Source organism: Nostoc sp. (genome assembly GCF_036919895.1).
GTDB lineage: Bacteria > Cyanobacteriota > Cyanobacteriia > Cyanobacteriales > Nostocaceae > Nostoc.
Window position 1 is genome coordinate 1 of record NZ_JBALBW010000111.1, and the last position, 108286, is coordinate 108286.

A 108286-nucleotide genomic window follows, 5' to 3' on the forward strand; every position below is an offset into this window, starting at 1 on the left:
CAGCAATTTGAAGACCGCTCAAATGAAGGGTAAACGGGGACTGGGGACTGGGGACTGGGGACTGGGTAAGAATTCTCAATCCCCAATCCCTAATTCCCAATCCCTAATCCCCAGTACCTAGTACCCAGTAGCCAATCATGTTAAGCCCTAGAAGAACTAAATTCCGCAAACAACAGCGCGGACGGATGGAGGGACTAGCCACCCGTGGTAGCACCCTCAACTTCGGTGATTTTGCACTCCAAGCACAAGAACCTGCTTGGATTACCTCCCGGCAAATCGAGGCTTCTCGTCGGGCAATGACTCGTTATATTCGTCGGGGTGGACAAATCTGGATTCGGATTTTCCCTGATAAACCAGTAACCATGCGTCCTGCTGAAACCCGGATGGGTTCCGGTAAAGGTAATCCAGAGTTTTGGGTAGCGGTAGTCAAGCCAGGACGGATTTTGTTTGAAATCGGCGGAGTGACTGAAGAAATCGCCCGGGAAGCTATGCGTTTAGCTTCATTTAAACTGCCTATAAAAACCAAGTTTATTATGCGCCCTAAACCACAGGAGCAGGAGTAGCTTATGCCTCTTCCCAAGATTTCAGAAGCTAGAGAATTAAGTGACGAAAAGCTCTCTGATGAAATTATCGCGATCAAAAGACAACTGTTTCAGTTGCGCTTGCAAAAAGCGACAAGACAATTAGAAAAGCCCCACCAGTTCAGACAGGCTCGACATCGCCTAGCCCAATTGCTGACATTAGAAACAGAACGCAAACGGGCAGCAAGTCAATCGGCTAAAGAAGAAAAGTAGGAGATTATGGCAGTTAAAGAACGAGTTGGCTTGGTAGTGAGCGATAAAATGCAAAAAACTGTGGTAGTTGCCATAGAAAACCGCGCTCCTCACCCCAAGTACGGCAAGATTGTGGTTAACACCCAACGATATAAAGTTCACGACGAAGAAAATAAGTGTAAAGTAGGCGATCGCGTTCGCATTCAGGAAACTAGACCCCTGAGCAAAACCAAGCGCTGGAAAATCACAGAAGTTCTGAACGTCAAGCCCGCTTAAACCTCATCGTTGTTATAAATTAACAACACCACAAGGGAGAATAATTGTGATTCAACCCCAGACTTACCTGAATGTTGCTGATAATAGCGGCGCTCGTAAACTAATGTGCATCCGCATCTTAGGTGGAGGCAACCGCCGTTATGGTTTTATCGGTGATAAAATTATCGCCGTTGTCAAAGATGCTACACCCAACATGGCTGTTAAAAAGTCTGATGTTGTGGAAGCAGTAATTGTCCGCACTCGTAAAGCTGTCTCTCGTGACAGTGGCATGAGTATTCGCTTTGATGATAATGCTGCTGTAATTATCAACAAAGACGGTAATCCTAGAGGCACACGGGTTTTTGGCCCAGTTGCTCGGGAACTGCGCGATAAAAACTTTACCAAAATTGTTTCTCTGGCTCCGGAGGTGCTTTAATGGCAACCAAACAAGGTACGCCCAAAGTATTCCACAAAATGCACGTCAAAACTGGCGACACAGTACAAGTGATTGCTGGCAAAGACAAAGGAAAAATTGGTGAAATTGTCCAGGCACTTCCCCAACTGAGTAAAGTCATCGTCAAAGGTGTCAACATTAAAACCAAGCACGTCAAACCCCAGCAAGAAGGGGAATCAGGGCGAATTATCACCCAAGAATTCCCAATTCATAGCTCCAACGTGATGCTTTATTCAACTAAGCAAAACGTTGCCAGTCGTGTTTGTTATACCTTTACTTCAGAAGGGAAAAAAGTCAGAAAACTTAAAAAAACTGGCGAAATTCTGGATAAATAGTTAGCAGTTAGGAATTAAGAGTTAGGAATTAAATTTAACTCATAACTCACAACTCATAACTCATAACTCATAACTTTGTTCCCTGACCAAGCCCAGGGATATCAGGACAAAAAACTATGCCGGCAACAAGACTCAAAAGCTTATATCAAGAGACAATCGTCCCAAAACTGATTAATCAGTTTCAATATACCAACGTTCATCAAGTACCGAAGTTGGTAAAGGTTACTATTAACCGAGGTTTGGGTGAAGCTGCTCAAAACGCAAAGTCGCTGGAAGCATCCATCAACGAAATTGCGCTTGTCACCGGTCAAAAACCAGTGGTAACGCGGGCTAAAAAGGCGATCGCTGGCTTTAAGATTCGTCAAGGGATGCCCGTTGGGATCATGGTTACTCTAAGAGCTGAACGGATGTATGCCTTTTTCGATCGCCTGGTTAGCCTATCACTGCCCAGAATTCGAGATTTTCGCGGCGTTAGCCCTAAAAGCTTTGACGGACGGGGTAACTATACTCTGGGTGTAAGAGAACAGCTAATTTTTCCAGAAGTCGAATACGACAGCGTTGATCAAGTGCGTGGGATGGATATTTCCATCATCACCACAGCAAAAAACGACGAAGAGGGTCGCGCCTTACTTAAAGAATTAGGAATGCCCTTTCGCGATCAGTAAGTTCATCTATAGAGGGAACGATGGCGGCTAACGACACAATTGCAGATATGCTGACGCGCATCCGCAATGCCAACCTGGCGCGGCATCAAACTACACAAGTGCCAGCTACAAAAATGACCCGCAGCATTGCCAAAGTGCTACGGGAGGAAGGCTTTATTGCTGAAATCGAAGAAGCAGAAGAAGGGGTAAAACACAACCTAGTGATTTCCCTGAAATATAAAGGTAAAAATCGTCAGCCTCTAATCACCGCCTTAAAGCGAGTGAGTAAGCCAGGCTTGCGTGTTTACTCCAATAGAAAAGAATTACCAAGAGTACTAGGCGGTATTGGCATTGCCATTATTTCTACATCCAGTGGGATTATGACTGACCGCGAAGCGCGTCGTCAAAACTTGGGTGGCGAAGTGCTTTGTTACGTTTGGTAGTCATTGGTCATTAGTCGTTTGTCATTAGTCATTAGTGAAAGACAAAGGACAAAAGGCAAAGGACAAATAACAAAGGACAAAAAGTAATGTCTCGTATTGGTAAACGTCCAATTACTATTCCCGCCAAAGTTCAAGTGGCGATCGATGGTACGAATATTGTAGTGAAAGGGCCGAAAGGAGAACTTTCTCGCACTCTCAGAGATAATATCTCACTCCTTCAAGAGGGAGAAATATTACACGTAAATCGTCGGGATGAAACTCGGACATCGAAGCAACTGCACGGCTTGAGCCGCACTTTAGTTGCCAACATGGTCGAGGGAGTTTCCCAAGGTTTTCAGCGCCGTTTGGAAATCCAAGGTGTTGGTTACAGGGCACAACTTCAAGGACGTAACCTAGTTTTAAACATGGGTTATAGCCATCAGGTGCAAATTGAACCACCCGAAGGAATTCAGTTTGCTGTAGAAGGTACCACTAACGTAATTGTTAGCGGTTACGACAAAGAAATCGTAGGCAACACAGCCGCAAAAATTCGCGCTGTACGTCCACCAGAACCTTACAAAGGTAAAGGTATTCGCTATGCCGGTGAAGTGGTAAGACGGAAGGCTGGTAAGACTGGTAAGGGTGGTAAGAAGTAGAATGAAACTTACTCGTAGAGAATCAAAAAACCGTCGTCATCGCCGGGTTCGTGGTAAAGTTGTTGGCTCCCCAGAACGTCCGCGTTTAGCGGTATTCCGTTCTAATGAGCATATTTATGCCCAGGTAATTGATGACAGTCAGCATCAAACCATAGTGGCAGCATCGACTTTAGAACCAGATTTGAAATCTAGTTTAGCGTCAGGTGCAAACCGCGACGCATCGGTGCAAGTTGGTAAGTTGATCGCAGTGCGATCGCTAGAAAAAGGCATCACCAAAGTAGTCTTCGATCGCGGTGGTAACTTATATCATGGTCGTGTCAAAGCCCTAGCTGATGCAGCCCGCGAAGCTGGTTTAGATTTCTAAAGTCATTGGTCATTAGTCATTAGTTATTGGACAAATGACAAAGGACAAATGACAAATGACAGACAACTGACGTTCACCAGAGCATAAATTATGGCAACAGAGCGTAAAAGTAGAACAAAGCGTGCCAAAAAAGAAGAAACCACTTGGCAAGAGCGGGTTATCCAAATCCGACGCGTAAGTAAAGTGGTCAAAGGTGGTAAAAAACTCAGCTTCCGAGCGATCGTTGTCGTTGGTAACGAACGCGGTCAAGTTGGAGTTGGAGTAGGCAAAGCTTCAGATGTAATAGGTGCCGTCAAAAAAGGCGTAGCCGATGGCAAAAAACACCTCATTGATGTCCCAATCACCAAATCCAACTCCATCCCCCATCCCATTGATGGTGTCGGTGGCGGTGCAAAAGTGATTATGCGTCCAGCCTCACCTGGTACTGGGGTAATTGCGGGTGGTGCTGTGCGAACTGTGTTGGAATTGGCAGGAGTTCGTAACGTCTTAGCCAAGCAACTTGGTTCCAACAATCCGCTCAATAATGCTAGAGCAGCAGTCAATGCTTTATCTACATTGCGGACTCTTTCTGAAGTCGCCGAAGATCGCGGTATTCCTATTCAAAATCTCTACATCTAATTTAGTCATCAGTCATTGGTCATTAGTGAATAACAAATGACAAATGACAAAGGACAAATGAGAAACGACAAATGACAACTTGGTAACTTATGAGACTCCATGATGTTAAGCCGCAAAAAGGCTCGAAGAAACGCAAAAAGCGTGTAGCCAGAGGTATTTCTGCCGGTCAAGGCGCTAGTGCTGGTCTAGGTATGCGGGGTCAAAAATCTCGTTCTGGTAGCGGTACTCGACCCGGTTTTGAAGGTGGTCAACAGCCATTGTACCGCCGCTTACCGAAGCTGAAGGGCTTTCCGATTGTTAATCAGAAGATTTACACTACGATTAATGTAGAGAAGCTCGCCTCCCTTCCCGCTAATACGGAAGTCACTTTGGCCTCATTGAGAGCAGCAGGTATCCTAACTGCCGTGAAGGGGCCATTGAAAGTTTTAGGTAACGGGGAATTGAGTACTCCACTCAAGGTACAAGCGGCAGCTTTCACAGGTACAGCTCGTAGCAAAATTGAGGCAGCTGGTGGTAGTTGTGAAGTCTTATGAGTGAGCCGGAACAGCGCACTTAAATGGAAGCCAACTCGCTGTCAGCGCCTGGTTCACTATAAAGGTAGCACTCTATGATCAGTCGAGACAAAGCCCCAACGGCTCAAGAAACTTTTATGCAGATGGCACAAGCAGCCGGGCTTAGAGGTAGGCTGCTTGTAACTGTCGGTGTTTTGATTTTGGTTCGCCTGGGCATCTACTTACCAGTACCAGGGATTGATAGACCCAGATTTACCGAAGCCATATCAGGCAATAATTCCATATTCGGTTTATTGGATATATTTTCCGGGCGAGGACTTTCAACTTTAGGCGTTTTTGCTTTAGGGATTTTACCCTTTATTAATGCGTCTATTATCATCCAATTGCTCACTGCAGCGATTCCATCTTTAGAAAATTTACAGAAAAATGAAGGCGAAGCCGGCCGGCGGAAAATATCGCAAATTACCCGCTATGTAACTGTGTGTTGGGCAATTCTCCAAAGTACAGCTTTTTCGGCATTATTCCTCCAGCAATTTGCCTTAAATCCAGGGCCAATCTTTGTAGCTGAAACTGCGATCGCTCTGACGGCTGGTTCTATGTTTGTAATGTGGGCATCAGAACTCATTACAGAGCGTGGTATTGGCAATGGCGCATCATTGTTGATTTTTGTCAACATTGTTGCTTCATTACCAAAAGCTTTAGGCGATACTATCGATTTGGTACAAGTCGGCGGTCGGGAAACAGTCGGTCGTGTCATAGTCCTAATTTTAGTTTTCCTGGCAACCATTGTTGGTATTGTGATTGTCCAAGAAGGAATGCGCCGCATCCCGATTATTTCGGCTCGTCGCCAAGTAGGTCGTCGAGTTTTGGCAGAGCAACGGAGCTTTTTACCCTTGCGGTTAAATCAAGGCGGGGTAATGCCAATTATCTTTGCCGCAGCCATCCTCAGTTTGCCACTACTAATTGCTAATTTCGCCAAGAATGCAGAGTTGGCAAATATAATTAACACTTATTTGAGTCCAAGCGGTTCTGGCTCTTGGGTCTATGCCTTGGTTTACATGATTTCGATAATTTTCTTCAGCTACTTCTATTCTTCTTTGATTCTCAACCCGGTAGATGTAGCGCAGAATTTGAAGAAAATGGGTTCTAGTATTCCTGGCATTCGTCCCGGCAAAGCGACTAGCGAGTATATCGAGCGAGTTTCAAACCGACTCACCTTTTTGGGTGCGATCTTTTTAGGCTTGGTTGCGATTATTCCAACCGGCGTAGAAAGTGCGTTAGGAGTACCCACATTTAAGGGACTAGGTGCTACCTCTCTGTTAATTTTAGTGGGTGTGGCAATTGATACGGCAAGACAAATCCAAACTTACGTGATCTCTCAGCGTTATGAAGGAATGGTGAAACAATAGTGACGCGACTAATCTTCTTGGGGCCACCTGGGGCTGGTAAAGGAACACAAGCTCAAGCATTGGCGGAACACTTGAATATTCCCCATATTTCTACTGGGGAAATCTTAAGACAAGCCATGAAAGAGCAAACTCCTTTGGGAATCAAGGCTCAAAACTATGTAAATAGCGGCGAGTTAGTCCCCGACCAGCTAGTACAGGACTTGGTACAGGAGCGCCTCAACCAACCAGATGCAGAAAATGGTTGGATTCTTGATGGTTTTCCCCGCAAAGTGACGCAAGTGGCTTTTCTAGAAGAATTGCTGGAAAAAATACATCAGAGTGGTGAAAGGGTAGTCAATCTAGATGCACCAGATGATGTTGTGGTAGCACGTTTGCTAACTAGAGGACGAAAAGATGATAACGAAGAAGTGATTCGTCGGCGGTTAGAAGTTTACCGCGATGAAACGGCACCTTTAATTGATTATTATCGCGATCGCCAAAAACTTTTAACAGTCAATGGCAATCAGTCCCAAGAAGAAGTCACTAGTGAACTGCGAAAGATAATCGCTTGAGATGAGGGAGTAGGGGAGGAGCTACAGTAATTCTTTCCCTAATTCCCAATGTTCCATACCCCTCCCAAGAAACAGATCAATTGTAGCTAAGATATATTAATAAACTGTTGATATATTTCTTAAAATGTGTTCTCTTGCAGATGAAGTGCTGCAACTGAACACGAAATTGTTGAGTTGAGGAAAAAACAAATTGTCTAAGCAAGATTTGATTGAAATGGAAGGCACGGTTACAGAGTCCTTGCCCAATGCGATGTTTCGCGTTGACTTGGATAATGGGTTTAACGTGCTAGCTCACATTTCAGGCAAGATTCGCCGAAATTATATCAAGATTTTGCCCGGCGATCGCGTCAAGGTAGAGTTAACTCCTTACGACTTGAGCAAAGGTCGAATCACCTATCGACTACGAAAGAAGTAACTATTATGTAGAGAGTTTTACCATAAAACCATCTTTTTGACTGTTTGCTAGTCAAATTAGTGGATTGTTTTTCCTAAAAATGCTATAATTTAATATTTGGAGTCAAAAAATAAAAGGCATGAAAGTTAGAGCCTCAGTCAAGAAAATTTGTGAAAAGTGTAGCGTAATAAAACGTCGTGGTCGCGTCATGGTGATTTGCGTGAACCCCAAGCACAAGCAACGTCAAGGATAACACTCTTACTAACAGAGTTAGTTGTAGCACGCATATCATCATTAAAACGAAAAGACGCGATTAATCACGTTTTTCCAACCAACAGTAATTGCGAAAACAATAGGGAGAGTTCATTGTGGCACGTATTGCCGGAGTAGACCTTCCACGCGATAAGCGCGTTGAAATCGGTCTGACTTATATCTATGGAATTGGTTTATCACGCGCTCAAGAAATTATAGCGGCTACTGGTGTGAACCCAGACACCCGCGTTAAAGACTTAAGTGATGCCGATGTGATAGCCCTGCGAGGCGAAATAGAAAGCAACTATCAAGTTGAAGGAGACTTGCGGCGCTTGGAGTCTTTGAACATCAAGCGCTTGGTTGACATTGGGACTTACAGAGGTCGCCGTCATCGTATGGGCTTACCAGTCAGAGGCCAAAGAACTCGCACCAATGCTAGAACCCGTCGAGGTAGAAGGCAGACAGTGGCTGGTAAGAAGAAGGCTCCAGGGAAATAAATTTGCAACACTTGCTAATCAGAGCAAGTTTTACCTTAAATCAACTAAACAAGTATGGCGAGACAACCAACTAAAAAATCCGGGAGCAAGAAGCAGAAACGGAATGTGCCCAGTGGGATGGCCTACATCCAATCTACTTTCAACAATAGCATTGTCACCATTACCGATCAAAATGGAGATGTCATCTCCTGGGCCAGTGCTGGTTCTAGCGGTTTTAAGGGAGCAAAAAAGGGAACTCCCTTTGCAGCGCAAACTGCTGCTGAAAGTGCAGCCCGTAGAGCTATAGATCAAGGAATGCGCCAAATTGAGGTAATGGTAAGTGGGCCAGGAGCAGGTAGAGAAACCGCTATCCGGGCGCTTCAAGGAGCAGGACTGGAAATTACACTGATTCGGGATATTACCCCGATTCCTCACAATGGTTGTCGTCCACCCAAGCGCCGTCGAGTTTAAATACTAAAAATCGGGCATTGAGGACAATAAGCTACAACCAAAGAAAGTAAATTTACTTGCAATGACCAATTGGGCGGATAACGTGCAAACTGTCATTGGGTGAAAACTTGGGCGACCAAAAGCGAGTCAGATTTTTCCGTAAGGAAAGCTGTTAAACTTCGGGAACCCAAAATATTATTAGCGCCTGAAAGCTCAATAGGAGCGTCAAACTATATCGTAATCTCATACTAATAGTTTGATAGACCTATAATCTACAGGACATAAATTCAATTCTGGAGGCAATTGATTTGTCTGCTAGCAGCACCTTAGAAAAAGGGAGGCTCATCCGTGGCGCAGTTTCAAATTGAATGTGTAGAGTCGAATACCGAAGAAAGTCGGAACCATTACAGTAAATTTGTTTTGGAACCTCTAGAACGCGGTCAAGGAACAACTGTTGGCAACGCACTGCGGCGGGTTTTACTATCTAATTTAGAAGGTACAGCAGTTACAGCAGTGCGGATTGCGGGCGTTTCACACGAGTTTGCTACAGTTCCGGGCGTGCGGGAAGATGTGCTGGAAATCCTCATGAAAATGAAGGAAGTTATCCTCAAAAACTATTCTTCGCAGCCTCAGATTGGGAGATTACTCGTTACCGGCCCAACAACAATCACTGCGGCGCATTTTGATTTGCCCAGTGAAGTAGAAGTCATCGATCCAACTCAGTATGTAGCTACCATCGCTGAAGGTGGAAAGCTAGAAATGGAATTTCGGATCGAGAAAGGTAAAGGCTATCGCACCGTAGAGCGAGGACGTGAGGAAGCGACATCGTTGGATTTTCTCCAAATCGACTCAATATTTATGCCAGTGCGAAAAGTCAACTACAGTGTTGAAGAATCTCGTGGGGAAGACTTGATTCCAAAAGACCGACTCCTGTTGGAAGTTTGGACGAATGGCAGTATTTCCCCCCAAGAAGCACTATCTTCTGCTGCTGCGATCTTGGTAGATTTATTCAACCCGTTGAAAGATATCTCCCTAGAACCAACAGACACAGGTTCGGATATTCCAGACGATCCAACTGCCCAGATACCCATCGAAGAGTTGCAACTTTCTGTGCGCGCATATAACTGTCTCAAACGGGCACAAGTTAATTCTGTGGCAGATTTGTTGGATTATACCCAAGAAGACCTCTTAGAAATTAAGAACTTTGGGCAGAAGTCGGCAGAAGAAGTCGTGGAAGCTTTGCAGCGACGCTTGGGCATCACCCTGCCAATGGAAAGAGGCTCTAAACACCCTTAAGAAAAACCTTCATAATTCATAGTGCATAATTATGCGTCACCGTTGTCGCGTCAAAAAACTCAGTAAACCAGCCGATCAACGCCGTGCTTTACTACGATCGCTCACCACCGAGCTGATCCGTCATGGTAAGATTACCACCACTTTAATTAGAGCGAAAGTTCTCCGAAGTGAAGTGGAAAAAATGATCACTCTAGCTAAAAATGGCTCCCTGGCAGCACGCCGCGAAGCCCTTGGCTATATCTTCGACAAACCATTGGTTCACGCTCTATTTGAGCAAGTTCCGACTCGATATGGCGATCGCCAGGGCGGTTATACCCGCATCATGCGTACCGTACCGCGTCGGGGTGATAATGCAAAAATGGCCATAATTGAATTGGTTTAAGTCATTAGTCATTGGTCATTAGTCATTGGTTATTTACAAATGACAAAAGACAAATGACAAAGGACAAAATCTGTATGTTAGAAAGCCACCAGCCTACACAAACTCATCGAGTAGCCTTGGTAATCCAATACCTGGGCACTCATTTTCATGGCTGGCAACGGCAAAAACAACACCGGACAGTCCAAGAAGAGATCGAAATTGCGATCGCTACTATTCTTGGGCATCATGTAACACTACATGGTGCTGGACGAACCGATTCTGGAGTTCATGCTGCTGCTCAAGTAGCCCATTTTGAAGCTACAGGTTTAATTCCGCCTCACAAGTGGGCAACAATCCTCAACAGCTATCTGCCGCCAGATATATTAATCAGGGCTTCAGCTAGTGTAGATAACCGTTGGCACGCTCGCTTTAGTGCAGCCTATCGACGGTATCGCTACACAATATATACTGAAGATCGGCTTAACTTGTTTGTAAGACCCTTCAGTTGGCATTATTATTATGCACCCCTGGATGAATCTTTAATTCAAGCTGCCTTGAAACCTCTCTTAGGAAAGCATCACTTAGCTGCTTTTCACCGTGCAGGATCAAAGCGATCGCATTCCTGGGTAGAGGTGCAAGCAGCAGAGTGTCGTCGCAGTGGGCCATTTATCCATATTGAAATACAGGCAGATGGCTTTTTGTATGGCATGGTACGGCTGTTGGTAGGGATGCTGGTAGAAGTAGGTTCTGGACAACGAACACTTTCTAGTTTCACCGAAATTTGGAAAGAACAACGTCGGGAAGAAGTGAAATATGCCGCACCGCCTCAAGGCTTGTGCTTGTTGCGAGTTGGCTATCCCGATTTTCCCTTTCCAAAAGAAATTTGGTACGACACCTTGCCAAAGTTCGTCACTAGTCAAGAGTCATTAGTCATTGGTTCTTAGTCATTGGTCATTAGTGAATAACAAAGGACAACTGACAAAGGACAAAAGACAAATGACTAATGACAAATTAAAAATGACAAAGGACAAATGACAAATGACAACAGTTAAAACATACCTCCCTTCTCAAGCGTCCATTGAGCGTGAGTGGTACATAGTAGATGCCACCGATAAACGCCTCGGTCGCCTCGCCAGCGAAGTCGCCCAGGTATTGAGAGGCAAAAACAAACCCGAATATACACCCCACCTAGATACAGGTGACTTCGTAATCATCATCAATGCCGAGAAAGTAGCAGTCACAGGCAAAAAGCGCACTCAAAAGCTTTACCGCCGCCATTCTGGTCGTCCCGGCGGGATGAAAACCGAAACTTTCGCTAAACTGCAAGACCGCATACCAGAGCGAATTTTAGAACAAGCTGTTAAAGGTATGCTACCTAAAAATAGCTTGGGTAAGCAGTTGTTCACCAAGCTGAAAGTTTACGCTGGGCCTACGCATCCCCATGATGCTCAAAAACCCAAAGAACTAAAAGTTAGTACAATTCCTGGAGAAGAAAATTAATGGTAGTAGCAGATGCTAATAGCGGTCGCGCCGTATACTGGGGTACTGGCCGTCGCAAGAACGCAGTAGCAAGAGTACGCTTGGTTCCAGGCACCGGTCAACTGACTGTGAACGGTAAAGATGGAAACTTGTATTTCCAATTTAACCCCAACTACCTGGGAGTGATCAAAGCACCCCTGGAAACTCTGGGACTAGAAAACGAATATGACATTTTGGTAAAAGCAGAAGGTGGCGGCTTGACCGGACAGGCTGATTCTGTTCGCTTAGGAGTTGCTCGTGCTTTGTGCCAACTCGATCCAGATAACCGCCCACCTTTGAAAACCGAAGGTTATTTGACTCGCGATCCGAGAGCAAAAGAGCGGAAGAAATATGGTTTACATAAAGCCCGGAAAGCGCCTCAGTACTCTAAGCGTTAAGCGATTGGGTACTGGGTACTGGGTACTGGGTACTGGGTATTGGAGATTAAGTATTGAGAATTTGAGTATTGGGAAAAGTCCGTTGTTTATTTACATCTTTCCCAGTCCCCAATCCCTAGTCCCCAGTCCCTAATCCCTAGCTGCAATTGAAACCTGAAAGTTATAATTGATATAGATTCATCACAAAAAACAATGGCTAAAGCTGATATTCACCCCAAGTGGTATCCAGATGCTAAAGTTTACTGCAACGGTCAAGTTGTTATGACCATTGGCTCTACTAAGCCAGAATTGCACGTAGATGTTTGGTCTGGAAATCACCCCTTTTACACCGGCACTCAGAAGATTATTGACACTGAGGGTAGAGTAGAGCGCTTCCTCCGCAAGTACGGCATGAGCAGCACTCAAACATCTGGCGACGAACAAGACAAAAAGTAGCGAGTTGGCTCCGCTGTTAACGACGGCCCTGCATCAGCTGGGTCGATTTTCATTTATATGCTCGAGCCAATTTGTTATTTTTTTAAGGAGCGAATGCGCTCCGCACACACTTCGTGAACGCACTTGTCATGGCTGAATCATACTTACTGGACAAACTAAAATCCGTTGAACAAACCTTTAATGAATTAACACGTCGTCTTGGCGACCCCGATACCGCTAGCAATCCTGATGAGTATCAAGAAATTGCTAAGTCTCGTTCTTCTTTGGAAGAGGTGGTTAATACTTATGAGATTTGGAAAATAGCCCAAGAAGACTTAATCGGAGCGCGTCAGGTTTACAAAGAATCTGCAAGTGACCCAGAGTTGCAAGAAATGGCATCACTGGAAGTAAAGGAACTTGAAGAAAAAATAGAAAATTTAGAGTCTCGCTTGAAAGTCTTACTGCTACCACGCGACCCCAATGATGAAAAGAATATCATGTTGGAAATTCGCGCTGGTACTGGTGGCGATGAAGCAAGTATTTGGGCTGGCGATTTGATGCAGATGTACACCCGCTATGCCCAGACTCAAGGTTGGAAAGTTTCTCTAGTGAGCGAATCTCGTGGAGAAATGGGTGGCTGGAAAGAGGTCATTCTTGAAATTAAAGGTAATGACGTTTACAGCCAGTTAAAGTTTGAAGCTGGAGTGCATCGTGTGCAGCGCGTGCCGGCAACTGAATCTGGGGGACGGGTTCATACTTCTACAGCTACGGTGGCAATTATGCCAGAGGTGGATGATGTGGAAATTCACATTGACCCGAAAGATATTGAAATGACTACAGCCCGTTCTGGTGGTGCTGGTGGGCAAAACGTCAACAAGGTGGAAACAGCCGCCGATTTGATGCACAAACCGACAGGGATTCGGATTTTCTGTACAGAAGAACGCAGCCAGTTGCAAAATAAAGAACGGGCGATGCAAATTCTGCGGGCGAAGTTGTATGAGATCAAGTTACGCGAACAACAAGAAGTTGTAACTTCCATGCGGCGATCGCAGGTTGGTACTGGATCGCGATCGGAAAAAATTCGCACCTATAATTATAAAGATAACCGGGCTACCGATCATCGGTTAGGTCAGAATTATTCCCTTAACCCTGTTTTGGATGGTGATTTAGAGACGCTGATCCAATCTTGTATATCTCTAGACCAGCAAGAACGTCTCGCGGAGTTAGCGACTGCTGCCGCTAACTAATTTTTGCGGTTAAATATTCTGTAAAACCACTTGTTGCACTGTTGCTTTTAACAGATACAGGTGGTTTTCTAATATTGCGTGGAGTGTATTTTCTATTTCACTGGGATAATGGTAATAGGCAAATTCGTACTTTATAACGTAATTTAACTTTGCCCATTCCTTCAGTGTTTCACAGGTATAAATTAGCTTTTCCACTTCTTCTTGCCAACGTGCAAAAATCCGGTAGCTAAAAAAGCTGCTGCATATATTGCCTTTTGCATCCCAGTAGGAAATACACACTTGATGTTTCAGAAGGTGGATTTTTTTGATTTGCTTAACATCGTAGCCTTTAACTTTTAAAGCTTCTTTGGTTTCTGAAGCAGAAATGTTCCACTTTTCTGGTTTAATTTTATTAGTGGCTATAAGGTTTTTACCTTTGCGGCGATATTGATTAATTTTACGTGGCTTGCGAAACATGATGCACCTTCGATATTATTTCTTCGCAGCAAAGTCTAGCTACTAGCACAAGCGCCGTAGCAAACTGAGTTTTTTGGGTTGATTAAAGATTGATGGGTTAGTCTACTAGCTTGATGCCTATAGTTGCCGATTTACAACCAGAGATATATTTTAGTACTAAAACAGAAGGCTGTCAATATAAAAGTAAACTTGTAATATTGAAAGTAAACTTGTAAATAAAGTTGGCTAGCTATATAAGCAGTGAAGATCGAAAGCAAACAAAAACTGATTGAAATCATTAAACTAGCTCGCGGTTCAATGAGTCAGCGAGCCTTTGGTAAGCTTTTGGGAGTATCTGCTACTGCTGTTCAGATGTGGGAAAAAGGTGTGAAGGTTCCAGATACAGAAAATTTGGCTCAAATCGCATCGAAAGCAGGCTACACAATGGAAGAGTTAATCAGCTGCATTGATGGTAAGGCAATTCCAGAAACTTCAGATTTGAGTCTGATTCTGAGACAAATCCAGCACATGCCTTTGGCGCAAGTGGCTCAGATTGTCCAAGCTGCGGCAGATAGATTGGCGGCTGTGGCTGAAGCTTCTGGGGATGAGGCAAAAGCAAGTTAAATAATTCGTAATTCGTAATTCGTAGTGACGCTTGCTGTCAAAATTCAATATGGACAAACCTTTTTTGTATGAACAAGACTTCTATGGCTGGACACAGCAGCAGGCTAAAGCGTTAGAGCAGAGGCTAGTTATGGAACTAGACTGGCAAAACCTGCAAGAGGAAATTCAAGCTTTGGGGAGACAGGAGTATCGGGAACTCGTGAGTCGTCTGAGTGTATTACTCGGTCATCTATTGAAATGGGAGTATCAACCCGAACAACGCTGTCGCAGTTGGTTTTTAACAATTCGAGAACAGCGTCGCGCCATCAACAGACATTTGCGACAGAACCCTAGCTTAAAATCTCGAATAGAAGAAGCTTTGTTAGATGGCTTTGAAGCGGGAGTGGATTTGGCGCTACGAGAAACTAACTTACCATTACGAACTTTTCCAGAGCATTGCCCATATTTATTTGATGCTGCGATCGCAGACAATTTTCTGTGCGATACTCGTCAAGACTGGGAAGGATAATTCCTACCATTTTTCTTGATTAATTCATAACATGGGAATTGTTAAAAGTACTTATGGCAATTCTCAATCGAAAATGGTATCAGCGACACCTGAAAGTCTAGATAAGTTTGTTAGTTTTTGTCAGCAGCACATCAAGGGACAGGAAAAAAAGGAAGCGCAAACCTTTTTAGATCGATTCTTCCGGGCTTTTGGGCATGAGGGAGCGCTAGAAGCGGGAGCCAGTTACGAAGAGGCAATTAAAAAAGGTAGCAAAAAGGGTAAAACTGGTTTTGCTGATTTGGTGTGGAAACCCCGTGTATTGATTGAGATGAAAAAGCGCGGGGAAAACTTGAGTAAGCATTATTCCCAAGCATTTGATTATTGGACGCGGTTAGTACCAGATCGTCCCCGTTATGTGTTGTTGTGCAATTTTGACGAGTTTTGGATCTTTGACTTTGATATCCAATTAGATACACCAGTAGATGTAATATCCTTGGAGCAACTGCCAGAAAGGGCAGGAGCCTTTGCATTTATGGAGTTTGGAGACAAAACTCCTGTTTTTCGCAACAACCAGCTAGAAGTAACTGAACGTGCAGCGCGTCGCATGGGAGAGTTGTTGCTAGAACTGGAAAAACGCGGGATTGAAAAGTTGACCGCGCAGCGTTTCATCCTGCAATGTGTGCTGGCAATGTTTGCAGAGGATAGGCAACTTTTACCACGTGATATGTTTGTTTCCTGTGTTCAGGATTGCATGAGTGGGGCGAGTTCCTATGATATTTTGGGTGGTTTATTTCGGGAGATGAATTTGCCGGGAATTACGCCAGCCGGACGTTATAAAGACGTGGATTATTTCAACGGCGGGTTATTTTCGCAGATTCATGCGATTGAGTTGACAAGGGAAGAATTGAATTTTTTAGATGTATCGGCGAAAGAAAATTGGAGTAAGGTACGTCCAGCAATTTTTGGGAATTTGTTTGAAGGTACGGTGGATAAAAAAGAGCGTCATACACGGGGAATTCATTTTACCTCAGAAGCAGACATTATGAAAATTGTCCGTCCAACCATTAGCCGCTATTGGGAAGAAAGAATTGAAGCAGCAAGCACAATTGCTGAACTTTCTACATTGCAATTGGAACTCCAAAGCTATCGTGTACTTGATCCCGCTTGTGGTTCGGGTAATTTTCTGTATATGGCTTATCAGGAACTTAAGCGAATTGAAATGTTGCTATTAGAAGCAATTGCACAGCGTCGTAAATCTGAAGATAAGCAAATTCAAATGGGTTTTGTCACGCCACAGCAATTTTATGGCATGGATACAAATCCTTTTGCTGTGGAATTGGCACGAGTGACGTTGATGATTGCGCGAAAGATTGCGATTGATAATTTAAAGTTGACTGAACCCGCTTTACCTTTGGATAGTTTAGATAATAATATTGTTTGTCAGGATGCACTGTTTAGTGAATGGCAGAAAGCTGATGCAATTATTGGTAATCCACCGTTTTTAGGTGGACATAGAATAAGAAAAGAATTAGGTGATAATTACACTGAAAAAGTTTTTAATAAATTCACAGATGTTAAAAATCAGCAAATAGATATTGCTTGCTATTGGTTTAGATTAGCTCACTCACAACTTGGCGATAAAGGCAGAGCCGGATTAGTTGCTACTAATTCAATTTGTCAAGGTAAAAATAGAGAAGCTTCTGTAGACTATGTTGTTAAAAATAATGGATATATTTATGATGCTATCTCTAGTCAACCTTGGTCGGGTGAAGCAAGTGTTCATGTTAGTATTATTAACTGGAGTAAAGAGAAGTCTTATAAATTATATTTAGATAATTATTTAATTAAAGCTATAAATTCCTCACTTAAATCAACTGTTGATCTGACGATAGCAAATCGAATAAAAGTAAACACTGGGTGCTGTATTCGTGGAGTAGAACCCAATGGTAATGGATTTATAGTTACAGAGGAACAGGTAAAAGCTTGGGTTGCATCTGATGCAAAAAATAAAGAAGTTCTCAAGCTGTTTTCAATGGGTGCTAATCTGGCGAAAAATCCTCATGGTATTCCAAAACGTTGGATTATCGATTTTATGGATATGTCTATTGAAGAAGCCAGTAATTACATATTACCTTTTAGACATATTGAAACTTTTGTCAAGCCAGAGCGTTTAAATAACCGTGAACTAATCCTACAACAAAAATGGTGGAGATTTAAGCGTACTAATAAAGCAATGAGAACAGCAATTACTGCTTTAAATTGCTATTTTACAGTACCCAGAGTATCAAAATGGGCTATTTTTATTCCTGCACCTATTAATTGGTTAGCAGGTGATAAGTCAGTTGTTCTGACTAACGACAATTTTTATGTTTTTGGTATTGTCTTATCGATAGCGCATCGTACTTGGATGAATGCTCAAAAATCAACTTTAGGTGAAACTACAGCCTATACGCCCACAACCTGCTTTGAAACCTTCCCCTTTCCTCAAAAATCTGATCCTAAATTAGCTAATCAAATTCGCTCAAAAGCTGAAGAGCTCCATCAATATCGCACACAACAAATGGAGTCTAAACAGTGGGGAATCACCACGCTGTACAATAAATTTTTTGATGAGCCAACCAGCCAGCTTTATAAACTGCATGAACAGTTAGATAAATTAGTGATGCAAGCCTATGGCTTTAGTCCTAATGACGACATTTTAGAGAAACTTTTAGAATTGAATTTAGAGTTAGCTGAGAAAGAAAAACAGGGAGAATCTGTTATTGGGCCTTGGACACCAGTCTGAAATATAGCATTCCTAAATCATTAGTAAAAAGTTAGATCCCCGACTTCTCAAAGAAGTCGGGGATCTGGACACCGCGAAATAGCCAGAAAATATAACCACTGGCGGGTAATGAGTAAGTGGTTTTAAAATGGTGAAATCTGATAAATATTGAAGGGTGCAGCTATGTCTCTACGCAACGAACCGTTAGATTGGCATTTTGAATCAGATGAACATTATATACCGATTTATCATAAAGGTGATTTGGTAGGTTTTTTTAAACCAGAATATGCCAGTGAAGTTATTAAATTTTTAAACGAAGAAGAAGTTTTAAAGAAAGCATTAAAAATGGCTTGTACTGATTTAATTAAAAAAGTGGGTGGCGATACCAGAAAAGTATATTATTTAATGGAAAAATATGTAAAAAATAGCGAACGTCCGAAGCATGGAACTAGAGCGATCGCAGTTTTACTTCAAGATAGGCAAAAAGAGCTTGACTTGAGTAATCAGGAGTTTGCAAAATTCTGCGACACCTTTAAATTATCTCCTACCGAACTGAATAATATTTATGCTGGAGAAGCATTTGATGATAGTTTATTAGCGCCCCTTTCACGTATATTAGGGATGGCAAAAGAGCAATTGCTGAAAGTGCGAGATGGTTCTGAAGAACAAAGCAACACATGAACAGCAAATCAAAATCTTCAATTGATATAAAGTTGTGAAAACAGACATCATCTTTTATCGCCTGTTTCAAGAATTCCCTGATATCTTCTTTGAGCTTATTGGTAATTCTCCAGAAGAAGCTAGCCTTTATCAATTTTCATCAGTTGAAATCAAACAAACAGCCTTCAGAATCGATGGTGTATTTCTGCCTACAGAAGGAAGTGAGAATCAGATTTATTTTGTTGAAGTGCAATTTCAGGCTGATGGAGAAATTTATTCACGGCTAATTGCAGAAATATGTTTATACCTCCGTCAGAATCAACCGTTAAATGACTGGAGTGCTGTGGTTTTATACCCAAATAGAAATGTAGATACAGGCGATATCAAACATTACCGTGAGTTTTTCACAAGTGGGCGCGTGAGGCGCATTTATTTGGATGAATTAGGTGAAGGTGCATCGCTTCCAATTGGTATTGCAACTGCTAAATTAGTAATTGCAACTGATGATATAGCGATCGCACAAGCAAGGGAGTTGATAGACAGAACCAAGTCTGAGATAAATTCACCATCAAAACAGCAACAATTATTACAATTTATAGAGACTATTTTGGCTTACAAGTTTCCCACAATGACTAGGGAGGAGATGGAGCAAATGTTTGGCTTAAGCGAGTTAAAGCAAACCAGATTTTATCAGGAAGCCTTTCAGGAAGGCATTGAACAAGGTAAGGTTGAAGGCATTGAACAAGGTAAGGTTCAAGGCATTGAACAAGGTAAACTCAGAGCAGTACCAGCAATGTTGGCAGCCGGGTTGACTGTAGAACAAGTAGCACAGGCGCTAGATTTGAGTGTCGAACAAGTCAGACAAGCCGCACAGTAGGATTCTTCTGATCAAGGAGTAGAGGAATTGGTGGACTACAACATAGGAACTATGAGTTTCAAAGATACAAAAGTTTATCAAGAAGCATTTGAAGAAGGGCGTTTAGAAGGTTTACGGCAATCAGTACCTCGTCTATTAGATTTAGCGTTAACTATTGAGCAAGTTGCGGAGGGATTAGGTTTAACTATAAACCAAGTTCAAAACGCGAAACTCTATCATGATGGCATCCAAATAGGGGAGCGTATAGCCAAATTAAAATTAATACCCACCTTGTTGAAATTTGGGGTGACAGTGGAACAAGTGGCAGAGGCATTTGATTTCAGTGTCGAAGAAGTCAGACAAGTAGCACAAAGTCAACCTTAAGATAGATGTGGTAAATTTTATCCGTGGCTCAAGCCAAATTTGGTTTGCGGCTTCCAAACTTGATCACGACGAATTTATAGTTAATTTTTGTTAATATTAGAGGCGGTGTTAGTACTTCGTCCTCAACCACCCACTCCCTACCTGAGAGAAACTTAATGCTGCGACTAGAACATATAAGTAAAATTTATCCCACAGGCGAAGTTCTCAAAGATATCAACTGGGAAGTTAAACCAGGCGATCGCATTGGCTTAGTCGGTGTCAACGGTGCTGGAAAATCCACCCAACTCAAAATCATCTCCGGGGAAATGGAACCCACCGCCGGCGAAATCATTCGCCCTAATAGCTTACATATAGCCTATCTTAACCAAGAGTTTGAAGTAGACCCCACTCGCACCGTTAGAGAAGAATTTTGGACTGTCTTCAAAGAAGCCAACGAAGTACAGTTGTCTCTGGCGCACATTCCGCAAGAGATGGAAACGGCTAACCCAGATGAACTAGATCGACTAATCGATAAGTTGGATCGCTTTCAGCGCAAATTTGAAGCCTTGGATGGCTACAACTTAGACGCACGCATCGGTAAAATTTTACCAGAGATGGGGTTTGGGCTAGAAGATGGCGATCGCCTTGTCAGTGCCTTCAGTGGTGGTTGGCAGATGCGGATGAGTTTAGGTAAAATTCTGTTGCAAAAACCCGACTTATTGCTGCTGGATGAACCGACTAACCACCTAGATTTAGAAACCATTGAGTGGTTGGAAAATTACCTTAGAGGGCTGGTTACGCCTATGGTAATAGTCTCCCATGACCGTGAGTTCCTTGACCGCCTCTGCACCCAAATTGTGGAAACTGAACGTGGCGTTTCCAGTACTTACCTTGGTAACTACACGGCATATTTGGAACAAAAAGCCGAAAGTCAATCAGCACAACTGAGTGCTTACGAACGTCAACAGAAAGAATTAGAGAAACAGCAAACCTTTGTTGATAGATTTCGCGCCAGTGCTACCCGCAGTACCCAGGCAAAAAGCCGGGAAAAGCAACTCGACAAAATCGAGCGCATTGAAGCACCCGTTGGTGGTATGAGAACTCTACACTTCCGTTTTCCCCCCGCACCCCGCAGTGGACGCGAAGTAGTGGACATTAAAGATTTAACTCATCTTTATGGTGATAAAATCTTGTTTTTGGCAGCAAATCTGCTAATTGAAAGAGGCGATCGCATTGCTTTTCTTGGCCCTAATGGTGCTGGAAAATCTACCCTTCTGCGCGTAATTATGGGGATGGAACCACCCACAGAAGGTAGCGTTCAATTAGGGGATCACAACGTTATTCCCGGTTACTTTGAGCAAAATCAAGCTGAAGCTTTGGACTTGAAGAAAACTGTCATGGAAACTATTCATGATGAAGTTCCAGACTGGGATAATCAAGAAGTCCGCACGCTTTTGGGACGCTTCTTATTCACTGGTGATACTGTATTTAAGGCAGTTGGGGCATTAAGTGGAGGAGAAAAAGCTCGTTTGGCATTGGCAAAAATGCTCTTACGTCCCGCGAACTTACTAATTTTAGATGAGCCGACAAACCATCTAGATATTCCAGCTAAAGAAATGCTGGAAGAAGCGCTCAAAAACTATGACGGTACGGCAATTGTAGTTTCCCACGATCGCTACTTTATTTCTCAAGTAGCAAATAAAATCGTTGAAATTCGAGACGGTGAATTCCGCGTTTACTTAGGAGATTATCATTACTATCTCCAGAAAATTGCCGAGGAAAAAGAACAGGCAAAGCTAGCTGCGATCGCTGCCGAAAAAGCTACTAAAAAAGCTGCAAAAGCTTCTACCAAAAAGAAATAAGAGATTGAATACGGACTTAGTAGTAGTGCTAAAATGCTACTACTAAGTAATCACTTATTATTAGCGCTCAACAAAATTACAGAAAAATCGCTAAAGTTTAAAAAATATTTAAAAAAACTGTAAGTCTTTCATAAAAGAAATTAATAAGCAAAAATTCACTTGCGGCGTGGATTAGCAATGGTATCATTCGGGTATTACAAAAAGTAAAGGGCAATTTTACTATGACCAAAGCACCTGTTGCTCCTGTGGTGCTAGTCATTTTAGACGGATGGGGCTACTGCGAGGAAAAGCGAGGAAACGCTATTGTTGCTTCTAAAACTCCCATTATGGACAGTTTATGGGCAGCTTACCCGCATACCCTCATCCGCACATCAGGAAAAGCCGTAGGGTTGCCAGAGGGTCAAATGGGCAACTCGGAAGTTGGTCATTTGAACATTGGTGCTGGGCGAGTGGTACCGCAAGAACTTGTACGCATCTCCGATGCGGTTGAAGACGGTTCTATTGCCTTAAACCCAGCACTTGTCAAAATTTGCCAGGAAGTTCGTTCTCGGAATAGCAAGCTGCATTTAGTCGGGCTTTGTTCTGAGGGAGGGGTACATTCGCATATCACCCATCTATTTGGACTACTTGACTTAGCCAAAAACCAGCAAATTCCAGAAGTTTGTATCCACGCCATTACCGATGGCCGTGACACCGCCCCAAGTGACGGTGTAAGAGCGATCGCACTGCTGCAAGATTATATAGACCGCGCCGGAATTGGACGCATAGTCACCCTTAGCGGTCGCTACTACGCGATGGATCGCGATCATCGGTGGGATCGAGTCAAACGCGCCTACGACGTGATGACCCAAGATGGTACAGGTGATAATCGCACGGCTGTAGAAATCTTGCAAGCCTCTTATGCCGAAGGGGTAAAAGATGAATTTGTCAACCCAATCCGAATTGCACCAGGCGCAATAGAACCAGGGGATGGGGTGATATTTTTCAACTTCCGCCCCGATCGCTCCAGACAACTGACTCAAGCTTTGGTCAGTCCCACATTTAACGGTTTTGAAAGACAGCAAATCACACCACTGTCTTTTGTCACGTTTACGCAGTATGATTCAGACTTACCAGTGGCTGTAGCCTTTGAACCTCAGAATCTCAGTAACATTCTGGGAGAAGTCATAGCCAATCACAGTCTGAATCAGTTCCGCACCGCCGAAACAGAAAAATATGCCCATGTCACCTATTTCTTTAATGGTGGTCTGGAGGAACCTTTTGCCGGAGAAGATCGGGAACTGGTAAGCAGCCCGATGGTAGCGACTTACGATCATGCCCCAGCGATGTCAGCAGCAGCAGTTACAGATGTAGCGATCGCTGCGATTCAAAAGGGTACGTATTCTCTAGTTGTGATTAACTATGCTAACCCAGATATGGTAGGGCATACTGGTCAAATCGACGCTACCATTACAGCAATTGAAACAGTCGATCGCTGTTTGGGACGCTTATTAGGGAGCGTTATCAAAGCCGGTGGTACAACAATAATTACTGCCGATCACGGCAACGCTGAGTATATGCTAGATGATGGGGGTAATCCCTGGACAGCCCACACCACTAACCCAGTCCCCTTTATATTGGTAGAAGGCGAGAAAGTCAAAATCCCTGGATATGGTACAAATGTCGAACTGCGAACCGATGGCAAGCTATCCGACATCGCCCCCACAATTCTAGAGATTTTACAGCTGCCTCAGCCACCAGAAATGACCGGGCGATCGCTGCTGAAAACAGCAGATTATGAACTGCAACGCACTCGCACCCCTGTGCAAGTAGGGCTGTAAAAGACTTCTGAATCCTGAGTTAGGAGTTTTAGTAAACTCCTAACTTCTGAATTCTGAATCGTGTTTTTTGAAAAATTTTTATAAATGAGATTCCTACCATGACAGCTACTAATATCGTGCAAGGCATTTGGGCGTTTTCCGCCACTGGTTTGATTATCTTAGTTTTACTACATAGCCCCAAAGGTGATGGTATTGGAGCCATTGGTGGACAAGCCCAGCTATTTAGCAGTACCAAAAGTGCAGAAAACACCTTAAACCGAATTACTTGGGCATTGACAGTAATTTTTCTCGGTCTAACAGTAGTTTTAAGTGCTGGTTGGCTACCTAAATAAGGATAGGTCAATGGGGAAAAAAACCCAACACCAAATAGTTAACACCCTAATAAATTTAATTTCACGGCGGTTAATTACAGCCCTTGCCTTTTTTCTTAGCACAGGGCTGTTAATCATTTTTGCTAATCTCCAATCGAGTGGCGGATTGACAAAAACACCAACATCTGTATATTCAGACTTAATAATTTCTCTCCCCTCATCTCCACCAAAACCCCATCCCTTACCGCCCACACTTGCACAGTGGCAAGATAGTACTAACAGTGGTGACTACTTTTCCCAAGTCACAACAACCCAAGTTGGTTATTTAGTCTGGTCACAATTTCCTATTCGAGTTTATGTAGAACTACCAAAAGCCATCAGCGAAAAACAAGCTCAAGTATGGGTTAAAAGTGTCTTGCAAGGTGTAGAGGAGTGGAGTACTTATTTACCTTTAACAATAGTCGAACAGCCAGAAATTGCTGATATTACGATCGCACGAAAAGCGCCACCCCTACAAATTTCGTCTGGTAGCAATATACCTCGTGCGCGATCGGCACAAACGACTTACGAGTTATACACCAGCAACAAAATTTTATCCCATCGCTTCACAATTTTGTTAAGTCCCAGTCAAACAGGTGAGTATCTCATTGCAGCCACCCGTCACGAATTTGGTCATGCACTGGGAATTTGGGGTCATAGTCCGCTACAAACTGATGCTTTATACTTTTCCCAAGTTCGTAACCCGTCGCCTATTTCTGCCAGAGATGTAAATACTTTAAAGCGGGTTTATGAACAGCCAACCAGTTTAGGATGGTCTTTAGTAGAAAATTCAAAGATTAATTGACTGATAGATAATACCCTACTGTCTGTCAGTAATCCAAGTCTCTCGCTGTTCCCCCTGAATCGACTGTACAGTTCCAAAACTTTCCTCAATTTTGCGTGGCAGAGTGGATGTCCCAAAGATGTAAACGCAAACTTCTTCTGGTTGATTTGTCAAAACACGAACTCTGGCTTCGTTATCTTGTAAACGCTCTATGAAAATAGATGCACAAATTTCAACATCTTCAGGAATCTCATATACTTCCTTTGAAAAGGTGAATCTCTTCTCCAAACTATTTGCAATTTTGTCAATAACGTTTTGTTTGGGCAACGGATTTGTGAAGCAATAGACGTATGTTCGGCAGCACTTTCCATGTTCTAGCTGCTCTAAGTCAGGGATATTTCTCACCTTTATCTGACTTGCGTGATACTTCATTTTGTTAACTTTAGATAGTCTGGTAAAACTGGTAAGATAATTCTTAGTTAGGTATCTGTATTTTGCCCGATCGCACTCATTGTCATCTGATAATTTACAGTGCCGCACTTCTTCTCTTTCCCTAAGCTCTCCGACTTAGTGGTAGAGGTCGCTGTGCTAACACTTCTTTATAAAGTTCTTCCAACAGAGTAATATTTTTACTGAGGGTATAGCGGTCTAATACACGCTGTCTGGCTTTTTGCCCCAGTAAAGTTGTTAACTCTGGATGATCTTGCAACACAGGCAAAAGGGTTTTTAACTGCGATCGCGCTGTTTTAGTACTAATAACTACACCTGCGCCCTTTTCCAATACTTCTCCATCTGCACCCACATCTGTTGCTAAACAAGCCAACCCACACGACATTCCTTCTAACAAAGATAGGGACAAACCCTCTACCAGTGAAGGCAAAACAAATACATCTGCACCGCGCAAAATCTCAATGCGGCGATCTTCATCAGCAACAAATCCCAACCAGATAATGCCGTATTCTGAACCATAGAACGGTTCTAAAGAAGACTTTAAAGGGCCGTCGCCAACAATTAGCAACTTAGTACCCGGCCCCATTGCAGACTGCTTCCAAGCCCGGAGAAGGGCTTCAACATTTTTCTCTGGCGCTATGCGACCTTGGTAGACAAACAAGCGTTCGGCTTTAAATTCCGCTTTGATTTGAGAAAATCCTGGAGAATACTTAACAGTATCAACACCGTTAGGAATTACGGCAATATTTTCTTCCCTTACGCCCATGCCTGCCAATAATTCTCGCTGAATTTGGGAAAATACAATCACGCGATCGTAGTTAACTAAAAAAGGTGCGTAAAGCTGATAAGCCAAAAGTTGTGTGCCCGATATCAGCTTTGCCCCCTTGCCAGCAAAGGGTGTGTGAAAAGTGGCAACTAGAGGCAATCTCAGTTCCTCACAGATTTCCGGTAGAAAAAAGTCTAGAGGAGATAACGTCAAGGAAGCGTGTACTACATCTGGCTTAATTTCCCGGAGCGAATCGGTTAAAAGTTTGGTCGCTTTAAAAGTGGGAATTGTATAAACCTGGGACTTGTAAATGAAAGGTAAGGAAACCTCTCGAAGATTTGGCCAATTGTCAGGTTCAGACTCTTCCTGGGCGAAGTGAAGAAAGCTAACTTGATGTCCCCTATCTAGCAAAGCATTTGTAATTTCTCGACTGTAGGTTACATTGCCGCAAAAGGGTGATTTTTTTCCAATCCAGGCTATACGCATTCTTTATTTAGCTGTAAGAAAAGCGGGTTTAATCTATTACTTGTGTGTCCTTTGTGATTTTTCTTTTATCTAGCTATACTTGCTGGTTTTTTATTTATTAAAAATTTCCACCATATTTTAGTTTAAAAAGCCTTATTAAGCTTATTAAACCAGAAGATTGATGGCTTTATTTATTTTACTTATAAGTTGTTAATTTATTATACTTAAACAACTTATTCTGACTAATGTCAGATTCATATCCCACAAGTATATGATAAATTTTCACTGACCACAGTTTACCATGAATAGAAAAGCTTTAAGGAAATTAGTAATTACTTCAAGGTAATGAATAATAACTCCTCTTAGCTGATAACTATTTCTGTGAGTTATACCAGGTTAAGATACCTCCTGAAAAGACGATCGCAGCTAACCCCAAAAAAACTACCTGTAATCCTACAAAGGTTTCTGCTACCCCTGCTAATGCCAAAGGTAAGGAGAGGGCAATATTAATTACATTGTTTTGTAAACCAAAGACTTTACCACGCATTTCTGGAGGTGTTTCTGTTTGAATTGCAGTTTGCATGGGAATTCCCACTAGTGCCCCAAAGATACCTAATAGTGCTATCAGTAAAAGGACTAACCACAGTTGAGTTGTAAATATTGATAGACCAATCAAGGATGCTGTCATACCCATACAACCGCACAGACTTAGTTGGGTATAAGAAAAACGTTGACCAAATTGACCGAGAATTGTTGCCCCAGCAGCAATGCCAACACCACCGGCTGCTAGTAAAAAGCCGAACTGAGAGGCTTTCATGTTGGGAATTATTTCTGCCATCCGAACAGCTAGAACAGTTAATGCTGCAAAGACAGAAAACAAGATAATTAGCTGAAGCAAAGCATTACGGACGCGATGATTTGCTTTGAGGTAGGCAAAACCATCTCGCAAATCAGATAATACGTGAGGAAATTCTGTATCGGGGTGGTGGTGTTTTTCCTTAGTTGCCAGGAGGAATAAAATTAGTCCAGCGATCGCATAACTACCACCTACTAAAAGTTCTTTGCCCAAACTACCGCTACCACCAATTTGCGACCAAAGTCGATCTGCGATCGCTAACAACGGTTCCCCAACAGCAAACCCAACAATCACCGATGCCATCATCGTTGTCGTATAAAGCGAATTTGCCGAGAGTAAATCCTGTTCTTCTACAATTAAGGGGATTGCTGCTTGTTCTGCTGGTGCAAAAAACTGCGTCAGTGTCGAAACCAAAAAAGTCACGCCCAGGATGATCAAAAAACCCACTGGCAACATTCCTATGGGTTTCCAGTCATGAGTCAACCACAACAGAAAGGGAATTGACAAAACCAGGATACCGCGCCAAATATTCGTTGCTACTAGCACAGCCTTTTTTGACCAGCGATCGACAAACACGCCAGCAACGGAACCAAATAGTACGGCTGGAATCGTAAAAGCCATCATCAAGACTGACACCCAACCACTAATACTCTGATTGCTAGCGTGAAACTGAGTATTAATCAAAGCAATCATCAGCACCAAATAGACTTTATCTGCTAGTTGCGAGAAAACTTGACCGCCCCAAAGAGCCAGAAAATTGGGGTTTTTTAATACAGGCAAAAACCCTTGCTGTTTTACATTCCCTGCAATAGCTTCTCCACCTGAACCTGAACTATCTAAGTTTGATGGTTCTTTTTCTGAGGTAGTGGCTACTGGCAAACTTTGTCCATTTCCATTTGCTTGGGCAGAGGTTAACTTGTCCTCAGATTGTATTTCTGATTCATTTGAAACATCAGTTTTTGGGATCTGGGCTGTCCCATTGCGATCGTTTTTAGAAACGTCTTTTGGGGATATTTCTTGGCTATTGATTTGACTAGGTGTACACTTTAAAACGGCACTCAAGTGATTCCTGACTGTAGGATCTGATCCCCTATTCTGTTTTTTGGCGAGGCTTGGTGACAAAGGCAGGATTTTTTTATCCAAATCAGATGGTTGCATCATGGTTGGCAGCAAAATAAGAGTCGATCAAGGTAGCAGAGCGAATAGGGCGACCTAATTGATATTGAGTATACTGGCGCAAAATCTGCTCAACAGATAACCAGTTATGGTCTCTAGCACCATCAATTTGTATTATCTCTGGTTGTGACAGATGTTGAAGCAAAGCCAGTTCCATAGAACCCAGACGGCAAGAAATCACAGGCATTTCTTGCCGATGTACAACAACTGTTTGGGCATGGGGCATGGGGAACTCAGTACCCCCTCTACCTCTCTCTCCCTCTTTTCGTAAACGTTCCCTAGTTTCTAAGCAAATCGTTCCTCCCGCAGGTATGCTAAATCCTACCTGCCAATTGGGGTCTGCAAAATCTGGCTTGAGGGAGCGTCCAGATAAGCAGCATACTTGCACTTGCGGCGTTACTCCTGCTAAGGCTAAAAGGTGAAACACCCCATGAGCCAGATGAGCTAAAACACCAGATGCATTTGCACTAGACAAGGCTTCTAAGCGATGGAGATGTTCATTGAACAACTCATAAAGTTCTTCTTGGGGTTGTTCGCTCAAAGCTTGAGAGAGGACTATTTCTGCTAAATATTGGCTAGCAGCCAATTTTCCCAAATCTTTAGCTAAACCAGGATAAGTTTTTAACGTCTGTGCTTGAGTAATTTTATCAAGCGATCGCCCTTTCGCGATCAATAGTTCATTCACAACAAACATACCACTCCTGCCGCCCAAGCTGGAGTTGTGTTTACGTGCCCCTGGAGCTACTGCTCGAATCAGACCGAATTCTGGTGTCAAAATCGTCACTATCTTATCTGATTCTCCCAGCACCTGAGTTTTAAGATTAATTCCGGTTGCTTTGTAGGTTCTACTCATTAGTTATTAGTCATTAGTCATTGGTCATTGGTCATTAGGTTTTGGACTTTGGACAAATGACATAAAGTACCGACAGCGTGGGAGGAGAAACAAATGACTATTCACCTTTTCCCAGATTATCGCGCTGGCGGATCAAATCAATACCGCGAGATGTGCCTAATCTAGTAGCACCCGCTACGATTAAGTCTAGAGCTTGATCGATCGTGCGGATACCACCCGCAGCTTTAATTCCCACCCTTTCTTTTGCCAATTCCTGCAAAAATCGCACATCTGCCACTGTTGCACCACCATTCCAACCTGTACTAGTTTTTAAGAAAGCTGCCCCCGCCTCCATAGCTATTTCAGCAGCTATTTTTTTCTCTGCATCTGTCAACAGGTTGGTTTCCAAAATTACCTTGACAGTTTGCCCAGTCTCTTCGCAAATTTCAGCAATCTCTCGGTGGACTTCTTCAGTTTTACCAGCTTTCAACCAGCCCAAATTCATTACCACATCCAACTCCGTAGCCCCACTATCCGCTGCTTCTTGAGCCTCATACAGTTTCACTGCTGAAGTCGTCGCACCAGAAGGAAAGCCAATTACCGTACACACTTTCGGGTTTTTACCATGAAGGAGTTCGACTGCTTGCTTGACATAAGCGGGGTATAAGCAAACCGCCGCAAAATTGAATCTGTATGCTTCTTCACACCACTGCTCAACCTGCTCTGGAGTAGCTGTTGGCGTTAACAGGGAGTGATCGATAAATGGCGCAATATCAATATCTGGATAGTCTGCTGCCATCGTGTCTTCTGCCAGTGATTGATTATTAAACTTTATAAAAAATTAAAACATTTCTTATATATAATATTAAACCATATTTATTACGAGTTTATTCTGAAAATAAAGTGCTAACTTATTTTAGATATCGGCTTTGTAGATGTTGCGGAATTAGTATAAGTGTTTAAGTTAACATTAGGCATAGTAAGGTTAGAAATATTAACAGCATTTTTTACACCAGTTCCTAAGAAGTCAATAATAGTTTTAGCTAGCGCTTTTGATGCCAAATATGGTACGCCATTACCAATAGTCTTAAACATATTCGTGAGCGACATATTCTCTGGAAGTACAAAACTTTCAGGCAAAGATTGGATAGCTAAAGCTTCCGCTACAGAAATCCGCCGGATTTTATAGGGATGCAAATGTACTTCATTATTTCCATAGCAAGCTGTTGGAGAGTAACGCCATCGGTGAAGTCGCTTAAAAGACTTTTTAGAATCATCTCCTTCATTAATAGCAGCAAATCTTGTTATGCCTGCCCTTGGTTGAAAACAGTTTTTAGCATTGGGATGCTTCAGCACATTATTTTTTCTAAACCAGTATTCAACTGTTAATTCTTGAGGGATGCCATCAGGACAAGACATTATGGAATTTTCTTGGAATGGTTCGGACTTACGCCAAGGATAAGCAAAAACCTTTGCTTGAGGATATAAAATATGATTTTTCCAAGGAAAAGCTTCTTCAGGTAGAAACTTTTCACTACCAAGTTTTATTCCTATATCCTTAATAAAACTATTGCGAAAACCAATGAGAATAATTCTTTCTCTATCCTGGGGTACACCATACTCGATAGCATTGATTAAGCGTTCTGTTAATATATAGCCAGCTTCGAGTAATTCTTGCTTGAGCGACTCAAAAAATAAACGGTGTTTTGTCGTTCTCCACAACCCCTTAACGTTCTCAAATAAAAAGAAATCTGGAAGATTGCGACAAATTAATTCAACATAAGAAGCGGAAAGCTTGCCATTATCTCCTAAACGTCCTCTATTTTTGCCGCCAATCGAAAAATCAGGACAGGGAGGCCCGCCAATGAAACCCACAATATTATTAGATTTACGGCAGTCTTGTACTAACTCGCGGAGGTGTTGTGTTTGTAAACCTTCAAGAAATTGGGTTATATCTCCTGCTTCTCCGTGATGATACCCGTATTCTGGCAACGGCAGATTCTCAATCTGCCGTGAATAACGGTATGCTGCCATGAATGGTGAAAAAATTTCATTGACATAAACAACATTAAAACCGCTAGTTTCGAAACCTAAATCTAGGAATCCTGAACCAGCAAAAAAGGAAAAAATACAAGGGTGATCGCTCATTCAATAACTAATATTATGAAACAGTCTTAATTAATATCGGAAAATTTAGGGTTTTTACTTACGTACCAATCAAAAAAGAACAATTTTAAGACTGCTTAAATAGTCAAAAAAGTTCACACTTTCTCTAAGTACCTAATGTGAAAGTTTACTCAATCTTTAAGGAAAATCCCTGACAGATACAAAGTCTGAAGTCACAATTAAATATAGGAGTTTCTAAGCTCTAAAACAATGTTGAAGATAAATATTTGTCATTCAACAAAAACCGGGGTACTTCAGACTAACTTTTATGCGGATTTTAATTTACTCCTATAACTACTATCCAGAGCCAATTGGTATTGCCCCACTGATGACTGAACTAGCAGAGGGACTAGTGAAGCGTGGGCATGAAGTACGCGTAGTCACCGCTATGCCGAACTATCCTGAACGTCAAATTTACCAAGAATATCGGGGCAAGTGGTATGTCAACGAATATAAAAATGGCGTTCAAATTCAACGCAGTTATGTTTGGATTCGTCCCCAACCCAACCTATTAGATCGGGTGTTACTAGACGCTAGTTTTGTTGTTACTAGTTTTCTACCAGCCCTCTTAGGTTGGCATCCAGATGTGATTCTCTCAACATCGCCATCTTTGCCAAGCTGTGTACCAGTTGCTCTTTTAGGATGGTTACGTGCTTGTCCTGTGATCTTAAATCTACAAGATATATTACCAGAAGCAGCCATTCATGTCGGTCTACTGAAAAATAAATTGCTTATAAAGTTATTTACAGTGTTGGAAAAATTTGCTTACCACACTGCTAGTAAAATTAGTGTCATCGCCGATGGGTTTGTGGAGAATTTGCGATCTAAAGGCGTAGAAGCTAACAAAATTGTGCAAATTCCCAACTGGGTTGATGTAAATTTTATCCGCCCTTTGCCTAAAGAAAATAACCCTTTCCGCGAAGCACATAATCTAAATGGCAAATTTGTAGTTCTTTATTCTGGTAACATTGCCCTAACCCAAGGCTTAGAAAGCGTTATCAAAGCTGCTTCTGTGTTACGCCATATCCCAGATATTGTTTTTGTCATCGTTGGAGAGGCAAAAGGTTTACAGCGATTGCAACAAGAATGTCTAGACTGCGGCGCAGATAATGTTTTGTTACTACCATTTCAACCCCGCAAATCTTTGCCAGAAATGTTGGCAGCTGCTGATGTTGGCTTGGTAGTGCAGAAGAAAAATGTTGTATCTTTCAATATGCCGTCAAAAATTCAAGTACTACTTGCTAGTGGAGCGGCATTAGTTGCTTCTGTACCTGATAATGGTACAGCAGCAAGAGCAATCAAGCAAAGTGGCGGCGGAGCGATCGTTCCTCCAGAAGATCCCCAAGCTTTAGCAATGGCAATTTTAGATTTGTACCAAAACCCCGAAAAAGTCAAAACTCTGGGTTATAAAAGTCGCCAATATGCCGTTGAAAACTATGCCTTTGAGCAAGCTTTAAATCAGTATGAGTCGTTGTTTTACTCATTGAGAGCAGAGCATGGAGCAATTCAGTCTACAAGAGTTACAGTATCTAGAGCAGAAAGCCCATGAGGGTGCATCGACTCCGAAAGTCACAATTATACCCTCACTCTCTAGCAGTAGATTTTGAGGGTGGTTAACTTAAATAGACTAATACGCTTGGGTTAAGGAAATGCATCTGTTGAAGCAGAGGGAAAGAAAAAAGGCTTAACCCAAAGATATTGAGCAATAGACAAGCTAGTACAATACGGCGGAAATAAACAGACAATTCCAACTCAACGAAACGCTTACGCTGTATTGATTTTAAATTTTGTTAGCCAGTCATCAAGCGTCATTTTTAATTTTGAATTCCGCCTTGCGGTACTAGTTTTTAGGTGCGTTTTGAACCCAAAATTCCACAGCTTCACTTCATTCAATCTGTGAGAACACCAGTTTTTTAACTAGGCAACACGAATTAGTTGGTATCCAGTGGTACTAATAAATCATTTATACCAGTGATACTTTTGGTCGACCAGGCATAAATCTGCTGTGTTGTATTGTAGTTTTTAGTGGATAGCAATTATTAAACTAGTCCCCATAAACACCTGTTTTTTTGTTAGTATTCAAAAAAACCTATTGGCACATTTGTCAGATCAATTGTTTGTGATTTGTAAACAATTGTTTCAAAAGGAAAAAAGCACCTGAGGTTTAATGACTGATTATTTCCAAGGAAATTTCCAATTACAATCTGTCCCACTGACGAAGAGTGTGGTAAAGAGCCACGCCCATACCGAAGAGGAGAGCGGAAAACTAGCTGCAACGATCGCAGAAGCTGCATCAGACCGCAAGGCGGGTGAGATTTTATTGCTCAAAGTAGCAGAGGTATCTTACTTAGCCGATTACTTTGTGATGATGACTGGCTATTCTAAAGTACAAGTAAGAGCGATCGCTCAAGCAATTGAAGGAAAAGTCGAAACTGAGTTGCAACGTCGTCCCATAAGGACAGAAGGAAAAGTCGAAGGTAGTTGGGTATTACAAGACTACGGTGATGTGATCGTTCACATCATGATGCCCAAAGAACGGGAGTTTTATAATTTAGAAGCGTTCTGGATTCATGCAGAACGTATTTCCCTTCCAGAATCTGATGAGGGTGAAGGTAAGCCAACATGATTAGGTCTTCGGTTTCAAATTGCCCAGTTCCCATAGACCAACAACCGCTCAATGAGTACGAAGAGTTAAAAACTTCCTGGCTATTTCGTGATAGTACTTTAGATTTGCGCGATTATATCACGAAAATAGCTTGGATTTGGGGTTTATCTTGGCTAATCGCAGCACCTGTGGCCGCAGCAAGTTTTCCTCCCCACAAGTATATTGCACATTTTATCCTTTGTGGTGCGGCCGCCGCCAGTGTCGGGGTGGTACTGGCACTAGTAAGATTGTACTTAGGATGGTTCTACGTGTGCGATCGCCTTTCTAGTCCTACAGTATTTTATGAAGAGTCCGGCTGGTACGACGGCCAAACTTGGACGAAACCACAGGAAATCCTTAACCGCGATCGCTTAATTGTTGCATACGAAATCAAACCCATTCTGCGGCGGTTACAATTTACCTTCGCTAGCTTGGCGGGAATGTACGTTACTGGTACGATAGTTTGGCATTTGTTTTAAAGAGTCATTAATCATTGGTCATTAGTCATTAGCTAAGGACTAATGATTAATGGCCAATGGCTAATTAATTAAAAAAGGTAATAAATATAAACCCATGACAATGGGAAAACGAACTCAAGCCACAGCACTGGAAGTCCGGTTACTGCGGGAAGGTATTATTGAATCCAGGCATATAGTCCAAGCCGTTGTATGCGACGATCGGGGACGCGTTCTAACCGTTGCCGGAAATTCTGAAACTGCTGCATTTATCCGTTCAGCCCTCAAACCATTTCAGGCCCTTGCAGTCACCACCACAGGTACACTGGAACGCTATGACCTTAGCGATCGCGACTTAGCAATTATCACAAGTTCCCATAAAGGAAGCATAGATCAAGTCCGACAGGTATTTAACATCCTGTGGCGGGCCGATCTTGACCCCACCATCCTCCAGTGTCCAACTCCTGAAGGTAAACACAGTCCTCTGGAATACAATTGCTCTGGAAAACATGCGGGAATGTTAGCTGTTTGTCAGCAACGCCGTTGGCCCTTAAATAACTACTTGGATCGCAAGCACCCAATACAGCAATTGATTTTAGGCAAAGTAGCAGAATTGCTGCGAATGCCGGCCGCAGAATTTATCAACGCTCATGATGACTGTGGCGCACCCACTTATGTGATGCAACTCGGTCACATGGCATCTTTATATGCCCTGCTAGCCTCTAGTACTAATCTGGATATGGAGCGCATCGTCCGCGCTATGACTCATCACCCCGCAATGGTAGCAGGAGATGGAGAATTTGATACGGAACTGATGCGCTTAACCCCAGGGGAACTAGTCAGTAAAGGTGGTGCTGAAGGAGTTCAGTGCATTGGTAGACTCGGTGAAGGCTTGGGATTAGCAATCAAAGTCATGGATGGGGCAAAACGGGCAAAACATGCTGTTGCTATTCACTTACTCAAGCAAATGGGTTGGATTAGTCCTAGCGCCGCCGAAAGCCTCTCAGAAAAGTTTGCCACCTTGGGAAAATACACGCGTTTAGAAGTAATTGGAGAATTATCGTTTTTGTAGTTGCCAAACTCTTGACTATAGGTTATTATAAATAAGTCGAGAGCAACGCGGGATAGAGCAGCCTGGTAGCTCGTCGGGCTCATAACCCGAAGGTCAGTGGTTCAAATCCACTTCCCGCCACCAAATGAATGATAAAACAAAAACCCTACAATCAGTCAAGATTGAAGGGTTTTTGTTTTATTTTGATCTATTCTGGAAGAAATAGCCATCTAAAGGGCGCGGAGAATCATGGTTGTGAAGTTGCAGCGACCAATTTTAGTGGGAGGATTGGGACTGTCCCTTTCTCTGTGGATGTTGGACAGTTGGCACGATTCCATAGTGCAGGTGGGTGAGTTTGGTTTGTTGAGTGCCTTAGCTGTAGGCGGTGGTTTGTGGTTATTCCAGCAAAATCGCCCGAAAGACAGTTTAGAGCAGCTAAATAGTATGCTTGTAGATCGGGCGACTGTGGAAAGTGCGATCGCTAAAACTGAAACTGTAATTAACCAACTGGCACAAGAAGCAGAAAACCATCCAGCATTAGAGACACTGCGAGAACAAGTTGCCCAATTGTTCTTTGAATTAGATAGACAAAAAATTAAAGTGGCTGTGACTGGCGGGAAATCCGTAGGTAAAAGCACCTTAATTGAAGTGTTAAAGCAAAATCTAGAGACACAAAACTGGGTGTCTTTAGAAGAGACAGCACCTTTGTTTAGAGAAACTGGGGGCAATTCAGATGCAGCTGTTTTAGCAGAAGTTGCAAAATCAGATTTTGTCCTGTTCCTGACAAACGGTGATTTGACAGACTCAGAATTTCAAGCCTTACAGCAGCTAAAAGCAGCAAATCAGCCGACAATCTTGGTTTTCAACAAACAAGATCAGTATTTAGCCGATGAAAGCGCCAGCATCTTGCTGTCATTGAAACAGCGAATGCAGGGAAATGTGGTTGCAACAGCCGCCTCTCCCATTGCTATTAAAGTCCGAAAGCATGAAGCTGATGGTACTGTGCAAGAGTGGATGGAACAACCAGCAGCAGATATCCAGCAGTTGACGCAGCAGTTGGGTGAAGTTTTGGCACAGCAGGGACAACGGCTAGTTTGGGTAACTACCATGAGGAAAGCCGGATTGTTGAAAGCTGAGGCGAAAAACTGGCTGAATGGAACTAGACGCGATCGCGCTACCCCAATTATTGAACAATATCAATGGATAGCTGCGGCGGCTGCCTTTGCTAACCCAGTTCCAGCCCTTGATATTCTGGCGACTGCGGCAATTAATGCTCAAATGGTAATGGATTTGGGTAATATCTATCAGCAGAAATTTTCCTTGGAACAGGCGCAAACTGTAGCTGGAACAATAGGAAGTTTGATGCTGAAACTGGGTTTAGTTGAGCTTTCTACAAAGGCAATTAGTACTGTTCTTAAAAGTAATGCCATTACCTTTGTTGCTGGTGGCGTAGTACAGGGAGTAAGTGCAGCTTATCTGACTAGAGTCGCAGGGTTAAGTCTAATTGAATATTTCCAACAGCAGGAAGTAGCAATAGATTCTGGGACTGGTTTAAATTTGGAGAACTTGCGGCAAACTTTGCAAAAAGTGTTTCAGCAAAATCAGCAGATTGGTTTTTTGCAGGGGTTTGTTAAGCAAAGCATGAAGCGTTTATTGCCAGAAGTGCAGCAGGTTGAAGTCGTTGGTCTTGAGAAGGTAGTGGGATAATTTCACTTACTTGTGCTGTAAAAACCTAAAATTTACCCAAGCCCATTATGGGCTTGGGTGTATTTAAGAAATATTGCGAGAGTTGGGTAATTACCAAAAAATTGTGAATAAGGGTAGTTAGCTAAACAGCGCCACTGTTTCTATTAAATAGAATAGCTATAGTTTTGAAAATTAGCTTTAAATCATACACCAAACTCCAATTTTTTTGATACTGCAAATCTAGGCGAATTACATCTTCAAAACTGCGGACTGTAGACCTTCCATTGACTTGCCATTCGCCAGTCATACCGGGTTTTACGTCTAAACGTTGCCACTCCGGTACTTCATAACGTTCTACTTCATCGGGTGTAGGTGGTCGAGTACCAACTAAACTCATTTCTCCTTTAAGGACGTTCCAAAATTGCGGTAATTCATCAAAACTAGTTCGCCGTAAAAAGCGCCCTACCCTAGTAACTCTAGGATCGTTCTCATTCTTGAAAAATGCACCTTGCACTTGGTTTTTAACTTGAGATTTCTTCGCTTCTGCATCCACACACATAGAGCGGAATTTCCAAATCTGAAACTGCTTTCCCATCCAACCACAACGGGTTTGACTGAAGAAAATGGGGCCGGGATCGTTAATTTGAATAGCGATCGCAATCGGAATAAACAAAACTCCTGTAATTAATAAACCAATCACTGATCCCACAATGTCTAAGAACCGTTTCATCCAAGATGCCACAGAAGGGTGAGTAGTGGGTAACTGCTCTACTTTGCGGGAAGTTGTCTTGCGATTATCAACTAAATCTTCCGGCTCTATTAGCAACCCATCGTCAACCGATTCTAAGGGAAAAACCTGATCCAATCCCGTGAGTTTTAAGACTCCCATTACTTGAGGTGTTACATTCCGCAGTGTTAATGTAACACCTTGAGTTTGGGCGTATTTAAAATTACTCACCAATGCACCTAAACCACTACTATCCATAAAAGTAGTTTGGTGAAAGTCAATGATGATTTGTTTAGGATGTGAATTGGGCCCAATTAAGCTATGGCAGGTTTGCTTAAAGCCTAAAGCCTCCAGCACGCTCAACCGCGCCGGCACCTGCATTATAGCCGTGTCGTTTAGGGAATTAACTGGAAAATCGACCTCTGTCGGTTGGCTAGTCATGAAGCTCTGCACTTTCGTTGCCATGTATAATGTAATCTGCCAAACATTATTTTGTCCTCCAAAATTACCTAACCTAATATTGGAATCAGTATTAATAAGGACTAATTTTTATTTACCGGGGCTGAGATTGGAGATCGCTAGCGACGATTCACAATAGAACAAGAAGCCAAAAAACATCCTTGCTGTTGTGCCGACGCAGCGCGATCGCGTTGCTCTCATCAAATGATTACTAAAACTACGGTTACACCTACCGCACGCCTAGTTGAGGTCTTTTCTGCCATTCAAGGGGAAGGACTGAATGTAGGGACGCGTCAGATATTTATTCGTTTTGCCTTGTGTGATTTGCGCTGTCACTTTTGTGATAGTGCTCAAACTTGGAATGCACCTGCTACTTGTCGGATAGAGCGATCGCCTGGATTGCGCGACTTTGAAATCCACTCTAACCCTGTCTCTTTACCCATATTAATCGAATGGGTAAAACAGCAAAATCTACCTTCTCTACACGATAGCATTAGCTTAACTGGAGGCGAACCACTTCTTCATGCCTCATTTTTAACGCAGTTTCTACCCCAAGTGCGAGATATAACTGGTCTGCCCATATACTTAGAAACTGGCGGACATCGCCCAGAACAATTAGCGATGATTCTTCCCTATTTAGACTCTGTGGGTATGGATTTCAAATTGCCCAGTGTTAGCGGCGAAAGCCATTGGCAAGAACATAGTAAATCTCTCCAGTTATGTTATGACTCATATTTAAATGTTTTTGTCAAGATAATTGTGTCTCAAAACACAGATCCAGCCGAGTTAGAACGTTCAGCTTCCTTGGTGGCAGAGGTTAGTCCAGATATCTCAGTATTTTTACAACCTGTTACGCCTTTAGCAGTATCTGAACAATTTTCCTCAATACCGATGCTTGCACCTACGGCCGATCAAGTTTTGACCTGGCAAGCTTTGATGAAGGGGTTTATCAAGCATGTGCGTGTGATCCCTCAGACGCATAAGATGCTTAACCAACTGTAAAAGCTTCTGTAAAATTTGAGTTTGATAAAGATGTAGTCAAGAAAAAAGTAAGATTCGATGAATATAGTCATTGCTGCCGCGAATCAGCAAAGCAACAGCCGCCTCAGCAGGCATTTCCAGTCAAAGGCAGAGTTTGAAGTTTAGATTTCACAGCAAACTCCAAACTCCTAATGACAAATGATAAATGACTAACTAATTACAACCCGCCTTCATCTGGAGTTTTGGATTTAGCTTTTGCTTTATTAGCACTGCGCTTGAGGGCAGACAGCCTTGCTTCGTATTTCGAGCGTTGGCGCTTACTAGGAGTATTGTCAATCAGGGTTTTCAAGGCGCTACCGAGACTCTTGTAGGCATTGGGGAGGCTATAACCGAAACGAGTTGCCAAAGCGATCGCTTTCTCATCAGCATTGAGCAATTCTCTTAGTTGCTTTTCCCCGCTATTCTTTTGGTACAATCGCCACCCTGACACGCCACATAGCGACAAAGCTAACACCAGCAGCAATCCATCTTGTACCCACAATTCGCCGACAGCACCACCTAAACCGATGGCTAGTGCTGCCATTTCCCAACCATCTTTAGGAATTGTGTCATTTTGAACGCGAGCAACTTCATGCCAGAACAGCAGATTACGCTGATCCATTGCGAGGGCATCCCATTTCACCAGGTCAATTTGAATTTCTACCTGGTCTTTACCAATTTCTTCGCAGCGAACCAGGGGTGGATTGACCTCAGTTGTGCCTTCAACCGTGACCCAGCTCTGTAATTCTGGCGGTAATAAGCCTTTCAACCGCCGTAGTTCACTCATTTCCGCTTTGGCAGAGGAGGTTGCATAGGATGTCATAATATCCAGCCCCAGAAAATTTCAGTATATAGTGAGGGTATCACTTTGGAGTATAGCGATTTAAGTGATGATCCGTCTCACTCGCTGGGAAAACTTCCTCGTTTTTTCCGCGCCTCCATTGCCTTTTCTAGCAAATCTAGTAATCCTGGCGCTTCTTCCTGAATACTGAGTAACAGTCTTTCCCCAAGTTCTATATTCCCCGGATCTAGACCTGTTGCCATCACTTCTTTGAGGCGAGGTATCGCTATGCCATCCACAATCTGAATTAATCCACTCAGACAACGGTAAAATTGCTTTTCTGTGAGAATCGAGTCTTCTAGTGGAAACTCAATAATCGCACGAATTTCACCATCAGATGGGTCATACTCCCATTGCAACATTTTGGTTTCCCAGGAAATGGCAAGCATCGTCTGTAGGATAACTCCCTTGTGAGGATGATCTTGAATTCCTGCCAGAACTTGAGGGGCAAATACCCGAAAAAATTTTCCCTCTTCATCTAACTGGACAACTATTAGGAAATCTTCTAGGTTATCAGCCTCCACACCTGTTATAATCCGGTCTTCTTCATCATCAAAACGGTAGTCCCAACCAAGGTTATCTAAATAGTTGGCAATCTGTTTGAGGTTAGCTCCCATAAAAGCCTCATAAGGAACGGTGGAGCAGCTGTTACCAGACCTAGTTTAACCTGCCAGGGGAGTTGTTTAGGTTGGTGTAGATACTTCTGATTACATAGAAGTATGCAATTAGGGAGTTGGGAATTAAAGATAGGAAAAAAAGATGATCGTTCGGCGCTGTGAATGATATTTTCTGAAGGACTTTTGCTCATTCTTAAAGAAGCACACTTCAAATTTTTGTTTCGCTAGGTTGTAAATGTATTCTTGAAATAGAAATTCTCAAATCAAGCACCGCCATAAATTGGAATTAAACCTGTGCCTGCTAAAGATGCTTTTCATGCAGTTGTCAAAACAGCACTTGAGAAAGAAGGGTGGTTAATTACTCACAATCCTTATGCTCTCCAGGCGGGAACCCTTGAGCTATATGTTGATTTAGGAGCAGAAAAAGTTATTGCAGCCGAAAAACAAGGACAAAAAATAGCTGTTGAAATTAAAAGTTTTCTAAGTCCGTCAAAAATAACAGAATTTTACGCTGCATTAGGACAATTTATCATTTACCGAATTGCTTTACAAAAACAAGAAGCTAATCGCACTTTATATTTAGCAGTTCCTAGTACTGTCTACAATGAGTTTTTTATACTTCCATTTATCCAATCTGTAATTCAAAGTAATCAACTCTGTTTACTAATTTATAATATTGAACAGGAGGCGATAGACCAATGGCAAAGCTAGATAAATATCGACTATATATTAAGAATTTACTTCAACAACACGCTAGTACTGTTTGGGATAATCGCATTCAGGCACAGACGATTTTTGATACAGAACACGATCGTTATCAATTAGTTTATGTAGGTTGGCGCGATCAAGACCGCATATATGGGCCTGTTCTCCATCTAGATATTATTGATGATAAAATCTGGATTCAGCAAGATGGGACAGAGGTAGGGATTGCTAATGAATTGGTTGAATTAGGTGTACCAAAAGAAGATATTGTTTTAGGTTTTCAGTTACCATCTGTGCGTAAATATACAGATTTTGCTGTTAGTTAGCTGGATTTATTAGAAATTGCGATCGCTAATCTAAATTTAGATAAATTAGGTTTCCTTTTTGTACATTATCCAAAGCTTTAAGTAGATGCTTTTTGTTAGCTTCTGATTTTAGAAGATAGGTAGTTTCATCTTCTTCAGTTGGTGGTTCAATTAGCACAATAACTTCTACAACAGTTCCTTCTGGTAATTCAGTTGTAGACAGTTCAATTTTGCCATCTTTTCCGACAATAGCCTTTTGCTTAATTCCACTAAGCATAATTTTTGTTTACTCGCATATTTACCAGCATATTTTAACTGTATCTGACTGAGATGAGATTTTAGCGATCGCTCTCTCATCTGCAATTTCCTAATTGAGAGCGGGTTTCAAGCTTAGTTCAACGCTTGTATGTGCGATCATTCTGCATCTTCTGGTTAAAAATTGCGACACCGAACAGCCCGTCGTAGACATCGCTATTACACAAACTACAACTCAATTTGGGAATACTGACTAAAGCACAGGTATTTGCTGTGCAGAATGAATCGAAGCGACTGGCTACCAGACATCACGCTGCTGAAATTTTAGCAACTAGGAGAAAATTATGAGTTTACCCGTTACAGTAACCTTTATGCTTACTGATTGGATTGCCAAAGGATTGGCAGATGGAAGTTTTGAAAGGGTAGGGGGTGTTATCAGAGATGTAGGGACAAAACAAGTCGTTACTTGGTTACGAGAGCAGGGAGCAAATAATTCTACTGAAAAACAGTTGGAGGAGCTTGGGCGAAGTATGCAAGCAACTCAAAGGATTTTGCAGGTAACTAATGCAGTCAGTATACTTAACCTTGGTGTCTCAGTTATAGGCTTTGCTGTAATAGCACAACGGCTTAAGGAATTAGAAAAACGCTTACAAGAAGCGCAAAAACTGTTAAATAACGTTAATCGTAAAATCGATCTTAGTTTTTATGCTAATTTTCGTGCTGCAATAGAATTAGCAACTAATGCTTTTACAATGACCAAAATTGAAAATTGTAGAAGCAGCGCACTACAAGCTATTAACCGCTTTTTAGAAGCAGAGCATATTTATACTGAATACACAGATATCGAAATTGAGCAAAAAAGCCAAATTGCTGATGAATATCTGCTGACTTTATCTTTAGCCTATCTAGCTGAAGCTCGTTGTTATTTAGAATTAGAAGAACACGATACAGCACTTCGTCGCTTTCAGGAAGGTTCGAGAGTTATCCATTCTCGTATCCAAAAATATGTTGAGCTTCTACTAACTTCTAACCCAGCAGCATACTTGCATCCTCAGTTCAAAGGTCAGATTGATTTGCGTAGACTAACCCGCATTTACCAATGGCTCGATCCAAATTTGGATGAAAATGCAGTCTTCGATATGCAACGTAAGAAATTGTTCAAGTTAGCGCAAGATCCTAATAAGTGGGTAGAATCAATACCAGCAGCAATTTGGGATTCCGAGATAGATTGGGTAGGAAAAGCAATTTGGGATGATCCTAAGCCTCAGATTTACGCACGTCTTCCTAAAACTTTGGAAGTAGTGGAATCAATGATTGAAACCAATCGCCGCTTTGAATCTTACCAAACAGAAGTACAAGCAATATCCCAATTAGGAATCAGCTTTCATGACTGGCTTAAATTAACTCCGTCTACAGAAATTAAACCAGACGGCGCAGAATTAATGTATATTATTCCATCCAAACCTTTAGATTTACAATCTTCCATCTGAATTAAGTTCTCTTTATTGGCGGTTTGTTAAAAAGTGCGTAGGCGTAGCCCGTCGTAGACATCCCTATTAGACAGAATAGAACTCAAATTGGGAATACTAAATAAAGCGGGGATATTTGTTGCCTAGATGTAAAGTTGCTTATCACCAAATATCCTGCGACTGAAGTTTTATTAACTAGGAGAAAATTATGAGTTTACCACTTCAAATTACCTTTGCACTTGCACCACATATTGCTAAAGGTTTAGCGAAGGGAATATATGTACTATGTGGCAGTGTAATCCGAGATACTGCAACAAATAATGTCCTTGGATTTTTAAGAGGAACAACCTCAACCCCTGCGAGTTCGCCTCATAACGTTCTAAACCTGATTATTTCTGGTGCAAATTTGCTAACTTCAGGAGCAAATATAGCTGTGTCAGCGAAGGGATTTAGGAATGTTAACCAGCGATTAGATAAGGGATTTGGTGATGTTAACCAACAACTAGATAATATTGAAAATCAAATCCAAGCAATTGGAAAACCTATGCAAATCAGTTCACAACTTTTGCAGATAACCACTGCTGCTAGTGTACTTAATCTTGGGGTATCTGTGATGGGTTTTGCTGTTATATCACAGCGTCTCAATGAGATAGAAAACCAATTAAAACTAGCAGCAGAATTGTTAAATAAAATTAATCACAAAATTGACCTCAGTTTCTATGCTAACTTCCATGCTGGAATAGAATTAGCAATTAATGCCTTTACAATGACTAGAATTGATAACCGGAGAAGCAGTGCCTTACAAGCCATCAGTCGCTTCTTAGAGGCAGAACATATTTACAAAGATTACACAATTAATGAACTTTCCCAAAAAAGCCCAATTATTGACAAATATATACTTACATTATCTCTAGCCTATATTGCAGAAGCACGTTGCCATTTAGAACTAGAAGAACATGAAACGGCACTTCGTCGTTTTCAAGAAGGGGCAAAATTTATCAGGTTGCTGCTTAATAAATATATTGAACTTATGCTTACTTCTAATCCAGCAGCATACTTACATCCTCAGTTTAAAGACCAGATTAATTTGCATAAACTAACCCAAATTTACCAATGGATTGACCCGAATTTTGATGAAAATAGAGTTTTTGAGATGCAACGAGAGAATATGTTTAAACTGTCTCAAAGTCATGATGAATGGCTGTCTTCTCTTCCATCGGCAATTGTAGATCGTAGTGAAATTGAATGGAGCATATTTGGACGAAATCCTACTCCATTCACAGGAAGATTTGAAAAAGAAGCTTACAAACGTCTTCCCCAAGTATTTGAAGTAATGCAATCTATGATTGAAACCAATCGCCGCTTTGAATCATACCAAACAGAAGTGCAAGCAATATCTCAATTAGGAATCAGCTTTCATGACTGGCTAAAATTAACTCCATCTACAGAAGTTAAACCAGACGGCGCAGAATTAATGTACATCATTCCATCCAAACCTTTAGAGTTACAGCCTTCCATCTGAACTAATTACAGGATTAAAGATGAATTAATCAAGGTCAAGAAACTCTCTGGGAGTAATAATCTGGTTTTGATATTCGGCTAGGGTCTTGAGTGATAAAAGGTCTTGATCTCCTGTGATTAAAAATTCTGCATTGGCATCTTTAGCAAGTTATAAAAATTTGTTGTCATCTGGATCTCTACAGGTGTTTATTTGAGATTTTATTTCTATAAATTGACTGTACTTTTTAACTATGTCCAAAAAAATTTGTCGGTCTTCATCTGAGATATATTTATCGAACTTACGTTTGTAAATTCGTGTGTTTAATTCTTGATAAGTTTTATCGCTTTGAGCAATTTTGAATTCTTTATAGACTTTATCTAGGGCTTTACGGGCTGTTCCATTAGGACTTAGAGCAGCACTAAGTAAAACATTTGTGTCAATGACAATTAGTTTATGATTCATCGGCGAGCAATTCTTCTAGAGTTTCTTCGGTTAATCCTTTGGCTTGAGCATTTCTGCCGATTCTGTCAAAAACACTAAGTAAATCTTCATCTTTATTATTTGAAGAGGTTTTCTTTATTTCTTGAATAAGTTGTTCTTGTTCTTGTGCAGGAAGTTGTAGGACAAGATTAAGAATTTGCTCGAAGGTTAGGGGGAGTTGATAGGTTTTTTGAGTCATGGTGAGTTCTGGAGTTAGGGAATAGAAACTTGTTAGCTTTTTTAATCAGGTTTGAACCAGTTTTCTACTTTTAAATCACGATTCCTCTATACCTTGGCGAATTGCATTATCCATATCCTCAAGGATTTTAGGTTTTCCTTGATATTTTAAAAAACCTGCTACATCATCTAATTTAGTTTATGGAAAAAGCTTCTTACGCTTTAAAAGAATTCCATCACCCATATCAATAATAATAACTTCTCGCTCGTTTTGTAGTGATGATTGCATTTTAAATTACTTTAATTCATAGATTCAAAGTCAACAAAAAGCCGATTTATTCCATCCATTATTATTGGAAATTTTTCTTCAGGTATGTTTAACTCATGAAAACATTTATCTCTATATTTTTCTTTTTCAGTAAAGTTAGTGATGGCTTTAACTAATGGCTTTTTTACTTCGTAGCTTTCTTCAGCTTTAGCAATTGCACGTGCGGGGATTTTGTTATTTACACGCAATATTGCTAAGTCAATCAAATCTCTAGATTGTGTACTTGAATCGTTCCATCTGTCAGCATTAGCCATTAGTTTTGATGTAAATCTATCGCTTATACTCAGACAAGGTATTTTTGTCCATTCTGGATAAACAGGAGGGTCTAAAGTAAAAATCCCATTGGCTACAATTTCTACTTTAATAGTTGTTTCATTGACTACAACAAGGAAACGAATACCATATTGATTTATTGTACTGTCACCTAATTCGATATCTGTTGTACTTTGAAATAATGCCACAATTCCTTCATCGTAAATCAAATTTCTTAAATACCTATAATTTTCCGTTCCATAAGGGAAGAGGAAATCAATATCTTTACTAAGCCTGTATTCATCATATTCTAACGCCAACAGTGTACCACCACCAAAGTATGCAGAAGCTTTTTTGAAAACTTCTGGATTGAAAGCATTAAGGATTTTAAGTATATTAGTGTGATGTCCGAGATGAAACATTTCAAAATCCGGTAATATCCAGGAATTATATTTTTTTGCTAAATAATGAATAAAATCCTTTTCTTCTTGTTTTAAATTTTTGAAGGTAGTTTGATGATGCCAATTGCGTTGATACAATTGAACAATTTCTTTCTCACTCATTTGATATACATTTTTTAGCTGCCAACCAATAGACTCTAGAAATGGTAGCTTTTGTGGATTTAGCTTAAGCATAATTAACTCTAATGGTTAAATTTTCTCTAAGTTATGATTTAGCGATATCCACCTGATTGTAACTATTTTTAGGCGATCTTCCTTTGCGCCTTTGTGAGACAAAAAAGGCGAACTTTTTGGGTTCGCCTTAATTATATGCTGTTGCTAAATCCAAATCCAAATTTAAATCTTCGCTTCTTCTCTCACCAACTTATCCCAACCCAAATCTTTCAAATTATTATTCCGACGCAACGGACGAGTCACCAACTCTAACAAGTCACGCGCATTTGTAAACCCGTGAATTTGAGCAAAAGTGAACTCCACAGACCACTTAGTATTAATACCCCGTGCTTCCAACGGGTTAGCGTGAGCCATACCAGTAATTACCAAATCTGGTTTCAACGCATAAATTCGCTGAAGTTGATTGTAATTATCCGGCTTCTCTACAATCCTTGGCAGAGGTGAATTCATTTCCTGGCAAGTTTTCTCCAACAATGCCAACTCAGCAGCTTGATAGCGCTTATCCATGTAGGGAATGCCGATTTCGTGAACAGTCATCCCACAACGGATTAAGAATCTTGCTTGGGAAACTTCCAGCAAGTTATCACCCATGAAGAATACAGACTTACCGCGAATCAGTTTGACGTAATCTTCCAAACCTGCCCAAATTTGTGCTTCCCGTTCATCCAAACCCTTGGGAGTAATACCGAACACCGAGCAGATTTTCTCAATCCAAGCGCGGGTTCCATCAGGGCCAATGGGGAAGGGTGCGCCAATGAGTTTACACTTGCGGCGGCGCATTAAGGTGGTAGCTGTGCGGCTGAGAAAGGGGTTGACACCAGCGACATAATACCCTTCTTCCAGTACTGGCAGTTCTGTGAAGCGCTTTGCGGGTAGCCACCCGGAAACTTTGATCCCTTGTCTCTTCAGTTCCAAGGTTAACTGAGTCACTACGGGATCAGGAAGGGAACCAAAGAGAACGAGTGGTGGATGATCTACATACTCAGATTCATCTTGGGCAACTTCTTCTTTCTTCTTGCCGAAGTTTAGCAATTTAGCGATCGCATTCCGTTCAATTTTCTCTGTTTCCGCCACCGGAGCCTTATCAGGGCAACGGTTAGCCATTGCTGCTAACACAGTGTCTTCCCCTTGGGTGAAGGCGTAATCTAGACCATTTGCCCGCGCTACTACGATGGGAATCCCAATTTCAGATTCTAGCTTGGGCGCTAAACCTTCCAAATCTGTTTTGATAATTTCGGTGGTACAAGTACCTATCCAGACAATTACACTAGGATTGCGATCGCGTTTAATCTGCAAGCACAACCGCTTTAACTCTTCATAATCATTCAACTGTGCCGAAATATCACCCTCTTCCAACTCTGCCATTGCATAGCGGGGTTCAGCAAAAATCATCACCCCCATCGCATTTTGCAGGAAGTAGCCACAAGTTTTTGTCCCAATCACCAAAAAGAAGCTATCTTCAATTTTTTGGTATAACCACGCCACGCAGCTAATTGGGCAAAAGGTATGGTAATTTCCAGTTTCACATTCAAAGCTTAAAGCTTCTGGTTGTTGAGCGACAGTCATTTTGGTTTTTTCTCCCCTTGATATTTAATGGCAGTTCAACCAATTTCAGATTTTAGATATGATAATTTTGGATTGAAGGCTGGGACAACAAAAGTATCCTTTGCCTAACGACAATTTCCCTAATTCCTAATCCAAAACCCCAAATCTAAAACTTAAAATTGCGAAGAACGGCAATAATTAAGCGTTGGGGAAGAGACGGGCAATTTCTGATTCATCAAAAACGCCTGCTGGCAGTTCTTCCCCTAATAAATCGTTATTTTCTTCAGCCTTTTGCAAAGCTGTTTCATCACCCCAGACATCTGATAACACGTCTTTAAACGCATTATCATCTAGTGGACTATCTTCAAGTGCCTCGTCATCCAGCTTTACTTCCATTGCAGCTGAGTTATCGAAGGCAATTTCCCCAAACTCATCTGCTTCCAAACTAGAGATTTCGAGAGACTCATCTTTTGATGTGTGTCCGTTGGTTAAGGAAATATCGCCAAAGTCATTTTCGGTTTCCTCCAACTCGCTGATTTCCAAACTTTGATCGTCGGAATCCAGGATTGCGAACTCTTGAACTACCACCTCCGCCGCAAAGCCATTGGTATAGCCATTGGTGTGAGAATGTGTCAATGTTTCATCTTCAGGCTTTTCATCAACGATCGCAGCTGCTTCTTCTACGTATCTCTCTACATCTGAGTTGATAACGAAGCGATTACCGAGGGCTAAATCTGGGTCAAAATGCAAATCCAGCACCTCAATCAGCGTATCAGCATCAGGATTAAGTTTGGCAAAGGGCAACATTAACTGCGCTAGCTTTGGCTCTAGGGCGTTAAGAACTCCCAGGATGAGGTAAGAAGGTGGTCGCTTCCCGCCATCAGGGGTGTAGACTGATTCCACTTGCATGTGCAGGGTAATCCAGTCTCGATTATTCTGGAAAAATTGCAACCACTTTTGTTTTATTGAATCCGTAAAGCTGTGAAAGAAAGCCATATTATTGTCCCCCATCCTGAGAACTTGATGATTTATACAATCATCAAGTCTAGTTCCTCTTCTGAATTAGGAACCTGGGGTTTACCCGGATTTAGATAAAAATCGGACAACAAAGAGAACAACTCCCGATCTGGTGTGTCGTTAGGTACAACACCTTCGGGACGCGCTAGAATTTGGTCGGCGATGCTGAGATAGTAGTCGCAAACGTAGTCTAGGGAAGGATCTTGCTCTGCCATCTCAAACAAAGTCTTGCCTTTCACACGGGAAACACGGATATCTTCAATCAAAGGTAAAACTTCCAAAACTGGCATTGGCACAGCTTCTATATATTTTTCAATCAAGTCGCGCTTGGATGTGCGATTGCCAATCAACCCAGCTAAACGTAGTGGGTGAGTTCGGGCTTTTTCGCGGACTGAAGCAGCAATCCGATTGGCCGCAAACAAAGCATCAAAGCCGTTGTCTGTAACAATCAGGCAGTAATCTGCATAGTTGAGTGGTGCTGCAAAACCACCACAAACTACGTCACCCAGAACGTCAAAAAGAATTATATCGTACTCATCAAAGGCGTTGAGTTCTTTAAGTAATTTTACGGTTTCACCGACTACGTAGCCGCCACATCCAGCACCCGCAGGTGGGCCACCAGCTTCTACGCAATCCACACCGCCGTAGCCTTTATAAATTACATCTTCAGGCCAGACATCTTCGTAGTGATAATCCTTTTCTTGAAGGGTGTCGATAATTGTGGGAATCAAAAACCCAGTCAGGGTAAAGGTGCTGTCATGTTTTGGATCGCAGCCAATTTGCAGCACTTTCTTGCCACGTTTAGCTAGGGCGACGGATATATTACAGCTAGTTGTGGATTTACCGATACCACCTTTTCCGTAGACTGCTAGTTTCACTGTTGTTTCCCTCTTATAGCTTTTTTTCAAACTTGTAGCTCAAACATTTGCCTTCACCTTTCCTGAGATGGCGATGCGTGAGGTCTATGAATGTCATTATTGGGCAAATTACATAGAAAAGAAAGTGGCTCTTAATTTTTAAATTGGTTTTATCCGATGGATTAGAACTTAATTATGTGCATTTGGGTTTTAATTAACTTAAAAATCCTATTTAGATCTAAAAGTCATCTATAAAAGGTTTTTACTAATTATTTTTATAAAAAGAGTTACAAAAAACAAAAAGCTGAAATACTTATTTTTGAATGGTTTTCATAGAATTAGCTGATGTTAGTGCAATGTGTTTTCAGGGCATTGGGGCGCAGTGGTAAGGATAAACAGACGTATATCCAGCCTGATGATGGAAATAGGAATGGAATTTGCGTTAGCGTAGCTTACCGTTCGCGTAGCGTCTCGTAGAGAAGGTATCGCAGATAAATTGGCAGTTTTCAGTCAATAGTTCCAACCGTTTAATTGCTGCTTGAGAGTAAGTTAGTGTGATTTTGTAAAAAATTATTAAATTACCAAATATTGTCTAAGATTATTAAAATCTTTAGGCTGCCACCTGTGAAAGAGGCGGCAAACCACTAATGGGCATTCCCAGCCAGATACTGGGAATGAGGCAAATCAGGACACTTCAGTTTTAATTTCCTGGATTTCTTGTAATGTTTGCCAGCCAGCTTGCCACTGGGAGTTATCTTGTAATAATTTGGCATTTATCCAAAAACGGACTTTAGGATCGCAAGAAGCAACCATTTCGGCGTAAACCCACTTAGCCTGATTTTTCCGATTGACAACTTGGAAATGCCGCCAACCGTCTACTTTTTGTTGTGCCGTCCACTTAGAACCAACTAGGTAAGGAAATTTCTGTTTTTTAGTCATTTGTTATTTGTCATTTGTCATTCGTCATTTGCTATTAGGCATTGGGTGTAGTTATTCCCAATTCCCAATTCCCCAGTCCCCAGTCCCCAGCTAAGATGTAACCAAATCACCATTACGGGTAAATTTCTGGCAATGCAACTCACTATCTTGCTGGACGCATAGCGAAAACCATCTAATATGACTCCAGCAGGTGTTGATGTTGTTGGTAATTTTGCGCTTTTTCTTAGAAAGGCGTTGTCTTACAACTTCATTGGGGCAAAGAATTTCTAACGTACCCGTACCATCTTCATAATTGACGATGCGAAATAGACAGTCTTGTAAGATAGCACGGCTGCTGCTGTCGAAGAAGCGCTTAAATCGCTGTAGTTTTTCTCCCTCAGTCATTTGGCTGATGGGTTTTATTTTCAAGAAATCTTCATCCTCAATGTCAAAGTCATCATCTTCAAAGTCGTAGGGGTCAACCATTTTCAGCATCCACTAGGCGACCTGGGATTATGGTAACTCTGCGTGGGGGTAGGGAAGGTTTATGCAGATGACTGTGCCAACAGTTATTTAGATATATCTCAGTGAGATTCTGTAAAGTACACCTGTTGTTGTTTATATAGGCTTTATACTGTAATTAAAGGTATACTGACCACCTCTTTTAGATGCCAATCAACAGCTATGGCGTTTAATTTACCAAAAATTCCCAACAGGGTAAAAATAGTTATCAGTTTTTTAGCGTCTTTATCGCTTGCGGCTTTTAGTGGTGTTATTGGCAACCAAGCAGATAAAGTTTTTTCAGAAAAGCTATTGCCTTTAATTAACGAGCCACTACCTGTCAGACTATGGGTTTTGGTTTTAGCTTTATTAATTGCTTTGTTGCCGCTTTCATTGACTGCAATACATTATCATAAAGCGCATCAAATCGCAATCAAGCTTAACGAACTGGATGAATCTTTACTATTACTTTTGCCTAAGTTAGATGTAAATCCAAACATCAATGAATCACTCAAGCGGCTATTAGAGCAATTTATTGAGAAAACACTTAATATTATGCCACTTCTAGATGGCTGTGGTATCGCCATTTATGCACCAGACCTTAGCGATCCAGATTTTTTAACTACTTGGTGTCAATCACATTCACCAAATGAGTATGGAAATAAAGTACGTTTTTATGTTGGTAAAGACCCTAATCAAAATCGGGGGTGTGCGGGTTGTACTTTCATTGACAAAAAACGACGGGTTGTACACTTATCACGCATCAATAATATGTGGCACGCGGATGATCCGCAATACGTTTTTAGCAAAGATAGAACTGGGCGTATTTTAGATTATGCAACATTGATTACTCTACCAATAATCGGAGGTACGGATAGTTTAGGAGTTTTGTGTCTCTACAGCAGAGATGTGACAACTTTTGATTCTAAAGCCACCCAAGAGTTGTTATTTGTAATTGCTAATCGCCTAGCAGGAGTTATGCTAGTAGCACGTAATTACCAAGTACAACATTCAATTACTAATTAAAAATATAGTTTCAGTACATAGACATAGATAGATGCTATCTGAGTTTAATTAAGTCTTGGTCTTTGTTTTGTCGCCAAGGAGATGCCAAAAAACGCCATAGTTTTGGCATAAGCTTATCTTTACTAGCTAATTCAAGGGTAACTGAACCATAATCTGTACCATACTTACGTTCAGCTTCTTGAAATTGGCTGAGGCTTTTCTTCCCGCGCATATAGTCTTTGGATTCTCTCATTAAAAGAGATTGGCGTTCTTCGGCTGTTAGACCTCTTATAGGAAAATCTTTCACTTTTTTCATCACTATTAAATAACGATATACAATTTTACTGGTTTATATTTAGCTTTTATGCATTTGTTGACAAGGATATTTTCATTAGAGATCCAAGCATTATATCTTTATCTTACTCAATTGATCAATAAAATTAGCTATAAGAGACTTCCAAGAAATAAATTACTCAAATAAACGAACCACAGAGACAAGGCAGCGCGGTCTTGGGGGTTTCCCCCATGAGCCACTGCCGCACAGAGAAGCCAGTGCGTTGCGGGGGTGGAGGAGTTTGTAGCACCTGGCGCAACACAGAGAAATGAGGAGAAGAGAGTTTTTTCACCAGTTTTTGGGTATTTTCTTATTTGGAAGTCCCTAACTCCCAAGAAAATCATTATATTCATTGTGCTAGCACTCTAGTAACAGAAATGTAGTGAATATCAGCAATAAGTTAAATTAAATTTATGATGATTATAGTGAAACAAGCTAGGATGCTCAGGGCAATTGCTTTGGTGTATCTTAAACTAGGAAAATTGTTTGTAGACCAACCAATAAACGGCAGAAAAACCAGCAAGGGCGGTAATACTACTACTCTATAAAGACGTGAAGACCGATCCAGCTATGAGCTTACCTTTTTTTAGAATGTCTTTACGAGAGACTGTTGGTCTCTCTGTGCCTTGTACGCCTAGAGTGGTTTTTCTAAAAGTCTGCCTATATGCAACCTACTAATCCTAACCAATTTACAGAAAAAGCCTGGGAAGCGATCGCCCATACCCCCGATATTGTTAAGCAATATCAACAACAGCAGATTGAAAGCGAACACCTGATGAAAGCGCTGCTAGAACAAGATGGTCTAGCAACCGGGATTCTCACCAAAGCGGGTGTTAACCTCCAAAAACTGCGCGATCGCACCGAACAATTTTTTCAACGTCAGCCGAAAGTATCCGGTAATAGTACCTCAGTATACTTGGGACGCAGCTTAGATACACTGCTAGATCGAGCAGACGTGTATCGCAAGGAGTTTCAAGATGAATATATTTCAATTGAACATTTATTGCTGGGTTATGCCAAAGATGACCGTTTTGGCAAAGCTTTATTCCAAGAGTTTGCTTTAGACGAAAGCAAGCTAAAAAATATTATTAAACAAGTTCGTGGGAGCCAAAAAGTGACCGACCAAAATCCAGAAGGCAAATATGAAGCACTGGAAAAATACGGACGTGACCTTACAGAAGCCGCGCGTAAAGGTCAACTCGATCCAGTGATTGGCCGAGATGATGAGATTCGCCGCACTATCCAAATTCTCTCTCGCCGCACCAAGAATAATCCTGTGCTAATTGGTGAACCGGGGGTTGGTAAAACTGCGATCGCTGAAGGATTAGCACAGAGGATTATCGCAGGTGATGTACCCCAGTCACTCAAAGACTGCAAGTTGATTTCTTTAGATATGGGTGCTTTGATTGCGGGGGCAAAATTCCGGGGTGAATTTGAAGAACGCCTGAAAGCAGTATTAAAAGAAGTTACTGAATCTACTGGCAAGATTGTTTTATTTATTGATGAAATTCACACCGTTGTCGGCGCTGGTGCAACCCAAGGCGCGATGGATGCTAGTAACTTATTAAAACCAATGTTAGCGCGGGGTGAATTGCGCTGTATTGGGGCGACAACTCTGGATGAATACCGCAAACATATCGAAAAAGATGCTGCACTAGAAAGACGCTTCCAACAAGTTTATGTCGATCAGCCTAGTGTAGAAGATAGTATTTCGATTTTGCGCGGGTTGAGAGAACGTTATGAAAACCACCACGGGGTAAAGATTTCTGATAGTGCTTTAGTTGCCGCCGCCGTATTGTCGAGTCGATATATTAGCGATCGCTTTCTCCCTGATAAAGCCATTGACTTGGTGGATGAAGCCGCCGCGAGATTAAAAATGGAGATTACCTCCAAACCCGAAGAACTCGACGAAATCGATCGCAAGATTCTGCAATTGGAAATGGAGAAGCTATCGCTGCAAAAAGAAAGCGATGCTGCTTCTCGTGAACGTCTAGAAAGATTGGAAAAGGAAATTGCCGATCTTAAAGAAGAACAAAGAACTCTGAATACTCAATGGCAGTCTGAAAAAGATATCATTGACAAAATTCAGTCGGTTAAAAAAGAGATTGAACGAGTCAACTTAGAGATTCAGCAAGCAGAACGCGATTATGACCTTAACCGGGCTGCGGAGTTGAAATACGGTAATTTAACCAGTTTGCATCGCCAATTAGAAGCAGTAGAAGCTGAATTGGCAAGCGCTCAAAGAAGTGGTAAATCACTATTACGGGAAGAAGTTACAGAAGGTGATATTGCTGAAATTATTTCTAAATGGACAGGAATTCCCATCAGCAAGTTGGTGGAATCTGAGAAAGAGAAACTGCTGCATTTAGAAGATGAACTACATCACCGCGTGATTGGACAAGAAGAAGCAGTCACAGCCGTAGCAGATGCAATTCAGCGATCGCGGGCTGGACTAGCCGATCCTAATCGTCCCATCGCTAGTTTTATTTTCCTTGGGCCGACAGGTGTGGGTAAAACCGAGTTGGCGAAAGCGCTGGCGGGCTATATGTTCGATAGCGAAGAAGCGCTAGTGCGAATCGATATGTCTGAGTACATGGAGAAACACGCCGTTTCTCGCTTAATTGGTGCGCCTCCAGGATACGTGGGTTACGAAGAAGGCGGACAACTTACAGAAGCGATTCGCCGCCGTCCTTATTCTGTGATTCTCTTTGACGAAATTGAGAAAGCCCACCCCGATGTATTCAATATCTTCTTACAAATTCTCGATGATGGTCGCGTCACTGATGCCCAAGGTCATAAGGTGGACTTCAAGAACGCTATTATCATCATGACTAGCAACATCGGTTCGCAATACATTCTGGATGTCGCTGGCGATAACGCCCACTACGATGAAATGCGCCGTCGAGTTATGGAAGCGATGCGAAATAGCTTCCGTCCAGAATTCCTGAATCGGATTGACGAAATCATCATCTTCCACGGTTTAGATAAGAAGGAATTGCGGCAGATTGTGCTATTACAAGTGCAAAGATTGCGGCAAAGATTGAGCGATCGCAAAATATCCCTCAAACTCTCGGATATCGCACTTGACTTTTTAGCCGAAGTAGGGTACGACCCAGTGTATGGGGCGCGTCCACTGAAGCGGGCGATTCAGCGTGAGTTAGAAACTCAAATTGCCAAAGCTATTTTGCGCGGTGAATTCAACAACGGCGACACTATTTTTGTAGATGTGCAAAATGAGCGTCTTTCTTTTAGTCGCTTACCTGTTGAGGTATTTACTAGCTAATTCAGCTACTAGGGATTTCAGAGAAAACAAACCACAGAGGCGCAGAGGGCGCGGAGAAATTAAGAGGATAGAGGATTTTTGGATGAGATTTTTGGATGTTTTTTAATTTGTCAGTCCTTTATCTCACGCAAAGACGCTATTAAAAAAATGCGTCTTTGCGTTTTTTGTGAAACTTTTCACAATAGTTCTTTTCAAGTAATTGAACTACACCATTCCCCATTCCTTACTGCTTACAAATCACTTGTCGCATTTTCCGCATATTTGCAGGTAATTCTAAGTTCATTGCTTGTTGAATGAAAATTGATGGAATGGGAATCAGAGGTGTAGCTTGGACAGTATAAGCAAGCAAGGTGCCGTTACCGCAATCTTGGAGTTCTAAATTGGCGTTAAAATCCTCAAAAGTCCCTTTTACCATGCGAAACTGGATTTGTTGCCCCAGCACTTCTACAACGTTGAGGTAAATTTCCACTTGAGCGGTAAAAAAGAAAAAGGCTTTTTGTGCTGCTTGATACAAACGTTTGACTTCACCTTTGTGTGATATCTCGCTTTTAGTGATATCAGGAAAATATTGCACCCACCGGGGATAATCAGTTAATTGCTGCCAAACTTGCGATCGCACCATCGGCAAATACATCCAAGCCGTCACCGCGCCACCACAGGTTTTGTGCGATCGCGTTTCTACCAAAATTTCACCCTGTACCAGCAACTTTTGCTTGTCTTGACTCCAAGCCATACCTGAACCTTCAATAATTGAATCTGATATATAAGACGCAGACATAATGATTTTAGTTACTCCTCAACTCACCCACCTAAATCGAGTTAAAACTACAAGTCATAAAACTTGATTTCGATCCAACCCATTAAATTTTAGTTCCAGTGTAATGCCTATCCTTTCCGGAAAGGGTGAGATTTTGGTAATTATTTCAGTTTTTTTACTGTAAAATCTGTAGTTCCGATCGCAATTCACACAATAAATACTTAAGTAGGATTGATAATCGCAGTATTATAAATGAAAAACTAAGTTCTTAACAGCTAGAATGACATAAACACTATTTAATATCAAGCGTCTTACCCCAAAATCTGGATAGGATATCTCTATTTTTAAGTGTTATTTCTGATGAAACTATAACTTCATCATAACTTCATATCTGATGGTAAATATCAAGTGTAATTTCTATTGAGTTGAGAGGAAAATTAGGTGAGTCAATCTTCTTTAAATCGTAGATTAATCCAGATTTTTGGTATCCTTCTTGGTGTTAGCGTAGCCGTATGGGTACTGAGAGGCGTTGGTATTCTCACTTTTATTCCCGGTGGAATAATTTTGCTATTGCTACTAGGGGCGATCGCGATCGGGATTATCAGCTACGCCCAAAGGACTTGGTGGCGTTTGTAATCTGATTTCTCATAATGTGGGAAATTTCCCCCAAATGTAAACGGATACTCTGGTTTAAGAATTGTAGCGTAGCTATTTTTACTCACTGCCAGAAGTATTTAATAGGGAAGTAATACCAAAAATTTACCAGAGGATAGGGACATGGCAAAGTATATATGTACCGTTTGCAGCTATGAATACGATCCAGAATTAGGCGATCAAGATAGCGATATAGCGCCGGGAACAGCTTTTGAAGATATACCAGAAGATTGGTCATGTCCTACTTGTGGAGCCACAAAAGATCAATTTGAACTAGTTGAAGAGTGAAGATAACAGCTAGCCTAGTAAAGTCCGTGCTATTGAGAAATTTTAGAACTTGCTACCGTTACGAATTGTAGTTATTGGGGGTGGGGCTGCGGGATTTTTTGGCGCGATCGCTTGTGCTAAAGCCAATCCTGATGCCCAAGTTACTTTACTCGAAGCCAGTCGTCAACCACTGGCGAAAGTGCTAATTTCTGGTGGGGGACGCTGCAACGTGACTCACGCTTGCTTTGAACCGGAGGAGTTAGTCCAAAATTACCCCAGAGGTGCAAAAGCTTTGCGGGGTGCTTTGACGCACTTTGGCCCTCAAGATACAGTAGCTTGGTTTGCTGCTGGTGGGGTCTATCTCAAAACTGAAGCTGATGGCCGGATGTTTCCTGTCACCAATACTTCAGAAACCATTGTGGAATGTCTAATTAAAGCGGTGGCAAAATCTGGGGTAAAACTCCGGATTGGTACACATGTAACTTCAGTGAACCGAACCGCAGCAGATGGGGAGTTTGATGTTCTTCTGAAATCGGGAGAGACGATTAAATGCGATCGCCTTCTTCTTGCCACCGGTAGCAGCATTGTCGGTTATAAAATTGTTCGAGAGTTAGGTCATCAAATTGAACCGCCAGTCCCCTCATTATTTACCTTCAACATTCTCGATCAAAAGTTGCGGGAGTTAGCTGGAGTTAGCGTTAACCCTATCCAATTGCGGTTATCTGCGGGCGGAAAATCCCAATTACAACAAACTGGGCCATTGCTAATTACCCACTGGGGTTTGAGTGGCCCCGCAGTTCTGAAGCTTTCTGCTTGGGGTGCGAGAGTTCTGCACGAAAGACGCTATGAAGCCACATTATTGATTAATTGGCTGCCTGATTTGCAACAAGAACAAGTGCGAGAAAAAGTTTTAGCAGTTAAAGATGAATGGGGAAAGAAAGCGATCGCATTACATCGCGGCGTTGAACTCCCCCATCGTCTCTGGCAATATATCATTGCCCGTGCAGGGATCGCTACAGATGACCGTTGGGCAGAAATATCTAGTAAAACCTTAAATCAACTAGTGCAAGAACTGACTCAGGGACAATATTTAATCAACGGCAAAGGAGCCTTTAAAGAAGAATTTGTGACTTGTGGTGGCGTTAAGCTCAAAGAAGTCAACTTCCAAACGATGGAAAGTAGGTTAGTTCCTGGTCTTTATTTTGCTGGAGAAATCTTAGATATTGATGGCGTTACCGGTGGCTTTAACTTCCAAAGTGCTTGGACAACCGGGTATTTAGCAGGGATAGCAATGGCGACTAGCGATTAGTCCCACTACAGGGATTATGACAGTTTAAGAGAGTTTGCATGCAGTAAGCACTTTAGTCCTTACTACGAACTTATCAATTGATAGAGAATAGTCATGAATCAAACAGAGTATCTAATTCTTGAGTTTGCCGTTACATTTTCTCCGACTTTAACGCAAGTAGCACAAGAGGAAAATCTATTTTATTCTGAGGTAGTAAATGCTGCTCACCACCTGTTTCAGAACGGTGATATCTTAGCATCTTTATACTCTCGTGAAGATCCAGAAAAAGAGGAAATTTCTAATGTAGTTTTAACTTTTGATGAGATTCAGGCTAACTTAAATGGAGAACTTCCAGCTGATTACTATTTAACTCCACAAGGAGGAGCTAAGTGGGAAGCACTTGCTCATCCTAATTGGAATCAGTTTTACTCGGGGTTTTTTTCTGATAATAGCGGTGAAATAATAGGTACTCAGCGACCAATGGTAGAGAAATTACTTGCTATAGACTGTTTTATGGATCATAAACATATTCCTGGTTCAGAAGTTTGGGAGGTGTTGGAACCTTGGGAAGTAACCTATTGGAAAACCTTAAAAAAGGGTTATTCAGTCTGTTATAAACAAGAATATAGTTATTCGTATTTAGATGAAAGGTATACTCCTATCGATTGGCTTGAATCCTATGAACAAGCGGGTAGATGGTACGCACAAATGACAAAATGGTATACAAGACCTTTGTTTAACTAATATATTTAAATCTAAATGCGCCAACTAGTTTACAAGTGTCAACCTATTAAATGCATTACTCTTGAATCTGGTTTGCTTGAGTCAGAAGAAGAATATTATAATGGGCAACAAGATTATGAAAATCTAGACATAGCCATTATTAGTACTTGGGCAAGCTGGAAATTACCAGGAAAAAGATTAGAAGTTTTTACAAAAGAGCGGTTAGAAGCTTTTCAGGAATTGCTTGACCAAGCTGAGAAGGTAATAGGGTTTAATAGTATCATTCTCGATGACCCACTTTGTCAAGCTAATGGAATTAACGTCAATACAAATTATGATTTACTACGTGAGATTCTGGGAGAGGTTATTAATATCGCACTGTATACAGAATACAAGGATTATTGTCAAGAGAGAAATATATTAGCTAAATATCCTATTGTAGCTAAGTATACCTTACAAGCTTTAGTTCAGATGAATTTGGGTGAAAATCAATTAGCAACTTATAAGTCAGATTCAGTACTTTGGCAACTTGGAGAACAGGAAAAAGTAATTAATAATTGCCTGCATCAGGTTTGGCTAATCAAGAAGCTTTATGATTTGCATACTCAGGATAGACTTTTTGATCCTGTATTTGGTAGACCCGTAAGTCGGAAATTTCCCATTCCGGTTCCTACTAAAAATATTTATCAAAAGTTGATTGCCTTTGGACTTGGTGCCTTGTTTCGTAAAGATAGGAATTATGCTTATTTGAGGAAATTTTCAGATTACGAGCATTATGCCCTCCTCTGTCGTCATCTTCAGCAACCCAACAGATATCCTGGCAAAGATGAGAGATGTTGAAGACAAAATTTTAGGTGATTCAATAGCCGAGCAAGCGCTCTCTTAATTCTTGTATATTATTAATTATTTCAAAACTTGAACCGTCTAGAGGATAAATAATCTCTATCTTAATTATTAATTATCTGACTAGTACAAAATGGCAAAAGTCTACTCTTAAAACTTGTTACCAAGAGCGTCTCCGTGTTAGCCTCACCACATTTACCAATTCTTTATAAATAAGCGATCGCTATTAGCTATATTTACTTATCAAAATTCATACTAATTATCTAGCATTTCTCACCTTGCCACTCCACATTCACACCAGTCACCCTAGAGAAGGCAATTTTCTCAGGGTGTATTAGTTTTTCCTAGATAATGTATGAACACTGATAAAAATACTGCGTCTGAAATTACGTTGCAAGGTAGCCAGTATATGCTACATGGCTTTCCAGTGCTTGGTATTCCTGATGATGAGCGTGCTGTAAAATACTTCAGTCTCAATCCTTTTCTACCAAATGCCCAGAATCGTTGTCCGATTGAGTGTGCCTATTGTGTCTGTCATCAAGACCGTGACTGGCACCATTATCCCCAAAACTTTCAGGATGTCTCAACTCCGATTGACCTCCTTGATATTTTGCTAGATCGCATTTTTGCTACACAGGAGGGACAAAAGGGCTTTCCGATTTCACTATGCGACTACTCTGACCCCTTTATTCCAGCCCATCGAGAACGTGTACTATCAATTTTGGATGCGCTGATTGAACGTAAAGCTGCCAACATAGTCTACATCACCACCAAAGTTCATCCTGGCCAATCTTTTCTAGAGCGCCTGAAAACAACTCTAGAGCAACCTCATTCCCTTCGAGTCACTGTCTTTGTAAGTTTACCTCCTTTGAAACCAGGTTATGAGCAAGCCTCAATTCAGAGTCGGGTACAGTTGCTGCAAGATTTAGTCAAACTTGGCATTCCGTGTTGTTGGTATCTACGTCCACTGGTTGAACAGTGGTTTGATGAAGCTTTAATGTGGCAATTAGCACGCACGCTACTGCCCCATGTCTCCCATCACGTTATTCTGTCTGGGATTGTCATGTCTGAAGAGATTGAAGCGAGTCTGTTAAAACAGGAATTAATCGTTCCAGAATGGGATCGTACACAACCAGGACGTAAGGAATACTTGTCATTGGAGTTCGAGTCAAAACTGCGCTCAATTCTCAGCACTGTTGCTAGCGAGCAAAATACTTCTCTCGGCCCGGTGATGGGACATCGGCTATGCGGTACTAACGGCAATCATGCTTATGGCTGCTTGATTTGCGCCAAACAAAACCGTTATTGCCAACTTTTTCAACTTCATCACTATGGTGAGACGATCGCATCTGAAGATAATCAACGCCTCAAGACGCTACTGAAACAAGATTCGCTGAAAGTAGGCTCATCTTTACAACGAGAGCCATCAAAAGAAGAATGTCGGTGAAGTACTCTAACCTGAAGCGAAGTTAGGTATGGTCTGATTGCCTCGCCACTATGTGTCTACAAAATTGGTCTATTGGAGCATAAAGAGGGAAAATTATCTTGCCATTGTAGATCAATTTTGAACACATCCAACAATGAAATTCAGCGAAATTATCCGCCAATTTGGTGATGCTGCTAGCAATCATAGTCTGATTAGCAACCCAGACTATGACCCAGAAATTACAGGGGTAGCAGCTATTGATGAAGCTACCACTGGTACTCTCAGCTATGTAGAAGGGCCAAAATTTGGATCTTTTGTCGGTAAGACCAATGCTAGTGCTTTAATTTTGCCCAAAGACGAAAAATTACAGGTGGTCGCCCAAGAGAGAGGTATTGTCTGGTTAGCAACCCCAGATCCGCGACTGTTGTTTGCCAAAGCGATCGCACTTTTTTACCAACCATATCGCCCTGTTCCAGAAATTCATCCCACTGCTGTGATTCACTCCACTGCAAAAGTTGGTAGTGATGTTTATATTGGCCCCCATGCTGTGATTCAGCAAGGCGTAGAAATTGGCGATGGCGCAATTATTCATCCCAATGTGGTGATTTATCCAGATGCCAAAATTGGCGATCGCACCACTCTACACGCCAACTGTACCATCCATGAACGCACCCGCATCGGTGCAGATTGCGTCATTCACAGTGGTGCTGTCATTGGTGCAGAAGGCTTTGGTTTTGTTCCTACCCGGACTGGTTGGTTCAAAATGGAACAATCTGGCTATACAGTCTTAGAAGATGGCGTGGAAGTTGGCTGCAACAGTGGCATTGACCGTCCATCCGTCGGAGAAACACGGGTAGGTCGCAATACAGTAATTGACAGTTTAGTGCAAATAGGTCACGGTTGCAAAATTGGTTCTGGCTGTGCGATCGCAGGTCAGGTTGGTATGGCGGGAGGTGTTCAACTGGGAAATCGCGTGATTTTAGCCGGACAAACAGGAATAGTCAATCAAGTGAAGATAGGAGATGGAGCAATGACATCTGCTCAAAGTGGAATTCACAACGATGTTGCGCCAGGAGAAGTTGTCTGCGGAACTCCAGCCCTTCCTTACAAAATATATCTCAAGGTATGTGCTGTTTATGGTCGCCTGCCAGATATGTATCAATCGCTCAAACAATTGCAACGTAAATCTAAAAATAGCAATGATTAATCAATAAAATTTGGGAATGAGGAATTCCCAATTCCCTACCTAAAGGGTTTTGTAAATCCTAAATAGGAATAGCGATCGCAAATTGAGTACCTACACCGACTTCAGATTCCACAATGATTTGACCACCGTGTTTTTCTACCACAATTTGACGAGCGATCGCTAATCCTAATCCTGTACCTTGACCAACTCCTTTAGTTGTAAATAAATGGTCAAAAATTCTTTGTTTTACCTCTGTTATCATCCCCTTGCCATTGTCAGCAATCCAAATATTGACATGATTATCTTGTAAAAATGTCCGAATTGTGATGCAATTAGGGTTAGCCTCAATCTCCTGATAACTACGACCCTGATTTGATTCTTCTAAAGCATCAATGGCATTTGCTAATAAATTCATAAATACCTGATTTAGTTGTCCAGAAAAACATTCAACTTCAGGCAAATCGCCATAGGTTGTAATTACTTCAATCGCTGGACGGGTTTCATTTGCTTTGAGGCGATGTTTCAGGATCAAAATTGTACTGTTAATGCCTTCGTGAATATTGCAAGCAACTTTGTAGTATTTATCTGCTCTAGAAAATGTTCTTAAACTAGTGCTAATATCACGGATACGATTAATTCCCAATTCCATAGAGGCGATCAGCTTTGGTAAATCTTCCTGTATATATTCCAAATCAATTGCATCAATTTTATCAGCAACAACTGCATTCCTTTGGGGATATTCTTGCTGATACAAATTAAGTAAATCAAATATATCTTTGACATAATCTAATGCTGGGGGAATATTTCCGGCAATAAAGCCTACAGGATTGTTGATTTCATGGGCTATACCTGCAACTAAATTACCCAATGCTGACATTTTCTCACTTTGCACAAGTTGCAGTTGAGCTTTTTGTAATTCTTGCAATGCTTGTTGTGACTGTTGATAAAGCCGAGCATTTTCTAGAGAAATTGCGGCTTGGGTACAAAGAAAATTAATAACTACTAGGCGACCAATTGTAAATATACCTTGAGTTAAGTTGTTTTCTAGATAAATAATCCCAACTAAATGCCCTTGATTGATAATCGGTATACATAATACACTTTTTGGTTTATATCGCAACATATAATCGCCAATCAAACCACTAATTTCAGTTTGGCAATCGTCAATTATTAGAGATTCTAATGTATGTTTAACGTATTGAATAAGCTGTATAGGAACCTCTTGGCAATCATCTAATGGTTGTGAACTAAGAACTGTTACAAGCTGCTGATTGTTAGGATTAATAGAAGCGATCGCTTGAATTTGCCATTCATCTTCATTTGGTAGAATTAGTACACATTTTTTGGCTCCAGCATTTTCTAAGATAATTTTAGTAAGATTAGTAATTAATTCATCTAATTGGATGCTGCGGGAGATAATGTGAGCTACTTTGATGACAGATACAAAATCTAAAATCTCAGAAATACTAGTACTAGTAGCACTAGTACTAATTGTTGATTTTGAAATTGAAGTACTGCCTGTTGCCGCTATAGTTTCTAGAGAGTTGAAGCTGAGTTTTTGTTGTTGCAGAATGGGTTGGAGTAGCTGAGAATACTGTTTTTCTAAGTCATCAGTTTTTGCCTTAGCACCCCATTTTGCATAACAATAGTAAGCTTCTTGCATATATACCTGAGCTACTTTTTCTTTTCCCAATTCTAGGTAAAATTTGGCTGCAAGTTCATTTGCCAGGGCTTCTTCTTGGATATAGCCGTTTTCTTTAGCGAGGGAGATAGAGGAATCATACAATTCCATCGCTTTATTTTTGTGTTGCAATACTCGATGTCGTTCTGCCTCAATTAAGTCAAATTTGTGTTGATAATTCATTGGGGCATGATGTACCCATTTTCCCAACTTTTTTTGATGATAATTGACTTTTTTAATAATTTGTTTTTTCTCAATTGCGGTTGCTTTTAGATAAAGATTTAGTTGTGTTAATGCGTCATAAAAATAAACTACTGGTACTACTGCTGCCGATGTAACTCCATCTAAATAGGTTATGGCATTAATCGCCGCATCTGAAGCCGCGGCATAATTTTCAAACAGATAGCAAAGTATTAGTTCATTGGCATAGCTAAAGCTTAATCCGGTGCGATCGCCTGCTTGTTCTTGTAATTTGCGAGTATTTTTGGCATCATAAACAGAACCTGATAATTCACTAGGATTAGTAGATTCTCCTAATAAATTCTTGATGGCTTGACGAAATGAATTTATGTATATATAAGCTTTCTCTTGTTTAAATTGCTTATAGACTTCAGCATAAGCACCCATCTTCTTTTCTAACTCAGACAACTCCTCACCGATCAAATATCCATGAAAACTACAACTATAACTAGCCCATGATGCATATTCAATATCTCCCGTTTCTAACCCGACTTGATAAGCTTCGGTTAATGGTGCAATTGTCTTTTGTGTATGTTGATGCCAATGATTGACAAATGTTTCAACAATGAAAAAGGTTCTAGCTTTTAATTCCTGAGCATTAAATTTATCCAGAACTTGTAATGCTAGTTGGCCAAATTCATAACCTGCCTGAATATTTCCGATAATGCCACATTGAATTAATCCATACCAGGCATAACCAAATGCAGATTCTGCTGCATTACCATACTGCATCGATAAGCTGACTTCATTTAAAATAATTGGTGGTAGCAAATCTGGACGAGCAATATAAGCGGTTGAATTTGTACTAGCCAGAATTCTAATTGCTGCTAGTTGTTCCCCTCCAGTCATGTTAGGCAAGTCAATTAAACTTAAAGGAGATTTGCCTAGCAATCGTAATGTTATTTTGCCTAAACCAAGTAATGTTTCCGTTTGACTGGCTTGGGGAGACAGTTTAACACCTAAGAGATTCAGAAGCGCGATCGCAGTCTGAATCGAATTATCAAAACGACTCTGAGCTAAATAAGATTGGATTTGAATCTCAATAGATTTAACCCGATCTAGTAAAACTTTAGCATGGTGTTGTACTTGTAAGGCAAACTCTTCTACCTTGTCAAATTCGCCAATCAGATAAGCAGCCGCAGCAGCTTCTTCATACAAGGCTAAGGTGAGAGCATACTTTCGTTCCCAACTATCTGTTGTCAATAGCTGAATACCAAAACTAATATATTCCATTGCCGCAGTATATGCAGTAGATAGTTTCGCTTTTTGCCCAGCTAGCAGATTTAACTGTGCTAATTGCTCTCTGTCTGACTGCTGAATAATTAGCTTCACACCAATATTCAATTGATTAACAATCTCAAAAATTCTCTCTTCTTGCTTTTCAATAGGTGTATTATTTAATAACAGGTTGCCAATTTGCAAATGAATTGCTTGATTCTCATTGTCTGGGATTAAGGAATAAGCTGCTTGCTGAATGCGATCGTGCAGAAACTTATAACTGATAGTCTGAGAGCTTTTTAACCCATCTTGTGTTTCTTGTCCTACATAAAACTTGTATATTTCACTTTGAGGTAGGATGAATCCCTCTTGCAATGCTCTCCACAAATCCGATGAGGTTTCAAGTTCTGATTGTTCAGAAACAACTGCTAAAGTTGCTAAATTAAACTGATTGCCAATACAAGCTGCAAGTTTCAAAATATTCTGCGTTTTTGTCGGTAGTTTCTGCAACTGTAACGCCATAAATTCGACGACATCATCAGTAAGACTTAAGGCTTTTACTGCTACAATATCACATTGCCAGTAGCCTAATTTACTATCAAAGACAATCAGCTTATCTTCATAGAGAGATTTCAGAAATTGTGTGCTAAAAAACGGATTACCTTTACTTTTTTGGTAAACGAGTTGAGTTAATGGCTCGGCAATTTTTAGGGAACAACTGAGTGGATCAGCCACCAACTCATTTAAACTTAAGAAACTTAAGTTAGCTAATGTAATAGTATTAATAGTAGCCTGAGTTTTTGTGATTTCTTCTAAAGTAAATATTAAAGGATGAGCCGCAAAGACTTCATTATCCCGATAAGCACCAATTAATAATAAATATCCCCTGGCTGATTCACTCATCAACAATTGCATCAACTTGAGAGAGGCTGAATCTGCCCACTGTAAATCATCTAAAAACATCACCAAGGGATGTTCCTTAGTTGTGAATAGCTCTACAAACTTTTGAAATAGTAAATTAAAGCGATTCTGCACCGCATTTCCTGATAATTTTGGTGCAGGTGGTTGTTGACCAATAATTATTTCTAATTCAGGAATAACTTCAATAATTACCTGTCCATTCTCGCCGACAGCTTCTAGAATACTGGTTTTCCAGTGATGTAGCTGTTGGTCATTCTCTGTTAACAACTGCATCATTAAATTCCGAAAAGCTTGTACAAAAGCAGAAAAGGGAATGTTGCGATTAAATTGGTCAAATTTACCTTTAATGAAGTAACCTCGTTGTTTAACAATGGGTTTATGAACTTCATTAACAACAGCAGTTTTACCAATACCAGAAAAACCTGCAACTAACATCAGTTCGCTGCTTCCTTGAGAAACCCTTTCAAAGGCTGCTAGTAGTTGCTGAACTTCGTTTTCTCGACCGTATAACTTTTCTCTAATGAGGAAGCGATCGCACACATCCCTGGTTGCAATTTTAAAGGTTTCAATCTTATCTGTAAAATTGAGTTTTTCTAGACAAGTTTCCAAATCATATTTCAATCCTAATGCCCTCTGATAGCGATCTTCAGCATTTTTCGCCATCAACTTGAGCGTCATATCACAGAGAACTTGGGGAACTGCTTCTTCATTTCTGAATTTAGACTTTTGAATTTTGAATTTATCCGGTTGTTTGGCAATATGGCAATGTAGTAACTCCATTGGATCATCAGTCAAAAATGGCAGTTCTCCCGTTAGCAATTCAAAAAAAGTAACTCCCAGTGCATAGAAATCTGCTCGATAATCAATCCCTCGATTCATCCGCCCAGTTTGTTCTGGTGCAAGATAGGCTAATGTCCCTTCTAGAACATTGGGATTTTTAATTTCCTGGGTTTCTTTGGGTAATAATGAGGCAATACTAAAATCGATGATTTTAACCTGCTTTGTCTCTGGGTGAATCAGGATATTTGCAGGTTTGATGTCTTTGTGAATAATGTGGTGATGGTGCAAGTAGTTGAGGATATCTGCCAGTTGGATAGCAATTTCCAAAAACTCGTTTAATGTTAGTGGTTGATTTTGAACATAGTCTCGTAGCGAAGTACCGCCAAAATCTTCCATTACTAACGCATAGCTATTGCGGTAGGTTTCTAAACTATACGGACGAATAATCCCCGGATTATCTAGATTTTTGGAAATAGTATACTGATTACGAAACTGCAACAGTTCATTGAAGGTTGGGTACTCGCGCAGTAGCAATTTGACCACAATCCCCAGCCGATCTGCTTCTCTTATGCCCCTATACACCACTGTTCTAGAGCCAGCATAGAGTTTTTCTATTAGTTGATATTGGGGAATTATAGCGATCGCATCCATCTGTACCTACCTTACCGCACAAGTTTTATGGCAGACATTTAATACCCTTAGTATGCCCTTTGCTTGAGTATCGATCGCAGCTAGTACATCAATAGTATTTGCCAGCAGGTTCATAAACGTGCAGAGACGCAAAGTTGTGCGTCTCTACATAGGTTGATACTGAAAGCTTAAGTTGATAGCAATGAACTTGTGCCCATACCTTGTACTCCACAAACTAAAATCCTAATTTCTCCAGCACTGGCTTGGTGGAAACAACATGACGTTCTAAACCCAGTTCTTTTGGACTAACCCCAAGTGCTAAAGCAATTAACTGGGGTAAATGCAACACTGGTAAACCTAACTTTTGCTCAATAACTTTTTCCACCTCTGGCTGACGCGAGTCTAAATTTAAGTGGCATAGTGGACAAGGTGTAACTATACAGTCAGCACCAGATGTCAAAGCGTCTTGAATATGCATCCCCGCCATTTTGAAAGATTGAGTAGTGGCATAACTAGCCAGGGGCCAACCACAACATTGTGTCCGGCCTCGGTAATAAATTGGTGTTGCACCCACCGCCCGAAACATATTTTCCATCGCTTCTGGCTGGAACGGATCGTCATAAGGCATGGATTTTTGGGCGCGGAGGAGATAGCAGCCATAAAAAGCCGCACATTTTAATCCACTTAACTTCCGGGTGACACGTTTGGTAATTTCCTCTAAACCGTAATCTGTCACCAAAGCGTAGAGGAGATGTTTAACGTCAGTACTGCCGCGATAGGGCGAACAGCCTTCTTTATGGAGCAAGCCATTAACCTGTTCAATGTAAGTAGGGTCAGAAGTCTGACATTCTTTCAGATGTTCGTTAACATGACCAATCACACCTTGACAAGTACTGCAATGAGTAAGTAAGGGTAAATTTAATTCTTCAGCTAAAGCAATATTTCTAGCGTTGACTGTATCTTCTAGCAGTTGAGAATCTTCTTTAAATGTGCCAGAACCGCAGCAAGCAGCTTTTTTAAGTTCAACCAATTCAATACCCAGTGCTTGGGTAAGGGCTTGAGTTGACTGGTAAAGTTCCCGACAGGCCCCTTGAGCAACACAACCGGGAAAGTAAGCGTATTTGAGTTTGAGTGTCTGAGATAGCATAGAGGTATATTTGGGTTAGAGCGATCGCTCTAAACAATAACTGTTTTATCATTCCTTGTTAGCACTAAAGTTCTGATGTTTGACGTTGAGCGACCTTTAACCATCTAGGTTCAAACCCGCAGCGTCTATATATTTTGATTGCTAGCAAGGCTGGAAATACCGATCGAGACATTGTAAAAAAAATTAGCAATAATTAGACCACCGAAGCATTTATATGGTATCAACGATGGCGTAGCCCGCTCCCCCACTCAACTGTTCCCAAAAAACTTACCCGATTATTTTGAGGGACGGAAGGGGTTTTTTAACAGAAAAACCCTTGGTAGTATACGGGCGATCGCGCTTGACGATAAGATGTATATGCTCAAAACAATGTCTCCCATAAAGAGCAGAACCTAGCAACTGGTTAAGGACTTTTATTATTTATGAGCCAAACGGAACTTTTTGAAAAGGTCAAAAAAATCGTTATCGAACAACTTAGTGTTGAACCCCCTGAGAAAGTCACACCACAGTCCAAGTTTATGGAAGATTTAGGGGCCGATTCCCTGGATACCGTTGAACTGGTGATGGCTTTGGAAGAAGAATTTGATATCGAAATTCCTGACGAAGCTGCCGAGAAGATTGTATCGGTTCAAGACGCAGTAGATTACATCAATAACAAAGTTACCGCATCAGCTTAAAAAAGTTTTGAGTTTTCAAAGTTCAGATGGCAATGCCATGCCCCCTCTGGGCGTTTATGGCAAAACCACTGCTTTAACTTTTCACTGAGTGCTGAACAGTTAAAAGTTTAAGAGTTAGAGTTTTAGGAGGCAAAAGTTCGGAGTTCTCTCCATCTTTGAGTGCTTCCAAAACTCACAACTCAGGACGGGCTAAACCCTAGCTATCCGCTAACAGAACTCAGCACTGTTTAATGCCTGCTGCTTTTTCGCCACCTTTAACTGAATCATGACAGATCATACACGTAAACGCGTTGTTGTAACTGGTGTTGGCGCGATTACACCTATAGGTAACACAGCAACAGAATATTGGGATGGATTATTGAGTGGACGCAATGGGATTGACTACATCACATTTTTTGATGCGTCTCGCCATGATTGCCGCATTGCTGGTGAGGTAAAAAACTTCGATCCACATGATTATTTGGAGCGCAAAGACGCAAAGCGCATGGATCGATTTTCCCAATTTGGGGTTTCAGCAGCAAAACAGGCTCTAGCTAACGCGCAGTTAGTTATTAATGAACTGAATGCAGAACAGGTAGGTGTCATGATCGGTTCTGGCGTTGGCGGCATTAAGGTATTAGAAGACCAGCAAACTATCTACCTAAACCGTGGGCCCGATCGCTGTAGTCCATTCATGATACCGATGATGATCGCCAATATGGCAGCAGGATTAACGGCAATTCACACGGGTGCTAAAGGGCCAAATTCCTGTCCTGTAACTGCCTGTGCTGCTGGCTCCAACGCTGTAGGCGATGCCTTTCGCTTAATTCAAGGGGGATATGCCCAAGCGATGATTTGCGGCGGAACAGAGTCAGCCGTGACACCATTATCAATGGCTGGGTTTGCCGCCTGCAAAGCCCTCTCTTTTCGCAATGACGATCCGTATAGAGCTTGTCGTCCCTTTGATCGCGATCGCGATGGATTTGTCTTGGGTGAAGGTTCAGGAATTTTAATTCTAGAAGAACTACAACACGCCCTAAGTCGCGGCGCTCACATTTATGCTGAAATGATCGGCTATGGTATGACCTGTGACGCATACCATATCACCTCCCCCGTCCCTGGTGGACTTGGAGCCGCGAGAGCCATAGAACTGGCGCTCAAAGATGGCGGTATCGCTCCCGAGCAGATTAGCTATATTAATGCTCACGGCACTAGTACCCCCGCTAATGATTCAACTGAAACCTCAGCGATCAAAAAAGCCTTGGGAGAACATGCTTATAAGGTGGCAATTAGCTCCACCAAATCGATGACAGGTCATTTATTAGGCGGTTCTGGAGGTATTGAAGCAGTCGCAACAGTATTGGCGATCGCTAATGACCAAATTCCACCGACAATCAATCTGGAAAATCCCGATCCAGAATGTGACTTAGATTACGTGCCTAACTACAGCCGCGCTCAAAAAGTCGAGGTGGCAATATCCAATTCTTTTGGGTTTGGCGGTCATAATGTCACACTGGCCTTTAAGAAATACGTCTAAAAGAATTCAGGAGTCAGAATGGGCTAAACCCTAGCTATCCGCTAACAGGAGTTAGTAGTTTTATCCTCCTCTGCTCCCCTGCCTCTGTGGCTCTAGTCGGCTCTCCTGAGATGACTGTGCCAAAAGTATCAGAAATATCATTCCGATATAACTTAAGCGTTCTGCATGACCCAATTATCAGCTTGATTTATCACCATAAACTCAGGAGATCCCGCTTGTCCATCGACAAGTGGGAATGGGATGATGAGGATATTGTGGGGAATCTAAAATAACCCCAGCAAGAGAAGCTACAAAGAGTGCTAACCCGTCGTTAAAAACAAGAGATTATGACTGTTGCAACCCAATCCCTCAAAGAACTGTCCCTCGAAGAACTTTGTATTAACTCGATCCGCTTCTTGGCTGTTGATGCCGTAGAAAAGGCAAAATCGGGACACCCAGGATTACCAATGGGCGCGGCTCCAATGGCTTTTGTCCTCTGGGATCGATTTTTGAAGTTTAATCCCAAGAATCCCAAATGGTTTAATCGCGATCGCTTTGTCTTGTCTGCCGGTCACGGCTCGATGTTGCTGTATGCCTTACTGTACTTGACAGGCTACGATAGCGTCACTATTGAAGATATCAAGCAATTCCGTCAATGGGGTTCTAGAACTCCCGGTCATCCAGAAAACTTTGAAACCCCAGGCGTAGAAGTCACAACTGGCCCCTTGGGTCAAGGAATCGCCAATGGAGTCGGTTTAGCGATCGCCGAAGCCCACCTTGCCGCTAAATACAACAAACCTGATACCAAGATTGTTGACCATTACACCTACGTAATTTTAGGTGACGGTTGCAACATGGAAGGAATTTCTGGTGAAGCTGCTTCTTTTGCGGGACACTTGGGATTAGGCAAACTCATCGCTCTGTACGACGACAACCACATTTCTATCGACGGTTCCACAGATGTGGCATTCACCGAAGATGTTTCCAAGCGCTTTGAAGCTTACGGTTGGCACGTTCTTCATGTCAAAGATGGTAATACAGATTTAGCAGCGATCGCTAAAGCAATTGAAGAAGCTAAATCTGTCACCGATAAACCATCAATGATTAAGGTGACAACCACCATTGGTTATGGTTCCCCCAACAAACAAAACACTGCTGGTATTCACGGTGCTGCTTTGGGTGGAGACGAAATAGCATTGACTCGGAAAAATTTGGGTTGGGAATACGAGCCTTTCGTAGTACCCGAAGAAGCCCTCAACCATACACGCAAAGCAGTTGAGCGCGGTGCAGGCTACGAAACCGAATGGAACAAAACCTTTGCCGACTACAAAGCTAAGTATGGACAAGAAGCGGCTGAATTTGAACGCTACCTAAGCGGCAAACTACCCGACGGTTGGGATAAAGTACTACCAACCTACACCCCAGAAGACAAAGGATTGCCCACTCGTAAGCACTCAGAAAACTGCCTCAACAAATTAGCAGCAGTTTTACCTGAATTGATTGGTGGTTCAGCCGACTTAACCCACTCCAACTTGACCGAAATCAAGGGCAAGGGCGACTTCCAAAAAGGACACTACGAAAACCCCAACATCCACTTTGGTGTGCGGGAACATGCTATGGGCGCAATCTGTAATGGTATAGCGCTACACGCTTCAGGATTAATCCCCTACGGTGCTACCTTCTTAATTTTCACAGATTACATGCGTGCTGCCATCCGGTTATCCGCCCTTTCCCAAGCTGGCTCGATTTGGGTGATGACTCACGATTCCATTGGACAAGGTGAAGATGGCCCGACACACCAACCCATTGAAACTCTAGCTTCCTTAAGAGCTATTCCTAATTTATTAGTGTTTCGTCCCGCAGACGGTAACGAAACCTCCGGCGCTTATAAAATAGCGATCGAGCAAGCGAAGCAAAACGCTCCGTCTCTGTTGGCGTTCACCCGTCAAAACGTTCCCAACTTGGCAGGTACATCAATTGAGGGCGTAGCGAAGGGTGGATACACCGTAGTTGATAGCCAAGGTACACCTGATATCATCTTGATTGGTACTGGTTCAGAATTGAGCCTCGCTGTCGGCGCAGCCGAAAAACTTAAAGCCGAAGGTAAGAAAGTTCGTGTCGTCTCCCTACCTTCATGGGAACTGTTTGAAGCACAGGATGCAGCTTATAAAGAATCTGTTCTACCGAAAGCTGTCACCAAACGTTTGTCTGTAGAAGCTGCTAGCAGTTTCGGCTGGCACAAATACGTGGGTAGTGAAGGCGATTGCGTTAGTATCGATCGCTTTGGTGCTTCGGCTCCAGGCAATGTTTGCTTAGAGAAGTTTGGCTTTAGCGTTGATAATGTTTTAGCTAAGGCTAAACAATTGTTGGGTTAATAACAACAGAATATTCTCAAAATTTTGTGGGGTGGGCTGAAATGCCCGCCTTTTTTTACGCAGAAGGGCGCTGAGTAGAATCGTTTATAATTAGGCTAATTATTTGATGAATGAGGAAGGAATTATGCAACAAGTTTCTAGCTATCATCAAGAACTTACTAACCGGATATCGCCAATTGTAGACAAATTATTTAAAAGTCATTGTTTGGAATATCCAGTGGCTTATTAAAAAAGATTTTTATATTGATATATTCTCTTGGTTAGTAACAGCATTGACAATAGGAACTATAGTAGCACTAATTATTGAAGATAGAATTGGAACTATATTTGCAGTAGGATTTACATTGGGTATTGTAGTAATGACTGCTACTTTAACTTTATGTGGTTATGTCACTATTGGTATTTTATCTATTGGTTTTTACCCTAGATGTGTTATTTGGGTAAATTCGCTTGAGGCTATTAGAGTATTCTTAACTACGCTGGCAGTCAAGCTGGTAGTAATTATCTTTTTCCACGGAATTGATATACATAGCATAAAGTCTTATTTGCTTTGGTAAGCGATGCTTACGACGGGCTATGCCTACGCAACGCTTGGCTACTAAACCGAGAGAATTAAATATTAACCCCGCCTACTGAGTTTAATTATTTTGTCAACTATCTTTAGAGAGATAGGGGAAATACTACGCGGCTGATCGTCAGAAACGGCTTGCTAGTAATGAAAAAATGAAATTTGCATACCAAAGAATATTCTGTGGATACTGAATCTATTTTGTCAATGTGTAATCTTTAGCATGGTTTATTCAATCAGCAGGGCCTTCTGTGGACTTAATCTATATTCATGCTTTCAGTGGATGCAGTTATGACTTTATAAATGCGACTATATATATGTCCTCAAACAATAGATAGTTGCTGTTGTCCAATTGAAAAAATATGATTTTCTCTGACTCCAGTAACTTTAGATTTATCCAATTGTTTGATGTTTTGAGAAGGTAACACAATGAATAACATCCTAAAGCGCACACTTTTACCCAGCCTCATGGCTGCAAGTTTAGCTGGTGTAACTTTGGTTCCCGCGAAACCGGCTGCTGCTGATGACCAAGTACTACGAGATGCAGGTATTGGGGCTGTTACCAATGTCGTCACCGGAGCCGTTAGAGGAAATGGTAATGTATTAGGCAATGCTGTTAAAGGTGGTGTCACTGGTGCAGCCGTTAACGGTGCAAATGGTCTGAGAAATACTCGCAATCGCCGTCACCGGAACATTGGTCAAGATGTCGGAGTTGGTGCAGGTGCTAGCGCAGTGACTGGCGTAGTTACTGGCGATGGCAGAGATACCCTTGGGAATGCTGTTGATGGTGCAGCTGTAGGTGCAGCAATCCATTTGCTCACCAATGGCAAATAATTCGTAAATTCATCAGCGAAAATACTTCCCAGATGTTAACAAGTTGCACTTGTAAACACTACGAACTTATCCCTCCCTTAATTCCTCTCCTTTTAGGATGAGCAAACACAGCCCTCTTTCCCTAATAGAGAAAGGGGGCTGGTGGGTTAGATTTATATTGGGATATGTGCCACCGTCAGGTTCAGATGACTTTAAACTTAATAGTAAACTCTAGCCCTTCAACGCCTTTCTAAAGTTTCGACGATAGGATTGATTTGTAAGAAACAAAGCTGGCCATAGCAAAGACAAACCAATGCGATTGGTCAAAGTTGGATTGAAATTAGTCCGTCCAAACCCGTTCCAAAATTTCCAAACGCCGCCTCCGTAAACCCCTATCAAGCCAATAACAATTAAAGTACCCATTCCTATCAACCCCGTTAGTAACTGACAGAATTTAAGTTAAGTTTTACCACACTAGGTAAGCACTTCATAAGCAACACTGAGAAGGTATGATAGAACTCCCCATTTACATCTAAGTCAGTTAAACACACATTCTCTGATTCCAGTGTAAGATAGCCCCATGCATTGCAGCTAGTTGGAGGCTCATGTCTCGCACTTTGTTAGAAGCCTTGAGCTAAATACACAAAACCGTATTTGTGGCTAAAAACTTACTGTGGTGAGGAATAAAGTATAAATCATGCTAAAAATTAAGCTTAGACAATACCAAAACCTCATCTAAATTTTAGATGTCTTGGGAGCGATCGCTCTCAAAAACCCATATCCAGAAACATTTATTCTACTTATCATAACTTTCTGGAATACCCACTGGTGATAAACCTGCGATCGCTCTGAGATTTTGGCAACGAATCAACTCAGTAAAATTTAAACCAGAACGCCCTTCAATTTTGGCTACCGCTTCAATGGCAGATAACAGGTGCTGTGCTGCTTCCGCTTCGGAATAACCTCGCCGTTGTGCTATGCGAATTGCTGCTGCGTCGGCATTTAACTCTGACTCAAGAGATTTATTAGTCCGCCAGATCCGAAAAGCAGCGATCGCACTTAATCCGCCTGCTACGGCGACACCCACTACATCTGACTGTGATGCTTCCAATAATCCACCTAACAGACCCGCCAGCACAACACCTTGATGAATGTCGGGTTTAAACCACTTTACCCCTGTCAACCAGCTAACCATCTGCAACAGTAGCAAATCTCGTTGCGGCTTTGCTAGGCGAGGCCACAAATCAAAATTAATATATATCGGTCGCGCCTGATTCCAAGGTTGGGGAAAGGAGGCGTAAATTACTTTTGCTTGCTCTGGCTTACTAACGATTTTTGTCGTCATCCGACCAGAAGCAGGCATCATATCTAATAAACGGCGAATTTCAACATTTGGCTCCATAAATTTAATTATTAGCCATAATGTGCATAGTAATTATTTTAGTTACCATTTGTGTTAACCTTTGATTTGTGAGATGCTCTCGCAGTGTTTCTAAATGGTTATTCTATTAGTGAAAATCTATATAAATGGCGATTTGTAAATAGTTCAGACAAAGCCATAAGAATATTGATTAAGCAGTTCGATAGTGTGGCGGGATTTTATAGTATCCGTTTGCCCCTAAGTTCAAAACCTCAAAGTTTTGGATAATCATTGATACTACATTTGTAATGATATGGACGCTTTTGCTACCCTCCCACCTGAATGGACGAATCAGGCAATACACGCTTATGAATTTTGCTGTCCTAATTGCCACTCAACTAGCCGAGAAGCTGAAAAAGTTTGGCTAAATCGGCGATCGCCTGTTTTTACAGAAGACCGTCGTCGCAAATGGCAAGAGTTTTACTCTTGTCACTGTAGTACTGTGTGGTGGGCTTGGAGTAGCGATCGCCCCCCAAAAGATATATCTAATCAATCAGATTATAATCCCACATAACTAATTTTTTCCTGAACAAAAGCCCACCTTAAGGCGGGCTTTTGTTTATCTAATTCTGAGTTTTAGATCGCCACTTTTAGAAGCTGAAAGTAGTACGTAGAGTACCTACATATTCAGTGTCGTTATTGTTGTTGTTCTCTGGGTTGAAGATTACCAACAAGCCGGGGGTGAATTGAATATTATCGGAAACCTTGTACTTGTAAAGACCTTCTAAATGATAAGAGGTACCAGTGTCTAAGTTACCATTAGCACCAACTGTTCTGATGCTACCACCAGTAACTTTGGGTGGTTGACCAAAAATAATACCTAAAACGTTACCTTCTTTACCAAAGTCTCTCAAAGCAAGTGATGCACCGTAGTACCACATTTCAGCATCTGTACCAGTATTAGCACCACTAAGAGCATCAGCAGTTGTATAACCTCCCCAACCACTAAGAGCTAATTTAGGGCTAAATTGGAAAGTGGCTTCTACACCGTAGTTGTTGGATTCAGTAGCAGTGTCATTCCCAAAGGGACGGTTAGCAAAAGCACTACCTGTACTTTGGAAAAGGTTGTTGTTGTTGGTGTTGTTAAAATTATTAGTTTGATAAGTCCGAGCGTAGGTTAGACCAACACTAAAAGCTTTGGTGGGTTGGAAAGATAACTGACCAAAAATAGCATTACCACCATCAATCAACCCATTATTATCTGTAGGGTTGTTAGCAGTGTTAGCTAGATAAGCACCGCTCAAGCTGATAGCGCCTTTAGGATTGAAGGTAACAGTTATACCAGAACCACCTTGACCTTGGCGATATATGGGGCTGAAACGTCCATAGCGGGAGAGCGCACCCCTAGCAGAGCTTGCAAAGTCTGGGTTGAAGTTATTGACGTTTTCGTACAATTCAGCACCAGTGGCATCAATTTTGACGCGCACTGCATCAGAAAAGTTGAATGCATAGTTGATTTTGTCAATGCTAACAGAGTTACCAGTATCACCGTCAAAGCCCAACCGGGTCATGTTCGTACCACTCACACCAGCATTGGAGACGATATTGCCAGCATTCAACCGGATTTGCAACTGGTCTTTACCAGTGAAACTACTGTACAAGTTCAAACGAACGCGATCGCTAAAGGTAGTGTTGGAATTCAATTTACCACCCGTAGCATTAGAAGGACCAACTGCTGTATTGCCACCAAAAGCATCAGACACTGCGAAAATTGCTTCCCCAACCAACTTGGTGGTAGTAGAGAACTGATTCGCTTCCAACTCAGAAGTCCGAGCTTCTAGTCCATCCACACGACCGCGCAAGGTTGCTAGTTCAGCAGAATATTCTTCTTGTAAGCGCTGTAAAGTAGCTAGGTCTTGTTTGCTGACCAAATCGGCTGTAGCTGTAGCAATCAGTTCGTTAACCCGATCTAAACAGGCATTCAAACCTGCGGCAAATTCATAACGGGTCAAAGCACGGTTCCCACGATAAGTACTGTTGGGATAACCTGCAATACAGCCGTAGCGTTCAACTAGAGATTGTAAAGCTTGGAATGCCCAATCTGTGGGCTGCACATCAGAAAATTGCGAAACTGATGTTACTTGATCGATGCTGTTAAAGTCTTGAGCCTCAGATAACTGGGTAATATTTGTTACTGGTTCCTTTACTTCCGCAGCTAAGGCATTATTCGTAGCAAAAAATGTCGCGGCTAGAAAAACTGGACTAACCTTAATCAAATTCCAGAATCGTTTTGTCATGTTTTTACTCTCACTCACACCTAGATAATCCAGTCATAATAAAATGCTTGTAGCACTTTACTTTCGTGGATTCTACACACATTCACAGCGATGATTATACCTTATATCTTCTGATTATTACAAGCAATTTAGTTAGATACTGCGGAACCATAATTTTTAATTAACTTACCACTTGGTAAACGCAAAATAATACGGCGTTTGTGACGTAAAACTGTTCCTTCTTCCTCCAACTGTTGTAGTATTCGGGTAATTGTTACTCGTGTAGTATTTAAAACCTCAGCAATATCTTGATGTGTAACATTTAAATCAATTAGCTTCCCCTTATCTACATCACGTCCAAATTTTTCGCTTAACCACACTAAAAACTGCCACAAACGGAGCGAAATAGGTTTTTGATGCACAATGCTTAATAGATCCTCTGCCTGTTGAATATGAGACAACAAAGCATTAATATCTTGATGCCACAAATGAGGTGGCACAATGCTTAGTTCCACGCCTGTGAGACATTCAATCTGGTAGGGCTTGACTCTAGACAAAGGATAGCCAATCAAATCTCCTAATCCCCAATAACCAAGAGTGATGAATGTTCCATCTTCACTCCACGTTAGGGTACGAACTGCACCGTATTCAATACGCCAAAGTACGTCATTTTGAAGTGGAATTACTTCCCTACGGGTAAATATCTGCTGGGGTAATTGTCCGCTTAAAGCAGAGCTATTTGACACGGCAGAAAAATTTGAAGTAGGAGTTGTGGAATATATCATTAACCGTAACTACATAATTATCAGGAAATCTCGCTATTTACAATGATTAAGATGCTCTAATAATTTGGATCAAAATTTACCTACATGTTTGAAGGACACTCTTCTGAGTTTGAGCTAGGAACTAGCTCAAAGTTTTCCGATGGTAACAACTTCTGATTTCAGCTATCTATCAATGAGATAGAACTTTTTAATTATTTATTTTTTACTTTAATTGTGCAAGTTTAAGAAAAGGTAAGCTTTTAGTAAAATGTTTAGTTAACTTATTTTTAATTCTTGAGTGTTTTCTGAACACTAAGTAAGTATGTAGGCACAAATAATTATAGGAATCAGGTTTGATTTCTGAAAAGATCCGTAGGGCGTGTTAGCACGGAGAGTACGGCACTAAATCCTTGATAATGGTGCGTTCCGAACTTCGTTCTAACACACCCTACACACCTAATTTTGTTCAAAAATCAAATAGGAGTCTTATATGAAGATACTAGGGTGAAATGGCGCTTACTTCACATAGATTTAGATCCCCGACTTCTTCAAAAAGTGGGGGATTGGGACGGCAATTCAATTAAGAGCGTTGACCGGTGACAATATATGCTACCCTCTGACCGATATTAGTAGCATGATCTGCCATCCGTTCTAGACAACGAATTGCCAGTGCTAGCAGCACAATTGGCTCGACTACACCAGCTACATCCCGTTGTTGGGCTAAAGTTTGATAAACGCGATCGTATGCGTCGTCTACAGTATCATCTAGGTGCTTTAAACGGCGACCACCCCCTTCATCAAAATCTCCCAAAGCCTTCAAGCTAGTTGCTAGCATCGCCTGCGCGTGAAGGGACATAGCTTCAATCTCAGATAAACACGGATGAGGCGCATAAGGAAAAATTTTAATCGCAATCTCAGCTAAATCCTCAGCATAATCACCAATGCGCTCTAAGTCTCGCACTAACTGCATAAAAGCACTCAAGCAGCGCAAATCTTGAGCCGTAGGTGCTTGCAGTGTCATAATCGCCGTACAATCTGATTCGATTTGACGATAAAAACGATCGATCTTTTTATCTAATAGGGGAAGTTGCTCAGCTGCTGTTAAGTTACGAGCAAATAACGCTTGGTGGCTGAGGCGAAATGATTGTTCTACCAAAGCACCCATACGTAATACATCGCGTTCTAAGCGCCTAATGGCGCGTGCGAGTTGTGGTCTTTGAGGATTGGGACTATAATCGACAGCTTTCACACTTGTTGTCTCAAACGTGAAGATATTAATAACTATAGTCTTGGCTTAGGGAGTTTGCCATAACTTCACGAAATTGGAGTTGCATCCACGCACCACCAGTTTCTGGATGGTTCATAGCTTTGATTGAACCACCGTGGGCGATCAGAATTTGCTCAACGATCGCTAATCCCAAACCATTACCAACGATCGCTCCGATGGAGTTACTATCTTGTGGGGAATGGGTTCGCGCTTTATCTCCTCGATAAAATCGCTCAAATACGTGGGGTAAATCTGCTTCAGAAAACCCGACTCCAGAATCAATAAGATTTATTTCCAGAATTGGAGAAGCAGAATCATTATCTTTTGTTGATAAGATTTTCGCTTCAACATAGACACTTGTAGAAGGAGGACTGTATTTAATACTGTTGTCTAGCAAATTGAGAAAAACTTGGAAAATCCGGGCTTGATCTGCTTTAATCCAGAGATTTTCTGGGCCAGAATAAGAAAGAGACAGATGTTGACGCTGTGCTAAGGGTTCTAGTGTTTCCCAAACAGATGTAATTAGCGATCGCAATTCTACAGCTTTGGCTTGTAATTGCATGGTTGGGTTTGCTTCCATTTGGGTCAAGTCTAACCAGCTTTGCACTAAGTTAATCAGCCGATCGACTTCCTGCATTAAACGGTTAACCCAACGATTGAGAGGTGGTTCCAAGCGGATTTGTAACGTTTCCACAACCAAGCGAATGGAAGTTAAAGGCGTTCTGAGTTCGTGGGCTAGATCGGAAAAAGAGCGATCGCGGACTTGATTTATATCTAATAGGGGTTGACGATTTTCTAAAAATACTCCCACTTGTCCATTGGGTAAAGGCAAACTAGATGCCCGCAAAGCCAGAGATTTTATTGTTTGCATCTCTGCTGCATCATCACAAGATGGATGAAATATCCATTCTCCCGTTTGTGGTTTTTGGCGATCGCGAGTTTGCTCAATTAAATGGTCAAGTTCGTAAGACCGTACTAACTCTAATAACAAGCGTACCTGTTCTGGCTGCCACCTTTGCAGATACAAAATTTCCTGCGCCTGCCGATTGCACCATAGCAGTTGATTTTCCTCATCCACCTGTAAATATCCCACTGGTGCAAAATCTAGCAGGTCTTGGTAAGTTTGCAGTGACTGCTGCAAATCTTGCTGTTGCTGCTTCACCATCGCTATTTCCTGCCGTAACCCAGGAAGCAGCAGCAGTCCCATCCTGGAAGAATGGGAGGTTAACGGTCGGAGTAAACGCCCCAGGTAGCGGTTAAGTTGAACCTGTTGCCAAACCCAAAACCCAATGCCTACCGCTAAACCCAGAATAAATCCCAATAAAAGCATTTGAGTTGTTAGTTTTTTGGTGACTACTAAAAACTAACAACTATCTAAACTAATTATCCAAACCTATAGCCAAAACCTCTTACAGTCACAATATATTCGGGATGACTGGGGTCTTGCTCTAATTTTTCGCGCAACCACCGAATATGAACGTCTACCGTTTTACTATCCCCAACGAAATCTGGCCCCCAAACCTGGTCTAGCAATTGTTCTCGCGACCATACCCGACGGGCGTAACTCATAAACAATTCCAGCAAGCGGAACTCTTTAGGCGAAAGACTCACCTCTTGATTACGAACCACCACCCGACATTCTTGAGGATTCAAGGTGACATCCTTGAATTTTAATACTGGTAGTTGTGGTAAATTACTTAGGCGTTGGCGGCGGAGTAAAGCGCGACAACGAGCCACTAACTCACGCATACTAAAAGGTTTGGTGAGGTAGTCATCTGCACCCACCTCCAACCCCAGAACGCGGTCAGTTTCGCTACCCTTGGCACTAAGCATTAAAATAGGTATTGGGTTTCCTTGATGACGCAGTAAACGGCAAATATCTAGCCCATTGATTTGCGGCAGCATCAAATCAAGAATAATCAAATCAAAGGGAACTTCCCCTGAGTTGGTTTCAAAACTTTTGAGATACTCTATAGCAGACCGCCCATCGGGTGCAGTTATCACCCCGTAACCTTCCTCTTCAAGGGCTACAGCTAGCATTTCTTGGATTAATTCTTCATCTTCTACTACTAGAATCCGGCTGGTTTGTCCAATGTCGGTTCTAGCAGAGTATTTGGTCGATTCAGTGGTATACATTGATATCACAAAAGTCTAGGACTGTGCTTGTATCAATTAGCATGAGTGAGCAACCTCGCCGTAAAACGGACGTTGCTCTCCCAATTCATCGGGAATAGCCTCCAGAACTCCATAGTTCTATTGGTCTTACATTCCCTCCAAGGGCAGGAGTCCTGGTTCCCAAGACCCAAATCTTTTACCCTGAGCGAAGCCGTTCGCAGAGCGTCTCGCAGAGAAGGGTTTTCTTGCAACATATACCCTCACGGGTTCGGCACTTCCTTCAAGTCGGGGAACCCGCCCAACGGAGTGCTTCACCTATTAGCTTGGTTTTCACTTATGGCATTGATGTTAAGTTTATTATCTCGCCTTAAGGGAACGGCGCTTCTGCTAAGGTTAATTCTTTTAGATTTTATTTACAAAAAGTAACATATCCGACAGCACCCTTCTAAATCATTATGAATGGCAGCTTTTAATACTTTGTTGTCTGGCGTAATTATATGAAGCATTATCTTGACAAGAAGAGATAAGGTTAAGTATATTTATTTTAGTACAAAAGTACTATTGTTTCTCAAAGGGAAAACTATATCTGAAAAATAGATAGAAGGATATATCTGTGGAAAATTCGTACCACTTAAGTGTCCTATATCGATCATTTCAGTATTTCCACTGCGTTAAAAATATTGATTTAAAGGCTACTCTGATGTCTGCATAGGGTAGTCCTTGGTATGGCTTGCTACCCAAAAAAATCATTTGCCTATTGAAGGGAGTTGGAAGATGACTACAGTTGGAGTCAAGGACAGCAAACAACAACTAATGCAAGCATTTCAACAAATTATTATCCAAAGAAAAAAGCTGGAGTCTAAAATAGCAACCAAACAAGAGGAAGCAGACAAGGCAAAAAGTCAAGAAATTCTGCAAGTAGCTTCTGCATATACGGTTGATAGTATTGTCAAGGGTTTAGCTGATTTACAATTAGAGTTTGGCAGTATTCTCAACGGATTATCTGAAAAACTAGCTCAGGAAAATTCTAAGTTAGATGAATTGAACCGAGCTATAGAAATTGAAACGCAACGCTTACAAGAGCTTCAACAAATCAGAGTTGTAGCGGATACTCTAGACATTTTAAGTCAAGAACACCAAGAGAAATTAAAAACCCTAGAACAAGATACTATCAGCAAAAGGGAAGCATTAGAGAAAGAAATTACAATTAGGCGGAAAGAATGGCAAAAAGAACAAGCCGAGTATGAAGAAAAACTGCAAGCATATAATGATTTATTAGTTAAAGATCGTCAGCAAGAACAAGAAGAATCTCTATATAAGTTAGAAACTAATCGTAAACTCAATACAGACAGCTACGAAGCAATAAAACGCCAACAACAAAGGGAAATACAAGAAAATTCTCAAAATAAAGAGAAAGATTGGGCAGAACGAGAGAAGATATTCGCTGAACGCCAACCACTATTTGGAGACTATCAACAAAAAGTAGCTATATTTCCTAACGAACTGGAAGAATCCGTTAAGAAAGCTAGGGAAGAAGCAATTAAAGAAACAAGCCAAAAAGCTAAAGTTGAGGCTGATTTATTTGAGAGAGAATGGGAATCTAACAAACAAAGTTATGAACAGAAAATTCAATCTCTGGAAGAAACAATTAAGAAACAGTCTGAGCAAATAGAAGGGATTTCTGCTCAATTGCAAACTGCTTTAAAACAAGCGCAAGACTTAGCTATGAGGGCTTTTGGTAGTTCTAATCCTAAATAGTTACGAGTCTGTTGCATCTTAATCATTTTTAATTCCTGAAGAGGAGGTTTATTGTGGTGGTAAAAAAACCGACTGATAAGAATACTAAAGTAGAAATTCTTCAGGCGTATGAGGAGTTAGCTAAAGAAAAAGCAGCACTGAAATCGGAACTTGAAAAAGTTGCGAAAGAAAACCAGCCTGAAACTAAAGAACAGCCTAAATTAGAACAGAAAACAGCTATGAATCAGCTTTCTAGTGTCCAACAGAAAATGAACAATACCATTGAAAGCTTGGCGAAGATTCAATTAGGTTTTGGCAGTGCTGCTAATGAATTATCGGAACAGCTAACTACAAAAGCCTCTAAATTAGGAGAAATTAGGCGAAATGTAGAAGAAGAAATCCAACAGTTAACACAGTTGCATAAGTTAGAAACTTCTGATGATATATTGGATACTCTAATCCAAGCTTATGAAGATAATACGAAAGCTTATCAGGAAGAGTATAACCAGCATTCTGAAGGATTATTCCAAGAAATACTAGAGCAAAAGAATACTTGGGGAAAAGAACAGGAGGAACAGCAAAGGACGATAAAAGAACGAAATGAAAACTTGAATAAAACTCGGCAACGCGATGTATCAGAGTATAAATATAATTTAGAACTTCAACGTCAGCTACAAAGTGACGAATACGAACAACAGCAGAAAGCACTATATAAACAACTGGAAGAATTACTACAAGAAACAGAGAAACAGTGGGCTGAACGAGAGAAAGCAATTGCTGAAAGAGAGAAACAATTTGAAGAATTAAAAGCGAAGGTAGAGGCTTTTCCGAAAGATAAAGAAGCAGCTATCAAGAAAGCTACAGAAGAAGGCAAAGGCATCGCCCACTACCAAGCTAAAGTAAAATCAGATTTATATTCTAAGGAAGTGGAAGGACAAAAGCGTTTTTATGAACAGAGACTGCAATCTCTAGAACAAACTATTACTAACCAAGAGACGCGGATTCAAAATCTTTCTAAGCAACTTGAATCTGCTCTCAAACAAGTTCAGGATTTGGCAGTGAAAGCGATTGAAGGTAATTCAAATGTTAATTCCTATCAGGCAATCAAAGAAATAGCTTTAGAACAGGCAAAAACTCAAGCGAAAAATAAATAAGCTGATTTCTTTTTGATGAGAGTAGTAAAGACTTAATTTAAGTTAAGTCTCTACTACGAACTATAATGTTTTTTATTCGGTTTTATTTGGTTTTTTGATGTCTGCGGGGGGTTGTAGTTTCTTCTTTGTTCCGGTGGACTGTGTTTGCTGAAATGCTTGCTTAGAATTTGGCTCTTGACTAGACATAATACTGAATTTGAAAATTTACTACAATATTATCTACATCACGGGTATTGTTGATTACAGAAATATATCATAGAAAATTTAAGTTTCCCTCGGTAGATTTACATGTCAAGCAAAGCTAGAAAAACCTAGATTGGGTGGAATATCCTGAATCCGCCCAGGGCCGATCGCTCGTAATGCTTCTTTGAGTAAAATATCCCCAGTATACAAAGCACGTCCGACAATCACACCAGTCACGCCTTGAGGTTCTAACGCTAACAAACTCAACAAATCGGTGATAGAACTTACCCCGCCAGAGGCAATTATCGGGATGGAAATTACCGATGCAAGTTCTCGCAAAGCTTCTAAATTGGGGCCGATGAGAGTACCATCGCGGTGAATATCTGTATAAATGATGGCGGCTGCACCCAATTCTTGCATTTGTACAGCCAGTTGAGTTGCTAAAACTTCCGAAGTTTCTAACCACCCGCGAGTAGCAACTTTGCCGTTACGGGCATCAATGCCAATAATAATCTGTTCGGGAAATTCTTCACACAGTTGTTGTACTAGCTGGGGTTGTTCTACAGCAATGGTTCCGAGAATTGCCCACTGTACGCCGAGATTGAATACTTGTTGCACGCTGGTGCGATCGCGCAATCCTCCACCAATTTCAATGGGTACTGACACCGCATGAGCGATCGCTTCAATTGCTGCTAAGTTTACTACTTTACCCGCTTTAGCACCATCTAAATCAACTATATGCAATCTGGTAGCACCTTGATCTACCCACTGTTTGGCTACATCAACAGGGTTTTCGCTAAAAACTTGCGAGCGATCGTAGTCTCCCTGATACAGTCGCACACAACGACCTTCTAGTAAATCAATCGCTGGAATTACATCCATTTACTTCTTCCTCATAACTCAATACAATCAAAACTCTAGCGATCGCTAAGGTTCTTAGTTTTCATTTTTGATTTTTAATTGTCTTACAGCTTGCCCAAAACCCAGCACCAGCAAGATGTTAGAAAGGGTCAAAAATAGTTCTGCACCACCGTGTAACCAATCTACATTGGCCAAAGACTCACCGTAATGTAATTGGGCGTAAATTCCGGCTGGGATGGTGATGGCAACAAAGACGAGAGTACCGTAAAATCCATATAGCGCTAAACGCGGCATTTGTGGACTGCGGCTGAGAAACCACAAGAAACCCAAATAGGGAAACAGTGAAAGTGCAAACAGGGTTTCTTTAGAAATCATGGCTCTGATTTAATAGGTTTTGGTTCAACAGTGTCAGGAGATTTGGTAGAACGCCAAATCAAAAACGCTGCTGCCCAAAGCGTAAAATTACCAACTAAGGTCATGGTAGCTTGAAGTGTTACCAGCCATTCTAGAGATTGGGCGTTGTCGAAATAATGCCAGGTACAAGCACACATAGCGCTAACTAAAGCTGGTAACATGGCTAGGGACAATCCCCACCAATTGCGGTTATTAGTGAGTTCGCCGTAAGTCCAGATTAACCAAATGGCGACAATCCACTCAATAACGCTAGAAATATGAATAATCCAGGTGGGAATAGATAGGGCGTGCATAAGAAAGTTAGGAGTTAGGAGGAGAGACGCGATTAATCGCGTCTGTACAAGAGTTAGGAGTTCTTTCTATCTTCCTTTGTTACGAAGTTTGAAAATAGAATTTGTGAATGAATCTACTATCTGTAGCAATGACAGATATTCTGTATAAAAAAAGTTGTTAATCTAAAATCTAAAATGGTCAAGATGCGGGCGTTATTGTCTGGATATTACGGTAAAGGTAATGGTGGTGACGAGGCTTTGTTGGCGACGCTTTTGCAAATGTTACCATCTCACGTAACACCTGTGGTACTTTCGGGTAATCCAGAGGAAACGCGCGATCGCTATAATGTAGAAACTTGCGATCGCATGGCTCCCTTACCTGTACTGCAAGCTTTACGCTCAAGTGATGCCTTGATTTGGGGCGGTGGGAGTCTGATTCAAGATGTTACCAGCACTATCAGCCCATTTTATTACGGGGGGCTGATGGCATTAGCTCAGAAAATGGGTTTGAAAACTGTTGCTTGGGCGCAGGGTATTGGCCCGTTAGTACGTCCGCAAACTCGTTGGTTAGCGCGGCAAACCTTTGCTAATTGTACCAAAGTTAGTGTCCGCGATCGCGCCAGTGCAGCTTTATTATCTGATTGGCAAATCCCTTGTATTATAGCTCCTGACCCGGTTTGGGCGTTGGAATCTCAACCAGTCCCAGGACTTTGGGATTTACCTGCGCCGAGAGTTGCAGTAACGTTGCGATCGCATCCCCAACTTACAGAAAAACGTTTAGCAAACTTAACTCGCGCTTTGGTGGATTTTCAAAAAGCTACACAGGCTTTCATTTTATTATTGCCATTTCAAAAAAGTGAAGATTTGAGTATTGCCGAAGCTATTCAGCCACATCTTAAAGATGTTAGCAAGATTTTGTGTCTGGAAGATCCGCAACTTTTAAAAGGTGTATTTCGCGGCGTAGAAATGGCAATTGGGATGCGCCTACACAGCTTGATTATGGCTGCTGCTGAAGGTTGTCGTTGCTTTGCTCTCAGTTATGATCCCAAAGTAAATCGTATCATGGAAGACTTGGAAATGCCTGGGTGGGATTTGTCAAGTTTACCCGATGACCCCAATTTGATTGGTCTGACTTGGATGCAACATTATGCTAATGGCGATCCTTTATCATCAGAGAAAATTCAATCTTTAGTGGATGGTGCATTAATGCATCGTGATGTTTTGAGTGAAGCATTAAGTTAAGTTTTCATATAGACTAGTACAACAAGGCGAAAGTAAAAAGAAAGAACGCCTATTTTGTAAAATGTCTAGCGATTTTAAATGGGTAGCTTATTTACAGCGTGCTGTACTAGTTACTCGTTTTACCGCTAACAATTCCTGACCATTGCACTTTTTTCTCTTTCTCCCGGCGGTAAGAAAAGAAATGCTCTGGAGTTTGGAAAGTACAATAAGGTGCGATCGCAATTTGTTCTGCACTAATCCCCATATTTTCCAGTTGTAAGGTATTCACTCGCCGCACATCCAGCCGTACCTTTCCTGGATTAGGATCTTCCAACAAGGGTGAATTGGGTAATTCATGCAATGCTTGAATTATTTTTTGTTCTTCATTATGTGATATGATACTAGCCCCAATTTCGGCAGCCACATCCATAGAGACTTGGTAGACCTCACCAGCGATCGCCGGGCCCATTGCAATGCGTAAATCATCAAGTTTGCTGCCTTGAGATTGTAGCCGAGCGATCGCCAAGGGGACAATCTTCTTCGCAGTCCCCCGCCAACCAGCGTGTAATGCTGCTACTTGTCCAGTTTTCACATCCCCAATTAGCACGGGTGTACAATCTGCGCTAGCTACCCAAACAGCTTGTCTTGGCTGTTCGCTGATTAAACCATCCGCCGATGCTAAATCCTCCTCAGCAGAGCTTAAGAAGCTCTCAACTTCTTGAGGTGTGAGAACAGTATTGCCATGAACCTGCTTTAAGCGATAGACTGATGCCTCTGGTTGCAATACTTCTGTGATAACTTGTGGCGATCGCGGCCAAAACTGCTGGGTAAAGAAGCCGTGATGCCAATGTTCCAGAATACTACAAGTTAAAAAAGGCAGTCCTTCCGAATTGCGCCAGTGCCAAGTGTGCATCTTCAACCAAACCTAAAGAGAAATCACTCATCAGCCAATCAATGCTAACTTGAACAACGGAATTTGGCTTAACTGCTGTGGGATTTAATCTGCAAAACTTGGAAACAGCCTTGAAAGCAGGGCAAAAGTGTAATACATATTTACCATTTTCCCTTCACTTTTTTGAAAGCGTCTCCTCAACAAACCAAACCCTCTGGAACTTACTCAACGAAGGGGCGATTTCAGGAACAGTAGTCATCGCATCTGTACAATCTGCTGGGCGCGGACAATGGGGACGCGAGTGGATTTCTCCAGTTGGGGGATTATACGTTTCCGTGGCGATTTCTTTTGACCAAAAAATAGAGGCTACTGACAGCTACCAGCTAACTTTCGCTACTGCTTGGGGAATTGCGTCTCAATTGCGCCAGCGCGGTATAGATGTTGGGATAAAATGGCCCAATGATTTAGTTCTAAATGGTCGCAAACTAGGCGGCATTTTGACAGAAACCAAAGTAAAGAAAGGACAAATCACCCAAGCAGTAATCGGTGTTGGTATTAACTGGACAAATCCAGTACCCGAAACTGGAATCAATTTGGAATCGTGGCAAGCTTTGCAAGATTTCAGAACAATTTCTTGTCTGGAAATGCTCACCTCTACCGTCTTGCTGGGAATAGAATCCGGTATGGAGTGCCTTTTCCAAGAAGGAGTAAGCATACTCTTGTCTCGCTATCTAGATTTGCTTACAAATATGGGCGATCGCGTGTACGTCAATAATCTTTCAGGTAAAGTAGTTGGAGTAACTTCTCAAGGAAATTTACGAGTTGATTTAGAAACATACGATACAAAGGAACTAATTACACCGGAAATTTATATTCAACCCGGTACAATCAGTTTGGGGTACCATAAATCTTCCGTTTAAATTTGAGGTTTGTTCAAAATTTCGCTCTTTGGGCAAGACAAACCACTAGCATCATCTCTTTAGGCTAATTACACACAACTGAGAGAACAAATGACGCAGCGCAATAATTCTGCCCCACATCGTTTGCATTACTTATGGCAGCAAGGCCTGACAAAAAAACGTTTTGCCTCAACGCTACCAGCCCAGAGCCTCTGCTGGCTGAGTAGCGTTAGCCTCCTTAGCGGCGGCTTTGTGTTTGCCCAAACGGAAACACAAGTAGATAATATCGTTCCCACTGTTGAAACTTCCAAGCCTTCAGCATTTACAAATCCACTAAAAAAACAGGCTGTTGCACCCGAAGGCGTTCAAGCCCAACCGGAATTTTCCCAACGGCGAGCCAGACTCAAACAGAGATTGCGTCAGCCAGAGGTTGCTCAATCAAAAGAACCAGTTAGGCAATCTACGCCCAGAATCGAAACTGCTGAACCTGTTGTGATTATCAGACAGGCAAAACCCAAGGTAGAAGCCTCCCAGGTTACACCTGTAAGGGTGAGACAAGAAAAACCCAATACCCCTGCCCGCTCTTTACCTGAAAAACTTCCAGAAGTTGCTCAACCATCAAATAACTCTAACAGCCCTGTTACTGCAACGTCAGGGAAAACCAAGGATTATAATAACGCTTATATTGATCCTAATAGTTATGACAGTGGTGCCACAGGTACTTATCAAGCACCAAATTCCGTAATTCTCACAGAACGCTCCAGTGGTTGCCGAGCCATTTTACCGTCAGGGCAAAGCGTATTAGGCGGCGTTTGCGCCAAAGTACCCCAAAGGAGTGTAGCTGATTCTAATGGTAAAGTAGCACCTACTTGGCTCAGAAGAAGTCAAAACGCCCAATTGCCAGTAGTTCCACCAACCGCGCGGCAAGTTGCAACTACTGGGAACACAAGTAGATGGCGTGCCACTCAAAATGGTTATAGTGGTGACACCAAAACCGCATATCGCCCGAATCGATTTATCCCCAATCCCAGCGAGTTCAGCCCCACAAGAGTGAGTGCAACTCCCATCGCACCCAGTGGCGGGACTTTACCGCCACCAATGGCAGATGGCAACATTGCACCCCGTCCCAGCAATGTCGCTTACGACTTTTCACTAGCATCAGTATTGCCGCAAATTCCCTACACGGCTACAGTCGCCTATAGTGGTACGGGAATGATGTATCCATTGTCTATTCCCGCTCCCATTACCTCGTTGTTTGGTTGGCGAATTCATCCAATCACAGGTACTCAACGCTTCCATGCTGGTACAGACTTAGGTGCGCCTACAGGAACACCAGTTTTGGCAGCTGCTGCTGGTCAAGTAGAAACAGCTAACTGGGTTGGTGGTTATGGTTTAACCGTTATCCTCAATCACAAATCTGCTGAACAAACTCTCTACGGTCACATGTCAGAAATCCTTGTTCAACCTGGTCAGTGGGTAAAACCTGGAACTGTCATTGGTCTAGTTGGCAGCACCGGGAATTCCACAGGGCCTCACCTGCACTTTGAAGTCCGCCACCTTACACCGAACGGGTGGGTTGCTACTGACCCAGGTGTGGAATTACAAAGTGCCCTCAGCCAGTTAGTAAGAGGCTCGCAAACCGCTCAGATAAGCCAACAACCAGGTAGCTGAGGTTAGCGACTGGGGACTGGGGACAAGGAGAATGCCCAATTCCCAATTCCCAATTCCCAATTCCCAATTCCCAATTACAAATACCCGTGTTCTGCTAAGAATGCGGGTGTAATGCCGTCTAAACTATTGTCATCATGGACTTTGGTGTGTGGGTTGCCAGAATAAAGGAATTTTTCGACGTATTTGCCGAGAATATCCCCTTCTAGATTCACCAAGCTTCCAGAAACCAAATAACGAAGATTTGTCTCGGCATAAGTGAGGGGAATTACTGCCACCTTGAATTGGGACACTTCTGGCTCATAAGCGGCTACTGTGAGGCTGATGCCATTGACGGCAATGCTACCTTTAGGGACAATGTATCGTGCGATCGCATCAGATGCAATAAAGGTCATTTCCCAAGAACTAGCCGTTTGTTCTGACACTAGCAATCGACCAATGCCGTCTACATGACCCATTACAAAATGACCGCCAACTTTGCTGCCTACTTTTAGCGACGCTTCTAAATTGACATATCTCTGTTGAGTTTGCTCGCCTCCCAGCGTCGTCCGGCGTAGCGTTTCCGGTGAAGCCGTGGCGATAAATCCGTCTTTTAAAACTTGTTCTACTGTCAGGCAAACACCATCGACAGCAACACTGTCACCATAAGCTAAATCTTGCATAATTACTTCACCCGACTGGCTGACACAAGTAATTTGCCAAGAATCGCCTCCCAAGGGTTCCATCGTTCCTAATGCCTGGATTAATCCTGTAAACACGGCTTTTTTGTCAAACTAACTCTATTTATTGCCTAATTTTGCCGGAAGTCAATTGGTAATTGTCACAGAAATTTAGAACATCCAAGTATATTTTCTGACTTTTTTTCGTATAGGAATATTAACACATTAGCATCCTTCACGAGGCATACTTGGGTAAGAAGGTTATTGTCTAAGAAGACCAATTTGACTTACTCTGGTTTTCACCACAAGTTCGGAGTTTAATAGAAGCAATTATAGAGAACGAATGCTTATGTTTATTACTGTCACCAAACCGCCTAAGAAGGTGTACTATTTGTTACAGGACATCCAAGACTCTCAAAGCATTGTAGAGGCTTAGGCAATGATTGAAATGAAAGTTGCTGGCATAGCATTAGATGCCATAACCCGCAGCCCGATCGTCCTTTTGAAAGATTCTTCAGATCGGCGGGCTTTGCCAATTTACATCGGTCAGGAACAGGCTAGGGCAATTATGGGTGCGCTGGAAAATCAGAAGCCTCCCAGACCCTTAACCCACGACCTGATTGTGAATCTTCTAGAGACTTGGAATATGACTCTAGAAAAGGTGATCATTCATTCCCTGCAAAAGGATACATTTTATGCAGCTTTAATCGTCCAGCAAGGCGAAGTCAAAAAAGAAATTGACGCGCGTCCTAGCGATGCGATCGCCATTGCCCTCCGTACAAATACCCCCATTTGGGTAATGGAAGAAGTGATTGCTGATGCTTCTATCCCTGTCGATCGAGATGCAGATGAAGCTGAACAGCAAGCCTTCCGTGAATTTATTTCTAATCTCCGTCCTGAAGATTTGATCAAGCGCTTTGGTAATGGCGACAGCTAAAAGAGTTATGAGTTAGGAGTTATGAATTACTTACTTCAACTCCTAACTCCTAACCTCTAACCCCTAACTCTTTGTTCAAGATGCAATACCGACGCTTTGGAAAAACGAATCTGCACCTCTCGGTTTTTTCCTTGGGAACAATGCGCTACCTGGCTTCTTTTGAAAATGCCCATCAAACCATTGAACAAGCCTTAGCGTTAGGAATTAATCATCTAGAAACCGCTAGAGGTTACGGCAAAAGCGAGGAGTTTCTTGGTAGGATGCTAAAAGCTGGGTTGTCAATACCCCGAACGAAGCTTTACATCACTACCAAAATTCCAGCCACAGCAGATGCTGACACCATGCGTCGGTGCATCGACGAATCCCTAGAAGGATTACAGCTAGATTATTTAGATTGTTTAGGTATTCATGGCTTGAACACTTGGCAACATTTGGAGTGGGTGCAAGCCAAAAATGGCTGTATGCAGGCTGTAGAGGAAGCTGTTGCTGATGGACGAGTCCGACACGTTGGTTTTTCCAGCCACGGGTCATTAGAGTTAATTCAAGCAGCAATCAACACAGATTTTTTTGAATTTGTCTATCTGCATTATTACTATTTTTTTCAACGGCACGCACCAGCGATTCAACTAGCTGCCGAAAAGGATATGGGCATTTTCATCATCTCCCCTGCTGATAAGGGAGGACTTCTCTACACGCCACCCCAAACTCTAGAAGACCTATGTTATCCGTATTCACCCTTAGAAATAAGCTATCGTTTTTTACTTTCCGATAGCCGTATTACTACTTTGAGTATCGGGCCAGCAACCCCAGATGAATTAAGTGAGCCTTTGCGAATTGCTGACAATGATGGAGAGTTAACATCAACAGAAATATCTGCTTTTCAAAGATTAGAAAATCATCAAAAAGTTGCCTTAGAAACGGATAAATGTAGCCAGTGTTATGCCTGTTTACCCTGTCCAGAAAATATCAATATTCCAGAGGTATTGCGGTTACGTAATCTTGCAGTAGCATACGACATGAAAGATTATGGTCAATATCGTTACGGAATCTTTGAAAATGCTGGTCACTGGTTCCCTGGCATGAAAGGCAACCGATGTACAGAATGTGGTGACTGTTTACCTCGGTGTCCAGAAAAGTTAAATATTCCAGCTTTGTTAGAAGATACTCACGAAAGATTAAATGGAAAAGCCGGTAGGAGATTGTGGGGTTGACAGAATACAGACGTAACCCCCAGACCCTTCCCTACTAGCGTTGGGGAGTAAGATTCAAGTTTTGCGGTTATCACATAAGCCGATAAAAATGTAAAATTTATGTATATAGATTAAATAGAGTCAGGAAGATTCTCTGAACCAGGGGTATCTCGCCTAAAAAAAGATGAAGATTAAAAAAAAAGAAATATCCTACGGCAATCGCTGACGGTTTTCCGCTATAGTGGACGGGCCTTAAGCTTAGTATGGACTACTAGCCGATCCCTTACTATTCTTCTAGCGAGTTTAACTTTAGTGGCTGGTCTTTTACCGGCGGCGATATCTTACATCAGTAAGTTAATTGTTGATGCAGTGGTATTTGCATCTCAAGTTAATTCACAAAACAATGGTTTTGTCAATATTTATCCGTCTCTATTTTATGTAGGATTAGAAGCGATCGCTGTAATTTTACTAGCAGGCGGTCAACGCGGAATCCTTATTTGTCAATCGTTATTACGGGCGCTACTGGGTCAGCGAGTGAATGTACTAATCTTAGAAAAGGCGCTGACACTGGATCTTAGGCAGTTTGAAGACTCGGAATTTTATGACAAATTGACCAATGCCCGACGAGAAGCTTCAGTTCGTCCCCTTTCCTTAGTAAACCGCACCTTTGGGTTAGTGCAAAATGCTCTTTCTCTGTTCACCTACGGTATTCTACTAGTAAATTTCTCAGTTTGGGCGGTGGTAGTACTAATTTTGGCAGCGATGCCTGTATTCATTGCCGAAACAAAGTTTGCTGGAGAAGGCTTTCGCTTATTTAGTTGGCGTGCGCCAGAAACTCGTCAACAAAACTACTTAGAAAATCTCTTAGCAAGGGAAGATTTTGTCACAGAAGTCAAACTCTACCAGTTGGGAGAGATGTTGCTAGGACGTTATCGCAACCTATTCGATCAACTCTATGGCGAAGACCGCGATTTGACTCTGCGGCGAGGAGTGTGGGGCTATCTCCTGGGTTTAGTTAGTACAGGTGCTTTTTACCTAGCTTATGCTTGGATTGTGCTGGAAACTGTGCGAGGTAAGATTTCTTTGGGAGATATGACAATGTATCTCACCGTTTTTCGCCAAGGACAATCTACTTTTTCCAACGCCCTCACATCTATTGGAGGGATGTATGAGGACAACCTATATTTATCAAATCTCTACGATTTCCTTGAAGAGAAAGTACCAAAGTCTTGGGGTAACGCAACCATTGGTTTAAATCCTCAAGATGGTATTCGTTTTGAGAACGTATCATTTACTTATCCAGGAAGTTCTAAGCCAGCGTTGACAAACATTTCGCTGCATTTGAAACCCAGAGAGAAACTAGCAATTGTCGGTGAAAACGGTTCCGGTAAAACTACCTTAATTAAACTACTTACCCGACTCTACACCCCTGACTCTGGGCGAATTTTCTTAGATGGCTTGGACTTGCAGGAATGGGATGTGGATGTACTGCGTCGTCGGATTGGTGTAATTTTTCAGAACTTTGTCCGCTATCAGTTTACTGTGGGGGAGAATATTGGCGTGGGTGATGTAGAACATCTTGAAAATAAAACGCTTTGGCAAACTGCTGCTGAAAAAGGCATGGCGCAATCTTTTATTGACCAATTACCCCAAAGTTTCCAGACTCAACTTGGTCGTTGGTTTAAAGGAGGACAAGAACTTTCTGGGGGACAGTGGCAGAAAATTGCCTTGTCTCGGGCTTTTATGCGATCGCAAGCAGATATCTTGGTGTTAGATGAACCAACATCAGCAATCGATGCTCAAGCTGAGTTTGAGATTTTCAATCATTTTCGCGCTATTACTCAAAATCAGATGGTACTTTTGATTTCCCATCGCTTCTCGACGGTACGAATGGCGGACAAAATCTTAGTAATAGAAAACGGGGAAGTTATAGAACAAGGAACTCACGAAGAATTATTAAAGTTAGGCGGACGTTATGCCAAATTGTTTCTGTTACAAGCAGCCGGTTATCAATAGGAAAAGAAGCTAGCAATCTTTGTAAATTGAGATAGCGATGCCTAGGTTGGGCTACGCCTACGCTGACTTTCTACAAAGCACATAACACTTTTATTCAACCATGTTAACCTGTTCGATAAACAAGGGTAAAATCTCTTTAAGGGACTTCCAAATAAAAAAATATTCCAAAACTGACGCAAAAATTCTCTTAATCTCTCCTCTCTCTGTGTTCTCTGCGTCTCTGTGGTTCGTTTTTTAGGATAATTTATTTCTTGGAAATCCCTAATGCCTAGACGCTCCGTATCGTTAAACTTCGTTACCCGATAAACTATGCAAATAACACAACAGCGATACTATACCCCAGAGGAATATTTAGAGCTAGAAGAAGTTGCTGAGTACAAAAGTGAATACATTAACGGGCAAATAATTCCTATGGCGGGTGGAACAGTAAATCATAATAGAATCTCCCTGAATCTAAGTGCTGCCTTAAATTTTGCCTTTCGACAGCAAGATTACGAAGTTTTTATGGGTGATGTTCGTCTATGGATAACCCAAAAGCGCACGTATACGTATCCAGATGTAATGATTCTGGCGGGTGAACCTGAGTATTTCAATAACCGAAAAGATATAATTCTGAATCCACAGATTATTGTTGAGGTTTTATCAAAATCTACCAAAGGCTACGATTGCGAAGATAAATTTCAGGCTTACCGAACTATTTCTACTTTTCAAGAATATCTATTAATTGATCAAACACGGATTCATGTAGATCAATTTTCCAAAACCGGGAAAAAGCAATGGACGCTTCGTGAATATGATGAAGAAGATGAAGCGATCGCACTTGTAAGCGTACCCTTTGAGATTTCTCTACAAGATTTATACAACAAAGTTAAGTTTGAACCTGTTGAGTCGGAAGGGGAAAGTGCTGATGTTGAGGGATTGGGGTAAAGTACGTTAAATTATTTGGTGTTCTGTAAGCTTTTCAAAAGCTATATTTAAATCATGCAGGTTCTGAAATAATACCTGTACTCAAAAGATTTCAGAAGTATCAAAAGCAAAATAAGATGGTTCACAAAATTGCCTTGTTCAATCATAAAGGTGGTGTCAGTAAGACCACAACGACTTTTAACTTAGGTTGGATGCTTGCTTCAAAGGGTAAGAGAGTTATCCTTGTAGATACCGATCCTCAATGTAATCTAACAGGAATAGCTCTAAAAGAAGAAACTGAAGATGATGAAGCAAGAATAGAAAAGATTTATAACACACATTCAAATATCAAAACCGGCTTGGCTCCTGCTTTTGAGTCACAGCCACGGGCTATTGAAGCTGTAGATTGTATTCCAATAGAAGGACAACAAGGTTTGTTTTTATTACCTGGTCATGTTGGCTTTGCTGAATACGAAGTAACGTTAGGTATCGCACAGGAACTCAGTGGGTCAATTCAGACACTCAAAAACTTGCCAGGTGCTATTTCTGATCTCTTGGAAAAAACTGCTAATAAATTTAATGCTGACTATATTCTGATTGATATGAGTCCAAGTTTAGGAGCAATAAATCAGAATTTACTAATGACAAGTGACTTTTTCTTAGTACCTACAACTGCTGATTTTTTCTCTGTGATGGCAATTGATTCTCTGTCTAGAATTTTATCAAAGTGGTGTAGTTGGGCAAGGATGGCAAGCGTAAACCCTATATTAAAGGAAGCGACTTATCCATTTCCAGAATTTAACTTGAAATTTTTAGGAACTATAGTTCAAAACTATAGAATTATTAGGGGTAAAGAAACAGCAGCATTTCAATCATGGATAGAAAAATTTGAGCGAAGAGTTGTTTCTCAACTAGTTCCGATTTTACGTGATAATAATCTGCTATTGCCTAATAATGTCTATACTAATCAGGATATTAATAGTAATTTTACCCTGACAAAGATTTCTAACTTTAACAGCTTAATTGCTCTATCACAGGAACACAGGACACCTGTTTATGCGCTAACACCTGAACAGTTAAATCAAAAAGGCAAGGTGTTAGATAATAATCAGGCAAAGCAAGAGGAGTTTAAAAAAACTTTTTCTGACTTAGCAGATAAAATTATTGCACTATCATCCAGTTATGCAATCAGCGCTTGACCAATTTCGCATTAGTATTCAGCGTGTTCGGGATCTGATTGCTGTTCATACTTCCGTTAAGGCTCAAGCTACTGCTGCTCTGGATCTTTCAGACATTTTACGAGCTGCCTTAGTTCTAACTGTTAGTGCCTTGGATTATTATATCCATGAGGTTGTCACATTGGGTATGCTGGAAATTCATCGAGGACAACGTGCTGAACCAGTATCTTCAGCTAATACCACTCAATCAGCCTTTTCCCGTTTTCAAGTTTCGTTGGGAAGCGCTCGTGAGGATAGAAGAATAGCCATAGATATCGCCTCTTGGATAGAGAATGACATAGAGCAGGCTTATGGTGCTAACTTTTTACAGCAGTCTCATACTATTTCTGGTTTAATTCCAGCTATATCAAATAGTATTTTGAATAGATTAAATAATACTTCATGGTTAGAAAACGAGATTCGAGAAAGTCTAAGTTATAAAAGCTTTCAGCAGCCCGATAAAATAGCTGAAGCAATTAGACAAATTTCGGATAAACCATTGTGGAATGAGGTTGCTAGTCAAATGAGTAAACCTTCTAAAGATATTCAGCAACAACTTAAAGAAATTGTGGGACGCAGAAACAAAATTGCTCATGAAGCAGATATAGATCCCACCCTTAACATAGGTAATCGCTGGTATATCGATGAATCAATGGTTGGTGATACAGTAGATTTTATTGAGCAGGTTGTAGAGAGTATTCATCAAATTTTGTAGCTTTAGGTGGATAAAGGGTACATATTGTTGACTAATTAAGCAAAATAGGCAGGTAAGCGTTGTGGAGAGATCAGGACTACGATCGCACATCCCCCAATAACGATGATAAGATTCCGGTAACGATTCATACTCAATAATACTGGCACTGACAGTATAATAGCCATCAATCTTCAAGCTTCCTGATGTCGGAATTGCTACAAATGTTTTAGCAATTCCTTTATTATTATTTTGGCGTGCATATTTATTAAGATAATCATTTAAAATTGCATAACCGCAATCAAAAGAATCTTTTTGATGTTTTTTATCAATTGGTACAAAATTCCATCTTGCCTCACTATCACTTGTCATACTTCTGTCTATATTTATGAATAGCAGATTTGAGTTTTCCCTTCAGTTCTGGAGGATTTTCCATTACTGACATAAACAAATCTCTATCACGATTCGACAGCACAAGCCTTTCATTTGCATCTATATCTTGCTTGGCGACTGGCAAAACATGAAAAAGTGTATAAGCACTTAAAGAAATTCCTTTAAGATTCGCAGCACGTTCTAATAGTTCTTTTTGCTCTTGCGTAACTCGTAAATCGATACGGCAATCTTTTGCTGATGATGTTTCTGACATGGCTAATTTCCACCTTTAGCTGAGTCTCTATCTACAGCATAGCTAATCTTAGTGGACAATGTACACACAATATTTGGAACTAGGATCATTTTTTCATCACCTCCAGGTGAATTAAAACACTAGCGTGGCGATAACGATCGCACCCTCCCCATAAACTTAGATAAAATCACTATGGTGCTAGTTAACCCCAAATCTGATGAAAAGCGATATCTCCGATGGGCAAAGCTTACGCCCCTCTCCCCCTCCTTCTCTTCAACGTCCTGAACTACTCGCGCCAGCAGGTAATTGGGACTGTGCCAAAGCTGCTGTGGAAAATGGGGCAAATGCGATTTACTTCGGTTTGGATCGCTTCAACGCCAGAATGCGGGCAGAAAATTTTACTGAGGCAGACTTACCCCAATTGATGACATTTCTGCACAGTCGTGGCGTAAAAGGTTATGTCACCGTCAACACACTAATATTTCCCAAAGAACTAGCAGAAGCCCAGCAATATCTCCGCACAATTATTGCCGCAGGTGTGGATGCAGCGATCGTTCAGGATGTGGGTATATGCCGTCTCATCCGTCACCTCTCGCCTGATTTTCCCATTCATGCTTCCACCCAAATGACCATCACTAGTGCGGGTGGGGTGGAATTTGCCAAATCTCTCGGTTGTCAATTAGTGGTGCTGGCGCGTGAATGTTCTCTTCAGGAAATCAATAAAATTCAGCAGCAGATTGCCCTACAAGAAGCTTCGCTGCCCTTGGAAGTATTTGTTCACGGTGCTTTGTGCGTGGCGTAAGGAAGAAGGCGGTCGGATTTATGGGGTGGTGTCTAAGGGTAAAGAAACCATGCTGACCTTTGGGCGAAATGACTTGGATCTGCGCCAAGTGCATATAGGCGATCGCATTTGGAAAACTAGCGATCCAGAACTCGATAAGCAACTGCGTCAGAGTTTTGCTGCCGAGAATCCCCAATTTCAGCGTCCCATTGATGTAGAGGTTTATGGAGAAATTGGTCAGCCATTAATTGCGATCGCTCGCGATCGACTCGGTAATAAGGTTCGCAGAATAGTTGGCAAAATATTATGCGCCGCAGAACTGACAAAGCCAACCACCATCTGTCCAATTTCGCCCCGGCTGGTTTGCTGCCCGACTTGGATTGCCTGTTGTAATTGCCTCATAATTTGCTGAACTTCACCCAAAAACACTTGCCCCGCTTCTGTTAACTGCACATTTCGTTTCGTGCGGTGAAATAGTTCAAAACCCAATTCCCTTTCTAGCTGCCGAATTTGTTGACTCAATGGAGGTTGAGCAATGTGCAATCGTTCCGCAGCCCGTCCAAAGTGCAGTTCCTCTGCCAAGGTGACAAAGTAGCGCAAGTGTCGTAGTTCCATCTGTTACCTGAACTCATATCTTTAAAATATTAATCAAGGTAAAAATATATATTGGACATAATTAAAAATCTTTTTTATTGTGATGATCGGACGGTTATCAATCGGCAAATCAACACACTGTAATTTCACTACTTATGAATAATCTTTCAATACCTAAAAATTATTGGGACGCTACTCTTTACGAAGATAAACACGCCTTTGTCTGGCAGTATGGCGAGGACTTACTAAAATTCCTCAACCCTCAGCCAGGAGAATCAATTTTGGATCTTGGCTGTGGTACTGGACAACTCACAGAAAAAATTGCCCAAGCTGGGGCTGAAGTAATGGGAGTTGATTATGCATCTGAGATGATAGAAAAAGCAAGAGAAAACTATCCCCATATCCGCTTTGAAGTGGCTGATGCTAGGGAGTTTCAAGTAGACAAGCCATTAGATGCTGTATTTTCCAACGCTGTATTGCATTGGGTGAAAGAAGCAGATAGCGCGATCGCTTCCATTCATAAATCCCTAAAACCAGGGGGACGTTTTGTGGCAGAATTTGGGGGTAAGGGAAATGTTTTGGCGATCGCCACAGCTTTGGAAAGCGCCTTAGAAGCAATTAATATTTCTGCACAAGCCTTAAATCCTTGGTATTTCCCTAGTATTGGCGAGTACGCCAGCCTACTAGAACAGCAAGGCTTTGATGTCATTCATGCCATGCTTTTTCCTCGACCAACTCCTTTAGCAGAGGGAGAAGCAGGTATGGCAAACTGGATTCAGATGTTCGCTAGTCCTTTTTTCGCAGGACTGTCTGGTGAGCAACAAATACAAGTAATTCGCGTCGTAGAGAAATATCTCAAGCCGACGCTGTATCAACAAGGAGTTTGGACAGCAGACTATCGAAGAATTCGTATCGTTGCCATTAAACTTTAAATAGTGCGAATTTTATACTAGTACAGCACGTGCATATATCTAAATTATTGTGCGATCGCCCTTGGCATTGGCGCAGCCATCGCCAGACATCGTTTTCATTGCTACTAACCATTAGCCTTACAACCTTACTAGTCCCGCCCTCACTAGCGCAACCCCGTACAATACCCTCGCCTTCTAGTGCGCCTCTAGAACTAGACTTATTGACCAAGCCAAAAGATTATGTCATCACAGCTAACACCATAAACCCAGCGCAATTAACCGTTCCCAGTTTATGGTGGGCACAACAAAACTCTGAGAAAAAGTTATTGGATAATTGGATAGCATATCCAACTTCTGACAAAGAACCTGCACGAGTAGACTTGATTGTTAATCAGCAAATTTGGAGTTTACTAGACTATGTAGAGCGCTATGATTTTGTAAATCGCTTGGGTAGCGCTGCACGGAACTTTGGTTACAATGTCCGAGTATTTAATTATCAAAAAGAACCCTTGGCAACCTACACTTGTAACTTTAATACAAGTCCAGCTTTATGCAGCATCCAAACGACTGTTAATAACAAGATAGGGTTACAGCGTTTACTCTAGTAAATAGTTAGGAATTAGGAGTTAGGAATTCAAGGAGATGAAGGAGATGGAAAAATTCCCAATCCCAAATCCCCATTACCCCTTATTCCCAAAGGGGCCCCCACCTTCCCCAATCCCCAATTAAACCTTAATTTTGGCGAACAAAGACTCGTATTGTTTTATTGCTGATGGCGATAAGGGAAGCAAAAATTCACTTTTATCAAAAACTTCGCGATCGCTCTTTAACAAGCTCCAAAATGGTTCTTGGATATCGGAAGCGTCAATATTTGTAGCAATTGGCGAGTTAGTTTTGGTTAGCACCAAAATTTGTTTAGCTGTGTTTGGTTGCCAACAAAAATCAATCCACCGATCTGATAAACTACTTTTAGTAATACCTGCGGGACGTACCCACAAATCTGCCCAGATTGCTGTTCCTGACTTGGGTATAACTGCGCCAAGTTGCGGATAACGTCCCAGAACTTGCAGTACATCGGTTGACCAACCAACTGCTAGCCAAGTATCTTCCATAATTAAAGGTTCTAAGTAGTTATTGGAACTATAGAACTTCACCTGTTGGTTTAATGTCTTTAATTCCTTTTCTAAGTCTGGTACTTGGTCAAGATTTTCTGTATTGTAAGATTTTCCTAGCTTTTTTAAGACCAGACCAATAACTTCCCGTGGTTGATTAAGTAAGGAAATGCGCTGCTGCACTCCATCTCGCCACAAATCACTCCAATCTTTGGGTGTCCAACCCAATTTTCGGAACTTGTCACGGTTATAAACAATTACCGTGCTACCCCACCGATAAGGCGCACCCCACACCTTCCCTTGAGTATCCAAGTTACCTTGGTCGTTGCGCGTTACTAATTTTTTCCAATTTTCATCTAAAGTAGGCCACTGCTTTAATTCGTTTCCCTGGAACTCTTGGAGTGGTTGAATCAGTTTCTGCTCAATAGCTGCTTTTAGCCAGTAATCTCCCAATGTCACTAGGTCTGCATCAGCCGTTTTTTGACCTTGCCTAAAAGGTATAAAGCGATTCCATCCCTGCTCATCGGTGGCTTTTGGTTTTTGCTGCCAATTTTGTAATTGCTGAAATAAATCCTCTATCTGCTCAACTAGAGCGAATTTTAACTGCACCTGTTGCTGCAAATCGTTGTGGAACTGATTCACTACCTGACCAGGTATAGAACCTTTTAATAACTGTACTTTTAGTTGCGTCTGGTTGTTTCCACCACAGCCAAAAAGCAGTTGTGAAAGTGCCAGTGTGCTTGTACCTAGTAAAAAAGACCGTCGATCCATTGATTTTGGATTTGAGAGTTTTGATTATACCTAATATTAAGCAGAGATTCACCAGAGCCTGACTAGGTGAAAAAGTGTAGTTGGAAAATTATCGGTATTTTTTCTTGGTAATGCTGATAATTTTAAATATTTGACTCAAATTAGCGAATTTTGCAGCGAATTAGTACCTAAAGATTGATTTTCTTCCATAAATTTCCTTACTGGTACTGATAGTAAAACTTTACTTATATTTAGAAATAATAATTTAAATGTCATATTTCCAGTAAAAATTATCAATACTTAAATAATTCATAAGTAAAGTTAAGGTTGGGAGTAAATTGAATAACATAGAGAAAATGTACGGATAAAGGTATTAAATGGAGCTATTACAGCAGCAGATCTTGACTTTAAGCAAAAAACTGGATGCCCTGTGCCAAGTAATTGAGCAGCTTGATGGTAGGGTAGCTCAAGCTTTCTCAGAGTGTTCTCTAGCGAATACACAAGCAAAGGATAATCATCAGGAAAATGGCGCGGCTGGAGGCTACAAATTCAGACGTACTAGTTTAAATCCAGAAATGGAACACAAAGATGTATTAACAGATGGTATTTATCTAGACATGCATCGTCAAAGTGGAGATAACATAACACCAGAAATTCAAATACAACGACTGACAGCACAATTAACAGCAGCATACAATCGCATTGCTGCCTTGGAAGAACAATTACTCAGAGAGAGAATTCATTAAATTTAATCTGAGTTCAACAAATTAAAAAATGCCTAGAGGTACTGAAGGCAAGCCTTTAGGTTAAATTATCAGTGATGGCTTCGTGGGTATACATAGCAAAGTGCTATTAGCGGTAGCAAGGCGTTTAGCCCAATATGAATATAAACTTAGTTGCTTTATTGCTTTGAGCAATCAACCTGTCCTAACCTATGTGACTAGGGCTATATTAAGTATAATCAACTAATCCAGCTATCAAACTGATAAAAAACTTAAACACGCTATTACGTACATATATTTAATAGCGTGATATATCTGTTTATAAGCTTTTAGCTTATTAAATCTTGATTTGGCTAAGTATAGCTTTAGGTAAAATTGTAGCGTTTTTCAAGGCACAGAAAAGTATGATTACAGGAAACTTTCGCTTATAATTTTGCTGCGAGTGCAAAGTCCTGCCAAATTTAATTCGCTACGAATTAATCAAATCCTATACTTAACCGCTCAAGTTGAGATTCAATGGCTGCTAAAAGTTGGTGTTGTTGCCAATTTTGGCTAAGATAAGCAGCTATGCAAGCTGCTCCAGCACCCATACCTTCTTTCACAAAGCCCTGCTCATAAGCTCTCAGTTGCGGATAACGAGAATCAGCAAAGCTGAGATCGGTTGCTAATAGAGGAGGGATTTTTCCCCTCTGAGTTAAGCTGCCTTCCCCTAAGCTGAGGGCTAAGTCAACTGTAGCGCCAGTAGGATCTTCCGCTACCCAACGGGTTGTGCCTACAACTACTGCTTCTGGTTGCCATGATAAGGCGTAAACTTGAGCGATCGCACTTATCAGAGCATAAACCGCCAGCATTTGCGTTCCACCAGCCAACATTACACCACAACTACGACTAGCTGCGATCGCCATCCCAGCTACTACCACTTGCATAGGATCGCCCACAGAGGCAACGAGTTTTAGAGGATCTACGGAAGTTAGAATTTGAGATTGATATATGTCATCCTGCTCTTTGCTTCCAGCTAAGAGTCCCCTACTCCTCATTATCTTCTCCAGCCCAGCTTGCACTAATGCCCACTTTTGTCCGTGGTTACAAACAGGGTGGCTACTGTTAACTTTTCCGGCAGCATCTATACCCAAACCAGTTAAGATTGCCAGGGCAGTTGTAGTGCCTCCGACGACGCACTCACCGAGAATCACATACCCCTGTTGCATATTGGCAGCAAGGCGTTCTCCCCAAAGTAGCCCTTGTTCAAACAAGTGCTTTACCGTTGTGATTTCCATAGCAGCACCTCCACTTAAACACTTAGCAGCCGTACCCCGCAAATCAATTACTGGCACAGCAGGAGGCTGCGGTAAACCAGCATTAAATAAATAAACTGGTATATTTAGTGACTCAAATACAGCGCGAGAAATCACCACAGGTGAAGCCCCAGCCGCTAATGGTGGTAGGGGATATCGGGCTTTATGTTCTGGGCCATAATACAAAAACTCGGCATCGGCACAAGCGGTATATTTCCGATCCTCTGGAGTGCGACCGGCAGCTGAAATCCCTGGAATTAAACCAGTTTCAGTAAATCCTAAAACACAGGCAAATACGGGTAGACAACCACGATACCGTTGTAGCCATTCTTCACCTTGTTCTTTTTGAGTATAAATACGAATTTGGGAATTGGGCATTGGGCATTGGTAATTAGTTAAGACTTATTATTTAACCAATGACAAATGACAAATGACCAAAAGAGTGGGATTCAAGCCCCGCCATGAGAGCGAAGCGGAGGGCGGCTTTGATTCTTAATATACTGCTTCAAGACTTCAATCGGCGCTC

The 108286-nt window shown here is 41.6% G+C and carries 112 protein-coding genes, 1 tRNA gene and 3 pseudogenes; 75 read left to right on the forward strand and 41 right to left on the reverse strand.

Going from position 1 to position 108286, the window contains the following annotated elements:
- Positions 1-137 precede the first annotated feature (137 nt).
- The 24 genes from rplP (at position 138) to prfA (ending at position 13799) form a co-directional block, all read left to right on the forward strand.
- The gene (gene rplP, locus V7K55_RS21970; RefSeq protein ID WP_334834775.1) at positions 138-563 is read left to right on the forward strand and encodes a 50S ribosomal protein L16; all 426 of its coding nucleotides are present in this window, start codon (positions 138-140) and stop codon (positions 561-563) included.
- Between the two features lie 3 nt (positions 564-566).
- Positions 567-794, forward strand: coding sequence for a 50S ribosomal protein L29 (gene rpmC, locus V7K55_RS21975; protein WP_334834776.1), 228 nt, complete (start codon positions 567-569; stop codon positions 792-794).
- Between the two features lie 6 nt (positions 795-800).
- Positions 801-1049, forward strand: coding sequence for a 30S ribosomal protein S17 (gene rpsQ / locus V7K55_RS21980; RefSeq protein ID WP_094328457.1), 249 nt, complete (start codon positions 801-803; stop codon positions 1047-1049).
- Positions 1050-1095: 46 nt separating this feature from the next.
- Complete coding sequence (rplN, locus tag V7K55_RS21985) at positions 1096-1464, forward strand: 50S ribosomal protein L14 (protein ID WP_069070772.1); 369 nt, start codon at positions 1096-1098, stop codon at positions 1462-1464.
- On the forward strand, positions 1464-1817 hold the full coding sequence (gene rplX, locus V7K55_RS21990; RefSeq protein ID WP_094342455.1) for a 50S ribosomal protein L24: 354 nt from the start codon (positions 1464-1466) through the stop codon (positions 1815-1817). Before rplN ends, rplX begins: the two co-directional genes overlap by 1 nt.
- Positions 1818-1933: 116 nt before the next feature.
- A complete protein-coding gene (rplE, locus tag V7K55_RS21995) occupies positions 1934-2482 on the forward strand; it encodes a 50S ribosomal protein L5 (RefSeq protein WP_334834777.1) in 549 nt (182 codons plus the stop codon).
- Positions 2483-2502: 20 nt separating this feature from the next.
- Positions 2503-2904, forward strand: a complete 402-nt coding sequence (gene rpsH / locus V7K55_RS22000; protein ID WP_012410712.1) for a 30S ribosomal protein S8 — start codon at positions 2503-2505, stop codon at positions 2902-2904.
- An 86-nt stretch (positions 2905-2990) separates the two neighbouring features.
- Positions 2991-3539 carry a 50S ribosomal protein L6 gene (rplF, locus tag V7K55_RS22005; RefSeq protein WP_334834779.1) on the forward strand — a complete coding sequence of 183 codons (549 nt, stop codon included), beginning with the start codon at positions 2991-2993 and terminating at the stop codon, positions 3537-3539.
- 1 nt (position 3540) lies between these two features.
- Positions 3541-3903, forward strand: a complete 363-nt coding sequence (gene rplR / locus V7K55_RS22010; RefSeq protein WP_094328454.1) for a 50S ribosomal protein L18 — start codon at positions 3541-3543, stop codon at positions 3901-3903.
- Between the two features lie 90 nt (positions 3904-3993).
- A complete protein-coding gene (gene rpsE, locus V7K55_RS22015; protein ID WP_334730166.1) occupies positions 3994-4521 on the forward strand; it encodes a 30S ribosomal protein S5 in 528 nt (175 codons plus the stop codon).
- A gap of 89 nt (positions 4522-4610) precedes the next feature.
- Positions 4611-5054 carry a 50S ribosomal protein L15 gene (gene rplO / locus V7K55_RS22020; protein ID WP_334834780.1) on the forward strand — a complete coding sequence of 148 codons (444 nt, stop codon included), beginning with the start codon at positions 4611-4613 and terminating at the stop codon, positions 5052-5054.
- Between the two features lie 74 nt (positions 5055-5128).
- On the forward strand, positions 5129-6442 hold the full coding sequence (secY, locus tag V7K55_RS22025; RefSeq protein ID WP_334834781.1) for a preprotein translocase subunit SecY: 1314 nt from the start codon (positions 5129-5131) through the stop codon (positions 6440-6442).
- A complete protein-coding gene (locus tag V7K55_RS22030; protein ID WP_334834782.1) occupies positions 6442-6993 on the forward strand; it encodes an adenylate kinase in 552 nt (183 codons plus the stop codon). The genes secY and V7K55_RS22030 overlap by 1 nt, the downstream gene beginning before the upstream one ends.
- Positions 6994-7183: 190 nt before the next feature.
- Complete coding sequence (gene infA, locus V7K55_RS22035; RefSeq protein WP_006196724.1) at positions 7184-7408, forward strand: translation initiation factor IF-1; 225 nt, start codon at positions 7184-7186, stop codon at positions 7406-7408.
- Between the two features lie 118 nt (positions 7409-7526).
- A complete protein-coding gene (gene rpmJ, locus V7K55_RS22040; RefSeq protein WP_012410705.1) occupies positions 7527-7640 on the forward strand; it encodes a 50S ribosomal protein L36 in 114 nt (37 codons plus the stop codon).
- Between the two features lie 115 nt (positions 7641-7755).
- Positions 7756-8136: a 30S ribosomal protein S13 gene (rpsM, locus tag V7K55_RS22045; RefSeq protein WP_334834783.1), complete on the forward strand. Its 381-nt coding sequence runs from the start codon at positions 7756-7758 to the stop codon at positions 8134-8136.
- A gap of 54 nt (positions 8137-8190) precedes the next feature.
- Positions 8191-8586 (forward strand): 30S ribosomal protein S11, encoded by a 396-nt coding sequence (rpsK, locus tag V7K55_RS22050; protein WP_012410703.1) that lies wholly within the window; start codon positions 8191-8193, stop codon positions 8584-8586.
- Between the two features lie 327 nt (positions 8587-8913).
- A complete protein-coding gene (locus V7K55_RS22055; protein WP_292725303.1) occupies positions 8914-9861 on the forward strand; it encodes a DNA-directed RNA polymerase subunit alpha in 948 nt (315 codons plus the stop codon).
- A gap of 31 nt (positions 9862-9892) precedes the next feature.
- The gene (gene rplQ / locus V7K55_RS22060) at positions 9893-10243 is read left to right on the forward strand and encodes a 50S ribosomal protein L17 (protein ID WP_334834784.1); all 351 of its coding nucleotides are present in this window, start codon (positions 9893-9895) and stop codon (positions 10241-10243) included.
- Between the two features lie 74 nt (positions 10244-10317).
- Positions 10318-11166: a tRNA pseudouridine(38-40) synthase TruA gene (gene truA, locus V7K55_RS22065; protein ID WP_334834875.1), complete on the forward strand. Its 849-nt coding sequence runs from the start codon at positions 10318-10320 to the stop codon at positions 11164-11166.
- Positions 11167-11260: 94 nt separating this feature from the next.
- Entirely contained in the window at positions 11261-11722 is a 462-nt protein-coding gene (rplM, locus tag V7K55_RS22070; protein ID WP_334834786.1) for a 50S ribosomal protein L13, read from the forward strand.
- The gene (rpsI, locus tag V7K55_RS22075; protein ID WP_012410698.1) at positions 11722-12138 is read left to right on the forward strand and encodes a 30S ribosomal protein S9; all 417 of its coding nucleotides are present in this window, start codon (positions 11722-11724) and stop codon (positions 12136-12138) included. Before rplM ends, rpsI begins: the two co-directional genes overlap by 1 nt.
- A 192-nt stretch (positions 12139-12330) precedes the next feature.
- A complete protein-coding gene (rpmE, locus tag V7K55_RS22080; RefSeq protein WP_069070756.1) occupies positions 12331-12573 on the forward strand; it encodes a 50S ribosomal protein L31 in 243 nt (80 codons plus the stop codon).
- Positions 12574-12701: 128 nt separating this feature from the next.
- Positions 12702-13799, forward strand: a complete 1098-nt coding sequence (gene prfA, locus V7K55_RS22085) for a peptide chain release factor 1 (RefSeq protein ID WP_334834787.1) — start codon at positions 12702-12704, stop codon at positions 13797-13799.
- A gap of 9 nt (positions 13800-13808) precedes the next feature.
- Here prfA and V7K55_RS22090 read toward each other — a convergent pair whose 3' ends face one another.
- Positions 13809-14255, reverse strand: coding sequence for a hypothetical protein (locus tag V7K55_RS22090; RefSeq protein ID WP_334834788.1), 447 nt, complete (start codon positions 14253-14255; stop codon positions 13809-13811).
- Positions 14256-14495: 240 nt separating this feature from the next.
- Between V7K55_RS22090 and V7K55_RS22095 the strand changes: the two genes are divergently transcribed.
- The 10 genes from V7K55_RS22095 (at position 14496) to V7K55_RS22140 (ending at position 24825) form a co-directional block, all read left to right on the forward strand.
- Positions 14496-14858, forward strand: a complete 363-nt coding sequence (locus V7K55_RS22095; RefSeq protein WP_334834789.1) for a helix-turn-helix domain-containing protein — start codon at positions 14496-14498, stop codon at positions 14856-14858.
- Between the two features lie 49 nt (positions 14859-14907).
- Positions 14908-15366, forward strand: a complete 459-nt coding sequence (locus V7K55_RS22100) for a DUF29 domain-containing protein (RefSeq protein WP_334834790.1) — start codon at positions 14908-14910, stop codon at positions 15364-15366.
- A 73-nt stretch (positions 15367-15439) separates the two neighbouring features.
- Positions 15440-18130, forward strand: a complete 2691-nt coding sequence (locus V7K55_RS22105; RefSeq protein WP_442949107.1) for a DNA methyltransferase — start codon at positions 15440-15442, stop codon at positions 18128-18130.
- A 162-nt stretch (positions 18131-18292) separates the two neighbouring features.
- Positions 18293-18790 carry a hypothetical protein gene (locus V7K55_RS22110; RefSeq protein ID WP_334834793.1) on the forward strand — a complete coding sequence of 166 codons (498 nt, stop codon included), beginning with the start codon at positions 18293-18295 and terminating at the stop codon, positions 18788-18790.
- A 34-nt stretch (positions 18791-18824) separates the two neighbouring features.
- Positions 18825-19646: an Rpn family recombination-promoting nuclease/putative transposase gene (locus tag V7K55_RS22115; RefSeq protein ID WP_334834794.1), complete on the forward strand. Its 822-nt coding sequence runs from the start codon at positions 18825-18827 to the stop codon at positions 19644-19646.
- Between the two features lie 51 nt (positions 19647-19697).
- A complete protein-coding gene (locus V7K55_RS22120; RefSeq protein WP_194198629.1) occupies positions 19698-20009 on the forward strand; it encodes a hypothetical protein in 312 nt (103 codons plus the stop codon).
- A 155-nt stretch (positions 20010-20164) separates the two neighbouring features.
- Entirely contained in the window at positions 20165-21850 is a 1686-nt protein-coding gene (locus V7K55_RS22125) for an ABC-F family ATP-binding cassette domain-containing protein (RefSeq protein WP_334834797.1), read from the forward strand.
- A gap of 221 nt (positions 21851-22071) precedes the next feature.
- Positions 22072-23670, forward strand: coding sequence for a 2,3-bisphosphoglycerate-independent phosphoglycerate mutase (gene gpmI / locus V7K55_RS22130; RefSeq protein WP_334834798.1), 1599 nt, complete (start codon positions 22072-22074; stop codon positions 23668-23670).
- Between the two features lie 98 nt (positions 23671-23768).
- The gene (gene secG, locus V7K55_RS22135; protein ID WP_012410686.1) at positions 23769-24002 is read left to right on the forward strand and encodes a preprotein translocase subunit SecG; all 234 of its coding nucleotides are present in this window, start codon (positions 23769-23771) and stop codon (positions 24000-24002) included.
- A gap of 10 nt (positions 24003-24012) precedes the next feature.
- A complete protein-coding gene (locus V7K55_RS22140) occupies positions 24013-24825 on the forward strand; it encodes a peptidase (RefSeq protein WP_334834799.1) in 813 nt (270 codons plus the stop codon).
- A 15-nt stretch (positions 24826-24840) separates the two neighbouring features.
- Here V7K55_RS22140 and V7K55_RS22145 read toward each other — a convergent pair whose 3' ends face one another.
- From V7K55_RS22145 to V7K55_RS22170, 6 genes are all read right to left on the reverse strand, one after another.
- A complete protein-coding gene (locus V7K55_RS22145; RefSeq protein WP_334834800.1) occupies positions 24841-25236 on the reverse strand; it encodes a hypothetical protein in 396 nt (131 codons plus the stop codon).
- A gap of 121 nt (positions 25237-25357) precedes the next feature.
- Positions 25358-26506 (reverse strand): glycosyltransferase family 4 protein, encoded by a 1149-nt coding sequence (locus tag V7K55_RS22150; RefSeq protein ID WP_334834801.1) that lies wholly within the window; start codon positions 26504-26506, stop codon positions 25358-25360.
- Between the two features lie 352 nt (positions 26507-26858).
- A complete protein-coding gene (locus tag V7K55_RS22155) occupies positions 26859-28499 on the reverse strand; it encodes an MFS transporter (RefSeq protein WP_334834876.1) in 1641 nt (546 codons plus the stop codon).
- Positions 28486-29370 carry a DNA repair protein RecO gene (gene recO / locus V7K55_RS22160; RefSeq protein ID WP_334834802.1) on the reverse strand — a complete coding sequence of 295 codons (885 nt, stop codon included), beginning with the start codon at positions 29368-29370 and terminating at the stop codon, positions 28486-28488. Before recO ends, V7K55_RS22155 begins: the two co-directional genes overlap by 14 nt.
- Positions 29371-29467: 97 nt before the next feature.
- A complete protein-coding gene (deoC, locus tag V7K55_RS22165) occupies positions 29468-30148 on the reverse strand; it encodes a deoxyribose-phosphate aldolase (protein ID WP_334834803.1) in 681 nt (226 codons plus the stop codon).
- A gap of 107 nt (positions 30149-30255) precedes the next feature.
- Entirely contained in the window at positions 30256-31497 is a 1242-nt protein-coding gene (locus V7K55_RS22170) for a DNA cytosine methyltransferase (RefSeq protein WP_334834804.1), read from the reverse strand.
- Positions 31498-31783: 286 nt separating this feature from the next.
- On the opposite strand from V7K55_RS22170, the gene V7K55_RS22175 reads away from it, so the two are divergent.
- The 6 genes from V7K55_RS22175 to V7K55_RS22200 all read left to right on the forward strand — a co-directional run bounded on the left by V7K55_RS22175 (position 31784) and on the right by V7K55_RS22200 (position 37372).
- Positions 31784-33064 carry a glycosyltransferase family 4 protein gene (locus V7K55_RS22175; RefSeq protein WP_334834805.1) on the forward strand — a complete coding sequence of 427 codons (1281 nt, stop codon included), beginning with the start codon at positions 31784-31786 and terminating at the stop codon, positions 33062-33064.
- 618 nt (positions 33065-33682) lie between these two features.
- A complete protein-coding gene (gene rsfS, locus V7K55_RS22180; protein WP_334834806.1) occupies positions 33683-34141 on the forward strand; it encodes a ribosome silencing factor in 459 nt (152 codons plus the stop codon).
- Complete coding sequence (locus V7K55_RS22185) at positions 34138-34638, forward strand: CGLD27 family protein (protein ID WP_334834807.1); 501 nt, start codon at positions 34138-34140, stop codon at positions 34636-34638. The genes rsfS and V7K55_RS22185 overlap by 4 nt, the downstream gene beginning before the upstream one ends.
- Positions 34639-34732: 94 nt before the next feature.
- Positions 34733-35686, forward strand: a complete 954-nt coding sequence (locus tag V7K55_RS22190) for an asparaginase (protein WP_334834808.1) — start codon at positions 34733-34735, stop codon at positions 35684-35686.
- Between the two features lie 46 nt (positions 35687-35732).
- A tRNA-Met gene (locus V7K55_RS22195) sits at positions 35733-35809 on the forward strand.
- A gap of 105 nt (positions 35810-35914) precedes the next feature.
- Positions 35915-37372, forward strand: coding sequence for a YcjF family protein (locus tag V7K55_RS22200; RefSeq protein ID WP_334834809.1), 1458 nt, complete (start codon positions 35915-35917; stop codon positions 37370-37372).
- A gap of 121 nt (positions 37373-37493) precedes the next feature.
- Here V7K55_RS22200 and V7K55_RS22205 read toward each other — a convergent pair whose 3' ends face one another.
- Positions 37494-38543 carry a sugar transferase gene (locus V7K55_RS22205; RefSeq protein WP_334834810.1) on the reverse strand — a complete coding sequence of 350 codons (1050 nt, stop codon included), beginning with the start codon at positions 38541-38543 and terminating at the stop codon, positions 37494-37496.
- Between the two features lie 198 nt (positions 38544-38741).
- Between V7K55_RS22205 and V7K55_RS22210 the strand changes: the two genes are divergently transcribed.
- On the forward strand, positions 38742-39539 hold the full coding sequence (locus V7K55_RS22210; RefSeq protein WP_334834811.1) for a 7-carboxy-7-deazaguanine synthase QueE: 798 nt from the start codon (positions 38742-38744) through the stop codon (positions 39537-39539).
- Positions 39540-39735: 196 nt separating this feature from the next.
- Here the strand turns inward: V7K55_RS22210 and V7K55_RS22215 are convergent, their stop codons facing one another.
- Together V7K55_RS22215 and V7K55_RS22220 are read right to left on the reverse strand one after the other, a co-directional pair.
- On the reverse strand, positions 39736-40380 hold the full coding sequence (locus V7K55_RS22215) for a DUF3318 domain-containing protein (RefSeq protein WP_094342488.1): 645 nt from the start codon (positions 40378-40380) through the stop codon (positions 39736-39738).
- 77 nt (positions 40381-40457) lie between these two features.
- Complete coding sequence (locus V7K55_RS22220) at positions 40458-41015, reverse strand: hypothetical protein (RefSeq protein WP_334834812.1); 558 nt, start codon at positions 41013-41015, stop codon at positions 40458-40460.
- A 294-nt stretch (positions 41016-41309) separates the two neighbouring features.
- Between V7K55_RS22220 and V7K55_RS22225 the strand changes: the two genes are divergently transcribed.
- Both V7K55_RS22225 and V7K55_RS22230 read left to right on the forward strand, forming a co-directional pair.
- Positions 41310-41726, forward strand: a complete 417-nt coding sequence (locus V7K55_RS22225) for an element excision factor XisH family protein (protein ID WP_334834813.1) — start codon at positions 41310-41312, stop codon at positions 41724-41726.
- Complete coding sequence (locus V7K55_RS22230; RefSeq protein WP_334834814.1) at positions 41714-42046, forward strand: XisI protein; 333 nt, start codon at positions 41714-41716, stop codon at positions 42044-42046. Before V7K55_RS22225 ends, V7K55_RS22230 begins: the two co-directional genes overlap by 13 nt.
- Positions 42047-42071: 25 nt before the next feature.
- Here V7K55_RS22230 and V7K55_RS22235 read toward each other — a convergent pair whose 3' ends face one another.
- On the reverse strand, positions 42072-42302 hold the full coding sequence (locus V7K55_RS22235) for a hypothetical protein (protein WP_334834816.1): 231 nt from the start codon (positions 42300-42302) through the stop codon (positions 42072-42074).
- 322 nt (positions 42303-42624) lie between these two features.
- Here V7K55_RS22235 and V7K55_RS22240 point away from each other — a divergent pair, with 322 nt between their 5' ends.
- Both V7K55_RS22240 and V7K55_RS22245 read left to right on the forward strand, forming a co-directional pair.
- Positions 42625-43770, forward strand: coding sequence for a hypothetical protein (locus V7K55_RS22240; RefSeq protein ID WP_334834817.1), 1146 nt, complete (start codon positions 42625-42627; stop codon positions 43768-43770).
- Between the two features lie 187 nt (positions 43771-43957).
- On the forward strand, positions 43958-45271 hold the full coding sequence (locus V7K55_RS22245) for a hypothetical protein (RefSeq protein WP_334834818.1): 1314 nt from the start codon (positions 43958-43960) through the stop codon (positions 45269-45271).
- Positions 45272-45418: 147 nt separating this feature from the next.
- On the opposite strand, the gene V7K55_RS22250 is transcribed toward V7K55_RS22245, so the two are convergent.
- The 9 genes and pseudogenes from V7K55_RS22250 to V7K55_RS22285 all read right to left on the reverse strand — a co-directional run bounded on the left by V7K55_RS22250 (position 45419) and on the right by V7K55_RS22285 (position 51945).
- A complete protein-coding gene (locus V7K55_RS22250; protein ID WP_334834819.1) occupies positions 45419-45712 on the reverse strand; it encodes a putative toxin-antitoxin system toxin component, PIN family in 294 nt (97 codons plus the stop codon).
- A complete protein-coding gene (locus V7K55_RS22255; protein ID WP_094328416.1) occupies positions 45702-45929 on the reverse strand; it encodes a hypothetical protein in 228 nt (75 codons plus the stop codon). Before V7K55_RS22255 ends, V7K55_RS22250 begins: the two co-directional genes overlap by 11 nt.
- 75 nt (positions 45930-46004) lie before the next feature.
- Positions 46005-46172 (reverse strand): annotated as a pseudogene (locus tag V7K55_RS27595) (AbrB/MazE/SpoVT family DNA-binding domain-containing protein); the annotation flags it as partial.
- A 35-nt stretch (positions 46173-46207) separates the two neighbouring features.
- A complete protein-coding gene (locus V7K55_RS22260) occupies positions 46208-47122 on the reverse strand; it encodes a nucleotidyl transferase AbiEii/AbiGii toxin family protein (protein WP_334834820.1) in 915 nt (304 codons plus the stop codon).
- Positions 47123-47284: 162 nt separating this feature from the next.
- The gene (locus V7K55_RS22265; RefSeq protein WP_334834821.1) at positions 47285-48688 is read right to left on the reverse strand and encodes a ferredoxin:protochlorophyllide reductase (ATP-dependent) subunit N; all 1404 of its coding nucleotides are present in this window, start codon (positions 48686-48688) and stop codon (positions 47285-47287) included.
- Positions 48689-48865: 177 nt separating this feature from the next.
- On the reverse strand, positions 48866-49663 hold the full coding sequence (locus V7K55_RS22270) for a DUF5331 domain-containing protein (RefSeq protein ID WP_334834822.1): 798 nt from the start codon (positions 49661-49663) through the stop codon (positions 48866-48868).
- Positions 49664-49695: 32 nt separating this feature from the next.
- Positions 49696-50562: a ferredoxin:protochlorophyllide reductase (ATP-dependent) iron-sulfur ATP-binding protein gene (gene bchL, locus V7K55_RS22275; protein WP_094328410.1), complete on the reverse strand. Its 867-nt coding sequence runs from the start codon at positions 50560-50562 to the stop codon at positions 49696-49698.
- 663 nt (positions 50563-51225) lie between these two features.
- Positions 51226-51480 carry a TIGR02450 family Trp-rich protein gene (locus tag V7K55_RS22280; protein ID WP_094328409.1) on the reverse strand — a complete coding sequence of 85 codons (255 nt, stop codon included), beginning with the start codon at positions 51478-51480 and terminating at the stop codon, positions 51226-51228.
- Between the two features lie 90 nt (positions 51481-51570).
- On the reverse strand, positions 51571-51945 hold the full coding sequence (locus V7K55_RS22285) for a hypothetical protein (protein ID WP_334834824.1): 375 nt from the start codon (positions 51943-51945) through the stop codon (positions 51571-51573).
- 198 nt (positions 51946-52143) lie between these two features.
- Between V7K55_RS22285 and V7K55_RS22290 the strand changes: the two genes are divergently transcribed.
- A complete protein-coding gene (locus tag V7K55_RS22290; RefSeq protein WP_334834825.1) occupies positions 52144-52986 on the forward strand; it encodes a hypothetical protein in 843 nt (280 codons plus the stop codon).
- 34 nt (positions 52987-53020) lie between these two features.
- On the opposite strand, the gene V7K55_RS22295 is transcribed toward V7K55_RS22290, so the two are convergent.
- Positions 53021-53272 carry a hypothetical protein gene (locus V7K55_RS22295; RefSeq protein WP_334834826.1) on the reverse strand — a complete coding sequence of 84 codons (252 nt, stop codon included), beginning with the start codon at positions 53270-53272 and terminating at the stop codon, positions 53021-53023.
- A 691-nt stretch (positions 53273-53963) separates the two neighbouring features.
- On the opposite strand from V7K55_RS22295, the gene clpB reads away from it, so the two are divergent.
- On the forward strand, positions 53964-56582 hold the full coding sequence (gene clpB, locus V7K55_RS22300) for an ATP-dependent chaperone ClpB (protein WP_334834828.1): 2619 nt from the start codon (positions 53964-53966) through the stop codon (positions 56580-56582).
- A gap of 223 nt (positions 56583-56805) precedes the next feature.
- On the opposite strand, the gene V7K55_RS22305 is transcribed toward clpB, so the two are convergent.
- A complete protein-coding gene (locus V7K55_RS22305; RefSeq protein WP_094330270.1) occupies positions 56806-57360 on the reverse strand; it encodes an SRPBCC family protein in 555 nt (184 codons plus the stop codon).
- Positions 57361-57780: 420 nt separating this feature from the next.
- Here V7K55_RS22305 and V7K55_RS22310 point away from each other — a divergent pair, with 420 nt between their 5' ends.
- The 7 genes from V7K55_RS22310 to lpxD all read left to right on the forward strand — a co-directional run bounded on the left by V7K55_RS22310 (position 57781) and on the right by lpxD (position 63747).
- Positions 57781-57975 (forward strand): hypothetical protein, encoded by a 195-nt coding sequence (locus tag V7K55_RS22310; RefSeq protein ID WP_334834829.1) that lies wholly within the window; start codon positions 57781-57783, stop codon positions 57973-57975.
- A 141-nt stretch (positions 57976-58116) separates the two neighbouring features.
- Positions 58117-58281: a rubredoxin gene (gene rd / locus V7K55_RS22315; protein ID WP_334834830.1), complete on the forward strand. Its 165-nt coding sequence runs from the start codon at positions 58117-58119 to the stop codon at positions 58279-58281.
- Between the two features lie 49 nt (positions 58282-58330).
- Positions 58331-59569, forward strand: coding sequence for an NAD(P)/FAD-dependent oxidoreductase (locus V7K55_RS22320; protein ID WP_334834831.1), 1239 nt, complete (start codon positions 58331-58333; stop codon positions 59567-59569).
- 93 nt (positions 59570-59662) lie between these two features.
- A complete protein-coding gene (locus V7K55_RS22325; protein ID WP_334834832.1) occupies positions 59663-60292 on the forward strand; it encodes a hypothetical protein in 630 nt (209 codons plus the stop codon).
- Between the two features lie 72 nt (positions 60293-60364).
- Positions 60365-61111: a hypothetical protein gene (locus V7K55_RS22330; protein ID WP_334834833.1), complete on the forward strand. Its 747-nt coding sequence runs from the start codon at positions 60365-60367 to the stop codon at positions 61109-61111.
- 358 nt (positions 61112-61469) lie between these two features.
- Entirely contained in the window at positions 61470-62561 is a 1092-nt protein-coding gene (locus tag V7K55_RS22335; RefSeq protein WP_334834835.1) for a hypothetical protein, read from the forward strand.
- A 133-nt stretch (positions 62562-62694) separates the two neighbouring features.
- Positions 62695-63747: a UDP-3-O-(3-hydroxymyristoyl)glucosamine N-acyltransferase gene (gene lpxD, locus V7K55_RS22340; RefSeq protein ID WP_334834836.1), complete on the forward strand. Its 1053-nt coding sequence runs from the start codon at positions 62695-62697 to the stop codon at positions 63745-63747.
- Between the two features lie 58 nt (positions 63748-63805).
- Here lpxD and V7K55_RS22345 read toward each other — a convergent pair whose 3' ends face one another.
- Together V7K55_RS22345 and V7K55_RS22350 are read right to left on the reverse strand one after the other, a co-directional pair.
- Positions 63806-69217: a trifunctional serine/threonine-protein kinase/ATP-binding protein/sensor histidine kinase gene (locus tag V7K55_RS22345; RefSeq protein ID WP_334834837.1), complete on the reverse strand. Its 5412-nt coding sequence runs from the start codon at positions 69215-69217 to the stop codon at positions 63806-63808.
- Positions 69218-69431: 214 nt separating this feature from the next.
- A complete protein-coding gene (locus V7K55_RS22350) occupies positions 69432-70343 on the reverse strand; it encodes a CoB--CoM heterodisulfide reductase iron-sulfur subunit B family protein (RefSeq protein ID WP_334834838.1) in 912 nt (303 codons plus the stop codon).
- A gap of 422 nt (positions 70344-70765) precedes the next feature.
- Between V7K55_RS22350 and acpP the strand changes: the two genes are divergently transcribed.
- The 5 genes from acpP to V7K55_RS22375 all read left to right on the forward strand — a co-directional run bounded on the left by acpP (position 70766) and on the right by V7K55_RS22375 (position 76292).
- Entirely contained in the window at positions 70766-71020 is a 255-nt protein-coding gene (gene acpP / locus V7K55_RS22355) for an acyl carrier protein (protein ID WP_334834839.1), read from the forward strand.
- A 265-nt stretch (positions 71021-71285) separates the two neighbouring features.
- Positions 71286-72536, forward strand: coding sequence for a beta-ketoacyl-ACP synthase II (gene fabF, locus V7K55_RS22360; RefSeq protein WP_334834840.1), 1251 nt, complete (start codon positions 71286-71288; stop codon positions 72534-72536).
- A 326-nt stretch (positions 72537-72862) separates the two neighbouring features.
- Complete coding sequence (gene tkt / locus V7K55_RS22365) at positions 72863-74890, forward strand: transketolase (protein ID WP_334834841.1); 2028 nt, start codon at positions 72863-72865, stop codon at positions 74888-74890.
- Between the two features lie 272 nt (positions 74891-75162).
- Positions 75163-75447 (forward strand): hypothetical protein, encoded by a 285-nt coding sequence (locus V7K55_RS22370; protein ID WP_334834843.1) that lies wholly within the window; start codon positions 75163-75165, stop codon positions 75445-75447.
- 440 nt (positions 75448-75887) lie between these two features.
- Positions 75888-76292 carry a hypothetical protein gene (locus V7K55_RS22375; RefSeq protein WP_094330290.1) on the forward strand — a complete coding sequence of 135 codons (405 nt, stop codon included), beginning with the start codon at positions 75888-75890 and terminating at the stop codon, positions 76290-76292.
- A 210-nt stretch (positions 76293-76502) separates the two neighbouring features.
- Here V7K55_RS22375 and V7K55_RS22380 read toward each other — a convergent pair whose 3' ends face one another.
- Both V7K55_RS22380 and V7K55_RS22385 read right to left on the reverse strand, forming a co-directional pair.
- On the reverse strand, positions 76503-76694 hold the full coding sequence (locus tag V7K55_RS22380) for a hypothetical protein (RefSeq protein ID WP_094330291.1): 192 nt from the start codon (positions 76692-76694) through the stop codon (positions 76503-76505).
- 373 nt (positions 76695-77067) lie between these two features.
- Complete coding sequence (locus tag V7K55_RS22385; RefSeq protein ID WP_334834845.1) at positions 77068-77673, reverse strand: DUF3318 domain-containing protein; 606 nt, start codon at positions 77671-77673, stop codon at positions 77068-77070.
- A gap of 271 nt (positions 77674-77944) precedes the next feature.
- Between V7K55_RS22385 and V7K55_RS22390 the strand changes: the two genes are divergently transcribed.
- Entirely contained in the window at positions 77945-78205 is a 261-nt protein-coding gene (locus V7K55_RS22390; protein WP_334834846.1) for a hypothetical protein, read from the forward strand.
- Between the two features lie 76 nt (positions 78206-78281).
- On the opposite strand, the gene V7K55_RS22395 is transcribed toward V7K55_RS22390, so the two are convergent.
- The 5 genes from V7K55_RS22395 to V7K55_RS22415 form a co-directional block, all read right to left on the reverse strand.
- On the reverse strand, positions 78282-79928 hold the full coding sequence (locus V7K55_RS22395; RefSeq protein ID WP_334834847.1) for an iron uptake porin: 1647 nt from the start codon (positions 79926-79928) through the stop codon (positions 78282-78284).
- A 128-nt stretch (positions 79929-80056) separates the two neighbouring features.
- Entirely contained in the window at positions 80057-80692 is a 636-nt protein-coding gene (locus tag V7K55_RS22400) for a Crp/Fnr family transcriptional regulator (RefSeq protein WP_334834848.1), read from the reverse strand.
- Between the two features lie 559 nt (positions 80693-81251).
- Positions 81252-81920 (reverse strand): phosphate signaling complex protein PhoU, encoded by a 669-nt coding sequence (gene phoU / locus V7K55_RS22405; protein WP_334834849.1) that lies wholly within the window; start codon positions 81918-81920, stop codon positions 81252-81254.
- A 25-nt stretch (positions 81921-81945) separates the two neighbouring features.
- Positions 81946-83268: a sensor histidine kinase gene (locus V7K55_RS22410; RefSeq protein WP_334834850.1), complete on the reverse strand. Its 1323-nt coding sequence runs from the start codon at positions 83266-83268 to the stop codon at positions 81946-81948.
- Between the two features lie 53 nt (positions 83269-83321).
- Positions 83322-84074, reverse strand: a complete 753-nt coding sequence (locus V7K55_RS22415; RefSeq protein WP_334834852.1) for a response regulator transcription factor — start codon at positions 84072-84074, stop codon at positions 83322-83324.
- Between the two features lie 753 nt (positions 84075-84827).
- Here V7K55_RS22415 and V7K55_RS22420 point away from each other — a divergent pair.
- Together V7K55_RS22420 and V7K55_RS22425 are read left to right on the forward strand one after the other, a co-directional pair.
- Complete coding sequence (locus tag V7K55_RS22420) at positions 84828-85811, forward strand: hypothetical protein (RefSeq protein ID WP_334834854.1); 984 nt, start codon at positions 84828-84830, stop codon at positions 85809-85811.
- A gap of 53 nt (positions 85812-85864) precedes the next feature.
- A complete protein-coding gene (locus tag V7K55_RS22425) occupies positions 85865-86944 on the forward strand; it encodes a hypothetical protein (RefSeq protein WP_334834856.1) in 1080 nt (359 codons plus the stop codon).
- A gap of 291 nt (positions 86945-87235) precedes the next feature.
- Here the strand turns inward: V7K55_RS22425 and hisA are convergent, their stop codons facing one another.
- The 3 genes from hisA to V7K55_RS22440 are packed head-to-tail and all read right to left on the reverse strand — an operon-like array spanning position 87236 to position 88695.
- Positions 87236-88009, reverse strand: coding sequence for a 1-(5-phosphoribosyl)-5-[(5-phosphoribosylamino)methylideneamino]imidazole-4-carboxamide isomerase (gene hisA, locus V7K55_RS22430; protein ID WP_334834857.1), 774 nt, complete (start codon positions 88007-88009; stop codon positions 87236-87238).
- Positions 88010-88063: 54 nt separating this feature from the next.
- Positions 88064-88363 carry a DUF3593 domain-containing protein gene (locus V7K55_RS22435; protein WP_334834858.1) on the reverse strand — a complete coding sequence of 100 codons (300 nt, stop codon included), beginning with the start codon at positions 88361-88363 and terminating at the stop codon, positions 88064-88066.
- Positions 88360-88695, reverse strand: coding sequence for a DUF2499 domain-containing protein (locus tag V7K55_RS22440; protein WP_094330303.1), 336 nt, complete (start codon positions 88693-88695; stop codon positions 88360-88362). The genes V7K55_RS22435 and V7K55_RS22440 overlap by 4 nt, the downstream gene beginning before the upstream one ends.
- Positions 88696-88878: 183 nt before the next feature.
- Between V7K55_RS22440 and csaB the strand changes: the two genes are divergently transcribed.
- The gene (csaB, locus tag V7K55_RS22445; protein WP_334834860.1) at positions 88879-89916 is read left to right on the forward strand and encodes a polysaccharide pyruvyl transferase CsaB; all 1038 of its coding nucleotides are present in this window, start codon (positions 88879-88881) and stop codon (positions 89914-89916) included.
- Positions 89917-90022: 106 nt separating this feature from the next.
- On the opposite strand, the gene pgeF is transcribed toward csaB, so the two are convergent.
- Positions 90023-90808, reverse strand: a complete 786-nt coding sequence (pgeF, locus tag V7K55_RS22450; protein ID WP_334834861.1) for a peptidoglycan editing factor PgeF — start codon at positions 90806-90808, stop codon at positions 90023-90025.
- Positions 90809-90885: 77 nt separating this feature from the next.
- Between pgeF and V7K55_RS22455 the strand changes: the two genes are divergently transcribed.
- Positions 90886-91707, forward strand: a complete 822-nt coding sequence (locus tag V7K55_RS22455; protein WP_334834862.1) for a biotin--[acetyl-CoA-carboxylase] ligase — start codon at positions 90886-90888, stop codon at positions 91705-91707.
- 90 nt (positions 91708-91797) lie between these two features.
- Positions 91798-93357 (forward strand): M23 family metallopeptidase, encoded by a 1560-nt coding sequence (locus tag V7K55_RS22460; protein WP_334834863.1) that lies wholly within the window; start codon positions 91798-91800, stop codon positions 93355-93357.
- A 74-nt stretch (positions 93358-93431) separates the two neighbouring features.
- Here V7K55_RS22460 and V7K55_RS22465 read toward each other — a convergent pair whose 3' ends face one another.
- Positions 93432-94112, reverse strand: coding sequence for a riboflavin synthase (locus tag V7K55_RS22465; RefSeq protein WP_334834864.1), 681 nt, complete (start codon positions 94110-94112; stop codon positions 93432-93434).
- A gap of 340 nt (positions 94113-94452) precedes the next feature.
- On the opposite strand from V7K55_RS22465, the gene V7K55_RS22470 reads away from it, so the two are divergent.
- The 6 genes from V7K55_RS22470 (at position 94453) to V7K55_RS22495 (ending at position 100994) form a co-directional block, all read left to right on the forward strand.
- Positions 94453-94950: a bifunctional nuclease family protein gene (locus V7K55_RS22470; RefSeq protein WP_012406891.1), complete on the forward strand. Its 498-nt coding sequence runs from the start codon at positions 94453-94455 to the stop codon at positions 94948-94950.
- A gap of 80 nt (positions 94951-95030) precedes the next feature.
- Entirely contained in the window at positions 95031-96161 is a 1131-nt protein-coding gene (locus V7K55_RS22475; RefSeq protein WP_334834865.1) for an aldo/keto reductase, read from the forward strand.
- A gap of 186 nt (positions 96162-96347) precedes the next feature.
- Positions 96348-98156 (forward strand): ABC transporter ATP-binding protein, encoded by a 1809-nt coding sequence (locus V7K55_RS22480; RefSeq protein WP_334834877.1) that lies wholly within the window; start codon positions 96348-96350, stop codon positions 98154-98156.
- A 309-nt stretch (positions 98157-98465) separates the two neighbouring features.
- Positions 98466-99083: a Uma2 family endonuclease gene (locus V7K55_RS22485; protein ID WP_334834866.1), complete on the forward strand. Its 618-nt coding sequence runs from the start codon at positions 98466-98468 to the stop codon at positions 99081-99083.
- Between the two features lie 116 nt (positions 99084-99199).
- Positions 99200-100261, forward strand: coding sequence for a ParA family protein (locus V7K55_RS22490; RefSeq protein ID WP_334834867.1), 1062 nt, complete (start codon positions 99200-99202; stop codon positions 100259-100261).
- On the forward strand, positions 100245-100994 hold the full coding sequence (locus V7K55_RS22495) for a HEPN domain-containing protein (protein WP_334834868.1): 750 nt from the start codon (positions 100245-100247) through the stop codon (positions 100992-100994). Before V7K55_RS22490 ends, V7K55_RS22495 begins: the two co-directional genes overlap by 17 nt.
- On the opposite strand, the gene V7K55_RS22500 is transcribed toward V7K55_RS22495, so the two are convergent.
- Together V7K55_RS22500 and V7K55_RS22505 are read right to left on the reverse strand one after the other, a co-directional pair.
- A complete protein-coding gene (locus V7K55_RS22500) occupies positions 100929-101342 on the reverse strand; it encodes a hypothetical protein (protein WP_334834869.1) in 414 nt (137 codons plus the stop codon). The genes V7K55_RS22495 and V7K55_RS22500 overlap by 66 nt on opposite strands.
- Positions 101332-101616 carry a type II toxin-antitoxin system TacA family antitoxin gene (locus V7K55_RS22505; RefSeq protein ID WP_334834870.1) on the reverse strand — a complete coding sequence of 95 codons (285 nt, stop codon included), beginning with the start codon at positions 101614-101616 and terminating at the stop codon, positions 101332-101334. Before V7K55_RS22505 ends, V7K55_RS22500 begins: the two co-directional genes overlap by 11 nt.
- 196 nt (positions 101617-101812) lie before the next feature.
- On the opposite strand from V7K55_RS22505, the pseudogene V7K55_RS22510 reads away from it, so the two are divergent.
- Positions 101813-102713 (forward strand): annotated as a pseudogene (locus V7K55_RS22510) (peptidase U32 family protein); the annotation flags it as partial.
- Here V7K55_RS22510 and V7K55_RS22515 read toward each other — a convergent pair.
- Positions 102659-102991 (reverse strand): annotated as a pseudogene (locus tag V7K55_RS22515) (LysR family transcriptional regulator); the annotation flags it as partial. The pseudogenes V7K55_RS22510 and V7K55_RS22515 sit on opposite strands and share 55 nt — an antisense overlap.
- Before the next feature lie 134 nt (positions 102992-103125).
- Between V7K55_RS22515 and V7K55_RS22520 the strand changes: the two are divergent.
- A complete protein-coding gene (locus V7K55_RS22520; RefSeq protein ID WP_334834871.1) occupies positions 103126-103902 on the forward strand; it encodes a methyltransferase domain-containing protein in 777 nt (258 codons plus the stop codon).
- Positions 103903-103937: 35 nt separating this feature from the next.
- Entirely contained in the window at positions 103938-104486 is a 549-nt protein-coding gene (locus V7K55_RS22525) for a hypothetical protein (protein WP_442949108.1), read from the forward strand.
- A 120-nt stretch (positions 104487-104606) separates the two neighbouring features.
- Here the strand turns inward: V7K55_RS22525 and V7K55_RS22530 are convergent, their stop codons facing one another.
- Positions 104607-105764 (reverse strand): extracellular solute-binding protein, encoded by a 1158-nt coding sequence (locus tag V7K55_RS22530; protein WP_334834872.1) that lies wholly within the window; start codon positions 105762-105764, stop codon positions 104607-104609.
- A gap of 356 nt (positions 105765-106120) precedes the next feature.
- Between V7K55_RS22530 and V7K55_RS22535 the strand changes: the two genes are divergently transcribed.
- Positions 106121-106489 carry a hypothetical protein gene (locus V7K55_RS22535; RefSeq protein WP_334834873.1) on the forward strand — a complete coding sequence of 123 codons (369 nt, stop codon included), beginning with the start codon at positions 106121-106123 and terminating at the stop codon, positions 106487-106489.
- A gap of 452 nt (positions 106490-106941) precedes the next feature.
- Here V7K55_RS22535 and cobT read toward each other — a convergent pair whose 3' ends face one another.
- Positions 106942-108138 (reverse strand): nicotinate mononucleotide-dependent phosphoribosyltransferase CobT, encoded by a 1197-nt coding sequence (gene cobT, locus V7K55_RS22540; RefSeq protein ID WP_334834874.1) that lies wholly within the window; start codon positions 108136-108138, stop codon positions 106942-106944.
- Between the last annotated feature and the right edge of the window lie 148 nt (positions 108139-108286).

What these genes read in the sequence shown, in the direction of transcription:
- rplP (WP_334834775.1), top strand. Translation starts at nt 138, where the DNA reads ATGTTAAGCCCTAGAAGAACTAAATTCCGCAAACAACAGCGCGGACGG.
- rpmC (WP_334834776.1), top strand. Translation starts at nt 567, where the DNA reads ATGCCTCTTCCCAAGATTTCAGAAGCTAGAGAATTAAGTGACGAAAAG.
- rpsQ (WP_094328457.1), top strand. Translation starts at nt 801, where the DNA reads ATGGCAGTTAAAGAACGAGTTGGCTTGGTAGTGAGCGATAAAATGCAA.
- rplX (WP_094342455.1), top strand. Translation starts at nt 1,464, where the DNA reads ATGGCAACCAAACAAGGTACGCCCAAAGTATTCCACAAAATGCACGTC.
- rplE (WP_334834777.1), top strand. Translation starts at nt 1,934, where the DNA reads ATGCCGGCAACAAGACTCAAAAGCTTATATCAAGAGACAATCGTCCCA.
- rpsH (WP_012410712.1), top strand. Translation starts at nt 2,503, where the DNA reads ATGGCGGCTAACGACACAATTGCAGATATGCTGACGCGCATCCGCAAT.
- rplF (WP_334834779.1), top strand. Translation starts at nt 2,991, where the DNA reads ATGTCTCGTATTGGTAAACGTCCAATTACTATTCCCGCCAAAGTTCAA.
- rplR (WP_094328454.1), top strand. Translation starts at nt 3,541, where the DNA reads ATGAAACTTACTCGTAGAGAATCAAAAAACCGTCGTCATCGCCGGGTT.
- rpsE (WP_334730166.1), top strand. Translation starts at nt 3,994, where the DNA reads ATGGCAACAGAGCGTAAAAGTAGAACAAAGCGTGCCAAAAAAGAAGAA.
- rplO (WP_334834780.1), top strand. Translation starts at nt 4,611, where the DNA reads ATGAGACTCCATGATGTTAAGCCGCAAAAAGGCTCGAAGAAACGCAAA.
- secY (WP_334834781.1), top strand. Translation starts at nt 5,129, where the DNA reads ATGATCAGTCGAGACAAAGCCCCAACGGCTCAAGAAACTTTTATGCAG.
- rpmJ (WP_012410705.1), top strand. Translation starts at nt 7,527, where the DNA reads ATGAAAGTTAGAGCCTCAGTCAAGAAAATTTGTGAAAAGTGTAGCGTA.
- rpsK (WP_012410703.1), top strand. Translation starts at nt 8,191, where the DNA reads ATGGCGAGACAACCAACTAAAAAATCCGGGAGCAAGAAGCAGAAACGG.
- rplQ (WP_334834784.1), top strand. Translation starts at nt 9,893, where the DNA reads ATGCGTCACCGTTGTCGCGTCAAAAAACTCAGTAAACCAGCCGATCAA.
- truA (WP_334834875.1), top strand. Translation starts at nt 10,318, where the DNA reads ATGTTAGAAAGCCACCAGCCTACACAAACTCATCGAGTAGCCTTGGTA.
- rplM (WP_334834786.1), top strand. Translation starts at nt 11,261, where the DNA reads ATGACAACAGTTAAAACATACCTCCCTTCTCAAGCGTCCATTGAGCGT.
- rpsI (WP_012410698.1), top strand. Translation starts at nt 11,722, where the DNA reads ATGGTAGTAGCAGATGCTAATAGCGGTCGCGCCGTATACTGGGGTACT.
- rpmE (WP_069070756.1), top strand. Translation starts at nt 12,331, where the DNA reads ATGGCTAAAGCTGATATTCACCCCAAGTGGTATCCAGATGCTAAAGTT.
- prfA (WP_334834787.1), top strand. Translation starts at nt 12,702, where the DNA reads ATGGCTGAATCATACTTACTGGACAAACTAAAATCCGTTGAACAAACC.
- V7K55_RS22090 (WP_334834788.1), bottom strand. Translation starts at nt 14,255, where the DNA reads ATGTTTCGCAAGCCACGTAAAATTAATCAATATCGCCGCAAAGGTAAA.
- V7K55_RS22100 (WP_334834790.1), top strand. Translation starts at nt 14,908, where the DNA reads ATGGACAAACCTTTTTTGTATGAACAAGACTTCTATGGCTGGACACAG.
- V7K55_RS22105 (WP_442949107.1), top strand. Translation starts at nt 15,440, where the DNA reads ATGGTATCAGCGACACCTGAAAGTCTAGATAAGTTTGTTAGTTTTTGT.
- V7K55_RS22110 (WP_334834793.1), top strand. Translation starts at nt 18,293, where the DNA reads ATGTCTCTACGCAACGAACCGTTAGATTGGCATTTTGAATCAGATGAA.
- V7K55_RS22120 (WP_194198629.1), top strand. Translation starts at nt 19,698, where the DNA reads ATGAGTTTCAAAGATACAAAAGTTTATCAAGAAGCATTTGAAGAAGGG.
- V7K55_RS22125 (WP_334834797.1), top strand. Translation starts at nt 20,165, where the DNA reads ATGCTGCGACTAGAACATATAAGTAAAATTTATCCCACAGGCGAAGTT.
- gpmI (WP_334834798.1), top strand. Translation starts at nt 22,072, where the DNA reads ATGACCAAAGCACCTGTTGCTCCTGTGGTGCTAGTCATTTTAGACGGA.
- secG (WP_012410686.1), top strand. Translation starts at nt 23,769, where the DNA reads ATGACAGCTACTAATATCGTGCAAGGCATTTGGGCGTTTTCCGCCACT.
- V7K55_RS22140 (WP_334834799.1), top strand. Translation starts at nt 24,013, where the DNA reads ATGGGGAAAAAAACCCAACACCAAATAGTTAACACCCTAATAAATTTA.
- V7K55_RS22145 (WP_334834800.1), bottom strand. Translation starts at nt 25,236, where the DNA reads ATGAAGTATCACGCAAGTCAGATAAAGGTGAGAAATATCCCTGACTTA.
- V7K55_RS22150 (WP_334834801.1), bottom strand. Translation starts at nt 26,506, where the DNA reads ATGCGTATAGCCTGGATTGGAAAAAAATCACCCTTTTGCGGCAATGTA.
- V7K55_RS22155 (WP_334834876.1), bottom strand. Translation starts at nt 28,499, where the DNA reads ATGCAACCATCTGATTTGGATAAAAAAATCCTGCCTTTGTCACCAAGC.
- recO (WP_334834802.1), bottom strand. Translation starts at nt 29,370, where the DNA reads ATGAGTAGAACCTACAAAGCAACCGGAATTAATCTTAAAACTCAGGTG.
- deoC (WP_334834803.1), bottom strand. Translation starts at nt 30,148, where the DNA reads ATGGCAGCAGACTATCCAGATATTGATATTGCGCCATTTATCGATCAC.
- V7K55_RS22170 (WP_334834804.1), bottom strand. Translation starts at nt 31,497, where the DNA reads ATGAGCGATCACCCTTGTATTTTTTCCTTTTTTGCTGGTTCAGGATTC.
- V7K55_RS22175 (WP_334834805.1), top strand. Translation starts at nt 31,784, where the DNA reads ATGCGGATTTTAATTTACTCCTATAACTACTATCCAGAGCCAATTGGT.
- rsfS (WP_334834806.1), top strand. Translation starts at nt 33,683, where the DNA reads ATGACTGATTATTTCCAAGGAAATTTCCAATTACAATCTGTCCCACTG.
- V7K55_RS22185 (WP_334834807.1), top strand. Translation starts at nt 34,138, where the DNA reads ATGATTAGGTCTTCGGTTTCAAATTGCCCAGTTCCCATAGACCAACAA.
- V7K55_RS22190 (WP_334834808.1), top strand. Translation starts at nt 34,733, where the DNA reads ATGACAATGGGAAAACGAACTCAAGCCACAGCACTGGAAGTCCGGTTA.
- V7K55_RS22200 (WP_334834809.1), top strand. Translation starts at nt 35,915, where the DNA reads ATGGTTGTGAAGTTGCAGCGACCAATTTTAGTGGGAGGATTGGGACTG.
- V7K55_RS22205 (WP_334834810.1), bottom strand. Translation starts at nt 38,543, where the DNA reads ATGGCAACGAAAGTGCAGAGCTTCATGACTAGCCAACCGACAGAGGTC.
- V7K55_RS22210 (WP_334834811.1), top strand. Translation starts at nt 38,742, where the DNA reads ATGATTACTAAAACTACGGTTACACCTACCGCACGCCTAGTTGAGGTC.
- V7K55_RS22215 (WP_094342488.1), bottom strand. Translation starts at nt 40,380, where the DNA reads ATGACATCCTATGCAACCTCCTCTGCCAAAGCGGAAATGAGTGAACTA.
- V7K55_RS22220 (WP_334834812.1), bottom strand. Translation starts at nt 41,015, where the DNA reads ATGGGAGCTAACCTCAAACAGATTGCCAACTATTTAGATAACCTTGGT.
- V7K55_RS22230 (WP_334834814.1), top strand. Translation starts at nt 41,714, where the DNA reads ATGGCAAAGCTAGATAAATATCGACTATATATTAAGAATTTACTTCAA.
- V7K55_RS22235 (WP_334834816.1), bottom strand. Translation starts at nt 42,302, where the DNA reads ATGCTTAGTGGAATTAAGCAAAAGGCTATTGTCGGAAAAGATGGCAAA.
- V7K55_RS22240 (WP_334834817.1), top strand. Translation starts at nt 42,625, where the DNA reads ATGAGTTTACCCGTTACAGTAACCTTTATGCTTACTGATTGGATTGCC.
- V7K55_RS22245 (WP_334834818.1), top strand. Translation starts at nt 43,958, where the DNA reads ATGAGTTTACCACTTCAAATTACCTTTGCACTTGCACCACATATTGCT.
- V7K55_RS22250 (WP_334834819.1), bottom strand. Translation starts at nt 45,712, where the DNA reads ATGAATCATAAACTAATTGTCATTGACACAAATGTTTTACTTAGTGCT.
- V7K55_RS22255 (WP_094328416.1), bottom strand. Translation starts at nt 45,929, where the DNA reads ATGACTCAAAAAACCTATCAACTCCCCCTAACCTTCGAGCAAATTCTT.
- V7K55_RS22260 (WP_334834820.1), bottom strand. Translation starts at nt 47,122, where the DNA reads ATGCTTAAGCTAAATCCACAAAAGCTACCATTTCTAGAGTCTATTGGT.
- V7K55_RS22265 (WP_334834821.1), bottom strand. Translation starts at nt 48,688, where the DNA reads ATGACTGTCGCTCAACAACCAGAAGCTTTAAGCTTTGAATGTGAAACT.
- V7K55_RS22270 (WP_334834822.1), bottom strand. Translation starts at nt 49,663, where the DNA reads ATGGCTTTCTTTCACAGCTTTACGGATTCAATAAAACAAAAGTGGTTG.
- V7K55_RS22280 (WP_094328409.1), bottom strand. Translation starts at nt 51,480, where the DNA reads ATGACTAAAAAACAGAAATTTCCTTACCTAGTTGGTTCTAAGTGGACG.
- V7K55_RS22285 (WP_334834824.1), bottom strand. Translation starts at nt 51,945, where the DNA reads ATGGTTGACCCCTACGACTTTGAAGATGATGACTTTGACATTGAGGAT.
- V7K55_RS22290 (WP_334834825.1), top strand. Translation starts at nt 52,144, where the DNA reads ATGGCGTTTAATTTACCAAAAATTCCCAACAGGGTAAAAATAGTTATC.
- clpB (WP_334834828.1), top strand. Translation starts at nt 53,964, where the DNA reads ATGCAACCTACTAATCCTAACCAATTTACAGAAAAAGCCTGGGAAGCG.
- V7K55_RS22305 (WP_094330270.1), bottom strand. Translation starts at nt 57,360, where the DNA reads ATGTCTGCGTCTTATATATCAGATTCAATTATTGAAGGTTCAGGTATG.
- rd (WP_334834830.1), top strand. Translation starts at nt 58,117, where the DNA reads ATGGCAAAGTATATATGTACCGTTTGCAGCTATGAATACGATCCAGAA.
- V7K55_RS22325 (WP_334834832.1), top strand. Translation starts at nt 59,663, where the DNA reads ATGAATCAAACAGAGTATCTAATTCTTGAGTTTGCCGTTACATTTTCT.
- V7K55_RS22335 (WP_334834835.1), top strand. Translation starts at nt 61,470, where the DNA reads ATGAACACTGATAAAAATACTGCGTCTGAAATTACGTTGCAAGGTAGC.
- lpxD (WP_334834836.1), top strand. Translation starts at nt 62,695, where the DNA reads ATGAAATTCAGCGAAATTATCCGCCAATTTGGTGATGCTGCTAGCAAT.
- V7K55_RS22345 (WP_334834837.1), bottom strand. Translation starts at nt 69,217, where the DNA reads ATGGATGCGATCGCTATAATTCCCCAATATCAACTAATAGAAAAACTC.
- V7K55_RS22350 (WP_334834838.1), bottom strand. Translation starts at nt 70,343, where the DNA reads ATGCTATCTCAGACACTCAAACTCAAATACGCTTACTTTCCCGGTTGT.
- acpP (WP_334834839.1), top strand. Translation starts at nt 70,766, where the DNA reads ATGAGCCAAACGGAACTTTTTGAAAAGGTCAAAAAAATCGTTATCGAA.
- fabF (WP_334834840.1), top strand. Translation starts at nt 71,286, where the DNA reads ATGACAGATCATACACGTAAACGCGTTGTTGTAACTGGTGTTGGCGCG.
- tkt (WP_334834841.1), top strand. Translation starts at nt 72,863, where the DNA reads ATGACTGTTGCAACCCAATCCCTCAAAGAACTGTCCCTCGAAGAACTT.
- V7K55_RS22375 (WP_094330290.1), top strand. Translation starts at nt 75,888, where the DNA reads ATGAATAACATCCTAAAGCGCACACTTTTACCCAGCCTCATGGCTGCA.
- V7K55_RS22380 (WP_094330291.1), bottom strand. Translation starts at nt 76,694, where the DNA reads ATGGGTACTTTAATTGTTATTGGCTTGATAGGGGTTTACGGAGGCGGC.
- V7K55_RS22385 (WP_334834845.1), bottom strand. Translation starts at nt 77,673, where the DNA reads ATGGAGCCAAATGTTGAAATTCGCCGTTTATTAGATATGATGCCTGCT.
- V7K55_RS22390 (WP_334834846.1), top strand. Translation starts at nt 77,945, where the DNA reads ATGGACGCTTTTGCTACCCTCCCACCTGAATGGACGAATCAGGCAATA.
- V7K55_RS22395 (WP_334834847.1), bottom strand. Translation starts at nt 79,928, where the DNA reads ATGACAAAACGATTCTGGAATTTGATTAAGGTTAGTCCAGTTTTTCTA.
- V7K55_RS22400 (WP_334834848.1), bottom strand. Translation starts at nt 80,692, where the DNA reads ATGATATATTCCACAACTCCTACTTCAAATTTTTCTGCCGTGTCAAAT.
- V7K55_RS22410 (WP_334834850.1), bottom strand. Translation starts at nt 83,268, where the DNA reads ATGCTTTTATTGGGATTTATTCTGGGTTTAGCGGTAGGCATTGGGTTT.
- V7K55_RS22415 (WP_334834852.1), bottom strand. Translation starts at nt 84,074, where the DNA reads ATGTATACCACTGAATCGACCAAATACTCTGCTAGAACCGACATTGGA.
- V7K55_RS22420 (WP_334834854.1), top strand. Translation starts at nt 84,828, where the DNA reads ATGACTACAGTTGGAGTCAAGGACAGCAAACAACAACTAATGCAAGCA.
- hisA (WP_334834857.1), bottom strand. Translation starts at nt 88,009, where the DNA reads ATGGATGTAATTCCAGCGATTGATTTACTAGAAGGTCGTTGTGTGCGA.
- V7K55_RS22435 (WP_334834858.1), bottom strand. Translation starts at nt 88,363, where the DNA reads ATGATTTCTAAAGAAACCCTGTTTGCACTTTCACTGTTTCCCTATTTG.
- V7K55_RS22440 (WP_094330303.1), bottom strand. Translation starts at nt 88,695, where the DNA reads ATGCACGCCCTATCTATTCCCACCTGGATTATTCATATTTCTAGCGTT.
- csaB (WP_334834860.1), top strand. Translation starts at nt 88,879, where the DNA reads ATGCGGGCGTTATTGTCTGGATATTACGGTAAAGGTAATGGTGGTGAC.
- pgeF (WP_334834861.1), bottom strand. Translation starts at nt 90,808, where the DNA reads ATGCACACTTGGCACTGGCGCAATTCGGAAGGACTGCCTTTTTTAACT.
- V7K55_RS22460 (WP_334834863.1), top strand. Translation starts at nt 91,798, where the DNA reads ATGACGCAGCGCAATAATTCTGCCCCACATCGTTTGCATTACTTATGG.
- V7K55_RS22470 (WP_012406891.1), top strand. Translation starts at nt 94,453, where the DNA reads ATGATTGAAATGAAAGTTGCTGGCATAGCATTAGATGCCATAACCCGC.
- V7K55_RS22475 (WP_334834865.1), top strand. Translation starts at nt 95,031, where the DNA reads ATGCAATACCGACGCTTTGGAAAAACGAATCTGCACCTCTCGGTTTTT.
- V7K55_RS22485 (WP_334834866.1), top strand. Translation starts at nt 98,466, where the DNA reads ATGCAAATAACACAACAGCGATACTATACCCCAGAGGAATATTTAGAG.
- V7K55_RS22490 (WP_334834867.1), top strand. Translation starts at nt 99,200, where the DNA reads ATGGTTCACAAAATTGCCTTGTTCAATCATAAAGGTGGTGTCAGTAAG.
- V7K55_RS22495 (WP_334834868.1), top strand. Translation starts at nt 100,245, where the DNA reads ATGCAATCAGCGCTTGACCAATTTCGCATTAGTATTCAGCGTGTTCGG.
- V7K55_RS22500 (WP_334834869.1), bottom strand. Translation starts at nt 101,342, where the DNA reads ATGACAAGTGATAGTGAGGCAAGATGGAATTTTGTACCAATTGATAAA.
- V7K55_RS22505 (WP_334834870.1), bottom strand. Translation starts at nt 101,616, where the DNA reads ATGTCAGAAACATCATCAGCAAAAGATTGCCGTATCGATTTACGAGTT.
- V7K55_RS22520 (WP_334834871.1), top strand. Translation starts at nt 103,126, where the DNA reads ATGAATAATCTTTCAATACCTAAAAATTATTGGGACGCTACTCTTTAC.
- V7K55_RS22530 (WP_334834872.1), bottom strand. Translation starts at nt 105,764, where the DNA reads ATGGATCGACGGTCTTTTTTACTAGGTACAAGCACACTGGCACTTTCA.
- V7K55_RS22535 (WP_334834873.1), top strand. Translation starts at nt 106,121, where the DNA reads ATGGAGCTATTACAGCAGCAGATCTTGACTTTAAGCAAAAAACTGGAT.
- cobT (WP_334834874.1), bottom strand. Translation starts at nt 108,138, where the DNA reads ATGCCCAATTCCCAAATTCGTATTTATACTCAAAAAGAACAAGGTGAA.